Annotated in this window: 107 protein-coding genes and 3 tRNA genes; 70 read left to right on the top strand and 40 right to left on the bottom strand. The window is 66.6% G+C overall.

From position 1 onward, the window contains the following. Positions 1–79: 79 nt before the first annotated feature. Positions 80–153: transfer RNA gene (locus tag QP996_RS08780), tRNA-Arg, on the bottom strand. Between the two features lie 55 nt (positions 154–208). On the opposite strand from QP996_RS08780, the gene QP996_RS08785 reads away from it, so the two are divergent. The 5 genes from QP996_RS08785 (at position 209) to QP996_RS08805 (ending at position 5,810) form a co-directional block, all read left to right on the top strand. After that, a complete protein-coding gene (locus QP996_RS08785; protein WP_284872272.1) occupies positions 209–2,191 on the top strand; it encodes a bifunctional copper resistance protein CopD/cytochrome c oxidase assembly protein in 1,983 nt (660 codons plus the stop codon). A gap of 168 nt (positions 2,192–2,359) precedes the next feature. Further along, entirely contained in the window at positions 2,360–2,983 is a 624-nt protein-coding gene (locus QP996_RS08790; RefSeq protein ID WP_284872273.1) for a single-stranded DNA-binding protein, read from the top strand. A 115-nt stretch (positions 2,984–3,098) separates the two neighbouring features. Then, positions 3,099–4,769: an energy-dependent translational throttle protein EttA gene (gene ettA, locus QP996_RS08795; RefSeq protein WP_284872274.1), complete on the top strand. Its 1,671-nt coding sequence runs from the start codon at positions 3,099–3,101 to the stop codon at positions 4,767–4,769. A 9-nt stretch (positions 4,770–4,778) separates the two neighbouring features. After that, positions 4,779–5,183 (top strand): acyl-CoA thioesterase, encoded by a 405-nt coding sequence (locus QP996_RS08800; protein ID WP_284872275.1) that lies wholly within the window; start codon positions 4,779–4,781, stop codon positions 5,181–5,183. Then, complete coding sequence (locus QP996_RS08805) at positions 5,184–5,810, top strand: DUF8185 domain-containing protein (RefSeq protein ID WP_284872276.1); 627 nt, start codon at positions 5,184–5,186, stop codon at positions 5,808–5,810. It begins immediately after the preceding gene. Here the strand turns inward: QP996_RS08805 and QP996_RS08810 are convergent. Together QP996_RS08810 and QP996_RS08815 are read right to left on the bottom strand one after the other, a co-directional pair. Then, positions 5,807–6,220, bottom strand: coding sequence for a globin (locus QP996_RS08810; RefSeq protein ID WP_284872277.1), 414 nt, complete (start codon positions 6,218–6,220; stop codon positions 5,807–5,809). The two genes, QP996_RS08805 and QP996_RS08810, sit on opposite strands and share 4 nt — an antisense overlap. Further along, positions 6,204–7,160 (bottom strand): mechanosensitive ion channel family protein, encoded by a 957-nt coding sequence (locus QP996_RS08815; RefSeq protein ID WP_284872278.1) that lies wholly within the window; start codon positions 7,158–7,160, stop codon positions 6,204–6,206. The genes QP996_RS08810 and QP996_RS08815 overlap by 17 nt, the downstream gene beginning before the upstream one ends. A gap of 65 nt (positions 7,161–7,225) precedes the next feature. On the opposite strand from QP996_RS08815, the gene QP996_RS08820 reads away from it, so the two are divergent. Continuing rightward, complete coding sequence (locus QP996_RS08820) at positions 7,226–8,368, top strand: cystathionine gamma-synthase (protein ID WP_284872279.1); 1,143 nt, start codon at positions 7,226–7,228, stop codon at positions 8,366–8,368. Here the strand turns inward: QP996_RS08820 and pepN are convergent. Further along, positions 8,365–10,752, bottom strand: a complete 2,388-nt coding sequence (pepN, locus tag QP996_RS08825) for an aminopeptidase N (protein ID WP_284872280.1) — start codon at positions 10,750–10,752, stop codon at positions 8,365–8,367. The two genes, QP996_RS08820 and pepN, sit on opposite strands and share 4 nt — an antisense overlap. Before the next feature lie 33 nt (positions 10,753–10,785). On the opposite strand from pepN, the gene QP996_RS08830 reads away from it, so the two are divergent. Further along, on the top strand, positions 10,786–11,403 hold the full coding sequence (locus QP996_RS08830) for a DsbA family protein (RefSeq protein WP_284872281.1): 618 nt from the start codon (positions 10,786–10,788) through the stop codon (positions 11,401–11,403). A 5-nt stretch (positions 11,404–11,408) separates the two neighbouring features. Continuing rightward, entirely contained in the window at positions 11,409–11,876 is a 468-nt protein-coding gene (locus QP996_RS08835; protein WP_070475701.1) for a ribose-5-phosphate isomerase, read from the top strand. 6 nt (positions 11,877–11,882) lie between these two features. Here the strand turns inward: QP996_RS08835 and QP996_RS08840 are convergent, their stop codons facing one another. The 3 genes from QP996_RS08840 to QP996_RS08850 are packed head-to-tail and all read right to left on the bottom strand — an operon-like array spanning position 11,883 to position 14,652. After that, complete coding sequence (locus QP996_RS08840; RefSeq protein WP_284872282.1) at positions 11,883–12,989, bottom strand: glycosyltransferase family 2 protein; 1,107 nt, start codon at positions 12,987–12,989, stop codon at positions 11,883–11,885. Further along, positions 12,965–13,828 (bottom strand): glycosyltransferase family protein, encoded by an 864-nt coding sequence (locus tag QP996_RS08845; protein ID WP_284872283.1) that lies wholly within the window; start codon positions 13,826–13,828, stop codon positions 12,965–12,967. Before QP996_RS08845 ends, QP996_RS08840 begins: the two co-directional genes overlap by 25 nt. After that, entirely contained in the window at positions 13,825–14,652 is an 828-nt protein-coding gene (locus QP996_RS08850; protein WP_284872284.1) for a WcbI family polysaccharide biosynthesis putative acetyltransferase, read from the bottom strand. Before QP996_RS08850 ends, QP996_RS08845 begins: the two co-directional genes overlap by 4 nt. Positions 14,653–14,688: 36 nt before the next feature. On the opposite strand from QP996_RS08850, the gene QP996_RS08855 reads away from it, so the two are divergent. Genes QP996_RS08855 through QP996_RS08870 form a run of 4 tightly spaced genes read left to right on the top strand, consistent with a single transcriptional unit; the run spans position 14,689 to position 19,256 of the window. After that, positions 14,689–15,609 (top strand): glycosyltransferase family 4 protein, encoded by a 921-nt coding sequence (locus QP996_RS08855; protein ID WP_284872285.1) that lies wholly within the window; start codon positions 14,689–14,691, stop codon positions 15,607–15,609. Then, complete coding sequence (locus QP996_RS08860; RefSeq protein ID WP_284872286.1) at positions 15,606–16,721, top strand: glycosyltransferase; 1,116 nt, start codon at positions 15,606–15,608, stop codon at positions 16,719–16,721. The genes QP996_RS08855 and QP996_RS08860 overlap by 4 nt, the downstream gene beginning before the upstream one ends. Beyond that, positions 16,718–18,493, top strand: coding sequence for a glycosyltransferase (locus QP996_RS08865; RefSeq protein ID WP_284872287.1), 1,776 nt, complete (start codon positions 16,718–16,720; stop codon positions 18,491–18,493). Before QP996_RS08860 ends, QP996_RS08865 begins: the two co-directional genes overlap by 4 nt. Further along, positions 18,462–19,256, top strand: a complete 795-nt coding sequence (locus tag QP996_RS08870) for an N-formylglutamate amidohydrolase (RefSeq protein WP_284872288.1) — start codon at positions 18,462–18,464, stop codon at positions 19,254–19,256. The genes QP996_RS08865 and QP996_RS08870 overlap by 32 nt, the downstream gene beginning before the upstream one ends. Before the next feature lie 59 nt (positions 19,257–19,315). Here the strand turns inward: QP996_RS08870 and QP996_RS08875 are convergent, their stop codons facing one another. The 5 genes from QP996_RS08875 to QP996_RS08895 form a co-directional block, all read right to left on the bottom strand. Next, entirely contained in the window at positions 19,316–20,353 is a 1,038-nt protein-coding gene (locus QP996_RS08875) for an HNH endonuclease signature motif containing protein (RefSeq protein ID WP_284872289.1), read from the bottom strand. A 157-nt stretch (positions 20,354–20,510) separates the two neighbouring features. After that, positions 20,511–21,926 carry a cytochrome b/b6 domain-containing protein gene (locus tag QP996_RS08880; RefSeq protein ID WP_284872290.1) on the bottom strand — a complete coding sequence of 472 codons (1,416 nt, stop codon included), beginning with the start codon at positions 21,924–21,926 and terminating at the stop codon, positions 20,511–20,513. Further along, entirely contained in the window at positions 21,926–22,867 is a 942-nt protein-coding gene (locus tag QP996_RS08885) for an electron transfer flavoprotein subunit alpha/FixB family protein (RefSeq protein ID WP_284872291.1), read from the bottom strand. Before QP996_RS08885 ends, QP996_RS08880 begins: the two co-directional genes overlap by 1 nt. A 9-nt stretch (positions 22,868–22,876) precedes the next feature. Next, positions 22,877–23,650: an electron transfer flavoprotein subunit beta/FixA family protein gene (locus tag QP996_RS08890; protein ID WP_284872292.1), complete on the bottom strand. Its 774-nt coding sequence runs from the start codon at positions 23,648–23,650 to the stop codon at positions 22,877–22,879. 60 nt (positions 23,651–23,710) lie between these two features. Next, on the bottom strand, positions 23,711–24,508 hold the full coding sequence (locus tag QP996_RS08895) for a DUF1542 domain-containing protein (RefSeq protein ID WP_284872293.1): 798 nt from the start codon (positions 24,506–24,508) through the stop codon (positions 23,711–23,713). Between the two features lie 84 nt (positions 24,509–24,592). Between QP996_RS08895 and QP996_RS08900 the strand changes: the two genes are divergently transcribed. The 5 genes from QP996_RS08900 (at position 24,593) to QP996_RS08920 (ending at position 27,965) form a co-directional block, all read left to right on the top strand. Next, positions 24,593–24,667: transfer RNA gene (locus tag QP996_RS08900), tRNA-Gly, on the top strand. 138 nt (positions 24,668–24,805) lie between these two features. Beyond that, a tRNA-Pro gene (locus QP996_RS08905) sits at positions 24,806–24,879 on the top strand. An 81-nt stretch (positions 24,880–24,960) separates the two neighbouring features. Continuing rightward, entirely contained in the window at positions 24,961–26,316 is a 1,356-nt protein-coding gene (tig, locus tag QP996_RS08910; RefSeq protein WP_284872294.1) for a trigger factor, read from the top strand. Between the two features lie 401 nt (positions 26,317–26,717). Then, the gene (locus QP996_RS08915) at positions 26,718–27,314 is read left to right on the top strand and encodes an ATP-dependent Clp protease proteolytic subunit (RefSeq protein WP_070473726.1); all 597 of its coding nucleotides are present in this window, start codon (positions 26,718–26,720) and stop codon (positions 27,312–27,314) included. A gap of 30 nt (positions 27,315–27,344) precedes the next feature. Continuing rightward, positions 27,345–27,965: an ATP-dependent Clp protease proteolytic subunit gene (locus QP996_RS08920; RefSeq protein WP_181888943.1), complete on the top strand. Its 621-nt coding sequence runs from the start codon at positions 27,345–27,347 to the stop codon at positions 27,963–27,965. 63 nt (positions 27,966–28,028) lie between these two features. Here the strand turns inward: QP996_RS08920 and QP996_RS08925 are convergent, their stop codons facing one another. Together QP996_RS08925 and QP996_RS08930 are read right to left on the bottom strand one after the other, a co-directional pair. Further along, positions 28,029–28,667 carry a hypothetical protein gene (locus QP996_RS08925; protein ID WP_284872295.1) on the bottom strand — a complete coding sequence of 213 codons (639 nt, stop codon included), beginning with the start codon at positions 28,665–28,667 and terminating at the stop codon, positions 28,029–28,031. Between the two features lie 76 nt (positions 28,668–28,743). After that, complete coding sequence (locus tag QP996_RS08930) at positions 28,744–29,505, bottom strand: alpha/beta fold hydrolase (RefSeq protein WP_284872296.1); 762 nt, start codon at positions 29,503–29,505, stop codon at positions 28,744–28,746. Between the two features lie 110 nt (positions 29,506–29,615). On the opposite strand from QP996_RS08930, the gene clpX reads away from it, so the two are divergent. Continuing rightward, positions 29,616–30,896, top strand: coding sequence for an ATP-dependent Clp protease ATP-binding subunit ClpX (clpX, locus tag QP996_RS08935; RefSeq protein WP_284872297.1), 1,281 nt, complete (start codon positions 29,616–29,618; stop codon positions 30,894–30,896). 11 nt (positions 30,897–30,907) lie between these two features. Here the strand turns inward: clpX and QP996_RS08940 are convergent, their stop codons facing one another. Beyond that, positions 30,908–31,708: a TetR/AcrR family transcriptional regulator gene (locus QP996_RS08940; RefSeq protein ID WP_284872298.1), complete on the bottom strand. Its 801-nt coding sequence runs from the start codon at positions 31,706–31,708 to the stop codon at positions 30,908–30,910. 79 nt (positions 31,709–31,787) lie between these two features. On the opposite strand from QP996_RS08940, the gene QP996_RS08945 reads away from it, so the two are divergent. Genes QP996_RS08945 through QP996_RS08960 form a run of 4 tightly spaced genes read left to right on the top strand, consistent with a single transcriptional unit; the run spans position 31,788 to position 37,382 of the window. Beyond that, the gene (locus tag QP996_RS08945; protein WP_284872299.1) at positions 31,788–32,741 is read left to right on the top strand and encodes a malate dehydrogenase; all 954 of its coding nucleotides are present in this window, start codon (positions 31,788–31,790) and stop codon (positions 32,739–32,741) included. A gap of 22 nt (positions 32,742–32,763) precedes the next feature. Next, the gene (locus QP996_RS08950) at positions 32,764–35,466 is read left to right on the top strand and encodes a valine--tRNA ligase (RefSeq protein ID WP_284872300.1); all 2,703 of its coding nucleotides are present in this window, start codon (positions 32,764–32,766) and stop codon (positions 35,464–35,466) included. Next, positions 35,467–36,960, top strand: a complete 1,494-nt coding sequence (folC, locus tag QP996_RS08955) for a bifunctional tetrahydrofolate synthase/dihydrofolate synthase (protein ID WP_284872301.1) — start codon at positions 35,467–35,469, stop codon at positions 36,958–36,960. Then, on the top strand, positions 36,957–37,382 hold the full coding sequence (locus QP996_RS08960) for a DUF4233 domain-containing protein (protein ID WP_070473713.1): 426 nt from the start codon (positions 36,957–36,959) through the stop codon (positions 37,380–37,382). The genes folC and QP996_RS08960 overlap by 4 nt, the downstream gene beginning before the upstream one ends. A gap of 8 nt (positions 37,383–37,390) precedes the next feature. Here the strand turns inward: QP996_RS08960 and QP996_RS08965 are convergent, their stop codons facing one another. Further along, entirely contained in the window at positions 37,391–38,800 is a 1,410-nt protein-coding gene (locus QP996_RS08965) for an AMP-binding protein (RefSeq protein ID WP_284872302.1), read from the bottom strand. 25 nt (positions 38,801–38,825) lie between these two features. On the opposite strand from QP996_RS08965, the gene QP996_RS08970 reads away from it, so the two are divergent. From QP996_RS08970 to QP996_RS09065, 20 genes are all read left to right on the top strand, one after another. After that, entirely contained in the window at positions 38,826–39,131 is a 306-nt protein-coding gene (locus QP996_RS08970; protein WP_284872303.1) for a hypothetical protein, read from the top strand. 28 nt (positions 39,132–39,159) lie between these two features. After that, complete coding sequence (ndk, locus tag QP996_RS08975) at positions 39,160–39,570, top strand: nucleoside-diphosphate kinase (protein WP_284872304.1); 411 nt, start codon at positions 39,160–39,162, stop codon at positions 39,568–39,570. Between the two features lie 140 nt (positions 39,571–39,710). Further along, entirely contained in the window at positions 39,711–40,268 is a 558-nt protein-coding gene (locus QP996_RS08980; protein ID WP_284872305.1) for a TetR/AcrR family transcriptional regulator, read from the top strand. A 173-nt stretch (positions 40,269–40,441) separates the two neighbouring features. Further along, entirely contained in the window at positions 40,442–43,195 is a 2,754-nt protein-coding gene (locus QP996_RS08985; protein ID WP_284872306.1) for a translation initiation factor IF-2 N-terminal domain-containing protein, read from the top strand. Positions 43,196–43,379: 184 nt separating this feature from the next. Further along, a complete protein-coding gene (rplU, locus tag QP996_RS08990) occupies positions 43,380–43,685 on the top strand; it encodes a 50S ribosomal protein L21 (protein WP_181888932.1) in 306 nt (101 codons plus the stop codon). Between the two features lie 20 nt (positions 43,686–43,705). After that, a complete protein-coding gene (rpmA, locus tag QP996_RS08995) occupies positions 43,706–44,050 on the top strand; it encodes a 50S ribosomal protein L27 (protein ID WP_284872307.1) in 345 nt (114 codons plus the stop codon). Positions 44,051–44,140: 90 nt separating this feature from the next. Beyond that, complete coding sequence (obgE, locus tag QP996_RS09000; protein ID WP_284872308.1) at positions 44,141–45,646, top strand: GTPase ObgE; 1,506 nt, start codon at positions 44,141–44,143, stop codon at positions 45,644–45,646. A 21-nt stretch (positions 45,647–45,667) separates the two neighbouring features. Further along, positions 45,668–46,783 carry a glutamate 5-kinase gene (proB, locus tag QP996_RS09005; RefSeq protein WP_284872309.1) on the top strand — a complete coding sequence of 372 codons (1,116 nt, stop codon included), beginning with the start codon at positions 45,668–45,670 and terminating at the stop codon, positions 46,781–46,783. A gap of 18 nt (positions 46,784–46,801) precedes the next feature. Then, complete coding sequence (locus tag QP996_RS09010; protein WP_284872310.1) at positions 46,802–47,716, top strand: D-isomer specific 2-hydroxyacid dehydrogenase family protein; 915 nt, start codon at positions 46,802–46,804, stop codon at positions 47,714–47,716. A gap of 28 nt (positions 47,717–47,744) precedes the next feature. Further along, positions 47,745–49,031: a glutamate-5-semialdehyde dehydrogenase gene (locus QP996_RS09015; RefSeq protein WP_284872311.1), complete on the top strand. Its 1,287-nt coding sequence runs from the start codon at positions 47,745–47,747 to the stop codon at positions 49,029–49,031. A 9-nt stretch (positions 49,032–49,040) separates the two neighbouring features. Next, positions 49,041–49,979 carry a cutinase family protein gene (locus tag QP996_RS09020; protein ID WP_284872312.1) on the top strand — a complete coding sequence of 313 codons (939 nt, stop codon included), beginning with the start codon at positions 49,041–49,043 and terminating at the stop codon, positions 49,977–49,979. Next, positions 49,979–50,374: a hypothetical protein gene (locus QP996_RS09025; RefSeq protein WP_284872313.1), complete on the top strand. Its 396-nt coding sequence runs from the start codon at positions 49,979–49,981 to the stop codon at positions 50,372–50,374. Before QP996_RS09020 ends, QP996_RS09025 begins: the two co-directional genes overlap by 1 nt. 6 nt (positions 50,375–50,380) lie before the next feature. Continuing rightward, positions 50,381–51,001 (top strand): nicotinate-nucleotide adenylyltransferase, encoded by a 621-nt coding sequence (gene nadD, locus QP996_RS09030; protein WP_284872314.1) that lies wholly within the window; start codon positions 50,381–50,383, stop codon positions 50,999–51,001. 66 nt (positions 51,002–51,067) lie between these two features. Next, complete coding sequence (gene rsfS, locus QP996_RS09035) at positions 51,068–51,541, top strand: ribosome silencing factor (RefSeq protein WP_284872315.1); 474 nt, start codon at positions 51,068–51,070, stop codon at positions 51,539–51,541. A gap of 9 nt (positions 51,542–51,550) precedes the next feature. Next, on the top strand, positions 51,551–52,183 hold the full coding sequence (locus QP996_RS09040; RefSeq protein WP_284872316.1) for a histidine phosphatase family protein: 633 nt from the start codon (positions 51,551–51,553) through the stop codon (positions 52,181–52,183). Further along, the gene (locus tag QP996_RS09045) at positions 52,184–52,984 is read left to right on the top strand and encodes a DegV family protein (RefSeq protein WP_284872317.1); all 801 of its coding nucleotides are present in this window, start codon (positions 52,184–52,186) and stop codon (positions 52,982–52,984) included. Between the two features lie 102 nt (positions 52,985–53,086). Next, positions 53,087–53,734, top strand: a complete 648-nt coding sequence (locus tag QP996_RS09050) for a ComEA family DNA-binding protein (RefSeq protein WP_284872318.1) — start codon at positions 53,087–53,089, stop codon at positions 53,732–53,734. Positions 53,735–53,737: 3 nt separating this feature from the next. Further along, the gene (locus QP996_RS09055; RefSeq protein WP_284872319.1) at positions 53,738–55,309 is read left to right on the top strand and encodes a ComEC/Rec2 family competence protein; all 1,572 of its coding nucleotides are present in this window, start codon (positions 53,738–53,740) and stop codon (positions 55,307–55,309) included. Position 55,310: 1 nt separating this feature from the next. Continuing rightward, entirely contained in the window at positions 55,311–56,246 is a 936-nt protein-coding gene (gene holA / locus QP996_RS09060; protein ID WP_284872320.1) for a DNA polymerase III subunit delta, read from the top strand. Next, on the top strand, positions 56,243–56,890 hold the full coding sequence (locus tag QP996_RS09065; RefSeq protein ID WP_284872321.1) for a LysE family translocator: 648 nt from the start codon (positions 56,243–56,245) through the stop codon (positions 56,888–56,890). The genes holA and QP996_RS09065 overlap by 4 nt, the downstream gene beginning before the upstream one ends. Here the strand turns inward: QP996_RS09065 and QP996_RS09070 are convergent. The 4 genes from QP996_RS09070 to QP996_RS09085 all read right to left on the bottom strand — a co-directional run bounded on the left by QP996_RS09070 (position 56,887) and on the right by QP996_RS09085 (position 59,823). Further along, entirely contained in the window at positions 56,887–57,870 is a 984-nt protein-coding gene (locus QP996_RS09070; RefSeq protein WP_284872322.1) for a CE1 family esterase, read from the bottom strand. The two genes, QP996_RS09065 and QP996_RS09070, sit on opposite strands and share 4 nt — an antisense overlap. Before the next feature lie 90 nt (positions 57,871–57,960). Then, positions 57,961–58,224, bottom strand: coding sequence for a 30S ribosomal protein S20 (rpsT, locus tag QP996_RS09075; protein WP_034998260.1), 264 nt, complete (start codon positions 58,222–58,224; stop codon positions 57,961–57,963). Positions 58,225–58,413: 189 nt separating this feature from the next. Continuing rightward, entirely contained in the window at positions 58,414–58,920 is a 507-nt protein-coding gene (locus QP996_RS09080; RefSeq protein WP_284872323.1) for a type II toxin-antitoxin system PemK/MazF family toxin, read from the bottom strand. A gap of 33 nt (positions 58,921–58,953) precedes the next feature. Continuing rightward, positions 58,954–59,823, bottom strand: coding sequence for a CPBP family intramembrane glutamic endopeptidase (locus QP996_RS09085; protein WP_284872324.1), 870 nt, complete (start codon positions 59,821–59,823; stop codon positions 58,954–58,956). Positions 59,824–59,868: 45 nt separating this feature from the next. Between QP996_RS09085 and lepA the strand changes: the two genes are divergently transcribed. After that, on the top strand, positions 59,869–61,728 hold the full coding sequence (gene lepA / locus QP996_RS09090; RefSeq protein WP_284872325.1) for a translation elongation factor 4: 1,860 nt from the start codon (positions 59,869–59,871) through the stop codon (positions 61,726–61,728). Here lepA and QP996_RS09095 read toward each other — a convergent pair whose 3' ends face one another. Next, on the bottom strand, positions 61,729–63,720 hold the full coding sequence (locus tag QP996_RS09095; protein WP_284872326.1) for a hypothetical protein: 1,992 nt from the start codon (positions 63,718–63,720) through the stop codon (positions 61,729–61,731). Positions 63,721–63,736: 16 nt separating this feature from the next. On the opposite strand from QP996_RS09095, the gene QP996_RS09100 reads away from it, so the two are divergent. Together QP996_RS09100 and QP996_RS09105 are read left to right on the top strand one after the other, a co-directional pair. Beyond that, positions 63,737–64,954, top strand: a complete 1,218-nt coding sequence (locus QP996_RS09100) for an alpha/beta fold hydrolase (protein ID WP_284872327.1) — start codon at positions 63,737–63,739, stop codon at positions 64,952–64,954. Continuing rightward, the gene (locus tag QP996_RS09105; protein ID WP_284872328.1) at positions 64,954–66,132 is read left to right on the top strand and encodes an alpha/beta fold hydrolase; all 1,179 of its coding nucleotides are present in this window, start codon (positions 64,954–64,956) and stop codon (positions 66,130–66,132) included. The genes QP996_RS09100 and QP996_RS09105 overlap by 1 nt, the downstream gene beginning before the upstream one ends. Here the strand turns inward: QP996_RS09105 and QP996_RS09110 are convergent, their stop codons facing one another. The 10 genes from QP996_RS09110 to QP996_RS09155 form a co-directional block, all read right to left on the bottom strand. Further along, a complete protein-coding gene (locus QP996_RS09110) occupies positions 66,133–67,959 on the bottom strand; it encodes a BCCT family transporter (protein WP_284872329.1) in 1,827 nt (608 codons plus the stop codon). Positions 67,960–68,038: 79 nt separating this feature from the next. Next, positions 68,039–68,935: a ribokinase gene (locus QP996_RS09115; protein ID WP_284872330.1), complete on the bottom strand. Its 897-nt coding sequence runs from the start codon at positions 68,933–68,935 to the stop codon at positions 68,039–68,041. Positions 68,936–68,945: 10 nt separating this feature from the next. After that, positions 68,946–70,277: an ATP-binding cassette domain-containing protein gene (locus QP996_RS09120; RefSeq protein WP_284872331.1), complete on the bottom strand. Its 1,332-nt coding sequence runs from the start codon at positions 70,275–70,277 to the stop codon at positions 68,946–68,948. After that, entirely contained in the window at positions 70,264–71,043 is a 780-nt protein-coding gene (locus QP996_RS09125) for an ABC transporter permease (RefSeq protein WP_284872332.1), read from the bottom strand. Before QP996_RS09125 ends, QP996_RS09120 begins: the two co-directional genes overlap by 14 nt. Then, positions 71,040–71,963 (bottom strand): ABC transporter permease, encoded by a 924-nt coding sequence (locus QP996_RS09130; RefSeq protein ID WP_284872333.1) that lies wholly within the window; start codon positions 71,961–71,963, stop codon positions 71,040–71,042. Before QP996_RS09130 ends, QP996_RS09125 begins: the two co-directional genes overlap by 4 nt. Then, on the bottom strand, positions 71,960–73,387 hold the full coding sequence (locus QP996_RS09135; protein WP_284872334.1) for an ABC transporter substrate-binding protein: 1,428 nt from the start codon (positions 73,385–73,387) through the stop codon (positions 71,960–71,962). The genes QP996_RS09130 and QP996_RS09135 overlap by 4 nt, the downstream gene beginning before the upstream one ends. An 11-nt stretch (positions 73,388–73,398) precedes the next feature. Next, positions 73,399–74,178 carry a GntR family transcriptional regulator gene (locus QP996_RS09140; protein ID WP_284872335.1) on the bottom strand — a complete coding sequence of 260 codons (780 nt, stop codon included), beginning with the start codon at positions 74,176–74,178 and terminating at the stop codon, positions 73,399–73,401. 98 nt (positions 74,179–74,276) lie between these two features. Beyond that, the gene (locus tag QP996_RS09145) at positions 74,277–75,260 is read right to left on the bottom strand and encodes an LLM class flavin-dependent oxidoreductase (protein WP_284872336.1); all 984 of its coding nucleotides are present in this window, start codon (positions 75,258–75,260) and stop codon (positions 74,277–74,279) included. A gap of 13 nt (positions 75,261–75,273) precedes the next feature. Continuing rightward, positions 75,274–76,704 (bottom strand): branched-chain amino acid transport system II carrier protein, encoded by a 1,431-nt coding sequence (gene brnQ, locus QP996_RS09150; RefSeq protein WP_284872337.1) that lies wholly within the window; start codon positions 76,702–76,704, stop codon positions 75,274–75,276. An 88-nt stretch (positions 76,705–76,792) separates the two neighbouring features. Beyond that, positions 76,793–77,914 (bottom strand): MalY/PatB family protein, encoded by a 1,122-nt coding sequence (locus tag QP996_RS09155; RefSeq protein ID WP_284872338.1) that lies wholly within the window; start codon positions 77,912–77,914, stop codon positions 76,793–76,795. A 94-nt stretch (positions 77,915–78,008) separates the two neighbouring features. Here QP996_RS09155 and QP996_RS09160 point away from each other — a divergent pair, with 94 nt between their 5' ends. Further along, entirely contained in the window at positions 78,009–78,263 is a 255-nt protein-coding gene (locus tag QP996_RS09160) for a type II toxin-antitoxin system Phd/YefM family antitoxin (protein ID WP_284872339.1), read from the top strand. After that, positions 78,256–78,651 (top strand): type II toxin-antitoxin system VapC family toxin, encoded by a 396-nt coding sequence (locus tag QP996_RS11865; RefSeq protein WP_350309513.1) that lies wholly within the window; start codon positions 78,256–78,258, stop codon positions 78,649–78,651. Before QP996_RS09160 ends, QP996_RS11865 begins: the two co-directional genes overlap by 8 nt. A gap of 8 nt (positions 78,652–78,659) precedes the next feature. Here the strand turns inward: QP996_RS11865 and QP996_RS09165 are convergent, their stop codons facing one another. Next, a complete protein-coding gene (locus QP996_RS09165; RefSeq protein ID WP_284872340.1) occupies positions 78,660–80,540 on the bottom strand; it encodes an ABC transporter ATP-binding protein in 1,881 nt (626 codons plus the stop codon). A 72-nt stretch (positions 80,541–80,612) separates the two neighbouring features. Here QP996_RS09165 and QP996_RS09170 point away from each other — a divergent pair, with 72 nt between their 5' ends. Beyond that, positions 80,613–81,209, top strand: coding sequence for a hypothetical protein (locus QP996_RS09170; protein WP_284872341.1), 597 nt, complete (start codon positions 80,613–80,615; stop codon positions 81,207–81,209). Here QP996_RS09170 and QP996_RS09175 read toward each other — a convergent pair. After that, on the bottom strand, positions 81,206–81,979 hold the full coding sequence (locus QP996_RS09175) for a carboxylesterase family protein (RefSeq protein WP_284872342.1): 774 nt from the start codon (positions 81,977–81,979) through the stop codon (positions 81,206–81,208). The two genes, QP996_RS09170 and QP996_RS09175, sit on opposite strands and share 4 nt — an antisense overlap. A gap of 32 nt (positions 81,980–82,011) precedes the next feature. Between QP996_RS09175 and QP996_RS09180 the strand changes: the two genes are divergently transcribed. From QP996_RS09180 to QP996_RS09195, 4 genes are all read left to right on the top strand, one after another. Continuing rightward, positions 82,012–83,967 (top strand): M3 family metallopeptidase, encoded by a 1,956-nt coding sequence (locus QP996_RS09180; RefSeq protein ID WP_284872343.1) that lies wholly within the window; start codon positions 82,012–82,014, stop codon positions 83,965–83,967. A gap of 62 nt (positions 83,968–84,029) precedes the next feature. Then, on the top strand, positions 84,030–85,214 hold the full coding sequence (locus QP996_RS09185) for a chymotrypsin family serine protease (protein WP_284872344.1): 1,185 nt from the start codon (positions 84,030–84,032) through the stop codon (positions 85,212–85,214). Continuing rightward, a complete protein-coding gene (locus QP996_RS09190) occupies positions 85,214–85,378 on the top strand; it encodes a hypothetical protein (protein WP_284872345.1) in 165 nt (54 codons plus the stop codon). Before QP996_RS09185 ends, QP996_RS09190 begins: the two co-directional genes overlap by 1 nt. A gap of 24 nt (positions 85,379–85,402) precedes the next feature. Continuing rightward, a complete protein-coding gene (locus QP996_RS09195) occupies positions 85,403–85,543 on the top strand; it encodes a hypothetical protein (RefSeq protein WP_172796724.1) in 141 nt (46 codons plus the stop codon). Here the strand turns inward: QP996_RS09195 and malQ are convergent. Beyond that, positions 85,540–87,675 carry a 4-alpha-glucanotransferase gene (malQ, locus tag QP996_RS09200; protein ID WP_284872346.1) on the bottom strand — a complete coding sequence of 712 codons (2,136 nt, stop codon included), beginning with the start codon at positions 87,673–87,675 and terminating at the stop codon, positions 85,540–85,542. The two genes, QP996_RS09195 and malQ, sit on opposite strands and share 4 nt — an antisense overlap. Before the next feature lie 53 nt (positions 87,676–87,728). Between malQ and QP996_RS09205 the strand changes: the two genes are divergently transcribed. The 11 genes from QP996_RS09205 to pdxY all read left to right on the top strand — a co-directional run bounded on the left by QP996_RS09205 (position 87,729) and on the right by pdxY (position 99,208). Continuing rightward, on the top strand, positions 87,729–89,567 hold the full coding sequence (locus QP996_RS09205; RefSeq protein ID WP_284872347.1) for an AMP-dependent synthetase/ligase: 1,839 nt from the start codon (positions 87,729–87,731) through the stop codon (positions 89,565–89,567). 87 nt (positions 89,568–89,654) lie between these two features. Continuing rightward, positions 89,655–90,323: a hypothetical protein gene (locus QP996_RS09210; RefSeq protein WP_284872348.1), complete on the top strand. Its 669-nt coding sequence runs from the start codon at positions 89,655–89,657 to the stop codon at positions 90,321–90,323. Positions 90,324–90,333: 10 nt separating this feature from the next. Next, positions 90,334–91,452: a radical SAM family heme chaperone HemW gene (hemW, locus tag QP996_RS09215; RefSeq protein WP_284872349.1), complete on the top strand. Its 1,119-nt coding sequence runs from the start codon at positions 90,334–90,336 to the stop codon at positions 91,450–91,452. 9 nt (positions 91,453–91,461) lie between these two features. After that, positions 91,462–92,475 carry a heat-inducible transcriptional repressor HrcA gene (gene hrcA / locus QP996_RS09220; RefSeq protein WP_284872350.1) on the top strand — a complete coding sequence of 338 codons (1,014 nt, stop codon included), beginning with the start codon at positions 91,462–91,464 and terminating at the stop codon, positions 92,473–92,475. Positions 92,476–92,485: 10 nt separating this feature from the next. Then, positions 92,486–93,619: a molecular chaperone DnaJ gene (dnaJ, locus tag QP996_RS09225; RefSeq protein ID WP_284872351.1), complete on the top strand. Its 1,134-nt coding sequence runs from the start codon at positions 92,486–92,488 to the stop codon at positions 93,617–93,619. Beyond that, positions 93,616–94,314, top strand: coding sequence for a 16S rRNA (uracil(1498)-N(3))-methyltransferase (locus tag QP996_RS09230; RefSeq protein ID WP_284872352.1), 699 nt, complete (start codon positions 93,616–93,618; stop codon positions 94,312–94,314). The genes dnaJ and QP996_RS09230 overlap by 4 nt, the downstream gene beginning before the upstream one ends. An 11-nt stretch (positions 94,315–94,325) precedes the next feature. Then, the gene (locus QP996_RS09235) at positions 94,326–95,348 is read left to right on the top strand and encodes a PhoH family protein (RefSeq protein ID WP_284872353.1); all 1,023 of its coding nucleotides are present in this window, start codon (positions 94,326–94,328) and stop codon (positions 95,346–95,348) included. Continuing rightward, entirely contained in the window at positions 95,345–95,911 is a 567-nt protein-coding gene (gene ybeY / locus QP996_RS09240; RefSeq protein ID WP_284872354.1) for an rRNA maturation RNase YbeY, read from the top strand. The genes QP996_RS09235 and ybeY overlap by 4 nt, the downstream gene beginning before the upstream one ends. Then, positions 95,908–97,224 (top strand): hemolysin family protein, encoded by a 1,317-nt coding sequence (locus QP996_RS09245; RefSeq protein ID WP_284872355.1) that lies wholly within the window; start codon positions 95,908–95,910, stop codon positions 97,222–97,224. Before ybeY ends, QP996_RS09245 begins: the two co-directional genes overlap by 4 nt. 58 nt (positions 97,225–97,282) lie before the next feature. Continuing rightward, a complete protein-coding gene (locus tag QP996_RS09250) occupies positions 97,283–98,347 on the top strand; it encodes a 2,3-butanediol dehydrogenase (RefSeq protein ID WP_284872356.1) in 1,065 nt (354 codons plus the stop codon). Positions 98,348–98,356: 9 nt separating this feature from the next. Beyond that, entirely contained in the window at positions 98,357–99,208 is an 852-nt protein-coding gene (pdxY, locus tag QP996_RS09255) for a pyridoxal kinase PdxY (RefSeq protein ID WP_284872357.1), read from the top strand. A gap of 54 nt (positions 99,209–99,262) precedes the next feature. Here the strand turns inward: pdxY and QP996_RS09260 are convergent, their stop codons facing one another. Continuing rightward, complete coding sequence (locus tag QP996_RS09260) at positions 99,263–100,300, bottom strand: HNH endonuclease signature motif containing protein (protein WP_284872358.1); 1,038 nt, start codon at positions 100,298–100,300, stop codon at positions 99,263–99,265. Between the two features lie 116 nt (positions 100,301–100,416). Between QP996_RS09260 and era the strand changes: the two genes are divergently transcribed. From era to QP996_RS09275, 3 genes are read left to right on the top strand one after another with little or no spacing between them, the layout of a single operon-like run. Then, the gene (era, locus tag QP996_RS09265; RefSeq protein WP_284872359.1) at positions 100,417–101,400 is read left to right on the top strand and encodes a GTPase Era; all 984 of its coding nucleotides are present in this window, start codon (positions 100,417–100,419) and stop codon (positions 101,398–101,400) included. After that, positions 101,390–102,115: a DNA repair protein RecO gene (recO, locus tag QP996_RS09270; protein WP_284872360.1), complete on the top strand. Its 726-nt coding sequence runs from the start codon at positions 101,390–101,392 to the stop codon at positions 102,113–102,115. The genes era and recO overlap by 11 nt, the downstream gene beginning before the upstream one ends. Positions 102,116–102,124: 9 nt before the next feature. Then, positions 102,125–102,853: an isoprenyl transferase gene (locus QP996_RS09275; RefSeq protein WP_284872361.1), complete on the top strand. Its 729-nt coding sequence runs from the start codon at positions 102,125–102,127 to the stop codon at positions 102,851–102,853. Here the strand turns inward: QP996_RS09275 and QP996_RS09280 are convergent, their stop codons facing one another. Next, positions 102,854–103,291 (bottom strand): Fur family transcriptional regulator, encoded by a 438-nt coding sequence (locus QP996_RS09280; RefSeq protein ID WP_284872362.1) that lies wholly within the window; start codon positions 103,289–103,291, stop codon positions 102,854–102,856. It abuts the gene before it with no gap. A gap of 15 nt (positions 103,292–103,306) precedes the next feature. Next, a complete protein-coding gene (locus QP996_RS09285) occupies positions 103,307–103,789 on the bottom strand; it encodes an ArsR/SmtB family transcription factor (RefSeq protein ID WP_284872363.1) in 483 nt (160 codons plus the stop codon). Between the two features lie 168 nt (positions 103,790–103,957). Here QP996_RS09285 and QP996_RS09290 point away from each other — a divergent pair, with 168 nt between their 5' ends. From QP996_RS09290 to QP996_RS09300, 3 genes are read left to right on the top strand one after another with little or no spacing between them, the layout of a single operon-like run. Continuing rightward, positions 103,958–105,340 carry a glycine--tRNA ligase gene (locus tag QP996_RS09290; RefSeq protein ID WP_284872364.1) on the top strand — a complete coding sequence of 461 codons (1,383 nt, stop codon included), beginning with the start codon at positions 103,958–103,960 and terminating at the stop codon, positions 105,338–105,340. A gap of 10 nt (positions 105,341–105,350) precedes the next feature. Then, complete coding sequence (locus QP996_RS09295) at positions 105,351–105,857, top strand: hypothetical protein (RefSeq protein ID WP_284872365.1); 507 nt, start codon at positions 105,351–105,353, stop codon at positions 105,855–105,857. Continuing rightward, the gene (locus QP996_RS09300) at positions 105,854–106,312 is read left to right on the top strand and encodes a hypothetical protein (protein WP_284872366.1); all 459 of its coding nucleotides are present in this window, start codon (positions 105,854–105,856) and stop codon (positions 106,310–106,312) included. Before QP996_RS09295 ends, QP996_RS09300 begins: the two co-directional genes overlap by 4 nt. 173 nt (positions 106,313–106,485) lie before the next feature. On the opposite strand, the gene QP996_RS09305 is transcribed toward QP996_RS09300, so the two are convergent. After that, positions 106,486–108,495, bottom strand: coding sequence for a TPM domain-containing protein (locus QP996_RS09305; protein WP_284872367.1), 2,010 nt, complete (start codon positions 108,493–108,495; stop codon positions 106,486–106,488). Positions 108,496–108,515: 20 nt separating this feature from the next. Between QP996_RS09305 and QP996_RS09310 the strand changes: the two genes are divergently transcribed. Further along, the gene (locus QP996_RS09310) at positions 108,516–109,793 is read left to right on the top strand and encodes a deoxyguanosinetriphosphate triphosphohydrolase (protein WP_284872368.1); all 1,278 of its coding nucleotides are present in this window, start codon (positions 108,516–108,518) and stop codon (positions 109,791–109,793) included. Here QP996_RS09310 and QP996_RS09315 read toward each other — a convergent pair. Then, a complete protein-coding gene (locus QP996_RS09315) occupies positions 109,790–109,939 on the bottom strand; it encodes a hypothetical protein (protein WP_284872369.1) in 150 nt (49 codons plus the stop codon). The two genes, QP996_RS09310 and QP996_RS09315, sit on opposite strands and share 4 nt — an antisense overlap. Before the next feature lie 361 nt (positions 109,940–110,300). Further along, positions 110,301–110,912 (bottom strand): IS256 family transposase (locus tag QP996_RS09320; protein ID WP_284872370.1); only part of this gene is annotated, 612 nt, incomplete at its 5' end.

The raw sequence follows: 110,912 nt of genomic DNA on the forward strand, positions 1-110,912 counted from the left end.
GAACAAAAACAACTGGGATGCCGGTCCGTCCAACATGTCGCGACTCATGCGTCAAGCATGACGCGACTCATGACATTTGCGCCCCCAGCAGGATTCGAACCCGCGACCAGCCGGGTAGAAACCGGATGCTCTAATCCACTGAGCTATGGGGGCAACACCGGCTGATTGTAGTTATGGCTCTGCGCAGCGCGAAAGTAGGGTATGCGACATGACTGCACCCGCCCCGAAACACACCGTCGCCCCCGCTTGGCCGCTGTATTTGGCCGCATTCGCCATCGCGGCCGTTGTCGCAGGCGCGGTGGGGGAGGCGTTCTCGGGCGGCTCGCTCGCGGAGCTGGGCATCCCGGACCCGGGCGCGGCCACCACGGTGGGCCTGCCGGCGCTGCGCGGCGTCGCGTGGCTGCTCATGGCGCTGGCGACGGGCTCGTTTCTGCTCTCGGCGTTCCTCATCGCGCCGAAGCAGACCCGAGAGGACCTCAACGGCGCGCGCCTGACGGTCGACGGGCACCTCGCCTCGCGCACCGGAGCCCACGCCAGCGCGGGCATCGCGCTGATCGGGCTGGTCATGATTCCGCTGGTGCTTTCGGACGTCTCCGGCCAGCCGCTGAAAACCGTCCTCTTCGAGGCGGCCGCGTGGTCGCAGGCGCTGGACCAGGTGGCGGACGCGCGCGTGTGGCTCATCGTCGCCGCCTTCGCCGCCGTCGTGGCGGCGTTTGCCTACACCGCATCCAGCTGGTGGTCCCAGGTCTGGCTGTTTCTGGGCGCGATCGTGGTGGTCATGCCGATCGCGCTGACCGGCCACTCGGCCACCGGTGGCGCGCACGATTTCGGCACCAACTCGCTGATCTGGCACCTCGTGGCCATGCTGCTTTGGGTCGGCGGGCTGATGTCGCTTGTCGCACATGCCTTACGACGAGGCCCCGGCCTCCCCGCCGCCACCCAGCGCTACTCCCGCATCGCGCTGTTTTCCATCCTGGCCATGGCCGTCTCGGGTGTGGTCAACGCGCTGGTGCGGGTGCGCCTGGAGGACCTGACGCAGTACAGCTACGGCTGGGTGCTCATCATCAAAACCGTCGGCATCGTCGTCCTCGGCATGATCGGCTACGTGCACCGCGAGCGCACCATCCCACAGCTTGAAACCCAGCCCAGGGCGTTCACCCGCCTCGCCGCGGGCGAGGTGCTGATCATGGCGGCGATCTCCGGCCTGGCCGTCACGCTCGGCCGCACCCCGCCCCCGCCGCCGCTGGACCCGAACCTGACCCGCATGCAGATCCAGATGGGCTACAACCTCACCGAACCGCTGACCTGGACCAACTGGCTGACCACCTGGCGCCCGGAGCTGCTGTTCAGCGTCATTGCGATCCTGCTGGCGGCCTACTACCTGCACCTGGTTCGCCGGGTGGACGGCTGGCCGGTTGCGCGCACGCTGTGGTGGCTGGCCGGCTGCGCGATGGTCGTCGTCACGCTGAGTTCCGGCCTGGGCATGCACATGCCCGCCTCCTACTCCGCGCACATGACGGTGCACATGATCCTGTCCATGGGCGTGCCGGTGTTCCTGGTGCTCGGCGCGCCGCTGACGCTGGTGCGCGAGGCATACCCGGCCGGCGAATTCAACCCGCGCCTGTGGGCGGAAAGCTTCCAGCGCTCGAAGTTCCTGCGCACGGTGACGTTCTCGCCGGTGTCCACCATCCAGTTTTTGGTGGTGTTCTACGCCATGTATGTGATCCAGCCGTTCTACGAGCTCATGATCTCCGAGCACGCCGGCCACGTGATCATGAACGCCGCGTTCCTCGTCTCCGGCTACCTGTACTTCTGGGAACTCATCGGCCCCGACGAGATCGAAGGCCGCCCCACCGCGAAGGTGCGCCTGCTGTGGCTGTGGGTGTCCATGCCGTTCCACCTGTTCATGGGCGTCTACCTCATGCAGCTCGGCTCCGTGATGGGCGAGGAGTTCTACCGCTCGCTGGAGCTGCCGTGGAACCCGGACCTTTTGGCCGTGCAGAAGGACGGCGGCGGCATCGCGTGGGCGTCCGGTTCCTTCCCGCTGGTGATCGTCTTCGGCGAGCTGTTCATCCGTTGGTGGCGCGAGGATAAGGCGGAAACGGCCGAGTCCGACCGCCGCGCGGAGGAGACCGACGACGAGGAATGGCGCCGCTACAACGAGATGCTTTCTCAAATTCATGGCCGCTAGCTGCGGATTGTGAATTTCTCAGGTTAAGTTATCCACAATTTGGCCGACCCCTTTTTCCGGCTTGCGTTTCGTGCGACTCTGCTGTCGCAGGGGGCAATTGCTTATCGACGGCAAGCTCCGCCCCCGTAACCGCACACCATCCGCACGCAAGCAGAAAGGGGCCACACAATGGCCAACATTGATTACACCCTGCTGGGCAACCTGATCGCCGAGCCGTACTTCAAGACCTTCGACTCCGGTAACGCCGTGCTGCGCTTCCGCGTGGCCACCTCGGACGTGAAGAAAGAAAAGAACGACAACGGCGACGAGGTCTGGCAGGACTACAACCAGTTCTACGTCGACGTCGAGTGCTGGGGCCAGCTCGCGGTCAACGCGGGCGCGTCGCTGCGCAAAGGCTTCCCGGTGATTGTCATCGGCAAGCTGGTCCACGAGTACTGGGAGGGCAAGGACGACAAGGGCGAGGCGACCCTGCGCTCCAAGACCACGCTCAAGGCCCGCCACGTCGCGTTCGATCTCGCGCGCTACCAGGTCAACTCAGTGCGCACGTCTACCTCCGGCAACGCGATCGACGGCCACGAGATGCCCAAGCCGATGGACGCGAAGGCCCTGAACAAGAAGCTCAACGGCGAGGAGGCAGACGTCACCGAGCCCAAGAGTGGCTGGGGCAGCTTCTCGGACACGCCGGAGGTGGAGGAGCGCCGCGTCAGCGCCGAGGACGTCGACGGGGTCACCCGCACCGATGCCGATGCGGAAGGAGAGGAGCTCGCCGCAACCGGCGGCGCGCCGTTCTAGTTTTCGCCGCCTTCGCCCCGCCGCTGCCAACGCGCCTTGGAAGCGGTGGGGCGCGCGTGCGCGTCATGTACCCTAAGTGCGGTATTTACCTCCGCACTAACAAAGGGGATTCGTAGTGGCTGAGTTCATCTACACGATGAAAAACGTCCGCCGAGCCATCGGCGAGAAGGTCATCCTGGACAACGTCACCATGGCGTTTTACCCGGGCGCCAAGATCGGCGTCGTGGGCCCGAACGGCGCCGGTAAGTCGTCGCTGCTCAAAATCATGGCCGGCATCGACCAGCCGAACAACGGCGAGGCGTTCCTCCAGCCGGGCGCGTCCGTGGGCATCCTGCTGCAGGAGCCGCCGCTGAACGAGGAAAAGACCGTGCGCGGCAACGTCGAGGAAGGCCTCGGCGAACTGTTTGAGAAGAAGCAGCGCTTCGAGGAAATCGCCGAGGAGATGGCGACGAACTACTCCGACGAGCTCATGGAAGAAATGGGCAAGCTGCAGGAAGAGCTCGATGCGGCCGACGCGTGGGAGATCGACTCCAAGATCGAGCAGGCCATGGAGGCCCTTCGCTGCCCGCCTTCCGACGCACCGGTGACCAACCTGTCCGGTGGCGAGCGCCGTCGAGTAGCACTTGCGAAACTGCTGCTGAGCGAGCCGGACCTTTTGCTTCTCGACGAGCCGACCAACCACCTCGACGCCGAAAGTGTCCTGTGGCTGGAGAAGCACCTGCAGACCTACCCGGGTGCTGTGCTCGCGATTACGCACGACCGCTACTTCCTGGACAACGTCGCCGAGTGGATCTGTGAGGTCGACCGCGGCAAGCTCTACCCGTACGAGGGCAACTACTCCACCTACCTGGAGAAGAAGGCCGAGCGCCTCGAGGTTGCCGGCAAGAAGGACCAGAAGCTGCAGAAGCGCCTGAAGAAGGAGCTGGACTGGGTTCGCTCCTCGCCGAAGGCTCGCCAGGCCAAGAACAAGGCGCGTCTGGAGCGCTACGAGGAGATGGCGGCGGAGGCCGAGCAGTACCGCAAGCTCGACTTCGAGGAAATCCAGATCCCGACCCCGCCGCGCCTGGGCAACAAGGTCGTCGAGGTGGAGGACCTGAACAAGGGCTTCGACGGCCGCGTGCTGATCAAGGACCTGTCGTTCACCCTGCCGCGCAACGGCATCGTCGGCGTGATCGGCCCGAACGGTGTGGGTAAGTCCACGCTGTTCAAGACCATCGTGGGCCTGGAGGAGGCCGATTCCGGCTCTGTGGAGGTCGGCGACACCGTCAAGATCTCGTACGTGGACCAGAACCGCGAGAACATCGACCCGGAGCAGACCGTGTGGGAGGTCGTCTCCGACGGCCTGGACTACATCCACGTCGGCCAGAACGAAATGCCGTCGCGCGCCTATCTGTCCGCCTTCGGCTTCAAGGGCCCGGACCAGCAGAAGCCGTCCAAGGTGCTCTCCGGCGGCGAGCGCAACCGCCTGAACCTGGCGCTGACGCTGAAGCAGGGCGGCAACTTGATCCTGCTGGATGAGCCGACCAACGACCTGGATGTCGAAACGCTCGGCTCGCTGGAAAACGCGCTGCAGGCCTTCCCGGGCTGCGCCGTGGTGATCTCGCACGACCGCTGGTTCCTGGACCGCACCTGCACCCACATCCTCGCCTGGGAGGGCAACGTGGAGGAGGGCAAGTGGTTCTGGTTCGAGGGCAACTTCGGCGACTACGAGCAGAATAAGATCGAGCGCCTCGGCGAAGAGGCCGCGAAGCCGTCGCGCGTCACCCACCGCAAGCTCACCCGCTAGGAGCACACAATGGCTGAGATCCACGTCCACACCATCCCGGTGCGCTGGAGCGACTTCGACCGCTACGGGCACGTGACCAACTCCGCCTACATCGAGCTCGCCCAGGAGGCGCGCTTGGCGTTCGCGCAGGAGTTCTTCTACTCCCAGGGCCACGAGTTCGTGGTGTTCGTGCGCCGCCTCGAGGTGGATTACGTCCGCCCGATCCTGCCCAACACCACAGAGGTGACGGTGGAGACGCAGGTGTCCAACGTGGGCAACACGTCGTTTACCACCCGCCAGGAAATCAAGGATGCCCAGGGCAAGGTTTGCTGCGTGATCGAGTGCGTGCAGGTCACGGTGGACACCACCACGACCTCGCCGCGTGAGATCACGCAGAAGGAAATCGGCATCCTGTCAAAGACGGCCGGGGCGTAAGTGGTCGAGGTTTCCATCGAGCGCGGCACGCGCGGGCTCACCGCGCTGCTTTCGCGTGCGCTCGCGCTGGACGCCCAGGCTTCCGCGCGCATCCAGGAGGTGGGCGAGGGCCAGCTTGACGTCTTCGTCACCACGCCGTTTGATGCCATTGCTTCTCGACGCACCTCCGGCTCCACCACCCACCCCGGCGCCACCGTCAGCGCCCGCGCCATGCTCGACGCGCTGCAGTCCGACGCAGCCGAGGTCGGCCCAGCCCGCGACGCCGCCTGGCCCGGAGCCCTGCCACCGGCCAGCGGCTTCATCGCGCGCGAGGAAGTCCCCATCGGCGTCGCCCGCCGCCTCGCGGACGAGGGCCGCAACCTGGCCCGCCAATTCTCCGGCCCTGCCGGTCCGCCGCGCTCACTTCTCGACGGCACCGTGCTCACCGCCGACGCCGACAGCAACAACCCCGTGGAGATCCCCATGCGGATGATCTTCGCCTGCACCGCGCTCGGGCTGATCCCCGGTTTCGAGGCGCCCGCCGAGATCCCGCGCCACCTGCGCGTCGCCACCTCGGGCAGCTGGGTGCGCCTAGACGCGCCGTTCGGCTCCGTCTACCGCAGCACCCGCCCGAACCTGCTGTTTTAGTACGCGCGCGGGCCCTGGTTGATCATCATGTAGGCCACGCGCTGCATGTGGTTCCACATCTGCGCCCGGTAGGCGGGCGGCAGCTCGTCGTCAGTAAATTGCTCCATGGAATTGCCCATGAGCTCCAACCACCGGTCCGCCTCGGCCTCGCCGATGGCGAACGGGAGGTGGCGCTTGCGCAGCATCGGGTTGCCGCGCTTTTCCTGGAAGAGGCGCGGGCCGCCCCAGTACTGCACCAAAAACCAGCGCAGGCGGTCCTGCGCGCCGTCCCAATCCTGGTCCGGGTACATCGGGCCGATGAGGTCGTCCTGTTTGACCTGCGTGTAAAAGCCTTCGACGAGGCGGTGGAAGAAGGCGTCGCCACCGACGGCGTCGTAAAGCGTCTGCTCCTGCTTAGGACCGATTTCCATTGTTCTCCTTCATCTCTACAAGCACAGAATCCATCGCCGTGAGCACCACGTCCTGCTCGTGCAGCGCCTCCAGGATGCGGTGGTTCAAGTGGCGCGCCACGCCCCACTGCTCGCCCGGCATGGTGGTCACGCTCAAGCGGAACGACACGTACGTGGGGTTGAACTCGCTGGGGCCCAGCATCTCCGGCGTGCCCATGACAACATCGCGGATCTCCGGGTCCTGGCAGGCCGCCACAGCGGTGTCCTCGATGACGCGCGAGACCTTGTCCGGATTCGCCATGAGCGACACCGGGATCTGCAGACGCGCCGTGGAAAAGCGCGCCGAGTGGTTGCCCACCTGCTCGATATCGCCGTTGCGGATGTGCCACAGCGCACCATCGATGTCGCGCAGGGTGGTGATGCGCAACGTCATCTCCTCCACATCGCCCACCACGTCGCCAACCTGGATGGTGTCGCCCACGCCAAACTGGTTCTCAATGAGGATGAACATGCCGGAGAAGAAGTCTTTCACCAGCGACTGCGCACCAAAACCAATGGCCACGCCGACCACGCCGGCGGAGGCGATCAACGGCGCGACGTTTACCCCCAGCTGATCAAGCACGGCGAGAATCGCCCACGTCCAGATCACAATCGCGGCGACGGAGCGGCCCACGTTGCCCAGCGTTTTCATGCGCTGTTGGCGCCGCGCCTCCTGGGCGCGGGACTGGGGAGTGTCGTCCACCTCCTGCGCGATCAAGGGGGTGCGCTCGATGCCGTGGCGGGTGGCGCGGTTGATCACCTTGTGCGCCACCCAGTTCAGCACCAGCGCCACCAGGATGATCAGCAGGATTTTCACGGGGCGTTCCACTAGGAGCTCGCGGGTGGCCGGGTCGTTCCACCAATTTGAGACTCCGGTGACGGCTTCATCGACCTTTTCGGCTGTATCTGTTTGCGGTTTCATCGGGGCACGATTCTAGTGCATAAAAATGCCCGCTGACTGAACCGCTAGGTCTACTGTCTGTGAGCATGACTGGATTTGCTACCGACGCTATTCACGCCGGATACGAACCCGACAGCCTGTACGGGCCGATCAACACGCCGATCTACGCCTCCACCACGTTCGCCCAGGACGGGCTGGCGGAGCTGCGCGGCGGCTACGAGTACACCCGCGTGGGCAACCCCACCGTCACCGCCCTGGAGAAGGCGGTCGCCGCTCTGGAGGGCGCCGAGTACGCCGTCGCGTACTCCTCGGGCATGGCGGCTATCGACGTCATCCTGCGCGTCCTGCTCAAACCCGGCGACCACATCGTCGTGTCCAACGACGCCTACGGCGGCACCTACCGCCTGATCCAGCAGGTGTTCACGCAGTGGGGCGTGGAAAACACCGTGGTGGACATGACCAACCCGGAAGAAGTCGCTGCCGCCGTTAAGGACAACACCAAGGCCATCTGGGTGGAAACGCCGACGAACCCGATGCTGGACATCGTGGACATCGAAGCCATCGCCGCCGTGAAGAAGCAGGCCGCGCTGGTGGTGGACAACACGTTCGCCTCGCCGTACCTGCAAAAGCCGTTCGACCTCGGTGCCGATGTGGTGGTGCACTCCACCACGAAGTACATCGGCGGCCACTCGGATGTGGTCGGCGGCATCGTATGCGGCGACGATTCCCGCGTGCCCGGCTTCCACGAGCAGCTGCGCTTCTTCTTCGGCTGGGTCGGCGCGAACCCGTCCCCGTTCGACACGTATCTCACCGGCCGCGGCCTGAAGACGCTTTCCGTGCGCATGGAGAAGCACTGCGACAATGCGGAAGCCGTCGCAAAGTTCTTGGATGCCCAGCCCCAAGTCGAGCGCGTGTGCTACCCGGGCCTGGAAACCCACCCGGGCCACGAAACCGCGAAGAAGCAGATGACCCGCTTCGGCGGCATGGTCTCCGTACTGTTCCAGACTACCGAGCAGGCCAAGACGTTTTGCAAGTCCACCAAGCTGTTCTGCCTGGCGGAGTCCCTCGGCGGCGTGGAGAGCCTGCTCGAGCACCCCGCCACCATGACGCACGTGTCCGTCGCCGGCTCCGCGCTCGAGGTGCCGGGCGAGCTCGTGCGCATCTCGGTGGGCATCGAGGAGGAGGCCGACCTCATCGCCGACCTCGAACAAGCCCTCAAGCAGCTTTAGTTTGCTGCGGCGTCGGCCGCGCGGTTGCGCACTGCGCGTGCTGCGCGGTCTTGGCCTTCGGCGATGACGCGCTTCAAACCGTTCGGGACGTCCGCGTTAAGCAGAGCGTTTGCCTTCTCAACCGCCGCCTGTGTGACATCCCAACGCGGGTACATGCCCTCCAGGGTGCGCTGCGCCATCTCGTTGGTCAAACGATCCCACAAAGCCGGCGCGGCGCGGAAGTACTCGTCGGTCAACCCCTCAAGGTCTGCATCGGTAAAGGTGAGTCCGTCCATGAGGTAGCGGGCCTCAAGGTTGGTCAGGTCGTCGTTCATGAGCTTGTCCCAAGCCCAACGCTTATCGACGACCGCCCTCGCCCGCAGACGCGAAATCGCGCCCTCCGACGTCTCGTCCTGCTCCTCATCCGCGGCCTCCAGCGGCAGGGCGCCGGCGGCGATGAGGTTCGTGATCGCCAACCAACGAACCTCCTGATTCTCAGAAGACTTCAGCAAATCCTTGAAGTACTCAACCGTCTCCTCAGTCGGCTCCAGACGGGCAAGCGCACGGTCGAACACCGCCTTCGGCTCCTGGCCACGGAACGCCTCGTTCAACAGATCGAAACCGGTGCGGCGCCACGCCGGGTCAACGTAGCGCTTCACAGCCTCAGTAGCCTGAGCGGCGATCCGCTCCTGCATGTCCGGGCCAACCTCACGCGCCACCAACTCCACATACTTGCGAGCCGGCAGACGACCATCGCGCACAGACTCCCATAAGGAAGACCACACCAAAGTCTTCGCCAGCGAATCCTCAATCTGGCCCAGGTGCTCCACGGCGAACTGCTGCTGCTCCGCATCGAGACCCATCAGGCAGTACGTGAGGTCTTCGTCGTTCACCAGGGCGAGATCGTGTTTCACGCCTGAAAATTCAGGGATCTCAGTGCGCTCGCCGGTGATGTCGAGTTCGACTTGGTGGGTGCGCTGCACGGTGCCGTCGATAAGCGAATAAAGCCCCACGCGAACACGGTGATCGCGCAACACCGGCGACTCCTGCACCACAGTGAACGTGTCCGAAATCTCCGGGTAAAGACGCGACACACCGGTAGTACGCAGCCACTGCTCAGCCCAGTTAGACAAATCGCGGCCCGAAGCTTCCTCGAGCGCGCCGAGAAGATCGTCAAACGTAGCGTTGGAGTAGGCGTGGTTGTCGAAGTGCTTACGCACGCCCGCGAAGAACTCCTCGTAACCCACGTACGCCTGCAGCTGCTTCAGCACGGACGCGCCCTTCGCGTAGGTGATGCCGTCGAAGTTCTGCTCCGCGGTCTCAATGTCCGGCGCGTCCGCCGCGATCGGGTGCGTCGACGGCAGCTGATCCTGCGAATACGCCCACGCCTTCTCCACCGTGGCAAACGTCGTCCACGCCTCCGGATACTCACCGATACCCACCTGCGCCGTCGCTGCCGACCAGGTGGCGAAGGACTCGTTGAGCCACAAATCGTCCCACCACTGCATCGTGACCAAATCGCCGAACCACATGTGCGCCATCTCGTGCAGGATGGTGTCGTTGCGGCGCTCCAGGCGGTACGGGGTGGGCTCGGAGGTGAAGATGTACTCGTCGCGGTACGTCACACACCCGACGTGTTCCATGGCGCCCATGTTGTACTCCGGGCAAAACACCTGGTCGTACTTGTCGCCGAACGGGTACTTGCGGCCGAAGTTGGCGTGGTAGAAGTCGAAGCCCTCCTTGGTCTGGCGGAACAGGCGCTCCGAATCCATGTGGGGGATCAGGCTGGCGCGCGCGTACAGGCCGAGCTCGATCGTCCTGCCGTCGCCGGCATCGTAGGTGTCGGACACGCGCTCGAACTCGCCGGCGCAGATCGCGATGAGGTAGGTCGACAGCGGGTAGTCGATCACCGTGGTCCAGGTGGAGGTGCCGTCGCCGTTGTCCGTGCGCTCTACCGCCTCGTTGAGAATGACGGTGTAGCGCTCCGGGGCCGTCACGCTGACCTTGTAGGTGGCCTTCAGGTCCGGCTGGTCGAAGCCGGCGAACACCTTCATCGCCATCGCGGGCTCGAACTGGGTGTACAGGTAGTCCTTGCCATCCACCGGGTCGGTGAACTTGTGCAGGCCCTCGCCGGTGCGGTTGTAGGCGTCGTGGGAGGTGACGGTCAGGGTGTGGGGGCCGTCGTCAAGCGAAAGCTCCCGGCCCGTCTCCTCGCCGTCGAGGGCGGCCTCGAAACCGGCCGCGACCAGGTCGAAGTGGGTGGTGCCCGCCTTCGAATCGAAATGGACGGTGCTCACCGTGGTGAACTCGTCGGCACCGGTGATGTCAACGGAGATGTCGTAGCGGACGTTGGAAATCAGTTCGGCGCGCGCCTGCGCGTCCTTGCGAGTCAGATTGGTCTTCATCTGCCCCAACCTACACGCGCTATCGTGGGCGCCATGACGGAACAAGTGAAATTCTGGTTTGACGTATCCTGCCCGTTCGCATGGCAGACCTCCCGCTGGATCAAAGAGGTGGAGAAGGTCCGCGACATCGAAGTCGAGTGGGTGCCCATGTCGCTCGCAGTGCTTAACGACGGCCGCGACATCCCCGACGACTACGCCGCAGCCATGGAGGCCAACTGGGGCCCGGCGCGCGTGTTCGCGAAGGTCAAGGAAGAACAGCCCGAGAAGGTCGACGAGCTGTACACCACAATGGCCACGATGATCCACGCCGGCGGCGAGGGCGGCAAGAAGGGCTATGGCGCCTACGACGAGATCATCGCCAAGGCGCTGGCGGAGGTCGGTCTGACGGACCACTTCGCCGAGGTGGCCAACACGTCTGACAGCGATGACCTGCTGCGCGGTTTCCACGCCTCCGCCATGGACGCAGTCGGCGACGACGTGGGCACCCCGGTGGTCAAGCTCGGCGACAACGCGTTCTTCGGCCCCGTGATTACCCGCGTGCCGGAAGGCGAAGAGGCAGGCAAGCTGTTCGACCACGCCGTCGGCCTGGCCGAGTTCCCGTACTTCTTCGAACTCAAGCGCACCCGCACGGAGATGCCCCAGGTACGCTAAGCGCCATGCGTATTTACCTTGGAGCAGACCACGCCGGATTCGAGCGCAAGAACCAGATCAAGGCCCACCTTGAGGCCCAGGGCCACGAGGTGACCGACTGCGGCGCCCACGAGTACGACGCCGCCGACGACTACCCGGCGTTCTGCATCGCCGCGGCTGAGGCCGTGGTGGCCGACCCGGGTTCGCTGGGCATCGTGCTCGGCGGCTCCGGCAACGGCGAGCAGATCGCCGCGAACAAGGTCAAGGGTGCCCGCTGCGCCCTGGCGTGGTCGGAAGAGACCGCGAAGCTCGCCCGCGAGCACAACAACGCGCAGCTCATCGGCATCGGCGGCCGTATGCACACCGAGGAAGAAGCACTCGCAATTGTCGACGCCTTCGTGTCCCAGCCGTGGAGCGAAGAGGAACGTCACCAGCGCCGCATCGACATCCTCGCGGAGTACGAGCGCACCGGCGTCGCGCCGGAGCTGCCGTAAGCCGCGTCACCAGCCGGCGAAGTAGCGCTCCAGCTGCAGCGGGCCCGCCACTGGCGTCAGCCCGAAGTCCTCGGGGTGCGCCGTGACCGGCTCCAGCTCGAGTGCTGCGGCGCGTTTGGTGCGCACCACGGTGCCGTCGGGGGAGAGCACGTACTCCACAGCCAAAAGCGCGCTCAAGTCCTGCGGCGCCCAGCCCGCACCGACGGCGATGCTCACCCGCGCCTCAACCTCGGCGGTGCCCACGCGCGGGTCGTGCGCGAACAGCGCCGGCACCTCCGCCACGCGCACGTACGCGCCGACTTTGAGCCACTCTGCGATGACGAAGTCGCGCACCCCCTCGCCGTCGAGCTCCGGGACCTCCACCTGCAGGTCGAAGGTATCGAAGATGACCCCGTCCGGCCGCGCCAGCGGGTGGGTCACGCGCCGGGCCAGCGCCAGCGACTCGGCGTTTTTGACGGCGGTGGCGGCGGCCGGGTCGTCGTAACGCTGCCCGAAGTCCTCATCCGCGTGGTGCGCGACGGCCGCCGGCTCGTGCACGAAGCTGGCACCGGCGTTCCAGGCGCGGAAGCCGAACTCCCAGTCCTCGCCGCCGTAGCCGACAAGCGTGCCGTCGAAGCCGCCGACCGCGTCGAAGAACTCGCGCGAGCACGTCAGCACCGCCGAGATGATGTAGCGCCATGAGCTGTGGTCGGCGTTGCGGAGGTTGGCGGTGGCGGACCAGGCGTCGATAAGCCATTGCGGCTCTTTGTCCTCGGCGCCGGTGCGCCGCGCGCCGACGACCACCGCCCGCGCATCGCCCACGATGTGCGGCACCACCGCGGCGAGGTAGCCGGGCTCGGGCACGGTGTCGGCGTCGAGAAACGCGAGCACCTCGCCGCGCGCAGCGTCCGCGCCGAGGTTGCGCGCCGCGGCCGCCCGGAAGCCTTTGTCCTCCTGGCGCACCACGCGCACGCCCTCGACCGCGGGTGGTTCGGCGGAGCCGTCGTCGGCCACGATGATCTCCACCTCGCCCGCGTAGTCCTGCGCCCGCACCGCCGCGACGACCCGCTCGAGCGCTTCCGCGTCGTTGTAATGCGGGATGACCACGCTCACATCAGGCCAGCTAAACGCCATGTTTCCTCCCACAATTGCGCGACCTCGGCCCAGCCGTAGCGCGGCGGGTCCATCTGCTTGGGCACATGCTTATCGACGGCCTCCCGCCAACCGCCGTCAGCCACCAACGTCACGCGCCCGGGCAGCCACGCGTCGATCTCGCGGGCGTAGTCGGAGTCGCGCACCAGCACGGTGCGGCCCGCGCCCAGCCAGGCCATGAGCGAGCCGGAGGCGGAGAAGTGGCGGTGCGGGCACACCGGCACCGCGATGCGGCCCATTTCACGCGTGAGTTGGGCGTCGGTGAGCCAGCCCGTGATCTCGGCGTCGAGTGTGTCGGCCCAGTCCTCGTGGCCCTTTGAGACCGCACCGAGGAAGCGCAGGCGGTGGTCCGGCAGCGCCTCGATGAGGTCCTCGTGGCCCTTGCCGGGGTAGAGAAACCCCAGCACGCCGACGCTGCCCGGCTCGGGGTCGAAGGGCGAGTCGATCACCGGGATGGGCAGGCGGATCACCGTTGTCGCGGCGTCGAAAAACGAGGCCTCGTGCTCGGAGTTGACCACCGCGACGTCCGCCGCCTCCACGAGCCCGCGGTAAACGCGTGCGCGACGTGCGAAGCGCTCGGCGCCCTCCTCCGGCTGGGGGATGTCGTGCAGGCTCACGGACAACGGGCCGTCGATGCGCGCCAGCAAGCGCTCGGCGGTGTCGCCGAAAAGGTGGTCGGTGAAGGTGACGTGGACGGGGCCGGAAAGCGGGGCATCGCCGAACGTCTCCTCCCGGATGACCTCGGAACCGGTCGTGCGGGCGAGCCCGAGGGCGTACTCGGTTACCCCGTGGCCCGCGGGGCCGACGATGAGATGTTTCATTGCACCAACCCTAGATTCGCAAGACGTTCCGCGTGGCGCTGCAACCCGTGGGCCACCAGTGCCGGGCGCTGGCGGTAGAACTCCAGCTGCGCGGCGCGGATCTCGCCGGCGTCGATGACCCCGGCGCCGCGCTCGCGCCACGTATCGCGTCCCGTCACTGTAACGCCGAGTGCGTCGGCGGCCGCGGCGTCGATAGGCGAGTCCAGCCCGCCGAGCATTTCGTAGTCGGGGGCGACCGGCTCGTCGGAAAGCCCCAGCTCCTCCAGCACCCGCGACGCCATGAATGCAAGCGTCGCGTTGTCGGGGTGGTTGACGGTGTGCCACACGGGGGTGGTTTCCAGGTAGTCCGACACCACCACCGCGCCGTGGGCGCGCTCGCGCAGCCGCATCTGCTCGACGGACATCGCGGCGGCGCGCCGCAACGCGTCCGGTGACGGCGCCGCGGCCGGGGTGTGCCCCGCGGCGGCGGCCAGGGTGCGCAGGTCGTGGTACGGCACCACCGGCGGGTTCAACGACGGATCATCCGGGTCGCGGATGATGGCCTGATACGGCATGAGCCCGTCGAAACGCAGCACCGGCACAACCACACGCCGCGCCGACGTTTGCAGCTGCCGAGTGCCCACGGGCAGGCCACGGTAGTTGTCGCGGATCGGTTGCGTCACCAGCACGTCGGCGCGGGCCACCAGGTCCAGAAACCACCCCATGTCCGCCGCTTCAAGCTCGTGGACTGGGGCGATGCGCTCGCCGGTGAAGTGCCCGGTGGACATGAGCAGCTTGCGCGTGGACTCCGCCTGGCAGTTGCCAACAACGACGAGCAAAGACATGCCAACACAGTATGCGAAAACGTTTATATTAGTGGGGTGCGCGTTCTGTCTATTCCCTCCGGTCACCCGTACACGCAGGCTATCCGCCCTGCTGGCGTGGAGTTTCTGCCGGACCCGGACATCGACGGCAACTGGTGGCCGCACCCGGCGCTCGAGGCCGAGTTTTGGCGCGACCCGCCCGCGGTGGACCTCGTGCACATCCACTTCGGCTTCGAGCACCGCTCGCCCGCGCAGATTGCGGAGCTGTGCCGCGCGCTGCCGGTGCCGCTGGTGCTCACGGTCCACGACCTGGACAACCCGCATCTCGTCGACCAGACCGAGCATCACGAGCGGTTGCAATTGCTTATCGACGAAGCATCCGCCCTGATCACCCTCACCGACCAAGCCGCCGACATCCTCGCCCGCGACTTCGGCGCGCGAGACGTCCGCGTGGTGCCGCACCCGCGGATCGTGGAGGAACCGGTGGCGGTGGAACCGGGCGGGCGCGCGGCGGTGTTTTTGAAGTCGGTGCGCTCTAACGTGGTCGCGGACGAGCAGTTCTACCGCGATATCGCGGCGCGGGTGCCGTTGGATGTGTATGTGCATGGGGGAGCGGAGCTGGCGTCGATAGGCACTGTGGTGCACGAGCCCATGAGCGACGACGAGCTGCACAGAGCTGTCGGCCGCGCCGGGGTGTGTATCTTGCCGTACACGCGCGGCACGCACTCCGGGTGGCTGGAAATGTGCCGCGACCTGGGTGTGCCTGTGGCGGTGCCGGACTGCGGGTGCTACGCCGGGCAAGCGGACACCCCAGACGCGGTGGAGGTGTACCGCACCGGCGACGGGCGCGCGGCCGGTTTGGCTGCGGCGCGGCTACTCGCCCGCGGGCCGGTGCCGTACACCGGCGACAGGGCGCGGCAGCTGGACCAGGTGCGCCGGGCGCACGAGGAGATTTACAGGAAAGTGGTGATCGAGTGACCGTCGCCGCGAAACCCGCGACCCGTGCCCCGCGCACCGGAAAACTCCGCATCGCGCTGGTCGGGCCTGCGCGCTACCCGGTGCGCGAGCCGTACGCCGGCGGGCTGGAGGCGTTCTGCCACACCATGGTCGCCGCGCTGCGCGAGCTCGGCCACGACGTGGACTTCTTCGCCGCCGAAGGCTCCGACGGCAACGACCCAACCCTCGAGCTGCCCGGGGTGGACTGGGGCGCACACGCCGCCGAGGCCACCGACACCACCTACCCGGAAGGCGGGCGCGAGCGCGAAAACGCCGCCTTTGTGGAATTGCGCCGCCTGCTGGTCGCGCGCGGCTACGACGTGGTGCACAACAACAGCCTCAACCCCTACATCTTCCCCTCGGCCGCCTCGCCGGAGCCGCTGCCGATGCTGACCACGCTGCACACTCCGATGGTCGAGGAAATCCAGGCCGCCATCACCGCGGCCGGCCTGCGCGCCGGGCGGTTCGCCGCCGTCAGCCGCACCACCGCACGGGACTGGCGCCTACCGAGTGAGCCGGTGATCATCCCCAACGGCGTCAACGTGAACCTCTGGCAGCCGGGCAGCGGCGGCGGCACCGCGGTGTGGTTCGGCCGCCTCGTGCCGGAAAAGGGCGCGCATTTGGCTATCGACGCCTGCAGCAAAGCCGGCGTCCCCCTCGTGCTGGCGGGACGCAACGGCGACCACCACTACTTCCGCGACGAAATCGCGCCCAGGCTGGGCGACGGCGCCGAGTGGATCGGCGAGCTGTCCCACGCGGAACTGCGCAAACTCGTCGCCGGGTGCGGTGTTGCCGTGGTCAGCCCGCGGTGGGAGGAACCGTTCGGGCTCGTCGCGTTCGAAGCGATGGCCTGCGGCACCCCCGTTGCGGCGTTTCGCCGCGGCGGCATGGGCGAGCTGCTTCGCGACGCCCCGGCGGCCCTCGCCCCTGCCGACGACGTCGCAGCGCTTGCCGCCGCGATTGCTAAGGCGCGTGGGTTTGAGAGGGACGTGGTGCGCCGTTGGGTCGTCGAGAGGCATTCGCTTTCCCAAACCGCGAAGCACTACACCGACATCTTCCGCCAGGTAGCGGCGTTTGGAAAGGTAGGACAATGATCGGCATCTACGCCCACCACCACGGCTCCGGGCACATGCACCGCTGCCGCGCCATCCAGCGCGAACTGCGCGCCATGGGGCACGAAGCGCAGATCCTCTCCACGGCAGACGGGGACGTTTCGCTTCTCGACGACGCCAGCGACACCCCACGCCGCATGCGCAGCGGCCGCGCGATGACCGCCGGCGGCACGCTGCACTACGCGCCGTACGGGGCGCCGCAGATCGCATCAAGGTTCGCGCAGATCGCCGACTGGGTGGCAGAAAACCAGCCGGAGGCGTTCTACGTGGACGTGTCCAACGAGGTCGCCGCGTTCGTGCGGATCATGGGTGTGCCGGTGGTGGTGCACGCGATGCCGGGCTACCGCGGCGACGCCCCGCACCAGCTCGCCTACGCGCAGGCCGATGCGATCGTGGCGGCGTGGCCGGACTGGGTCGAGGTGCCGGATCATTTGCGTGCGCATGCCGACCGGTTGCACGCCGTCGGCGGGATCTCGCGGCTTACCCCGCGCGAGGGGGTGAAGCGCGACCCGAACCACGTGGTGGTGATGGCAGGTTTGGGCGGCTCGACGTGGTCGCCGGCCGATTGGGAGGCGGTGCAGCGCGCCTGCCCCGAGTACCGGTTCACGTTTTTGGGCGGCGATAACCACGTCGACGACCCGACGGAGCTGCTGCAGTCCGCGGGCATCGCCGTGACCGCCGGCGGGCAGAACTCCGTCGCGGATCTAGCGGTGACCGACACCCCGGCGGTGATCCTGCCGCAGCCGCGCCCCTTCACCGAGCAAAAAGCGGGCGCAAAAGCACTCGAAGGCCTAGCGACGGTACGAAACGCCTTCCCCGCCCCCGAAGAATGGCCCGAACTGCTGCGCCGCCGCGACACCGACTGGGGCCGCTGGCAGACTCATGGTGCGGCGCGCCGGGCCGCCGAAGTCATCGCCGGCGTGGCCGCCGACCCCGGCCAGCCCGCCACCTGCGTGATTACACTCGCCGACGCGAACCGGCGCGACCACCTGACCCACCAGGTCAACCTCATGCCGATGGGCGTCGACCACGTCACTGTCGCACTCGGCGACGCGGATGCGCTGGCCAAAGCGGTGCCGAAAAGCCACGTGGTGGAAGGACCGCGCAACCTCGCCGCCGCCCGCAACCTGGGCGCGAAGACAGCCATCGAGCGCGGCGCCGAGGTGCTCGTGTTCTTGGATGCGGACTGTTTGGCCTCCGACGCACTGGTGCCGCGCTACGTCGCAGCGTTGCGTGAGCGCCCCGACGCCGTCGCCGCCGGCCCGGTGACCTACATGGACGAAGGCCAAATCCGCGTCACCGACCCCGACCCGCACCCCGCCCGCCCCAACCCGGCCGACGGCGAGCTCGTCGACGCCGACAACTACGACCTGTTCTGGTCCCTTTCCTTCGCCCTGACCGCCGAGACGTGGGCGCGCATCGAGCGCGACTTTGGAGGCTTCGACCCCACCTTCGAAGGGTACGGCGGGGAAGACACAGACTTCGCCCGCGAGCTCGAGCGCCACCGCATCCCGCTCGTCTGGGTCGGCGGGGCGCACGCCTACCACCAGTGGCACCCCGTCTCATCACCGCCGTGGGAACACCTCGAGGACATCGTCGCCAACGCCAACCGGTTCCACGACAAATGGGGCACCTTCCCCATGGAAGGTTGGTTGGAGGCGTTTGAGGCCGAAGGTGCCGTCGATAAGCAAGATGCCCCGAAGCGCTATATCCTGCGAAACCATGAACTTCACCATCCACGAAGGAAGCACTGACTGCCCGGTGATCGTGCACGTGCCGCACGCCTCGCGCGAGATCCCGGCCGAGGTTGCCGCCGATTTCATCGCCACCGACGACCAGATTGCGCGCGAGCTCGACCGCGTCACCGACGACCACACCGACACCCTCGCCGCGTCCGCGGCCGAGCAGTCCGGGTGCGCGCCGTGGATGATCGTGAACAACCTTTCCCGCCTGGTCGCGGACCCGGGGCGGTTTTCCAACGAACGCGAATCCATGGACTCGACTGGACGCGGCGCCATCTTCCTCAAACTTGGCGACGGCAACCCGCTGCGGCCGCTGGACATGGACATCGCCGACCTGAAAGCCGAGTACTACTTCCCGTACGCCGACGCGGTGTCCAAGCTGGTCTCCGGACGCCTCCAAGACTGCGGCTGCGCCGTGATCGTGGACGTGCACTCCTACAACAACCAACCCGACGAGTACCGCATCCACCCCGGCAAACTCCTCCCGGACGTGTGCATTGGCACCCACTCCGTGCACACACCCGCCGTGCTTGCCGACGAAGCCGACCGCACCTTCACCGCCGCCGGCTTCAACGTGGAGCGCAACACCCCCTTCGCTGGGGCGTACGTGCCGGTGGACTACGACAAGAACACCTCCGTGTTGGCCGTGATGTTCGAGGTGCGCAAAGACCTGCTGGAAAACGACGAATCGCGCGTTCGCGTCGAAGCCGCCCTGGCCGAGGTGATCCGCAAGGCCGTGGAGATTTCCCGCACCGATATGGGCCGCCCGATGTAGCCGTTTTTGGGCGTGCCTATTGCCCCGCCGCGGGTGGGGCGGGGTGTCTGGGGTGCGGTTTAGTCGAAGAGCAGCTCCATCGCGCCTGGGGTGGTCATGGGGACTTTGGTGCCGTTGGGCGCGACCCAGTGGATCCGCGCGTTGGGGTTGTCGATGTAGCCGAACGGGCCGTTTTTGTTGTCGGCGTTGACCCCGTTGTGGAAGGGGCAGAGTTCGGCGAGGTTGTCCATGTTGGTCATTCCGCCGTAGCGCCAGGCGTTGATGTGGTGGGTCTGCGTGGTTTCGGCGGAGTGCTTGCAGTCCGGGAACGCGCAGGCCGGGCAGGTGAGTTTCGACATGACTTTTTGTTTTGGGTTGGCGCAGCGCTTTGCGTGGTAGAGGTTGACTGGGCCTTCTTGGGGGTGGAACGCGGCGACTTCGAGTATGTCGCCGAATTCGTGCTCCATGTATTCGGCCCCTGTCATGGTGGTGCCGTCGGTGCAGATCAGCGTGACTTCGTCTGCGTGGCCGGATTGGATGCGGGCCCAGTCGGCGATCGGCACCAGGATGATCGGCCGGAAGTTCGCCTGTGGGACTCCTTTGCCGTCGCGCAGTATGCCGATAAGCGTGTGGGCCATTTGGGCGGCCGCCGGGTCGTCGGCGTCGATGAGTTTGCGCAGCAGGTGCTCAAGGTCGGCCAGGTCGCGCTCGTTGTAGGTCAGGATCATGGTGCGCATGCCTGCCTTCGAACGGGAGAACCTGCACGAGGGTGGGGCTGGTTTGACGGGTTGTTTGATCAGCCGTTTGATGCGCTTGGTCAGTGCCCTATAGGAGCCGCGGTGGCGCACCAGGTCGAGGCGGATGCGCCAGCGTTCGGCGGCTCCTTCGACGGCGAGCAGCTTTTTCTCGATGTGCACGAGCTGGTCGACCGGTAGACCGTGAGCAGCCTCGAGTGCGTCGCGTTGTTTGCGGGTGAACTGGGTCGGACCAAAGTAGGTGTGGTGCACCCGCGCCAAATCGCGCACCCGGCCGGTGGACAGCCCGGCGGCCATGGCTACGTCGCGGTCGAAGTCGGCGAGCATGCCCACGCCTGCGGTGACAAAGTCGGTGAAGTTCATGGCCCGAAAGCTATGGCGGCGACGCAACCCCAAACAAGACCCAAATGAGAATCTGTGGATAAGCACCGCCGGTTGTTGACGCCGCAACACCGTTTATCCACAGCAACGCAAAACGCGGTGGCGCACCAGCACCACCGCGTCATACGCTGCGAAGTTTTTAACGCTTGGACACCTTGCCGGTCTTGCCCGCCACCGGCGCGACCACCGAGGCGCGCGCGAAGAACCAGCCCAACGCCGTCACACCCGCCGCGACCAGGAACATCACCACACCGATCCAGCTGGTGGCGTCCTCGCGCGCGGCGAACATCGCGTTCATGTTGCCGCGCACGCCGGTGGTGAGCACGAGGAACACGTGCACGACCACAAACGCCACGAAGTAAATCATGGTGGGGAAGTGCACCGCGCGCGCCCATGACATCGGCACGGCCTTCCACGATGCCGGCCACATGCTGCTCATGCGGAAACCGGACGCGATGGCCAGCGGGGAGGCGATGAACACGGTGATGAAGTACGACAACTCCTGCAGCGCGTTGTAGTGCAGCCAGGGGTTTTCCGTCGGCCAGTCCAGCGAGAGGTACTGCAGGCCCGCCGACACCGCGTGCGGGATGGCGTCCCAGCTGGTGGGCACGATGCGCATCCATTGGCCGGTGGTAAACAGCAGCACGAAGAAGATGGCGCCGAGGGCGACCCACGCGACGTCGAGAAGCTGGTGCAGCCAGAGCGTCACCGAGATCTTCTTGCCGCCCTTTTTCGGTTGCCAGTAGGCGGCGGGGCGTTTCTCGCGGCGCACGTCGATGCCTGTTTTGATAATCAGCGCCATCAGGAACATGTTGAAGAAGTGCGCCCAGTTCAGCCACCCCGGTAGGCCAACAGGGGCGTTGTCCGGCAGCGGCTGGATGCCGTTGTAGCGGGCGATGAAGTCGGCGCCGGCCTCGGTGCCCACGTACCAGCGCGCGCCGAATACGGCCGCGGCGAGCAGCAGGAGCGCGCCGATCGCCCATGGGAGCCATTGCTTTGCGACGCCCTCCGGTTTCCCCTCAACAGCAGACTTCGCCTGAGCCGGTTGTGGCGCCGGCTCGGGCGCCGTCTTGGCCACGGCGTCGTCGACCACTGTCGCCGCGGGCGCCGCGGTCTCTGGCTCGGTCTCGGGCTCGGTCTCAGCAACCGGCGCCGGCGCGGCGACGCGCACCGTCCCGGCCGGCGGCCACGGCTCGCCGCCCTCGACGCGGGGCAAGCCTTGGCGCAGCGGCACCTCGACCGTGTGCTCCGGCTCTGCTGGGTCGGTGGTTTCTGCGACGGCAGTGGGCACGGCGGCAGCGGCAGCAGGCGCCGCAACGCGGACCGTTCCGGCGGGCGGCCACGGCTCGCCGCCCTCGACGCGCGGCAGGCCGCGGCGCAGCGAAACCTCGGCGGTCTCGGCCGCGCCAGCAACGGGCGCCGCGGCGCTATCAGCAGCGCCAGCGTCCACCGCGGCGTCCTCAACCGGCGCGCCTTTCACGTCGACGGTGCCCGCGGGCGGCCACGGTTCGCCGCCCGGCACACGCGGCAGCCCTTGGCGGAGTTCTACCTGCATTACTTGCGCGCCTCGATCCGCGCGTTGATCTCAGAGATGATGTCCGGCACCAGGTCGAACAGGTCGCCGATGATGCCGAAGTCGGCGATGTCGAAGATCGGGGCGTCCTCGTCGGAGTTGATCGCCACGACGGTATCGGCGGTCTGCATGCCCACCAGGTGCTGCACCGCGCCGGAGATACCGACGCCGATGTAGAGCTTCGGGCTGACCATCACGCCGGTCTGGCCGATCTGCGCCTCGTACGGCACCTGGCCTTCGTCGACGGCGGAGCGGGTGGCGCCGACGGCCGCGCCCAGCGCGTCGGCAAGTCCGCCGACGAGCTCTTCGAACATGTCCTCGTCGCCCAACGACACGCCGCCCGCGACGACTTTGTCGGCGGTGAGCAGGTCGGGGCGGTCGGAGGTGCGCTCCACGGGGGTCACGGAGAGCACTTCTGCCTCTCGACGTCCCGTCGGAGCCACCTCCAACTCCCGCACCTCAGGCGCGGCCGCCTCGGCACGCGTTTCCACGGCACCCTTGCGCAGGGTGATCACCGGCGCGGAGTGCGTCGCCGCGGCAGAAGAGGTGTAGACGCCGCCGAAGTTCTGGTGCTCGGTGACAATGCCCTGGTCGTCGCGGCTCACAGACACCGCGTCGGTGAGCAGCGCCTTGCCTGTGCGTGCGGCGAACCGGCCGGCGGCTTCGCGTCCGCGCACGGTGTGGGCGAACAGGACGGCGGCTGGGAAGAGTTCGTCGAAGGCGGCGGCAGCTGCGTCGATAAGCGGGGCATCAGACACAAGCACCACGCCGGCGCCGAGCGCACCAAGCTCATCGACGTGCGCGCGGTCCGACGCCAGCACCACCGGGGTGCCGACGGCAGACGCGGCGCCGATGAGCTCGGCCGCAACGGGGCTGACTGAACCGTCGAAGGAGCGGTCCGGGACAACAAGAATCTGGGTCATGGCTGCTCCTTAAATGAGGTTCTTGGATTCGAGGAAGTCCACCAGGCGGGCTGCGGCGGTGGAGCTCGCGTCGATGATCTCGCCGCGCTCACGCTCCGGGCGGCGCTCGATGCCCACCATGATTGCGCGCGGGTGGGTGAAATCCTCCGGGTCGACGCCGAGCTCGGCGAGGGTGATGGTGCGCAGCTCCTTCTTCTTCGCGGCCATGAGCCCCTTGAAGTTGGGGTAGCGCGGGTCCGCGAACTCGTCGGCGACGGACACCACGGCCGGCAGCTGCGCTTCGAGCTGGGCGGTGGCGGCGTCGGAGGCCTGGGTGGCGCGCACGGTCTCGCCCTCGAGCGTGAGCTCGGTGAGGTTGGTCAGCACCGGCCAGTCCAACAGCTCGGCCATGAAGGGGGCGATGACGCCGGTGCCGCCGTCGGACGATTCGGCGCCCGCGATGACGAGGTCGTAGCCCTGCTTCTCGACGAGCTTCGCCAACACCTCACCAGTCAACGTCGCATCCGCGCCGGTGAGCGCGTCGTCCGAGACGATGTAGGCCTCACTCGCGCCCATGGCGATGCCGCGGCGCACCGAGTCGGCGGAGGACTCCGGGCCGACGCTTAAGATCTCGACCTCGACGTTTTCGCCCGCTTCGGCGATGCGCAGCGCGGCTTCGACGGCGCGCTCGCTGACCTCGTCGGCGACGACGTCGCCGGAGCGGTCCGTCAAACCCGTCTCCAGGTTCATTTCGCGGTCACTGTACGTGTCCGGCACTTCTTTCAGCAGCACAGCAATGCGCACGGCCACTCCTTGCTCTTGAGCTTTCTGGGGTTCGCGATCGCTGTGCAGTGTAACGCACGGCTAAAAGTCGAATCCCCCGAAGTCGAAGCCGCCGCCGTCGCCGAACCCGCCGAAGTCCCCGAAGTCGCCACCGGCATCGCCCATGTCACCCATGTCGCCCATCTCGCCGGCGCCGTCCATGCCTTCGCCGAGCCCGCCGGCCTCAAACGCCTCCGCAGACGCCGCACCGGACATCCCCGCGAACATCGCGGAATAGAACATCATGGAGCTCGCCGCCCACACGCCGGTCATCATCGCCGGGCCCCACCACGCGGTGGAGTACCAGCCGGCCGGGACCGGGCGGCCCGCAACGGCGCCGCCGGGGTAGTAATGCGGCGTCTGCGCGGTCGCGTGCGGCGACGCCATGACCTGCGTACCGTCCTCCTGGGTGACGGTGCGCTGCTCGGTCACGCGCCCTGCCTGGCGCTGGCCCTCCAGCTCCGGCAGCTGCGGGCCGGCGGGCAGCCCCATGATCTCGCGGGCCGCGTTGACGTAGTGCAGGCCCTCCAGCGCGGATTCGCGGGCCAGCATCGCCTGCTTGACGGAACGTGCGTCGCTAAGCCCTGCGGATGCCGCGTTGAAGCGCTCGGAGGCGTCCGCCATCGCCTGCTGCGACGCGGTGTCGTTGCCGGAGAGGTTCAGCACCTGCGAGCCCAAGCGGTCGGTCCAGCGCTTGGCGTCGGCGTACGCGTCGTCGAAAGACAGCTGCTGCTGCCTCGCCACCTGGCGGCGAGATTGCGGCATCTGCCGCTGCCCGCTCATGTTCGGCAACATCACCAACGCGCCAACCATCAAGAAAATGAGCAACAGGGTCAACATGGCTCCTCCTAAATATTGTTCGTGTTTGGTTCAACGCATACGCCTGCGCTAAAGTTCCGCACAGCGCAGCAGTTTTTGGCGCCTGGGAATGTCGTATAGTGGCTAATACCTCAGCCTTCCAAGCTGAAGACGCGGGTTCGATTCCCGTCATTCCCTCCACACAAGTCACCGGTTCCGGTTGCGGGGCCGGTGTTTTTGTGCCCTCAATGCGGACAGTTTTTTCGGCCCCGCTACAATGACTGTCCTGAACTACACACGTTCAACGGATGTGGTTCATACCGTGCGGTTTTGCCGCAACGGGGCGTGGCGCAGCTTGGTAGCGCACCTGCTTTGGGAGCAGGGGGTCGCAGGTTCAAATCCTGTCGCCCCGACCGAGGCGGGCCCGTGTTTCGCGGGCCCGCCACATATAAACATCTGACAAACGTTGTTTCGATCTAGTACAGGAGAAATCCGTGAAGACTTCCGTCGACAAGCTCAGCGACACCCGCGTGAAGCTCAACGTCAGCGTGCCGTTCGACGAGCTGGGCAAGGAAATCGACCAGGCCTACAAGGCCATCGCCCAGCAGGTCAACATCCCGGGCTTCCGTCGTGGCAAGGCTCCGCGCCAGCTCATCGACGCTCGCTTCGGCCGCGGCCCGATCCTGGAGCAGGTTGTCAACGACATGCTGCCGACCCGCTACGAGCAGGCCCTGGCAGAAAACGAGATCAACCCGCTGGGCCAGCCGGAGATCGAGGTCACCAAGATCGAGGACAACGACGTCGTCGAGTTCACCGCCGAGGTCGACGTCCGCCCGGAGATCGAGGTGCCGGACTTCTCCAAGATTTCAGTGAAGGTCCCGGAGCTCAAGCTTGACGACGAAGCGGTCGACGCCGAGCTGGATACCCTCCGCGAGCGCTTTGGTGAGCTCAAGGACACCAAGCGCAAGCTGAAGACCGACGATTTTGCAATCATCGACCTCGAGGCAACCGTCGACGGCGAGAAGCTCGACGAGGCTTCCGCCGAGGGCCTGACCTACCGCGTCGGCGCCGACGACCTGATGAAGGGCCTGGACACCGCCCTGCGCGGCCTGAAGACCGGCGAGGACAACGAGTTCGAGTCCGAGATCCAGTACGGCGAGCACAAGGGCGAGAAGGCGACCGTGAAGGTCACCGTGCAGCAGACCAAGGAGCGCAAGCTTCCGGAGCTTGACGACGACTTCGCTCAGATGGCGTCCGAGTTCGACACCGTCGAGGAGCTGCGTAACTCCACCCGCGAGCAGGTCGAGGAGAACGCCAAGGCCAAGCAGGCAGCGGACATCCGCGACGAGGTGCTCAAGGCTGCCCTGGCAGAGTCCACGTTCGCTCTGCCGGAGTCCGTGGTGGATGAGCAGGTGCACAACCAGCTGCACCAGCTGCTGGGCCAGATGGCGCACGACGAGAACGCGTTCGCCCAGCTGCTCGAGGCGCAGGGCACTACTCGCGAGGAGTTTGACAAGCAGTCCCGCGAGCAGGCCGAAGAGTCCGTGCGCACCCAGCTGTTCCTCGACGCCGTCGCCGACCAGGAGCAGCCGGAGGTCTCCCAGCAGGAGCTGACCGACCACATTCTGTTCACCGCGCAGTCCTACGGCATGGACCCGAACCAGTTCGTCGCCCAGCTGCAGCAGTCCGGCCAGATTGCCAACCTGTTCTCCGACGTGCGCCGCGGCAAGGCCTTGGCCATTGCCATCTCCCGCACCCAGGTCGAGGACGAGGCCGGCAACAAGGTCGACCCGAACGAGTACTTCGGCGAGATCGAAGAGGACGAGTCTGAAGAGTCCGAGGAGAACTAAAACTCCACTCAAAAGCGGCCGGGGCGTGTTAATGCCCCGGCCGCTTTTGCGTTTTCTGGGGCCCTTCGCCAGATTTGTTCACTCCCACGGACCGTGCCGGTGAACGAATTCCGTTTTAGTCGGATGGTTTGTTCACTTTCCCCAGGTGGCAAAAGCCCGGAACCCGGTTGATTCACGGCGCAGTGAACAAATCTCCCCGCGGAAACCCGGCCCCGACACTTCGCGGCGGAATCCGTCAGGATGCCCCCATCGCCCCAGGTCGCCTCAAGCGGCTGCCGCGATTTGTCAGGAACCCACCCCAAAACCAGACCCGTACGCCGGTAGCGAACAGGCTCGGAGATACAGAAACACGCGAGTAGGGTAGTGGCGTTACCGGATGAACTAGCAAAGGAGCGTCTGTTATGACTTCCCCGACCCAAGGCATGAACCTGGGAGATTCCGTTTATGAACGTCTCCTCCGGGAGCGCATTATTTTCCTGGGCCAGCAGGTGGACGATGAGATCGCCAATAAGCTGTGTGCCCAGATTCTGCTGCTGTCGGCGGAGGATCCGACGCGCGATATTAACCTCTACATCAACTCGCCGGGCGGCTCTGTCACCGCCGGTATGGCGATTTACGACACTATGAAGTACTCCCCGTGCGACATCGCCACCTACGGTATGGGCTTGGCGGCGTCGATGGGCCAGTTCCTGCTCTCGGGCGGCACGAAGGGTAAGCGTTACGCGCTGCCGCACGCGCGCATTATGATGCACCAGCCGTCGGCGGGTGTCGGCGGCACCGCGGCCGACATCGCCATCCAGGCGGAGCAGTTCGCGGAGACGAAGCGCGAGATGGCGCAGCTTATCGCGGAGCACACGGGCCAGACTTTCGAGCAGATTACGAAGGATTCGGACCGCGACCGCTGGTTCAACGCCCAGCAGGCGAAGGAGTACGGCATCGTGGACCACGTCATTGAGAACGCAGCCCAGGCCGGCGAGCACTCCATCGGCGAGAACTAAGGCACACGAGGAATTAAGGAGACACCCACTATGACTTTCCAGATGCCCAACTCCCGCTACGTGCTGCCGCAGTTCCTGGAGGAAACCAGCTTCGGCACGAAGCAGATCGACCCGTACGGCAAGCTGTTCGAGGAGCGCATCGTCTTCCTGGGCACCCAGGTGGACGACACGTCCGCGAACGACATCATGGCGCAGCTTCTGGTGCTGGAGTCCCAGGATCCGGATCGCGATATCACGATGTACATCAACTCCCCGGGCGGTTCGTTTACCGCGCTGATGGCTATCTACGACACGATGCAGTACGTCCGCCCGGATGTGCAGACGGTTTGCCTGGGCCAGGCCGCGTCGGCAGCAGCGGTGATCCTCGCCGCCGGTGCGCCGGGCAAGCGCGCGGCGCTGCCGAACTCGCGCGTGCTGATCCACCAGCCGGCGACCCAGGGCACCCAGGGCCAGGTTTCTGACCTTGAGATTCAGGCCGCGGAGATCGAGCGTATGCGCCGCCTCATGGAGGACACGCTCGCGCACCACACGGGCCGCACGTCGGAGCAGGTCCGCATCGACACCGACCGCGACAAGATCCTCACCGCCTCCGAGGCTGTGGAGTACGGGATCATCGACCAGGTCTTTGATTACCGCAAGCTCAACGGTTAAGCACACACAAGAAACGCGCCCGGTTCACTTCCGGGCGCGTTTTGCTTTGCGACGAACCTCCGGCTACTCCGCCGCCTCTTCGGACGCCGAGTCGCAGAATGCCACGGCGTTGCGGATGGCCTCCGGCGCGGTTTCGAAGTCCTCGCGCGCCCAGCAGATGTCGCCCTCGTCGGTGGTGACGGGGTCGACGGAGACCCAACCCTGGCCCTTGGCGGCCCAGTAGTAGTCCTGCCCGTCGGAGGTGACGGTGCGGGCCCATTCGCGGTCGCAGAAGGTGCTGTACTCCTGGTTGCCGGAGGAGGCGCCCTGGGTGGGCCAGGCGCAGGTGGCGCCTGGGCGGTCGTCGACGATGGTTTCGCGCACCGGCTCCGGCTCGCGCGCAGCATTGTTGGAGTTGTTGGAGCTGCGGGACCCGGAACGCCTCGAGCTGGATTTGGTGGAGGTGCGCGTGGACGTCGACGACTTGGAGGACGACGAGCTCTCCGACGACTTCGTCGTGGTGGTAGACGAGGTGGATGTCTCATCCTCGTCGTCGGCCTCGGTGGTCGTCGGCGTCGGGGTCGGGGTGGTGCTGGTTTGCGGGAAATCCAGCATGGGCTCCGCCAGGGGCTCTACGTCCGCGCCGGAGTCCGAGCAACCGGCCAGCAGCGACGCGGCGAGGGCGGCTGCGGCGAAGGCAGAAAATGTGCGGCTGCGATTCACGGATCGGTTCCTTTCGGGGTGCGCGTCTGAGGGGGCACCGGTGGGCGCGAGTATTTAACGTGTACAGGCTAGCGGATTAGTTTCCAAGGAACCGCGTTAGTGCGGTGTTGAATTCTTGCGGGTTCTCAATGGCCACTTGGTGGGCGGCCGGGTCCACCACCACGGACTGGGACGGGCCGGCGACACTTGCGGCGATCTCGGCCAGCTTCTCGGGCGGGCAGGTCGGGTCGGACGCACCCGCGATGGTGAGCACCGGGCAGGTGATCTTCCCCAGCTCGTCGGCGAAATCCCAGGTGGCAAGCGCGGTGCCGTTGTGGGCGTAGCCTTCGTCGTCGACGGAGTCGATCATGTCGGCCACGCGCTGCACCGCATCCGGGTGCTGCTCACGAAACTGCTCTGTGAACCAGTTTTCCATCAGGGTGGGGGTGAGGCCGGAGGTGCCGTCGTGAAGCGCGGTGCTGATCTTTTGCTCCCACGCCTCCTCGCCGCCGAGGTAGGTGGCGGTGGCGGCGAAGACGGCCTTGTCCACGCGGCCGCTGTGCGCGGCGAGCCACTGCGCGATCGCGCCGCCGAGGGAGACACCGACGACGCTGAAGCGCTCCACGCCGAGCTCGTCGAGTGCGGCGAGGACGTCGCGGCCGAGGGTGCCCACCTCCGCGGGGCGCTCCGCCGGCACGCTGGAGCCGCCGTGGCCGCGGTGGTCGACGGTGATCACGCGGTAGCCGGAAAGCGCGGGGATCACCTCAGACCACGCCTCGGAGGTGGTGGCGATGGAGCTGAGCAGCACCACCGCCTCGCCGTCGGGGGTGCCGAATTCTTGCGTGTGAAGAAACGTCATGGGCCCCATTTTCGCACGCGCGCGAAAGTTGTGTCGGCGCGGCAGGTACGGTTTGACGCAACGATTAGACTCGGTGGGGATTGACCGAAGACGGGAGTAGATAGGCGCATATGGCAACTACGCACGACAGCGCGAACCTGCTCAAGTGCTCTTTCTGCGGGAAGAGTCAGCAGCAGGTGCGCAAGCTCATCGCCGGCGGCGGCGTCTACATCTGCGACGAGTGTATCGAGCTGTGCAACGAGATCATCGAGGAAGAGCTCGCCGGCGCGCAGAACACGAAGGACGCCGACGACCCGGACCGCCTGCCGCGCCCGAGCGAGATCACGGCGTTTTTGGACGAGTACGTCATCGGCCAGGACACCGCAAAGAAGACACTGGCTGTGGCGGTGTACAACCACTACAAGCGCGTCAAGGCCGAAAGCTCGAACGTGTCCAGCCGCAAGCGCGACGAGGACGTGGAGATTGCCAAGTCCAACATTTTGCTGCTCGGCCCCACCGGCTCCGGCAAGACCTACCTGGCGCAGACGCTGGCGCGCATGCTGAACGTGCCGTTCGCCATCGCGGACGCCACCAGCCTCACCGAGGCCGGCTACGTCGGCGAGGACGTGGAGAACATTCTGCTGAAGCTGTTGCAGGCGGCGGATTTCGACGTCAACCGCGCCCAGCACGGCATCATCTACGTCGACGAGGTGGACAAGATCTCGCGTAAGTCCGAGAACCCGTCGATTACCCGCGACGTTTCCGGCGAGGGCGTGCAGCAGGCGCTGTTGAAGATCCTGGAGGGCACCACCGCGTCCGTGCCGCCGCAGGGCGGGCGCAAGCACCCGAACCAGGAGTTCATCCAGGTGGACACCACGAACATCCTGTTCATCGTCGCGGGCGCGTTCGCCGGGCTGGACAAGGTGGTCGCTGAGCGCGTGGGCAAGAAGGGCATCGGTTTCGGCGCGGAGATCGATTCGAAGGAGCAGCGCGACGAGGCGGATCTGCTCGCGCAGGTGCAGCCGGGCGATTTGGTCAAGTTCGGCCTGATCCCGGAGTTCATCGGCCGTCTGCCCATCCTCGCGCATGTGAACGATCTGGACCGCGATTCGATGAAGCGCGTCCTCACGGAGCCGAAGAACTCGCTGGTCAAGCAGTATCAGCGCCTGTTCGCCATGGACGGCGCGGAGCTGACTGTCACCGACGGGGCGCTCGGCGTGATCGCCGATAAGGCGGCGGAACGCAAGACCGGTGCGCGCGGCCTGCGCGCGATCATGGAAGAGCTGCTCGTGCCGATCATGTACGAGCTGCCGGACCGTGAGAACGTCGCCGAGGTTGTCGTCGACGAGGCTGTGGCACTCGGTACGGGGGAGCCGAAGTACATCGAGGCCGAAGAAAAGCAGTCTGCTTAGCGACGGGGCTGTCAGACGATGCGGCCCTGGTCGCCGTAGATGTCGAACAGCTCGTCCGGGTCCGCATCCTCGGCGGGGGCGGGGGCGGCCTCGAGGTAGGACTCGTAGCCGGAATAGGAGATGTTGGAGGTTAGAAACGCCAGCACGGCGTCGATGACCATGCGTCGCATGCCGTCGACGTTGCGGCGGCTATCCACGTCCACGCCGAGGACGTGCTTGGCGGTGGCGGCGTTGCCCACGCGGTAGAGACACAGCGACGAGATCAGGGTGAGCAGGTCCACTGCGGTGATGCCGGGGCGGAATGCGCCGGCATCCTGGCCGGCGAGCAAGAGGCGCTCGGCGTGGAGGGTCACGTCGCGCACCCCGGTGAGCGCCGAGGCGTCCTCGGCCTCAATCGCCGGGTCCAAGTTTTCGCGCAGAATCAGGCGCACGGCGTCCGGGTTGTGCAAAAATGCGTGGTAGAGCGCGTCCACGAAGCGGCGCATGCCTTCCACGGGCACGGCGTGCGAGCGGTTGAGGATGTTCTCCGGCGGGGCCAGCTGCTCCAGCGCGAGGCGCAGCGCGGCGGTGTAGAGGCCCCGCTTGTCGCCGAAGTGGTAGTGGATCATGCGCTTGGTCATGCCGGTTTTCTTGGCCAGCGTCTCCACTTTTGCGCCGGAGTAGCCCTTGCGGGCGAACGCGGTCAGGGCGACGCGGACCACGGCGTCGGGGGATGGCGCGCCGGAGGTCGCGTCGGCACCGTCGGTCACGTCCGTCCCCTTTCGCTCGAAATACCCCTCAATCGTGCACCAGATGTCCGCTCCCGGGCGCATAGCGGTGAATTTCCGCCCCGCCCGGGGGTAAGTTACTGTGAGGCAAGGCACAGACAATTCGAGCGAAGGAGCACAACACATGGCAAAGATCGTGGTCACCGGCGCTGCCGGCAACATTGCGTACTCCCTGCTGTGGCGTATCGCCGCAGGTGACGTGTTCGGCGACGAGCCGGTGGATCTGACCCTGTTAGAAATCCCGGACGCGGTGCGCGCCGCCGAGGGCACCGCGATGGAGCTTTCGGATTCCGCCCTGCCGCTGGTGAACTCCATCGTAGTCACCGACGACGCCACCAAGGCTTTCGACGGCGCCGAGGCCGCCTTCCTGGTGGGCGCGAAACCGCGCGGCAAGGGTGAGTCGCGCGCGGACATGCTCGCCGCCAACGGGAAAATCTTCATCGGCCAAGGGCAGGCCATCAACGCGGGAGCGGCGGACAACATCCGCGTGCTGGTGGTGGGCAACCCAGCCAACACCAACGCCTACATCGCCTCCAAGGCGGCGCCCGACGTGCCGAAGGACCGTTTTAACGCCCTGATGCGCCTGGACCACAACCGGGCGCAATCGATGTTGGCGGACCGGTTGTCCGTGCCGTCGAGAAGCATTGAGCGCCTCGTGGTGTGGGGCAACCACTCGGACACGCAGTTCCCGGACGTCACCTACGCCACTGCGGGCGGCAACCGGGTTGAGGTGGACCGCGAGTGGTACACCGGCGAGTTCATCCCGCGCGTGGCCAAGCGCGGCGCGGAGATCATCGACGTGCGCGGCAAGTCCTCGGCGGCGTCGGCGGCGTCGGCGTCCGTGGACCACATGCGCGATTGGGTGCATGGCACCGGTGAGCGGTGGGCGACGGTGGCGTTGCCGTCGACAGGCGAATACGGTGTGGACGAAGGCCTGGTCTTCGGCTTCCCGGCCGTAAGCGACGGCAGCTGGCGGGTCGTTGAGGGGCTCGAGCTTTCCGACGACCAAAGGACCCGCATCGACGCCAACATCGAGGCCCTGCGGGAGGAAGCCGCCATCGCCGACAAGCTGTTTTAGGGCGCTGGTTAAGATAGGGCGCGTGACTCAGAACGATCTTGCGAACCAACTGCCCAAGTCGTGGGAACCCAGCGCCCACGAACGCGACCTGTACGAAGGTTGGGTAGACGCCGGTTACTTCACGGCGGACCCGGCCTCGGACAAGCCCGCGTACTCGATCGTGCTGCCGCCGCCGAACGTGACCGGCCAGCTGCACATGGGCCACGCCCTCGACCACACGCTGATGGATTCCCTGGTGCGCCGCAAGCGCATGCAGGGCTACGAGGTGCTGTGGCTGCCGGGCATGGACCACGCCGGCATCGCCACCCAAACCAAGGTGGAAGCCAAGCTCAAGGCGGAAGAGGGCAAGGACCGCTACGACTACGGGCGCGAGGAGTTCATCGAGCGCGTCTGGGAGTGGAAGGAGCAGTACGGCGGCACCATCACCACGCAGATGCGCGCCATCGGCGACTCGGTGGACTGGTCGCGCGAGCGCTTCACGCTTGACGACGGCCTATCGCGCGCCGTGCAGACCATCTTCAAACAGCTCTACGATCGCGGCCTGGTCTACCGCGACTACCGCCTGGTCAACTGGTCGCCGGTGCTGGAAACGGCCGTCTCCGACATCGAGGTGGTGTACAAGGACATCGAGGGCGAGTTCGTCTCCATCCGCTACGGCTCGCTGAACGACGACGAGCCGCACCTGGTCGTCGCGACCACCCGTGTGGAGACAATGCTTGGCGACGTCGCTATCGCCGTCCACCCCCATGACGAGCGCTACGCGGACCTGATCGGCCAGGTCTTCCCACACCCGCTGCGCGATGACCTGCAGATTGAGGTCATCGCCGACGACTACGTTGACATGGAACTGGGCACCGGTGCCGTGAAGATCACCCCGGCGCACGACCCGAACGACTACGAGATGGGCCTGCGCCACAACCTGGACATGCCGATCATCATGGACGAGAAGGGCCGCATCGCCGATACCGGCACCCGCTTCGACGGCATGACGCGCGAGGACGCCCGCGTGGCCGTGCGCGAGGCGCTGGCGGAGCAGGGCCGCATTGTCAAGGAGGTGCGCCCGTACGTGCACTCCGTGGGCCACTCGGAGCGCTCCGGCGAGCCGATCGAGCCGCGTTTGTCCCTGCAGTGGTTTGTCAAGGTCGACGAGCTGGCAAAGATGTCCGGCGACGCGGTGCGCGAAGGCGACACGAAGATCCACCCGGAGAGCATGGAGAAGCGCTACTTCGACTGGGTGGACAACATGCACGACTGGACGATCTCGCGCCAGCTGTGGTGGGGCCACCGCATCCCGATCTGGTACGGCCCGGAGGACGAAAACGGCGAGCGCGACGTGGTCTGCGTCGGCCCGGACGAACAACCGCCGGCAGGCTACGAGCAGGACCCGGACGTGCTGGACACCTGGTTTTCGTCCGCCCTGTGGCCGTTTTCCACCATGGGCTGGCCGGAAAAGACCCCGGAGCTGGAGAAGTTCTACCCCACCACGGTGCTGGTCACGGCCTACGACATCCTGTTCTTCTGGGTGGCGCGCATGATGATGTTCGGCACCTTCGCCGGCCAGGAAACCCCGGAGGTGTTCGGCGAGGGGGTAGATGGCCGCCCGCAGATTCCGTTCCACAACCTGTACCTGCACGGCCTGGTGCGCGACGAAAAGGGCCGCAAGATGTCCAAGTCACTGGGCAACGGCATCGACCCGATGGACTGGGTGGAGCAATACGGCGCGGACGCGCTGCGCTTCGCCCTGGCCCGCGGCGCGAACCCGGGCGTGGACCTGCCGATTGGCGACGACCATGCCACCGCCGCCCGCAACTTCGCCACCAAGCTGTTCAACGCCACCAAGTTCGCCCTGATGAACGGCGCGCACGTCGGCGAGCTGCCGGCTCGCGAGGCGCTCACGGACGCGGACCGCTGGATCCTGGACCGCGCTGAGGAAGTCCGCGCCAAGGTGGACGCCTACCTGGACGACTACCAGTTTGCCAAGGCCAACGAGGCGCTCTACCACTTCGCGTGGGACGAGCTGTGCGACTGGTACCTGGAGATCGCCAAGACCCAGATCCCGCGGGACGGCGAGAGCGAGCAGGGCGAAAACACGAAGGTCGTGCTCGGCCGCGTTCTCGATGTCGTGCTGCGCCTTTTGCACCCGACCATGCCGTTTGTCACCGAGGTGCTGTGGAAGGCGCTCACCGGCGAGGCAACCGTCACCACTGCGCCGTGGCCGACCGCGGACGACACCAACGGCGGCGCCGAGACCGACACGAAGGCCCGCACCCGCGTCGAGGACGCCATCAAGCTCATCACCGAGCTGCGCCGCTTCCGCTCCGACCAGGGCGTCAAGCCTTCGCAGAAGGTGCCGGCCCGCGTGGACTTCGCGTCCGCGGACCTGGCGGAGCTCGAAGACGTGGTCCGCCAGATTGCCAGGGTGGAGGAGCCCGGGGAGGACTTTAGCGCGTCGGCAAGCATCGAAATGCGCCTGAGCCAAGCCAACCTCGACGTCGCGCTGGACACCTCCGGCACCGTCGACGTCGCCGCGGAGCGCAAGCGCCTGGAAAAGGAGCTCGCCGCGGCGCAGAAGGAGCTGGACACCACAGGCGCGAAGCTTGCCAACGAGCAGTTCCTGGCCAACGCGCCGGAGGCTGTGGTGGAAAAGATCAAGGTGCGCCAGCAGGTCGCGCAGGAAGAGTTCGAGCGCGTCACCGCACGCCTGGAACAGCTGCCGGAGGCCTAAGTGGCAGACAACGATTTCGAGCTGCCCGAACTTCCCGAGCAGTACGACATCCAGCAGACCGACACCGGCCTGACGCTCAACCTCGGCGCGCCGGGGGAGAGCAACGAGACCGAAGCGCTCGCCCCGCGCGGCGTGAGCGAGGAAGATCTGGTCGCGCTCGCGCAGGTGGAAGCCGAGCTCACCGCCCGCTGGCCGGAGACCGACATCGACCCGAGCTTAGAGCGCATCGAGCTGCTCATGGATTTCTTGGGCGAGCCGCAGAAGTCCTTCAAGGTCATCCACGTCGCCGGCACCAACGGCAAGACATCCACGGTGCGGATGGTGGAGTCGCTTTTGCGCTCGTTCGGCAACCGCGTGGGCCGCACCACCAGCCCGCACCTGCAATCCGTCACCGAGCGCATCGGCATCGACGGCGAGCCGATCCACCCAGCGGACTTCGTGCGCATCTACCGCGAGATCGAGCCGTACATCCAGATGGTGGACGAGCGCACCGGCGTGCCCATGAGCTACTTCGAGGTCATGGTGGGCCTCGCGTTCGCGGCCTTTGCGGATGCGCCTGTCGACGTCGCCGTGGTCGAAGTCGGCATGGGCGGGCGCTGGGACGCCACCAATGTCGTCGACGCGGACGTGGACGTAATCATGCCCGTCGGCCTGGACCACACCGACTACCTGGGCGACACGATCGGGGAGATCGCGGGCGAGAAAGCCGGGATTATCCGCAGCGCGGACGCCGTAGCCGTGATCGGCCAGCAGGACCCGGACGCGATGCGCGTGATCCTGGAGCGCACCGTGGAAATCGGCGCGCCCGTGGCTCGCTTCGGCCAGGAATTCGGCGTGGCCGCCTCCGAGGTGGCCGTTGGCGGGCAGACGCTCACGCTCAAGGGCCTATCCGGCGAGTACGCGGACGTGTTCATTCCGCTGTCCGGGCCGCACCAGGCCCACAACGCCTCGGTGGTGCTGGCGGCGGTGGAGGCGTTCCTCGGCGCGTCGTCGGAGCGCACGCTCGACGCGGACACCGTGCGCGAAGGTTTTGCCGCCACCACCTCACCGGGCAGGTTGGAGCGCGTGCGCGCCACCCCGACGACGTTCGTTGACGCCACGCACAACCCCCACGGCGCGCAGGCGCTCGCGGCGGCGCTGGAGCGCGACTTCGACTTCACCCGCCTGATCGGCGTGCTCGGCATTTTGGGCGACAAGGACGCCCGGGGCATCATGGAGGCGCTTGAGCCGGTGCTCACCGAGGTGGTGATCACGCAGAACACCTCGCCGCGCGCCACGGACGCCTACGAGCTGGCGGATACCGCCCGCGAGGTCTTCGGCGACGAACGCGTGCACGTCGAGGAGCACCTGCCATCCGCCTACGCACTCGCCGTCGAACTGGCGGAAGAAGCGCTCGCCGAGGTGGGCGTGCAGTCCGGCTCCGGTGTGATCATCACCGGCTCGGTGGTTACCGCCGGCGAGGCCCGCGCCATGTTTGGAAAGGACCCGCAATGACACCCAAAAACCAGCAGATGGGGCCGCTCGGCCCCGGCAAAGCGCCGGTCAAGGACCCGATGTCGGGGCTGACCGGCGTGCTTGCCGGCACGCTGATCATGGAGGCCATCACCGTCCTGCTCATCCTCACCGTCATCCTCAAAGTCGACGGCGGCGAGCACTGGACCACCTTCAACTGGGTCTACATCACCGTCATCGGCCTGGCGCATGTGGTCATGGCGTTCTTCCAGAAGAAGCCGGCCGCACTCTGGATCGACCTGGCGCTGCAGATCCCGCTGATCTTCGGCTTCTTCATCCACTGGTCGGTGACGGCCGTGGGCATCATCTTCGGCATCGTGTGGTACTTCGTCATCCGCATGCGCTCCGAGATTGTCCAGCGCATGCGCGGCGGCTACCTCACCACCCAACACTTGGGTACTTAGAGGGGCACTTAGAGGTCCTTGCGCAAAATCTTGCCGGCGGCGTTGCGGGGGATCGCGTCCACGAACGCCACGGCGCGCACCTTTTTATAGGCGGTCACGCGCGCCGCCACCCACTCCATCACCTCGGCTTCGCTCAAAAGCCCTCGCTTTACGACGAAAGCCTCCGGCACCCCGCCGCGCTCGGCCACAGCCACATCATCGATCTGCGGGTGCGTGAGCATGAGCGCCTCGAGTTCGGCGGGGGCGATCTGGAACCCGTGGTACTTGAACACGTCTTTGGCGCGGTCCACGACCGTGACTGTGGCGTCCGGGTTCACCCGCGCGATGTCGCCGGTGCGCAGCCAGCCGTCCACGATGGCGTTGCGAGTGGCCTCCGGGTTGTGAAGGTAACCGCGCATGACTTGGGGGCCGCGGACGTGCAGCTCCCCGTCCTCACCGTCGGGAAGTTCCGCGCCGGTGTCCATATCCACCACGCGGAAGTCCGTGTTGGGGATGGCGAACCCGATGGTGCCCGGGTTGGACTTGCCGGCGACGCCGACGTGGGTCACCGGCGAGGACTCGGTGGTGCCGTAGCCTTGCAGCATGACTATGCCCAGGCGGTCTTCCACGCGCCGGGCCAGCGCCTCGTCCAAGGGGGCGGCGCCGCAGACCATGTGGGCGCATGCGGCGAAATCGGCCGGGTCGATCACGGGTGAGTTCGCCAACGCCAGCGCGATCGGCGGGGCGATGAAACTCAGCTCGATGTCGTGCTCGCGGTGGGCGCGCGCGAACTCGCCGAGGTCGAAGCGCGCGGCGGTGAACACGTGCCGGCCCGCGGCCAGCGAGGACAACAGCAGCGTGTTCAGCCCGTAGATGTGGGAAAACGGCAGGAGAGCGGCCACGCGGGTGCCCTCGCCGATGCTGCTGGCGGCCAGCGCCGCGTTGAACTGCACGGCGTTGGCGGTAATCGAGCGGTGCGTCAGCTCCACCCCCTTGGGCAGGCCGGTCGTGCCGGAGGAAAACGGGATGGCCGCAACCGCATCCGGGTCGGCTGGCGCGAAGGCGTCAGCGGGGCCGGGGGCGAGCTCGTCCGGCTCGACACGGTGGGTGACACCGGCGAGGGCGGTGAGGCGGGACGCTTCGACGTCGATAAGCGAATGCCCGATCAGACACGCCGCCGCACCCGTGCGCGCGACGGCCAGCAGAGCGACCGCGAAGTCGATGGAGTTGGGCAGCCGCAGCTCAACAACGCTGCCCGGGCCCACGCCGCGGTTGCGCAGGCGGGTGGCGGCGGCGTCCGCGAGCGCGCCCAGCTCGGCGTAGGTGACGGTGCGGCCGGTGTCGTACTCGGTGATTGCGGGCATATCAGCGCGCGGGATGAGGCGGTCGAGCGGAACGTGAGGCAGCGCGACATCCGGCAGGGGAGAGCTGTGCACCATGGTGAACAAGGCTACGGTATTGCCCATGCGCATCGTGAGTTTTGCCCTGGCCGCCGTGTTCTCCATCGTCGCGGTGGTGGCCGTCTACACCACCCTGCCCGGGTGGGTTGGCACAGCGTCGATCGTCGCCGCCGGGCTGTTTTTGGTGCTCGGGTTCTACGAGCAATACACGCGCCGTGAGGTTGTCGCGCCCGAGCTTGACGACGAACAACGCGCCACCGTCCAACGCATGAAAGCTGAGGGCAACTTCCAACTGGCGGTGCAGCAGGTGCAGCTGTGGTTCCGCAACACCACACCGGAAGACGCAGCGCGCATCGTGCGCGAGGCTTAAATACGACTTTGGGGTAAGATTTTGGGCTATGACTGAACGCACTCTGATCCTGATCAAGCCCGACGGTGTCGAAAACGGCCACGTCGGCGACATCATTGCCCGCATCGAGCGCAAGGGCCTGAAGCTGGTTGAGCTGGACCTGCGCACCGCAGACCGCGAGACCGCTGAGAAGCACTACGCCGAGCACAAGGACAAGCCGTTCTTCGGCGAGCTGGTGGACTTCATCACCTCCGCGCCGCTGGTTGCCGGCATCGTCGAGGGCGAGCGCGCCATCGAGGCGTGGCGCCAGCTGGCCGGCGGGACCGACCCGGTTTCCAAGGCCACCCCGGGCACCATCCGCGGCGACTTCGCGTTGTCCGTGGCGGAGAACGTCGTGCACGGTTCCGACTCGCCGGAGTCCGCCGAGCGCGAGATCGGCATTTGGTTCCCGAACCTTTAAATGCTTTGTTTTTCCACACCGCAGCCACCCGGCTGCGGTGTTTTTTCACGCTTAGGGCGGGGGAATTTCGGACGCGCCCAGCCAACTGTTGTATAAATAGAGTCGCATGTAATTAGTCGTAGTGAGAAAGGTAGACGGCGGTGGCATCTCGCAGCGAACAGGCACGGGCGGTGGAGAAGCGCTCTGCGATCCTGGATGCGGCGATCGAACTGCTGCTCACAGAGGGGTTGAAGGGGCTGACGCACCGGCAGGTCGCGGCGGCGGCAGCGGTGCCGGTGGGGTCCATCGGCTACTACTACTCCACGCGCAACAAGCTCGTGGCCACCTGCTTCGGGAAGCTCGTGCAGGGCCGCCTCGACGCATTCAAGCGCGCGAAGGACGGAGGGGTCGAGCTTTCGGACCCGGTGCAGCTGGCCGAAGCGGTCGTCGACGTGGTGGCCTGCGGTCAGCCGGAACGCGCTAGTGCGGTGGTCACCGCGTTCGTGGAGGCCCATCGTGAATCCGATGAGGTTGGCGACTACGTCCGCCGCGCCCTGGAACAGGTGAAGGGGCTCATCGCTGAACTGCTGCAGCTCGCCGGTGTGGATTTCAACGCCTCGCGGGTGCTGCAGATCGTTGTGGGCACCGCCCTGACCGAAAGCCACGAGAACGCCCCCGTAGCCGCGGTGGCGGATCTTCTGCGACTGGCCGAGAAGTAATCACTGCCCCGCTGTGCCACAATGGGCAGCGCAGGCGCCGCGATCGCGGTGCTAGGAAACTTTCACGTGTACCGCACCGTGGGGTTCGCCGCGCGGCCGCTTCGGCACCGACTTGCCAGCGCCCGGCCCACCCCAGCGGGTTGCGGCTGAGCAAAATTGGAGAGTGACGCACATTGGCTGGTCACAAGAATATTTACGCCGAGTTCGACCGTTCTCAGCTCGCGGAGAAAACCCGCGTGTTCACCCTGGCGAAGGCCCTCGGCGTGCCGTCGAAGGAGCTCGTGGTTGCGCTATCGGAGCTTGGCGTGGTCAAGGTCGCGCAGTCCACGCTGACGCGCGCTGAGAGCGAGCAGCTTCTCGACGCCCTCGCGAACTCCGCCGAAGCCGCCGAAAGCGCAGACACCGACGAAAGCGCAGACGCCGCGGACGAGAAGATCCGCCAGCGCGTGCGCAAGGACGTGGAAAACGAAATCCACCAGATCGAGGAGAAGGTCGAGGCGGACCTGCGCGAGGGCCCGCTCACTGACGTGGAGCCGGAGGTCACCCCCGTGCCGGAGGAAACCAACAACCGCGCCCCCGTCTTCAAGGCCCCGGAGCGCAAGCGCCGCCGCGCGACCCGCCAGGCCGCCCCGAGCGAGGAGAAGGAGTCCAAGCCTATCGACGAGGCTTCGCCGGAGGACGCGGATAAGCAAGAGCCCGAAGTGATCGAAGAGCCGAAGGCGATCAAGGGTTCCTCCCGCCTGGAGGCGCAGCGCCGCCGCCGCACGGAGAAGCGCGAAGAGCAGCGCAAACGCTCCCGCATTGTCAGCCAGGCGGAGTTCTTGGCGCGCCGCGAATCCGTGGAGCGCCACATGGTGGTGCGCGAGCGCGACCGCCACGACGGCCACGGCAAGATCACCCAGGTCGGCGTGCTCGAAGACGGTCTGCTGGTGGAGCACTTCGTCACCGCCGAAAGTCAATCCTCCATGATCGGCAACATTTATCTGGGTCGCGTGCAGAACGTGCTGTCCAGCATGGAGGCCGCGTTCATCGACATCGGGCAGGGCCGCAACGGCGTGCTCTACGCCTCCGAGGTGGACTGGAAGGCCGCCGGTTTGGGCGGGCGTTCGCGCCGCATCGAGCAGGCGCTGAAATCCGGCGACCAGGTGCTGGTGCAGGTGACCAAGGACCCGGTCGGCCACAAGGGCGCGCGCCTGACCACCCAGATCTCGCTGGCCGGACGCTACCTGGTCTACGTGCCGGGCGGCCGCAGCGCAGGCATCTCCCGCAAGCTGCCTGCACCGGAGCGCAAGCGTCTGAAGGAAATCCTGAACAACGTCGTGCCCGGCAAGGGCGGGGCGATCATCCGCACCGCCGCCGAAAACGTGCCGGAAGAGGCCATCGCGGCCGACGTGAACCGCCTGCACAACCAGTGGACCGCCATCCAAAACCAGGCGGAGAAAGAAAAGGCGTCGAAGGGCGCGAAGCCGGTCACCCTCTACGAGGAGCCGAACATCCTGGTCAAGGTCGTGCGCGACCTGTTCAACGAGGACTTCACCTCGCTCATCGTGGACGGCCGCAAACCGTGGAACACCGTCCACGCCTACGTGCAGTCCGTCGCCCCGGACCTTTTGGACCGGCTGGAGAAGTTCGACCGCTCCGCACACGACGGCAAGGACGCCTTCGAGGTCCACCGCATTGATGAGCAGCTGCAGAAGGCGCTGTCGCGCACCGTGTGGCTGCCGTCCGGCGGCACCCTGGTCATCGACCGCACCGAGGCCATGACCGTCATCGACGTCAACACCGGCAAGTTCACCGGCTCTGGCGGCTCGCTGGAAGAGACGGTGACCTCCAACAACCTGGAGGCCGCCGAGGAGATCGTGCGTCAGATCCGCCTGCGCGACATCGGCGGCATGATCATCGTCGACTTCATCGACATGATCCTCCCCGAAAACCAGGAGCTCGTGCTGCGACGCCTCAACGAGGCGCTCGGCCGCGACCGCACCCGTCACCAGGTCTCCGAGGTCACCTCCCTGGGCCTGGTGCAGATGACCCGCAAGCGCCTAGGCAACGGCCTGCTGGAGACCTTCTCCACCGAGTGCGAGTGCTGCGGCGGCCGCGGCATCATCGTCACCGACGACCCCGTCGAGCACGACCCCTATTCCGAGCGCGGCCGCGACGAGCGCTCCAAGCGCCGTTCGCGTGACGACGAGCACCGCTCCTCCCGCGGCCGCAACAAACCCGCCGCGGCGGAGCACGACACCGAGCGTGATTCGGAGCGCGGCGAGCAGCCGCCCCGCGGTTCGCGCCGCTCCAAGCGCAAGCACCTCAACGAAGACGAGATGGACAACCTGCTCAACTCGATCTTCAGCGACGACAGCGATGGCGGCGACAGCGAGGACGCAGCCGGCGACGACAACAGCGACAACGACGCTTCCGAAGGGCGCCGCCGTTCCTCGCGCCGCCGGGGCCGCCGCGGAGGCAACCGCGGGCGCGGGCCTCAGACAGACGCCCAGGACAAGCAGGAGGAGCGCCCGGAAAAGGATAAGAGCCCGGAAGGCGACAAGGACGCCCCGGAGCAGAGCTTCGAGGAAGCGGTGGAGGAGTTCGACAAGTCGCCGCGCCGCAAGCGCCGCACCCGCGGCAACTCCCGCTCCGACGTCCGCCCGCGTCGCGAGGACTACCAGGACGTCGAGAAGGCTGAGCCAGCCGACAAGGCTGAGCCAGCCGAGAAGAAGAAGCCGGCAGCGAAGGCGAAGCCGGCGGCGGGTCGCCGGGGCCGCCGCCGCGCCGTGCGCAAGTCCAACGCCACGTCCGCCGCAGCAGCCAACGCCCGCGCGGCCCAGAAGGAAAGGCCGAAGAAGGAAGAGAGGCAGGCGGAGCGACGTCGAGAAGCAAAGGCTTCCCCGCGGCGCGGACGCAGGCGCGCCACCCGCCGCAGCAGCTAACGCGGTTTGGTAAAGCGCGTGGTGCCGGTGTAGTCTTGCCGAGTCGCTGTTTCGGGGCGTGCCGCCTCGTTGCCTACGCATGCGGGCACGGCAGGCCACGATAGGCCCCGAAGCGCTCAAACTGTTCCATTTCCGCCCCCGAGCATGCAGGGGGCGGGCGAGTAGAGATAAGGGGTAACCCTCTATGTACGCGATCGTCAAGACCGGCGGCAAGCAGTACAAGGTTGCCGAGGGCGACCTCGTCAAGGTCGAGAAGCTTGAGGGTGAAGCAGGCGACAAGGTCGAACTCACCCCGATCCTTCTCGTAGATGGCGCAGACGTCACCTCCGGCGCCGACGCACTGTCCAAGGTCAACGTGACCGCAGAGATCGTCGAGCACGGCAAGGGCAAGAAGGTCGACATTCTGAAGTACAAGAACAAGACCGGCTACAAGGTCCGCCAGGGCCACCGCCAGCAGCAGACCACCGTCAAGATCACCGGCATTAAGTAACCACTAGGAGAAATTGAACAATGGCAACCAAGAAGGGTGCATCCAGCTCCTCGAACGGTCGTGACTCTGAGTCCAAGCGCCTCGGTGTGAAGCGCTTCGGTGGCCAGCAGGTCAAGGCCGGCGAGATCCTCGTCCGTCAGCGCGGCACCAAGTTCCACCCGGGCGACAACGTCGGCCGCGGCGGCGACGACACGCTGTTCGCACTGACCGCAGGCTCCGTCCAGTTCGGCATCAAGCGCAAGCGCCGCATCGTCAACATCGTCCCGGCCGACGGCCAGGGCGTCGCTTCCGAGGTCCTCGAGCAGGCTGAGGCAGCAGGCGTTGTCGAGGAAGGCACCGCCGAAGAGGCAACCGCCACCGCGTAACCGCAAGGCGTAGGCGCCGCCGGTCCAGTCGGGCCGACGGCGCTTTTTGCATATCATCGTCCGTGTCCTAGAGAAAGGCGGCAAACCACCATGGCCCAATTCGTTGATCGCGCAACCCTGCACCTGCAAGCAGGCGATGGCGGCCACGGCTGCACGTCCGTCCACCGCGAAAAGTTCAAACCGCTCGGCGGGCCCGACGGCGGCAACGGCGGGCACGGCGGCGACATCATCCTCGAGGTGTCCACGCAGGTGCACACGCTGCTGGACTTCCAGTACCGCCCGCACATCAAGGCGCAGCGCGGCGCGAACGGCGCGGGCGACTGGCGCAACGGCGCCCGCGGCGAAGACCTTGTGCTGGAGGTGCCGGTGGGTACGGTGGTGCGCAGCGAGGATGGCGAGGTGCTCGCGGACTTGACCGTCCCGGGCACCCGCTTCATCGCGGCGGAGGGCGGTTTCGGCGGCCTAGGCAACGCCGCCTTGGCGACGGCGAAGCGCAAAGCCCCCGGCTTCTCGCTGAAGGGCGAGCCGGGGGAGGCGCACGACCTGATCCTGGAACTGAAATCGATGGCGGATGTGGGGCTGGTCGGGTTTCCGTCGGCAGGCAAATCCTCGCTCATCTCCGTGGTGTCCGCCGCGAAGCCGAAGATCGCGGACTACCCGTTCACCACGCTCGCGCCGAACCTGGGTGTGGTCAACGTCGGCCGCGACACGTTCACCATCGCCGACGTGCCGGGCCTGATCCCGGGCGCGAGCGAGGGCAAGGGCTTGGGCCTGGATTTCCTGCGCCACATTGAGCGCACCGCGGTGCTCGCGCACATCGTGGATGTGGCCACGATGGAGCCGGGCCGCGACCCGATCTCCGATATCGAGGCCCTCGAGCACGAGCTGGACACCTACGCCGATGCCCTGGACATGGATTCCGGCCTGGGCGACCTGCGCCAGCGCCCCCGCCTGGTGGTGCTGAACAAGATGGACATTCCGGAGGCGAAGGAGCTCGCCGAGTTCCTGCGCGCGGACATCGAGGAGAAGTTCGGCTGGCCGGTGTACATGATCTCCACTGCCACCCGCGAGGGGCTGGACGAGCTGAAGTGGGCGATGTGGGACATCGTCAAGCGCACCCGCAAAAAGCGTCGCACCATGCCTATCGACGAACCACAGGTCATCCGCCCCAAAGCCCTCAGCCGACGCGGCGAGGACGACGGTGTGGAGGTCGTGCGTGACCCCATGTACCCGGAGGGCTGGCTGGTTACCGGCGAAAAGGTGGAGCGCTGGGTGCGCCAGACGGACTTCGAAAACGACGAAGCCGTCGGCTACCTGTCGGACCGCCTGAACAAGGCGGGCGTTGAAGACATGCTTCGCAAGGCCGGCGCCCACGAGGGCGACACGGTGACCATCGGCGAGATCTCGTTCGACTGGGAGCCGACCATCGGCGGCGACCCGACGCTGGCCGGCCGCGGCCAAGACGCGCGCCTCGGCGGCACGGACCGCACGTCCGCGGCGGAGCGCAAGCGTGCGTCCCAGGCCCGCCGCGGCCTGATCGACGAGTACGACTACGGCACGGGCGAAGAGGCCGACCGCGAACGCTGGCAGGGCTAGGGCCGCGTAGACTCCAAACGCATGACTTCCCTCCGCGAAGAGATCGCCGCCGCCCGCCGCATTGTGGTCAAGCTGGGCACAAGTTCCCTGGTTAACGCCTCAGGCGAGCTGGATCCGGCGAAGATCGACCGCATCGTGGACGCTATTGAACGCCGCATCGCGCGCGGTTCCGAAGTGGTCGTGGTCTCCTCGGGCGCCATCGCCGCGGGTATGGGCCCGCTGGGGCTGAAGGCGCGCCCGCGCGATCTGGCCACCAAGCAGGCGGCCGCGTCGGTGGGGCAGATCCACCTCGCGCAGGTGTGGGGCGCCTCTTTTGCACGCTACGGCCGCACGATCGGCCAGGTGCTGCTCACGCAGAGCGACGCCGGGTCCCGCGAGCGCGCCCGCAACGCGCAGCGCACTATCGACCGGCTGCGACAGATGGGCGCGGTGCCGATTGTCAACGAGAACGACACCGTGGCCACCTCCGAGATGCGCTTCGGCGACAACGACCGCCTTTCCGCCATCGTGGCCACCCTCGTGTCGGCGGACGCGCTGGTGCTGCTGTCGGATGTGGACGGACTCTACGACAAAAACCCCGCCGATCCAGGGGCGAAGCTTCTCGACGAAGTCCGCTCCGGCAACGACCTCACCGACGTCGAAGCCGGCGACGGGGGCGTCTTCGGCACCGGCGGTATGGCGGCGAAGGTCTCGGCCGCGCGCCTGGCCACCCGCGGCGGCGTGCCGGTGCTGCTCACGTCCACAGAGAAGATCGAGGACGCGCTCGAGAACGCGCAGGTGGGCACCGTGTTCCACACCCGCCCGGAGAGCAAGCTCAACGCCTGGAAGTTCTGGGCCCTCTACGCCGCGGACGCGGAGGGCGTGCTGCGCCTGGACGAGGGCGCGGTCGAGGCGGTGACCCGCGGCGGCACCAGCCTGCTCGCGGTGGGCATTACCGGCATCGAGGGGGAGTTCCACGCCGGCGACATCGTGGAAATCCTGGGCCCGGATTCTGAAGCGGTGGGCCGCGGCGAGGTTGCTTACGATGCCGCGGAGCTTGCCGCGATGTGTGGTCGCCACTCCGACGAGCTGCCTGCGCACCAGCGCCGGGCGGTGGTGCACGCGGACTACCTGTCCAACTACGCTTCGCGTTTGTAACAGCTAGTCTGGGCGGGCATGAAGTTCACGTTTTTGCCCAAGCCTAAAGATGAGCCGATCGCCGCGTTGGAGGCGGAAGGACACCAGCATGTGCCCTTCGAGGACAACCCGGAGATGATCCTGTTCGGCGGCGGCCCGGATGATTTTCCGGACGAGCTGCCGGAGTCGGTGAAGGTTGTGCAGATTCAGTACGCGGGCGTGGAGAACCTGCAGGATGTTTTTGCCAAGCACGCGGCGAACGGCGTGCGTTTCGCTAACGCCGGCGGGCTTTACGACGACACTGTCGCCGAGTCCACCCTCGCCCTGCTGCTCGCGGTCGAGCACCGCATGAAGGCCGTTGACCCCGAGTGGAACAACACGCAGCTCTTTGAAGAGAAGGAATACCTCTTCGACAACAAGAAGCTCGCTCTCATTGGCGCTGGCGGCATCGGTAAAACCCTGATCCGCTTCCTTGAGCCGTTCGGTATGGAGATCACTGCCGTGAACCGCTCGGGCAACCCGGTGGACGGCGCGGACCGTACCGTTGCCATGAAGGACGCTGGCGAGGTCTGGGCCAGCCACGACTACTTTGTGTTGCTCACCCCGCTGACGGAGGAAACCCGCCACATGGTGAATGCGCAGCGGATTGAACAGATGAAGGACACTGCGGTCGTCGTCAATGTGGGGCGCGGGCCGCTCGTCGATACGCAGGCGCTTACGCAAGCGCTTGCCGACGGCCACCTGCGCGGCGCTGGCCTGGATGTCACCGAGCCCGAGCCGCTGCCCGCCGACCACGAGCTGTGGGGCCTGGACAACTGCGTGATCACCCCACACGTGGCCAACATCCCGCGGTTTATGGAGCGCCGCATCGGCGGCCTGGCCGCGAAGAACTGGGAGCTGTTTACCGCGGGCGAGAAGATGGCCACCGAGGTCGACGTCGAGGCTGGGTACTAGTGCTATTTACGAGCGCTAGGATTGCCGCATGAGTGCGCAGCAGACTGACCAGCAAAGACAGGCCGAGCGCGAGGAGGTGCTCGCGAAGGCGCGCCGCGCGAAAGAGGTGGCACCCGTGATCGCGGCGCTGCCCACCCCGGCAAAAGACGAGGTGCTGCTCGCGGCCGCTGCTGCGCTGACCGAGCGTGCGGGGGAGATCCTCGACGCCAACGCGCGCGACCTGGAGCAAGGCCGGCAAAACGGCCTGGCAGAGTCGGTGCTGGACCGTCTTGCGCTCGACGCAGACCGCATCGAGGGTATCGCTGGCGGCCTGCGCCAAGTGGCCAGCTTGCAAGACCCAGTGGGGGAGGTGCTCACCGGCCGCACGCTGCCCAACGGCATCCAGATGAAGAAAGTGCGCGTCCCGCTCGGCGTGATGGGCATGGTGTACGAGGCCCGCCCGAACGTCACCGTCGACGCGTTCGGCCTGGCGCTGAAATCCGGCAACGTGGCGTTGCTGCGCGGTTCGAAGACGGCGCGGTGCTCCAATGAGAAGCTCGTCGAGTTACTGCAGGACACCCTCGCCGCCCACGACCTGCCGCGCGAGGCGGTGCAGCTGCTCCCGTGCGAAACCCACGATTCAGTGCAGGACCTCATCACCGCGCGCGGGCTTGTCGACGTGGTCGTCCCCCGCGGCAGCGCCCGCCTCATCGACGCGGTGGTCACCGGCGCGACCGTGCCCACTATCGAAACGGGCACCGGTAACTGCCACTTCTACATCGACGCCTCCGCGGACCTGGACAAGGCCATCGCGATGCTGCTCAACGGCAAGACGCGCCGGGTCAGCGTGTGCAACGCCACCGAGACGGTGCTCATTGACGCAGCTCTCGCGGACGAGGACAAGCGCACGGTCATTGCTGCGTTGCAGGATGCGGGGGTTGAGGTGCACGGAGACGTCGAAAAGCATGCTGCATTCGGTGCGGACGTTGCGCCTGCAACCGAGGCCGATTTCACCGAGGAGTACCTCAGCATGGACATCGCAAGCGCGGTCGTGGACGGCGTCGAGGGGGCGATCGCCCACATCGCGCGCTACTCCAGCGGCCATACCGAAGCGATTGCGGCCCAGGACGCACATGCTTTACGACGATTCGCTGACGCCGTCGATGCCGCCGCCGTCGTACTCAACGCATCGACCGCCTTCACGGACGGAGAGCAATACGGCATGGGCGCAGAAATCGGCATCTCCACCCAGAAACTGCACGCCCGTGGGCCGATGGCGCTGCCGGAGCTGACCACCACTAAATGGATCCTGGAAGGTACGGGCCAGGTGCGCTAGTCTATCCGCGTGAAAAAATACCGGACTTCCTGGCGCGCCCGTATCGGCCTGTTCGCCACCGCTGTCGCCACTGCCGTGACAGCCACTGTTTCCCCCGTCGCGCCCGTTAAGGAAGCCGAGGCGCAAACCCGCTGCCCGGCTGTCGCAGTCATCGCCGCCCGCGGCTCGGGCCAAAACAGCCAGATCTACCCCACGCGCTACTCGGGTGGGGCGGCCTGGACCTCCAACGGCTGGGAGGCGGAGACCATCCGCGCCTTCCTACAGCACGCGGAGCGCCGCTACGCCGCCACCCACGGCGGCAACTCGCTGATGAAGGACGTCGAGGTCATCGGCCTCGAGCCGCGCTACTACCCGGCGACGTTCCCGGAGTACGACGCGCCCGAGGTCGCCGTGCCGTCGACGCTGCTGCAGGCGCTGGGGCTTGCCATCCAGTGGGCCAACCCAATGTTCATGATGGCGCGCACCGCAGCGAACCAGTTCTTGGACTCGGTGAAGGTCGGCCGAGGTGGCGTGATGCAGATGGTCAACGACTACGAGAGGGCCACCGGCTGCCGCCCGAAGTACATCCTGTCCGGCTACTCGCAGGGCGCGATGATCCTGCTGGAGCACGAGCGTGAACTGGCCCGCCGCGGCCAGCTCGCGGGCGTGGTCTACTTTGGCAACCCGAACACCGCGCCGGGCGACTGGTCCACCGTAGGTGTGGCTGGCGGCGGCGCGGGCGGCATCCTCGGCATGCTGCCGTTTAACACGAAGACCGCGGCCGCAACCCGCAACCGTGTGAACTACTGCCTGCCGCTGGACGCCGTGTGCGACCTGTCGCGGCAGACGCTCGAGGCGTCGCGCCCCACCGGCGGCAACCACGCCCGCTACTTCCGCTGGCACTCGCGCTGGGACAACCAGGTCTCCGACGCGTTTGGGCGTTTTGTGGATCAGGTACGGTACGGCTAATGAAGCAGCTCACTCGGACCACCGCCGCCGCAATCGCCTGCGCCGTCGCACTTGCCGCCGCCCCGGCGGGCGCGGAAACCATCACGCGCGACACCACGCAGCGCGTGACGGTGGAAAAGACCTGCGAGTGGGAAGTGGACGCCAAGGGCAACCCGATCCTCGATGCTGACGGCAACCCGATCCCGGTGGAGGTGAACGGCAAGCAGGTGTGCGAGGAGCGCGAGGTTTCTTCCGGTTCCTCGAGCAGCGCCAGCAAGTGGGCGGACGACACTACTGACGAGCTGCGCATCGGCGCCGTCGTCGGCGTGATCGGCGCGCTGCTCGCGCTGGTGCTCGGCGGCGGGCTGTTGTTCATCGAGTCCGTGGACATCACCATGCTGCCCCCGGCGAGGTAGGAGCACATGGCAGAGCATTTCGCCGCCTCCTTGGACGAGGCGCGGCGCATCGGGGTGATGGGCGGCACGTTCGACCCGATCCACCACGGTCACCTCGTCGCCGCCAGCGAAGCGGCGGACCGGTTCAACCTGGACGAGGTCATCTTCGTGCCCACCGGACAGCCCTGGCAGAAGGCGGGCAAGACCATCAGCCCAGCGGAGGACCGCTACCTGATGACGGTCATCGCCACCGCTTCCAACCCGCGTTTTTCCGTCTCCCGGGTCGACATCGACCGTGGTGGGCCGACGTACACCATCGACACCCTGCGGGATCTGCGCCAGCAGTTCCCAGACGAAGCGTTGTACTTCATCACCGGCGCCGACGCGCTGGCCTCCATCATGTCCTGGCACGACTGGGAGGAAATGTTCCAGCTCGCAGAGTTCGTCGGGGTGACCCGCCCCGGCTACGAGCTGCGCGAAGACATGCTGCCTGCGGACATCCAAGAGCGCGTGCACCTGGTGGAAATCCCCGCGATGGCCATCTCGTCCACGGACTGCCGCGCGCGAGCTGCCGAGGGCCGGCCCGTCTGGTACCTGGTGCCGGACGGGGTGGTGCAGTACATCACCAAAAACGCGCTCTACGCCTAAGTAGCACTCTTCGGCCGTGTCGTGGGACAATGGCGGAGTCTTACCAACTAACGAAGGGTTTCCCACTTGACCGCTCCGCAGATCTCCATCGACCGGGCCACAATCGCCGCGAAGGCGGCCGACGAGAAGCTCGGCAAGAACATCGCTGTTATCGACGTCTCTAACGTCATGGCCATCACGGACGTATTCGTGATCGTCTCCGCCGACAACGAGCGCCAGGTCGCCGCCATCGTCCAAGAGGTCGAAGACGACCTGACGGAGGAGGGCGTGGAGCCGAAGCGCCGCGAGGGCAACCGCGAAAACCGCTGGGTGCTGCTGGACTACGGCAACTTCGTCGTGCACATCCAGCGCGACGCCGAGCGCGAGTTCTACGGACTGGACCGCCTGTACGCGGACTGCCCGGCCATCGAAGTTGAAGGCCTGGAGCCGTACGAGCGCCCCGCCACCTTCGGCAACGAAGCCGAGATGCGCGAAGCCCAGAACATCGAGGACCTGCCGCTCGCGGGCGAGGGCCCGGCGGCCGCCGACGACGAGTTCTAGGCCGCGGCCATGCAACGACGTTTGATCCTGCTGCGCCACGGCGAAACGGACTACAACGCCACCTCCCGCATGCAGGGGCAGCTGGACACGACCCTGTCCGAGCGCGGTGTGAACCAGGCCCACGCCGCGGCCAAAGAGTTGCGCGACCTGGGCATTTCCAAGGTCATCTCTTCCGACCTCGTGCGGGCGAAAGACACTGCTGACGTGGTGGCGGCGGATTTGGGGTTGACTGTAGACGTCGATAAGCGGCTGCGCGAGACGCACCTGGGCGACTGGCAAGGCAAAACCCACACCGAAGTGGACACCGAGCACGAAGGCGCGCGCGTAGTGTGGCGCACGGATGCGACGTGGGCACCGCCGCGCGGCGAAAGCCGCCTCGAGGTCGCCGCACGTGCGCAAGCGGTGGTGGACGAACTGATGCGCGACTACGACGAGTGGGACAACTCCGCGGTGCTGCTGGTTTCGCACGGCGGCACCATCGCCGCGCTGACCGCCTCGCTGCTCGGCTTTGTGGTGGCGCAGTACCCCGCGATCAAGGGCCTAGGCAACGCGAATACCGCACGGCTGGTGGCAATGCCGCGGCTGGAGGACCCGACGCAGAGCCGCTGGTTCCTCGAAGCCTGGAACCGGGGGCTGAACTAAATGGCTGTGCGCGTCGTGGTGGATTCCTCGGCAGGGCTGCCGCCCGAGGTGGTCCGCGAGCTGGACATCACCGTCGCCGACATGCACGTCATGGGCAGCGGCGACGACAAGGGCACCTCCGGGCTGTCCTCGCTAGAGCTTGCGGCCTGCTACGCGCGCCAGTTGGAGCGCGGCGGCGACGACGGGGTGATCGCGCTGCACCTGTCCAAGGCGCTGTCCTCGACGTGGTCCGCGGCCGTAGCCGCATCCGCGGTGTTTCCCGGCACGGTGAAAGTGGTGGAGACGGACGCCGCCGGGATGACCATCGGCGCGGCCGCCATGGCCGCCGCAACCGTGGCCCAGGAAGGCGGGGACTTGGCCGCGTGCGAGGAGATGGCGAAATCCACACTCGCGCGCTCCGAGACGTGGGTGTACCTGCACCAGCTCGACGACCTGCGCAAGTCCGGCCGCCTGCCCACCGGCACCGCCGTGCTGTCCGCGGCGCTTCTGGCCAACAAGCCGATTTTGCGCATCCACGACGGCAAGCTGGAACTCGCCGGCAAGACACGCACGCAGTCGAAGGCGTTTGCCAAGCTCACGGAGCTCGTGGTGGAGCGTGCCGGCGGCCAGCCGGTGTTCGCGGCGATCCAGCACGCCGACGCCGAGGAGGCGGCAGACCAGCTGGCGTCATCGCTTGAGGCACAGCTGCCGGAGGGCTCGCGGGTGATGTGCGAGCCGCTTGTCGACGTCCTCGCGGTCCACACCGGACCCGGCGCCATCGGCCTGTCGGTTGTCTTTTCTTCTCGGGAATCGGCCCAGTAGGTGTGGATAACCCGCCCTAATCGGTGACGTTGCAACAACGTTATCCACAGGTTTCGGGCTGGGGGCTTCCGGTGCGTGGGACTTGTGCCTAGCGTGCCGGGCATGAACGCCATCGACCGCCTCCAGGAGCTCACCCGCCCCACCGGGGAAGAAGACCTCCTTTCCGTGCGCTATCCCGCGCCCCGTGTGTCCGTGCCGGTGAAGCCGGCCGCCGCGGCGGTGATTGCGCTGCTGGTCGTAGTGGGCGCGTGGGCGGTGCTGCGCGGCGGCGGTGGGGCGGATGAGGACGTTTCGTGGGAGCAGGTGGCCTCGCCGACCGAGGTCAGCGGGGTGGTGGTTGTGGCCGTGGTGGGGGAGGTGGCCAACCCGGGGTTAATGACGCTGAACGAGGGCTCCCGCATCGCCGACGCCCTGCAGATCGCGGAGCCGCTGCCGCACGCCGATTTGCTGGCGCACAACCAGGCGCAGCTGCTTGTGGACGGCCAGCAGATCCACGTCCAAGCCATCGGCGCCGCACCGCCGGCCGACGGCACAGCGGGAGCGGCGCCTGCAGAGTCCGGAACCGTGTCCCTGAATTCCGCGTCCGCCTCCGAACTGACCGCGCTTCCCGGGGTGGGGGAGGCGACCGCCGCGGCGATCGTGGCGCACCGGGAGGCGAACGGGCCGTTTACCACGGTGGAGCAGCTCATGGATGTGCGCGGCATCGGCCCGGCGAAGTTCGAGGCCATGCGCGACATGGTGGGGCTGTAAGCCGTGTCGGAGCTGCGCCTGGTCCCGGCGGCGTTGGCGGTGTGGGCCGCGGCAGCGTGCTGCATTTTGTTCGGGGTGTGGGCGGCGCTTGCCGCCGCCGGGGTCCTCGCCGCATTTTGTCTGGCCGTGCGCGAGTCGGGCCAGGCGGTGCTCACCGCGGGCCTCGGCGCGGCGGCCACGCTGACAGCTGCGGTGCGCACACGCGCAAACGCCCCCGCCTCCGAGATTGTGGGCACGATCAGCGGCACCCCGAAGCAGACGGACACGGGCGCCTACCTGGTGCGTGTGCGAGTGCCAGGCAAGCCGTCGACGACGCCGGTGTTCGCCGACGAGCTGCCCGACGGGGCGGTCGCCGGCGCGCAGGTGGTGGGACGCGGTGTGTCCAAGGAGTCCGGCGTGCCGGGTGTGAACCCGTTCGTGCTCAACGGCGAAGTCGAAGTCCTCGGCCCGCCGGACGGGCTGGCAGCGTTTTCGCACCACGTGCGCTCCACTTTCGTCGCGGCCGTGGAGGCGCATGTGGGTGAGGGTGCGCGGGGGCTGATTCCGGGCATGGTGCTTGGCGACGTCTCCCTGCAACCGCCAGCCGAACAACAGATGTACATCGACACAGGCCTGTCACATTTATCCGCTGTGTCCGGGGCGAACATCGCGATTGTGGCCACCTTCGCCACCGTGGCGGCGGCCGCAATCGGTGCAGGGCTGCGCGGCAGGATCGTCGCCTCGGCCGTGGCGCTGTTGGTTTACGCTGCGCTGGTGGGGCCGGAGCCGAGCGTGCTGCGCGCCTCAGTGTCCGGGCTGGTGGGGCTGGTGGCGGTGCTCGCCTCACGGCAGGCGGAGCCCATCCACGCGCTGTGCCTGTCCGTGATTGGGCTGGTGCTGGTGGATTCGGACCTTGCGGTGCACTACGGTTTCGCCCTGTCGGTGGCGGCGACGGCGGGCATCGTGGCACTCTACCCGCTGTTGTACCGCGCGCTGGCGGTGACTGGCTGGCCGGACATCCTCGTGCGCGCGCTGGCCGTGGCCGTGGCAGCGGACCTCGCCACCATGCCGATTGTGGCGCTGATGGCGGGCAGAGTCTCGCTAGTCTCGGTCGGCGCCAACGTGCTGGTGGCACCCGTGGTGGGGCCGGTGACGGTGCTCGGCCTCGTCGCCGCGGTCTGCTCACTGCTGCCTGGGGGATTGGAGGTGCCGGTGCTGTGGTGCGTGGAGCCGATGGCGTGGTGGGTGCACACGGTGGCGAAGATCGGCGCGGGGCTGCCCAGTGCGACGGTGGCGGCCACCCCGTTGACGGCGCTGGTGGTCTACGGGTGGGTGCTCGCCGGGTTTCTGGCGGGCCGGCCCCGCGCCACGATATGCGCCGCCGCCGTGTGCCTGGCGCTGTTCGTCGCGCCGGGCGAGCCTAAACCCGCCGACCCGACGGGGCTGCGCGCCCACGTCGTCGAAACCATCGAGGAGGTGGAGCCGGTGCCCGGGTGGGCGCAGCTCGTCGTTGTGCTGGAGGGCGGCCCGCCGCGCGGCCGCCCAGTGGCCACGCGTGAGGGGATCCCCGTCATCTTCCCAAACGACGGGACGTAAGATGGCGCGCATGCTTAACCCCGTGCACCTGGTGCTCGGCGAGGACGATTTCCTCGCCGAGCGCGCAACCAAAGCCATCGTCGCCCAAGCCGGCGAGGGCGTGGAGGTGACCACCCTGCGCGCCGGCGATGTCTCCGAGGGCGAGATCGCGATGGCGACCAGCCCGTCGCTGTTCGCGGAGGACCGGGTGGTGGTGGTCAAGCACGCCGATCTCGCGGGCAAGGAGCCTACCGAGATTTTGCTGCAGGCCTGCGTGAACCCGGCGCCGGGGATCACGCTGATCGTCGAACACACCGGCGGCGGGCGTCAAAAGGCGATGGTGAAGAAGTTCGCCAAGGTCGCCGAGGTGCACAAGGCTGATCCGCTGAAAGACAACGAGCGCCGCTCGTGGCTGATGGAGGAGTTCCGCAGCCACGGCGTGCGCCCCACCCCGGACGTGGCCGCCGCGGTGCTGGAATCGGTCGGCTCGGATTTGCGCGAGCTCTCCTCCGCCGTGAGCCAGCTGGTCAGCGACACCGAGGGCGAGCTCACCGTCGAGGCCGTGCGCGCCTACTACGTGGGTGTGGCGGAGGTCGCCGGCTTCGACATCGCTGACCAGGCGGTGGCGGGCCGCGCCGACCGGGCGCTCGCCTCCACGCGCCGCGCGCTGCAGCTGGGCACCAGCCCGGTGTCCATCGCGGCGGCGCTCGCGCGCAAGGTCGGCGACATCGCCAAGCTGCACGGCGTGCGCGGCAACCCGGACCAGCTGGCGCGCACCGTCGGCATGCACCCGTACGTAGCGAAAAAGACCATGCAGGTCGCGCGCCAGTGGAGCGGGGACGCGGTCTCCCACGCCGTGATCATCGTCTCCGACCTGGATGCTGAGGTGAAAGGCCAGGGCGGCGACCCGGAGTTCGCCCTTGAGAACGCGGTGCGCCGCATCGCGGAGCTGGCATGATCGCGTCGGGCGATCTCGCGGTCATCGTCGGGCTCAACCTCGTCGGCGCCGCCGCGCCGGGGCCGGACATGGTGCTGCTCATGCGTACCGCCACCCGCTCGCGCAAGCACGCCTGGGCGACCAACCTGGGCATCCACACCGGTGCTGCCCTGTGGTTCACGCTCACGGTCTTTGGTGCGGCGGCGGTGCTGCACGCTGTGCCGCAGGCTGTCGCCGCCATCCAGGTCGTCGGCGGTGCGGCGCTGATCTGGATGGGCCAGCACAACCTGCGCGGCGGGCTGCGCGACAGGCACGACCCGCCCGCGGATCTGGACGAGGCTGTCCAGCGGTTGGGGTCGGTGCGCGCTGCCTATCGACGGGGCCTAGTCACCAACCTGGCCAACCCCAAAATCGTGGTCGCCCTGACCGCCATGATCGCGCCGCTTTTGCCCGCGAACCCCTCGCTCGCCACCGCGTTGATTGTCATCGTCGCTCTCTGGCTCAGCTCGTTCGCCCTGTTCGGGGCGATCGCGCAGGTCACCTCCGCTGAGCGCATGCGCCGAAAATTCCTGCGCGCCGGGCCCTACATCGACATTGTCGCGGGCGCGTTTTTCATGGTGGTCGGCGCGGCGCTTATCGCCCGCGGGCTTGTCAGCGTGCTCTAGAGGTACTGGCGCAGGAACTGCGCCGTCTCGCGCGTCGCGTCTGGCGAGGTGAACCAGGTGTGGCCGCCGCCTTCGACGCGCTCGATGCGCACGGGCTCAGCGCAACCGACGAAGTCGAAGTTGGTGACGCTGCCGGAGCGGGATTGCGTGGTCAGCAGGAAACAGTCGTTCTTGCGGGCGAAGGTGCGCGCCACGGTGTCCACGGAACGGAAAGGTGCGCCGTGGCGGGTACCGCCGTTGTAGCCCACCACGTCGTCGTTGGTGCCGTGCATGATCAGCGTGGGCACCTCGCCGGAGGTGCAGCCGGTGACGGTGGGGGAGTAGAACGCGCCTGCCACCGACGCAACACCGCGCACCGTCTCCGGGGCGTGGCACGCCAGCGCGGCGACCATGCCGCCGCCGTTGGACAGGCCCACGGCGACGGTGCGGGAGGTGTCGGCGTGGTAGCGCGAAGCGACGTCGTCAAGCACGGCTTTCGTGTATGCGACATCCTCATCGATGCTGGTGGAGGCGTACGGCGCGCCGCCCCACGCATTGTTCACACCCTGGCCGTAGACCACGATCGCGTCCGGGAACTGGCTCTCCAGACGGGCGTAGTCGTGCATCTGGCGCGACGTGTGCTGCCACCCGCCGAAGCCCAGCACCACCGGGTAGGACTTCTCGGAGTCGAATCCGTGCGGCAGCACCACGTCGTAGGTGCGGGTGCGCCCGTCCACGTGCAGTGAGTGGGTGTGCTCGCGAGAAGGCGAGCTGACGTTGCCGTTTTTCACCATCGGAATCGCGATGGCGATGCTAGCCACCAGCGCCGCGAGCACTCCGAGAGCGCGTACCTGGTCGGAGTCCACGCCGGGGGCGTAGCGGGCCAGCAACGCCTCGAAATCGGGCGAGGAGCTCAGCTGCTGCGCCTCGGCCGGAGCCGGCAACGACAGAGACAGGGAAGTGGCAAGCGCAGCTGCGAGCGCGCGGCGGGAGTGTTTCACGGCAGTATTCTATTCTTTTCGAATGGGGTCTTGACACACGAAACGCCCCGCACACCGATTCAACGATGCACGGGGCGAAACACGATGGAATTAGTCCATCTTGTTCAGGGCGCGAGCCATATTGGACTTCTTGTTCGCCGCGGAGTTGCGGTGGAACACGCCCTTGGTCACGGCCTTGTCCAGCTTGCGGGAAGCCACGCGCAGCTGCGCCTCAGCGGCAGCCTTGTCGCCGGACTCCACAGCCTCGCGGAACTTGCGGATCTCCGTGCGGGTGGCGGAGCGGACGGACTTGTTGCGCTGACGACGCTTCTCGTTGGTGAGAACGCGCTTCTTCTGCTGCTTGATGTTAGCCATTGTGTGAAATACCTCTTGGTTTCTCAATCGAACATGGATGTCGTCGTCCCAGCCGGGGTATCACGTGCGCTGCTTTGGCTATGAACGCGAACCCAAGGTCCTGCCCGCGTAGCAACACACACCCAAAGGTGGCCGGAAACGGTCAACTTGAGCAGGATAACAGCCCGCCTGTACCAGGACAAACCGCCGTTACAGCCACTGGAAGCGCTCGCGCAGCGTTCTCGCCACCCGCTCGAAGCGGCGCTGCGGCACGGTGGTGCCGCGCCGGTGGACGTCGGCCTCCGGGACCACCAGTGTTTTGTCCAGGCGCACCCAGCAGGGTTGGCCTGAGGCGTCCCAGTCTCCGGGGCCGATTTCAAACCAGCGGTCGTCCTCCGCGTGGTCTTCTTCCGGGGAGATGAGCAATCCGAGGATGTCGCTGTGTTCGCGACCCACCACCAGCATGGAGCGCTCCTTCGGCGGCTGCGACGGCACGGTCACCCACACCACCTCGCCGGGTTCGGCGCCGCCGTCCATGTCGGGGGCGTAGTAGACGTTGCGGGGCACGGAGTCGGTGGGGCGCACGTCCACACGCGAGGCGCGCTTGCGCCGCAGCTCAATCTGGTTGGTCACCCGGTCGTGCAGCAGCGCCAGGCCCTGGTCGAGCGAAGCCGTGCGGGGTCGCGCAGTTTTACGCTTAAATCGCTCGAACGCCACGTTGGCACCTCCACATTGCAGTTATCTGCAACCTTAAGCTGTCCCGCCTGCGGGGACAAGGGGTTTCTGCCGATCGGCTGAAATCCCACGCAGCGCCCAGAGCAGCAGGAGAGTGCACGCGACAGTCATCACCGAGGCGCCGAGCATCTGCTGCCACCCGATTTCCGTCGCGTTCGGGTCCACCATGTCCAGCGCCCCGTAGCTGAAAAAGATCGTGTTGCTCACCGCATGCAGCGCAATGGACGCCTCGAGCCCGCCGGTGCGCCATGTCAGCACCGCGGTGCACACGGCGAAGATGGCGATGTCGATTAGCCCGACCCAGTTGTAGGCGTGCCCCGCCACAAAGGCGATGCCCGGCAGCAGGTAGGCCAGCCAGGCCGGCGCCCGCCACTGGCCCAGGATCTGCGGCAGTGCGCCGCGGAAGAGGAATTCTTCGGCGGCGGATTGCAGCGGCACGGCGATGAGCAGCGCCGCGATGAGGGTGAGCCGGAACGGGTTGACGGTGGCTTCGGCGGGGGCGCCCCGGAGGACGTCGATAAGCACTTGCGCCCCGTAGACCGCGCCCACGACTAAAAGCGCTCGCCCGAGCACACCCCACCGCATGCGAAGCGCGATGCTGAACAGCGCCGACGGGCGGCGCCCGGCGATGCGCGCGGCGAGAAACGGCGCCGGCAGGATCGCGGCGATGATCAACACCTGGATCAGCGGGCTGAGTGGATCCGCCGAGCCCTCCAAGAGCATGTCAGCGTCGCGGCCGGAGAGCCCCGCGGCCAACCCGAAGGCAATCACCGAGACAATCGCAAACAGTGCGACGAATGCGACGACCACCACGAGCTCTATCAGCGCCCTCCACCACGTGGCGGGACGGTGGCGGGCAACGAGTCCTAAACGGTGGTAAGGCATGGTGCATACCGTAGCGCGGGGTGCGCAAAGTAGGATGTGGCAACTATGGCCGCCAAATCGAAAAATTTTGCAGAGGAAACGTTCACGGATCCCGCCCGGATCCGCAACTTCTGCATCATCGCGCACATCGACCATGGCAAGTCCACGTTGGCAGACCGCATTTTGCAGCTGTCCAACGTTGTCGACGAGCGCGAGATGCGCGACCAGTACCTCGACAACATGGACATCGAGCGCGAACGCGGCATCACCATCAAGGCGCAAAACGTGCGCCTGCCGTGGGTGCCTTCGACCGGCGATCACGCGGGCGAGCAGATGGTGCTGCAGATGATTGACACCCCGGGCCACGTCGACTTCTCCTACGAGGTGGCCCGCAGCTTGGACGCCTGCGAGGGAGCAATTTTGCTTGTCGACGCAGCCCAGGGCATCGAGGCGCAAACCCTGGCCAACCTCTACATGGCCATCGACAACGACCTCGAGATCATCCCGGTGCTGAACAAGATCGACCTGCCAGCGGCGGACCCGGAGAAGTACGCACTGGAGATCGCCAACATCATCGGCTGCGAGCCGGAGGACGTGCTGCGTGTCTCCGGCAAGACGGGCGAGGGCGTGCCGGAGCTGCTGGACCGCGTCGTGGACCTCATCCCCGCTCCGGAGTCCGAGCACGGTGCGGACGCACCGGCGCGTGCGCTCATCTTCGACTCGGTCTACGACACCTACCGTGGCGTGGTCACCTACATCCGCATGATGGACGGCAAGCTCGAGCCGAACCAGAAGGTGCTGATGATGAACACGGGCAAGACGCTCGAGATCCTCGAAATCGGCGTCGTCTCGCCCACGATGAAGAAAACGAAGGGCTTAGGCCCCGGCGAGGTGGGCTACCTCATCACCGGCGTGAAAGACGTGCGCGACACCCGCGTCGGCGACACCGTCACCTGGGCTTCCAAGGGCGCTGAAGAGCCACTGGAGGGCTTCGAAGACGTCAAGCCGATGGTCTATTCGGGCCTGTTCCCGGTGAGCCAGGAAGACTTCCCCACGCTGCGCGAGAGCTTGGAGAAGCTGCAGCTTAACGACGCTTCCTTGACCTGGGAGCCGGAAACCTCCGTCGCGCTGGGCTTCGGCTTCCGTTGCGGATTCTTGGGCCTGTTGCACATGGAGATCACCCGCACCCGCCTGGAGCGCGAGTTCGACCTGGACCTGATCTCCACCGCGCCGTCCGTGACCTACCGCGTGGTCTCCGAGGACGGCACCGAGCAGCTCGTGCACAACCCCTCGGACTGGCCCAGCGGCAAGATCCCCGAGGTCCACGAGCCGATCGTGAACATGACCATCATCGTGCCCCAGGAGTTCGTGGGTTCGACGATGGAGCTGTGCCAGTCCAAGCGCGGCCAGATGAAGAACATGGAGTACCTGTCTGAGGACCGCGTGGAGCTGCGCTACATCATGCCGCTCGGCGAGATCATCTTCGACTTCTTCGACATGCTGAAGTCCCGCACCAAGGGCTACGCCTCGCTCAACTACGAGGAGGCAGGCGAGCAGCTCGCGGACCTGGTCAAGGTGGACATCCTGCTCCAGGGCGAACCAGTGGACGCCTTCTCCGCCATCGTGCACAAGGATTCCGCGCAGTGGTACGGCAACAAGATGACCAAAAAGCTCAAGGAGCTCATCCCGCGCCAGCAGTTCGAGGTGCCGGTCCAGGCCGCCATCGGCTCGAAGATCATCGCCCGCGAAAACATTCGTGCCCTGCGCAAGGACGTGCTGTCCAAGTGCTACGGCGGCGACATCTCCCGTAAGCGCAAGCTGCTGGAGAAGCAGAAAGCCGGTAAGAAGCGCATGAAAAACATCGGCTCCGTCACCGTGCCGCAGGAAGCGTTCGTGGCGGCGCTGTCCACCGACGGCGAGGAGTAGCTAGTCCTCCACGAGGCGGAGGTGACGTCCCTTTTTCGTCGCTTTCCTGAACATCGCCTGCAGGGCCCACACCAGGGCGAACATCAGCACGAAGATGATCAGCCCCATGGCGAGGTTGCCCCACAGGCCCTCCCAGCCGGCGGCCTGGGCCCAGTCCGGGGCACCGATGGCCGCGGCGACGAAACCTAAGATCAGGTTCATCGCTTCGGAGCGCTTCGCCTCCGCCTCGGCAATTTCGCCGGTGACCTGCTCGAACTGGGTGCGGATCACGCCTTGGCGGGACTTGACCTTGGTGTCGAAGTCGTCGCGTAGCTGGTCGAAGCCGGTGGCGCGCTGCAGCCCTTTGAGCACGCGGGTGTCGATGTCGCGGCCCGGCACGCGCCTAAACCACAGCTTGTCGCGGATCTCAATGTGGTCCAGCTGCAGCTTCTCCAGGCGCTCCAGGTCCGTCTGCAATGCTTGGCGCTGCACCTGCTCCGTGCCGGCGGCGCCATCTGCGCGGCTGGTGTGCGCCGCGGAGTCGCCGATGATCTTCAGCGACTTGCGCAGGTGCGTCTCGCCTGCCTGGGCGCGCATCTGCAGCATCACCAGGTCCACGAACCGGGTGTTGGCCAAGGACCAGTAGCGCATCCCTTCGCGGCTGGCGGATTTGCTGCGCACCATGCCCACGCCGGCCTCAGAGGTCATCACGGTCCAGGACGACAGCTTCGCCGCCACGAATCCGCCTAGTGCCTCGGGCGTTTGCAGCGGCACCTGCTCGGGGTAGGAATCCGCCCCGGTGAGGATCTGCCAGGCCCACTGCTCGTGCCATTTCCAGGTGCTTTCCGGGTCGTCGAGCACGAACGGAGCGTCGATATGCGAAGGCACCGAGCCGTTGTTGCCCTCGCTCAAGGTGTCCAGCACCGACTTTGGCTTCGCGGGGTTGGGAATGGCCATCGCCACGCGCTGCGGGGCGGGCAACGTGAATGTGTTCGAGCATTCGCCTTCACAGGTGGCCACGAGCCCGCCGCTGGTAGACAACTTCATTGAGGTCTCGCGCTCGAGCGCGGAATCGATCTTTCGCACGGCGATGTTGACGAACTTGGTTAGGGCATACAGCTGCGGCGGGCTGTAGTCGTAGTCGCCGGCACGGTCGTAGAACTGCACCGAGTTGCGCGGCTTGGTCAACGCGGCGCTTAAGAATCCCAGCGTGGCCGAAGAGAGGTTCTCCGCCACAACGTTGAGCACCAAAAAGTCGCTGACCACGTGCGCCGGCTCCGGCACTTTGGCGGCCAGGTTGGTCAGGTGCAGGTCGTGGAACTGCAGCACCTCCGCCGACATGAAACGCAGCGTCGCGGTGCCGTGGCTTCCGCGCGTGCCGCGCACCTGGTCCTCCCACGCCACCTGGTGGTCGTAGTTGACCAGCTCGAAGACGGTTTCGTTGGGGATTTCGTCGAAGACGAAGTGGTGCGCGGCGATCGCGGGGTCCCAGCCCGTATCAGCCAGGTCCGTCTCTTCAGTAACGGTGCTGTTTGCTTGGCGACGCCTCCGGTTTTTCTCCACCACCTCTCCCAGCTCCGAGTGATTGAACACCTCCCGCTTCGCGTGCGGGCGGGCATCCGCGGTGCGCTTCACGTCGGCGTCGACAGAACCCGCGCCCACGGCGTCGTGCACGGGCTCCAGAAACCGGTTGCGTGCGTCGTTGTAGTAGGGCCTGCCGCCTTCGACGATGACGTCGCCGTAGTAGCCCTCGCGCTCGTCGGGTTTGCGGAAAACACCGCGCGAATGATCCCACATGGGGTTTTCGATGGTGCGCAGACCTTTGTCGCGGCCGTAGGCCCAGCCGTGAGCGCCGAGGTCAAACGGTTTCCCGTTCGCGGTCAGGCTTGCGGCTTCCGGGATGGGAAGCACCAGAGAAAAGGACGCCAACCGCCACTCCGGTAACATCGTTGCACTGAACGATTCCGGGACGAGGAAATCGTGTCCGATGTCCTGGTAAGAACGCACTTTCATAGTTGGAGGGTATCCCATGGACTCCACCGTATTCTTGCCGGATGTCACTGTGCGGGAGCATGAGATTGAGGTGCCGGTGAGCCGTGAGGATGCGTCCTTAGGCAATATCAGCGTCTTTTGCCGCGAGCTTTCTACCGACGACTCCCTGCCGGCCATCGCGTATTTCCAAGGTGGCCCCGGCAAGCCCGGCCCCCGGATGCTGATGGACTGGATTCCGGAGGCGTTGAAGCGCTACCGCGTGTTTTTGATGGACGAGCGTGGCACGGGGCGCTCCCACAAGATCGACCGCACCACGCCAGAGCGCATTACCGCGGACATGCTCGCGCACCTGCGCCCGCCGGATGTGGCTGCGGACGCCGAGGCGATGCGCCAACATTTGGGCCTTGACCAGTGGGACCTGCTGGGCAACTCTTTCGGTGCGGCATGCGCGAGCTCGTACCTGTCCTACTTTCCCTCAGGTCTGCGCCGCGTGCACCTGGCGGGCGCGGTGCCGGAGCCGGAGATGGACGTCGACGCGTTCAACCGCCTGACGTTCCAGTTGCTCGCACAGAGGCAGCGGGAGCTTTTCCGCGCGATTCCGTGGATAAAGGACAGAGTCGAAGAGGTTGCGGACCACCTGGACAACCACGATGAACGCATGCCCACCGGGGAGCGTTTGTCCGCGACGCGGATGAAGATGGCTGGCGTGCTGCTGGGCGAGGAGGACGATTTCGCCCTGCTGGCCAACCTGTTCGAGGCGCCGTTTACCACCCGCAACGGGGAGAAGCGCTTGCGTGGAGACTTCCTGGCGCAGCTCGGCAGCATCATTTCGCTGGAGACCATGCCATTGTGGGCCGTGATCCACGAGACCGTGATGGCGCGGCCGGGCCACGCGGTGAACTGGTCCGCGGACCGCATCTGGCGCGAGGAGTTTTATGATCTGCCCCTGCTTGGCAACCACTTCTTCCGCACCCACTTCGAGGAAGACCCTGCGCTAATGCCGTTCTACGAGGCGGTGGACCAGGTGCATCACCGCACGGACTTAAAGGCGCAGGCTGCAGACATGTCCGCGAACACCGTTCCAGCCGTGGCGATCCTGTACGAAAAGGACGTGTTCATCCCGTACGAGCTGACCATCCAGTCTGCCCGCAAGACCCCGAACTTGCAGGTGTGGACGAATTCCGAGTGGTTCCACGACGGTATCTGGGCGCACGGCGCCGAAGTCGCCCGCGGCCTGTTTGAACGGCTCGACTGATGCGCGAGATCGAAATCACCCGCGGCGGGTTCACCGTCTTCGTCCGCGTGCTGGGCGACCCCCAGTCCCCGGCGCTGTTGTACCTGCAGGGCGGGCCCGGCTTTCCGGCACCGCGTCAGCGCTTCGAGTGGGTCAGTCACGCGCTTGAACGCGGCTACCAGGTGGTGCTGCTGGACCAGCGCGGCACCGGCCGGTCCACCCGTATCGACGCCGCTACACCTTCGCTTATCGACGCTAAAGTGCTCACGCAACTGCGCGCCGACGAGATCGTCGCCGACGCCGAAGCGCTGCGGGAAGAGATGGGCCTGAAACAGTGGGACGTGCTGGGCCAGTCCTTCGGCGGGTTCTGCCTCATGCACTACCTGGCCGCGCACCCGGAGGGTGTGGGTAGGGCGTTGTTTACCGGAGGTGTGCCGTCGGTAAGCAAGGGCGCAGACGAGGTGTACCGCGCGACCTTTACGAAGCTGAAGCACCGCCACCTGCAGTTCAACGAGCAATACCCGGCCGCCGAGCGGATGGTGCGCGAGGTGTGCCGCCACCTCGAGGCGCAAGAGGAGCTGCTGCCGACAGGAGAGCGGCTGAGTGCACGCCGGCTGCGCACCGTAGGCATTGAGCTGGGGCGCGAGGGCGGCTTCGAGTCGCTGGCGCGGCTGTTTGAGGCGCCGTTTCACCCAAACGGGCGGCTGCGCACCGATTTTCTGGCGGAGGTGGGCGAGCGCGTCAGCTTTGCCAAAGGCCCGCTGTACGCCGCGGTGCACGAAAGCATCTACGGCGGGACGGTGTCGGGTGCGACCAATTGGGCGGCCGAGCGGGTCTCCGCCGAGCTCGAGGGCTTTGCACCCGACGCGCACCCGGACGATGAGGAGTTCTACCTCACCGGCGAGCACATCTTCCCGTTCCAATTCGACGAAGACCCGGCGCTGCGCCCGTTCACACAGGTCGCCCACGAGCTCGCGGAAAAGGACGACTGGTCCAACCTGTACGCGGGATTGGGCAGCGGCTACGACGCGTACGCGGCGGTGTACACCGACGACATCTTCGTCCCGCGCGAGCTGTCGCTTCAGACCGCCTCAGCGATCGGGGCGCAGGTGTTTGCAACGGACCAGTTCCAGCACGACGGGCTGCGCCGCCACGGCGAGGCGGTGCTGGGCCGCCTTTTGGACATGGCGGGGGTCTAGTTAGCGGTCGTCCTCAGTGGCGTAGCCGTCGGACCACTCGCCCGTTTCGTAGTCGTAGCCCACGGGCGCACCCTGCTCGTCGGTGCGGCGGTACCAGTCGGTGTACTCGTCGGACGTGGAGTCGAACTCGGCGCCGGCGCCCTTGCCCTCGGCGGAGGCTCCAACAGTGATCTCGAAGTCGTCGCCGTACTCCTCGATGCCGCGCATGACCGCGGACTTCACGGCGTTCCTGGCGTAGGACGTGCGGATGGCCATCGGGTCCGTGGACAGGTCTTTGATAAACGAGTACATCAAAAGCAGGATCACCACGGAAAACGGCATCGCGGCCACAATGGTCAGCGATTGCAGCCCGGACAGTGCGTCTTCGCCGCCGGTGAGCAGCATGACCACGGCGATGCCCATCATGGCCAAGCCCCAGAACACCGCCACGAGCTTGTTGGGCGCGGGGTCGCCTTTGGAGGACATGGAGCCCATGATCACGGATGCGGAGTCGGCTGAGGTGATGAAGAACACCGACAGGATGGCGATGAGGATGTACGGGGTGATATCGGCCAGCGGCATCTCGCCGAACATGTTGAACAGCACCTGCTGCGGGGTGGCGCTGCCGTCGAAGCCTTCTCTGCCTTCGCGGGAAAACGTGATCGCGGTGCCGCCGAAGATCGTGAAGGCGCAGATCAGCACCGCGGTGGGGACGAGGGTGGTCACCACAGCGAACTGCCGCAGCGTGCGGCCGCGGGAGATGCGCGCGATGAACATGCCCACGAACGGCGCCCAGGCGATCCACCACGCCCAGTAAAAGGCCGTCCAGACCGACTGGAACTCGAGGGTCTCCTCGCCCCAGGACAGCGAGCGCGACGCCATGTCGAAGAAGCGGTCGGCGTAGGTGAGCGTCCCGGACGGCAGCAGGTTGATAAGGAACAGCGTCGGCCCGGTGACGAAGATGAACAGGATCGCCAGGGATGTCAGCGAGATGTTGATGTTGGACAGGATGCGGATGCCTTTGCCCACGCCGGAGACGGCGGAGATGACAAAGCCTGCGGTGAGCACGCCCATCACGGTCAGCAACACGCCCATCGGCGCCGCCTCGCCGCTGCGCATGATGGCGATGCCGTCGCCGATTTGGAGGGTGGAGATACCCAGGGTGGCGGCGGTGCCGAACAGGGTGGCAACGATTGCGAGGATGTCGATGACTTTGCCGAACGGGCCGGAGCGCTTGAACACCGGCGTGAACAGCGACGACATGAGGGTGGGGCGGCCGCGCCGGTAGCAGGAGTACGCCATGGCGCCACCGACGAGGGCGTAGAGCGCCCACGGGGAGATCCCCCAGTGGAAGTTGGCTTGGGCGATCGCTTGGTGCAGCGCTTCCTCGGTGCCGCCTTCGACTGTCAGCGGCGGCGGGTCGAGGTACATGGTCAGTGGCTCGGAGGGGCCGAAGAAAAAGATTCCCACGCCGATGCCGGCGGCGAACATCATGGCCACCCACGAGAAGAAAGAGTATTCGGGTTCTTCGTCGTCTTTGCCCAATTTGATGTTGCCGAAGCGGGAGAACGCCAGCACAGCCATGATGACAACGCACGCGACGAGGACGATGTTGAACAGCCAGCCGAAGTTGCGAAGCCCCCAGGAAAGCGCGTCGGAGGAGACGGCGGCGACTTGGTCGGGGGCCGTCACACCCCAGGCAACGAACGCCACGATCGCTGCGGCGGTGACGCCGAAGACGGCCTTGTCTACTCCGAAGCTGTGGCGCGATTCTTCGACGCTGATGCCGGGCACGAGTCCGGGGTGCATGTTGTCCGGGTAGAGGCCGGAGGCGCGTTGCACACGCATGGGGAGCCTTGAGCTTGTCGACGACCTCCGGTCGCCACTTGTTCCGGGGATCATCTGCAAATCTCCAATGATCTAGGGGTTAAAATTCTGGCAGTTCGTCGCCCACGGACGGGTAGGACGGCTGCGCGCCGGGCCGGGTGACCGAGAACGCGCCGACGCGGCAAGCGAACGCCGCGGCCTCGACCATGCTGTCGCCGTCGAGGATGCGGTGGCAGAACGCGCCCGCGAACGAGTCGCCGGCGCCGACGGTGTCCACCGCCTCCACCTTGGGCGAGTCGATGTGGGTGAGCTCTCCTGCGGTGGCCACGAGCGCGCCCGCGGAGCCGAGTGTGAGCACCACGGAGGCGAACCCGGCGTCGAGCAGGCGGCGGGCGAGCTCCTCCGGGGTGCCTGCGCCGTCGAGTCCGAGCTGCTGAAGGATCAGGCCGGCTTCGTGCTCGTTGGCCATGAGCGGATCGGCGGCAAGCAGCGCCTTACGCGGCACGTCGACGACGGGGGCGAGGTTGACCACCACGCGCCCGCGCGCCAGCTCCACGGCGCGGGCGAACCCGTCGGCGGGGATCTCGCCCTGCAGCAGCACCAGCTCGGCGCTCTCCACGGCCTCCGCGTGCTTGTCCACGAACTCCGAGCCCACCAGCGCATTCGCCCCCGGCACCACCAGCACGGTGTTCTCGCCGTTGGCGGCGACGGTGATCACGGCCAGGCCGGTGACCTCTTCGACCTCTTCGACGTGGCGCATGTCCACCCCGGCCTCCCGCAGGATCGCGGTGGCGGGGGCCGCGTTGGCGTCGGTGCCGGTCGCTCCAACGAGCACAACCGGCGTGCCCAGCTTCGCCGCGGCGACGGCCTGGTTCGCGCCCTTACCGCCTGCGGTGATCCCGCCGCCGGAGCCCAGGAGGGTCTCGCCCGGGGTGGGGTGGCGCTCCACGTTAACGGTCAGGTCGGCGTTGATGGATCCGACGACGCACATACTCATGGGCGCCAACTTACAGCACAGCGCCCAGCAACTCGCGCGTGTACGGGTGCTCAGGCGCCGCCCAGATCTTTTCTGTCGCGCCGTGCTCCACGATGCGCCCGTGCCGCATCACCGCCACGGTTGGGCACAGCTCGCGGGCGACCTTCAGGTCGTGGGTGACAAAGATGAGCGTGTGCATGCCGACGGTATCGCGCAGCAGGTCCAGCACCTGGTCTTGGATGGTGGCGTCGAGGGCGGAGACGGGTTCGTCGGCAAGCAAAATGCTCGGGCGCGGGGCGGCGGCGCGCGCGATGGAGATGCGCTGGCGCTGCCCGCCAGAAAACTGCCTAGGTGTGCGGTCGCCGGTGCCCTCGAGCCCCACGCGCGCGAGCACTTCGTCGGCGCGGGCGGCATCGACGCCTGCCTCGCGTATCGACGCCCTGACGGTCATCCGCGGATCCAGCGACGAGTACGGGTCCTGGAAAACCATCTGCACATCGCCCGCCACGCGCACGGTGCCGGCGGTCGGTTCGCGCAGGCCAGCGATGAGGTGCAAAAGCGACGTCTTGCCGGAGCCGGACCCGCCGACGATGGCGAGGCGCTCGCCGGCGCGCACGGTGAGGGTGACGTCGTCGACGGCCAGGGTCTGCCCGCGCTGCAGCGAGACCCCGTCGAGTGTGACCACCGGATCACCGAGCACGGTGGGCTCGGCGGGCGGGCCGGGCACCGCCGCTGCGGCGAGGGCCTTGGCGTAGTCCGAGTCCGGCGCCATCATGCGCCCGCCCTTGAACACGAGTACCCGGTCGGTCATGCGGCGCACCACCGCGAGGTCGTGGGAGATGAACAACAGCGCCATGCCGCGCTCGCGCACGAGGCGGTCGAGCAGCGTCAGGATCTCCGCCTGCACGATGGCGTCTAAGGCGGTGGTGGGCTCGTCGCAAATCAGCACGTCCGGGTTGTTGCTCAGCGCCAAAGCGATGAGCACGCGCTGGCGCTGCCCGCCGGACAGCTCGTGTGGGTAGGCGCCGGGGCGGTCCACGCCCACCTCGCGCAACAGTTCGCGCGAGCAGAGTTTGCCGATCTTTTTCAGCGGGTCCAGCGCCGTCATCGGCTCCTGGAACACCATCGCGACTTTCCTGCCGCGCACGCGCCGGCGCACGCGGTCCGCGGTGCCCACCATCTCGGTGCCGTCGACAGTGACGGAGCCCTCTGCCGGCAGGTCGCTTAGCCCCATGATGGACAGTGCGGTGACGGACTTGCCGGAGCCGGACTCGCCGATGATGCCCACGCGCTCGCCGGGTGCGACGGAAAAGGTGATGTCGTCGAGGATGCCGGGGATGGAAAGGTGGTTAACGTCGATCATCAGCGTGCCCCAGAAGGTTAAAGCCCAGCACGGTCAAAGCGATTGCGGCGCCGGGCCACAGCGCCAGGTGCGGGGAGGTGGCCAGATACGGCTGGGAGGCTTGCAGCATGCGCCCCCAGGAGGCGTAGGGCGCCGGCGCGCCGAGCCCCAGAAACGACAGTCCCGCCTCCGCCAAGATGGCCAGAGCGACCGCGACGGAGACCTGGGTGAGCACGAGCGGCCAGATGTTCGGTAGCACGTGCCGCCACGCGATCGCAGGGCCGGAAACCTTGGCGATGCGCGCCGCCAGGATGTAGTCGTGCTGCATCACCTGCATGGTGCCTGCGCGCGCCACGCGCACGAAGGCGGGGATGCCGGCGATGCCGATGGCCAGCACCACAATCCAGATGGAGGCACCGAACACGGCGGTGAACACGATGGCCAAAAGCAGCGCGGGGAAGGCGAGCAGGAGGTCGACGCCGGCCATGACAAACCGTGACGCGCCGCGCCGCATGCCGGCCCAGATTCCCAGCGGCACGCCGACAAGCCCGGACAGTCCGACGGCGCCCACGGCCACGGTCAGCGTCAGCCGCGCGCCGTCCATCACGCGCGAGCAGATGTCGCGGCCGAACTGGTCGGTGCCCATCCAGTGCGCTGGGGACGATCCCTGCAGCCGGGCAGCAACGTTGGTCTGCAGCGGGTCGTAGGGCGTCCACGCAAGCGACAGCAGCGCCGCGACGGCCACAAGCGCGACGATCGCCGCGCCAACTTTGCGCTGCCAGCTCATGCCTGCCTCCGAATCCGCGGGTCCACCACCGCGTACGTCAGGTCCACGATCAGGTTCACCACCAGGGTGAACGCCACGATGACCATCATCACCGTTTGCACGGTGGCTAGGTCGCGGTTGCCTACGGCGTCGAGAAGCATGGTGCCCAAACCGGGGATGGTAAACACCCGCTCGATCACCACAGCGCCCACCACCAGCGACGCCAGCTGCACGCCGACGACCGTGATCACCGGCAGTGCGGCGTTTCGAAGCGCCGAGCTGAAAAGCACATTGCCTATCGACGCACCAAGGGCCCTGCCCGTCCTCACATAATCTTTGCCCATCTCCTCGCGCACCGCGGCGGCGACGTAGCGCGTGAGAATCGAGGCCTGCACGAGCGCGAGCGAGGCCACCGGCAGCACCGCATGCGCAGGCGTTCCCCAGCCGTTGGCAGGTAGCCAGCCCAGGCGCACCGAAAACAGCGCGACCAGGGCGATGCCCACCAGAAACGACGGCACGATGATGCCCACCTGCGACAGCGCCCCGACGACCGCGCCGCCGGGTGCGTGGGTGCGCCGCGCCAGGTAGACACCCACCGGCACTGCCACGGCCAGCGAGACCGCCATGGCCGTAAGCGTCAGCGTGAGCGAGACCCCGGCGCGCTCAATCACCGTGTCGGTGATGTCTTTGCCCGAGGACATGGAGATGCCGAAGTCGCCGGTGAGCAGCCCCGAAACCCAGTCGAAGTACTGCACCGGCAGCGGCTGATCCAGCCCGAGGTGCTCCGACAGCTCCGCGACGGCCTCCTCGGTGGCCGAGACCCCCAGCGCCACACGCGCCGGGTCGCCGGGCACGGCGCGCAGCAGGGTGAAGATGACCACGCTCGCCGCCGCGAGCAAAAGCACGAAGCGCAGGATGTGTTTGCCTATTGTGCGGATCATTTCTCCACCTCGTTCAAAGGCAGCGAGTCGGTGACCACGTTCGGGTCCAGGCCGGAGACACCGGGGGCGTAGAGCACGATGTTCGGGGCGTTGGCCAGGGTCAGGGCGGCGGCGTCGTTCATGATCTGGTCTACCGCGCCGGCCATGTCGCCGGCGGCGATGCGCTCGCGCACCACCGCGTTGTCGTAGCCCAGGTAGTAGTCCGGGTTGCCAAAGAGCATGGGCACGTCGCGCGGCTCCACGTGGGCTACGAGCGAGGCCTGGTAGTCGTGGCCTTTGAGCACCTGGTTCAGCCAGACCGCGGGGAATTCGACGGTTTCGAGGCGCACGCGGAAGCCGACGTCGCGAAGCTGTGAGTAGATCAGCTCGCTCGCCTCCTGCGCGTAGGGGCGGTTGGGCACGGTGATGGTGATTTCCGGGGTGCGCCCGGCAAGCAGCTCGCGGGCCTTGTCCGGGTCGAAGGGGTAGAAGTCGCGGCCCGGGTACCAGGGGTCCGTCGGCGGCACGGGCGCGCCGCCGGTGTCTGTGGCCAGGCCGTTGTAGACCACCTCGTTGACCGCCGCCCGGTCCACCGCGTAGGCCACAGCGCGGCGCACGTCCGGGTCGTCGAAAGGCGCGCGGGTGTTGTTCATGGAAAGCAGCACCTCGCCGTTGGTGGTGCCCACCTCGACGCGGATGTCCTCCGGCAGGGTGTCGATGAGCTGCGGGGCCTGCATGCCCCACACCACATCCGCGTCGCCCACGCGCAAGGCGTTGACGGCGGAGACCGGGTCGTCGAAGTAGCGGATCAGACCGTCGCGCGCGACGTCGCCGCCCCAGTAGTCCTCGCGCGCGTCGAACTCGATGGCCTCGCCCACGTCGAAGCGGGCCACGGTGTACGGCCCAGTGCCCAGGGGAGCAGTTGCAAGCCTATCGACGCCTGCCGGCGTCATCATCGCCCCCGTCAGGGTGCCCATGGACCACAGCCACGCGTCCTCGGCAGCGGTGCCGCCCTCGACGGTGACGCGCAGCGTGCGCTCGTCCACCACCTCGACGTGCGTGACCGGGTCCATCTGGGCTTTCAGCCCGTTGGTCCACTCGTTCTGCACGTAGTGGATGGAAAACGCGGCGTCGTCGGCGGTAAACGGTGTGCCGTCGGCAAACGTCACACCGTCGCGAAGGTGGAAGGTGAAGGTGCCGCTACCTCGCTCGACGCGCTCGGCGAGGTGGGGCACGGGGGTGCCGGAGGCGTCGATACGCACCAGGGTTTCGTAGACGTTGCCCATCAACGCCTGGGGCGCGGCCGCGCCGCCGGTGGTGGTGAAGTCCAACCCCGCAGGGGCCGCCGACGCCGCCACCACCACGTTGTCGCGCGGTGCGGAATCACCGCACGCAGCCAGTGGGAGGGCCAAGGCGGCCGCGGCCGCCAGAGTCCTTGCATGCATGTGAATTGAGGTTAGCGGATCTCGGATTCCGCCTGGAACCACAGCGGAGAAGAGTGCCCGCGCACGTTGTTCAGGCCGAAGGAGAGCTTGTCCACCCGGAAGATGTGCTCGGCTACCTCGAGCACCTCGCCGTTGTGGGTCAGCGCCTTGATCTTCACGCGCAGCACCGGCGCATTTTCGGCGATGCCGAGCTTGGAGGCGATGTCGGCGTCCGCCTGCTCGATGGTGAAGGCGCGGGAGATGTTGTTGAAGTCCGCGCCCGCGCGGATGAGCTCGCGGTGGATCGACTGCTCGGAGGTGTCCACCGACTCGATGACCTCTGCCAGCGACGGCCGAAACGCCATCCGCTCCATCACTACCGGCTCGCCGTCGGCGCTGCGCACGCGGCGGACAACAAAGACCTCGTCGCCCGGGTTGATGCGCATGTACTCCGCGAGCTCCTCGCTGGCGGTGTCCATGCCGAACTGCTCCACGTCCTCACTGGGGTCTTTGCCCATGCGGAACATCCAGGAGGTGTTGGACAAAATCTCCTCGAACGTCTCGGTGCGCGTATTCGACAGCACCAGCGAGCGGCGGCCGCGGCCGGAGGACAACAACCCCTCGGCGCGCAGGGTGGCCACGGCTTGGCGCACCGGCCCGCGGGAGGTGTTGAACTGCTCGCACAGCTCCACCTCGCTGGGCAGGGATTCACCGGCAGGAATGTGGCCCGCGAAGATCTCATCGCGCAGGTAGTCCGCGATCTCTTCATGCTGCTGCGGGCGGCGGAGTGGGCCGGTGGGCAGTTGCGCCATGTGCGGGATCACGTCCTTTGTAGACAACCGGGTATGTAACGACACCCGATACTAAACCAGCCGACGAATAACTCCTATTAGTTGGAGGCCTGTCCCGATTAGCCCCAGGCTTCGGCGAGGATTTCCATGGACCGGCTCACCTCGTCGTGGCTACCGGCCTGCAGTGAGATCATCAGCTCGTCCGCCTGAGCAGTTTCTCGGAATGTCTCCAGGTACTCGACGACCTGCTCGCCGGTGCCCTCGGCGGTGTAGCGCAGCATGTCGATGATCTGGCGGCCCTGGTAGGAATTGACCACGGTGTCCAGCTGGTCGTCGGAAAGCTGCTTGCCCTGGCGGCCCATAAACGCGCGCACGCGGTTGCGGTGCACCACCTTCGTCTGGCGCTTCGCGTCCTCCTCGCTGTCGGCGGCGGTGACGTTAACCGCAGCGATGCAGTACGGCTCCGGGTGGGCTTCAGACGGCTGGTAGTTGTCACGGTAGTAGGCGGTGGCCTGCTCCAAATGCTGCGGGGCGAAGTGGGAGGCGAACGCGTACGGCAGACCCAGCTGCGCGGCCAAAGAGGCGCCGAACATGGATGAGCCCAGGATGATCAGCGGCACGTTGGTGTTAAAGCCCGGCATGGCGGTCACGCCCGGCAGCGGCGACTGATTGGACAGCCACGCCTGCAGCTCCTGGACGTCCTGCGGGAAGTTCTCGGCGGCGCGCGGGTCGCGGCGCAGCGCCCGGCCCAGGGTCTGCTGGTCGGTGCCAGGCGCCCGGCCCAAGCCCAGGTCGATGCGGCCGGGGTAGAGCTCCTCCAGCATGCCGAACTGCTCGGCGATGACATACGGGGAGTGGTTCGGCAGCATCACGCCGCCGGCGCCCAACCGGATACGGCTGGTCTTCGCGCCGATGTGGCTGATCAGCACCGCCGGCGACGAGGAGACGATGCTGGACATGTTGTGGTGCTCGGCATACCAGATGCGCGAATAACCCAAGGCCTCCGCCTGCTGGGCGAAGGCCACAGATCGCTGCGTCGCCTCGCCGACGGATTCGCCGGGGTAGCGGGTGCAGAAATCGATAAGAGAAAGTGGGGCGTTCATGTGCCCCACCGTACTAGTCCTTTGCTTGCAGCACGGGGACAGCGTCGCCTTCCGCGGACAGGTCCTCGCCCTCGACAGATTCCATCGTGCCCGGGATCATGGCGGGCTTGGGGCGGACAAAGTCTACGACCAGGCCGATGGCAAACGCGATGACCACCGGCACGACCCAGCCGAGACCGGCGTCGAACATCGGCGCCCACTGGACGATCGGGGTCAGGGCGTCCGCGCCCCACTCCAGGGAGATGAACGTCTCGATGGCGGACCACACCACCGCCGTCCACAGCGGCACGAAGAACGCCCAGCTGAAACGGGTGCGGGCGCGAAACGCCGGCTCGATAAGCGTCAGCGCGATCAGGGTGATCGCCGGCGGGTAGAGGAAGCCGATCACCGGGGCGGCAATCGCCATGACGAACTCCAGGCCCTGGGTGGCGATCACCATGGAGGTGACCGCGAAGATCACGGCCCACACACGGTAGGAGCCGGGGAACTGCTCGGAGAAGTACTCGCCGGTCGCGGTGATCAGGCCCACCGCGGTGGTCAGGCAGGCCAGCAGCACGATCGCGGAGAACACGGCCTGGCCCGCGCCGCCCATGGTCAGGTTGGCGGCCTCAGCCAACAGCCCGGCGCCGTTGTCGAACTCGCCGGCGCTCGGCATCACGCGGCCGATCAGCCCCAAGCCGATGTAGACCAGGCCCAGCATGATGCCGGCGCCCACGCCGGCGGTGATGGTGCCGCCGACGAGCTCCTTGCCCTCGTTGAAGCCGCGGTGGCGCAGGGTGGAGATGACCACGATGGAAAACGCGAGTGCCGCAATCGAGTCCATGGTGAGGTAGCCCTCGAGCAGGCCGGCGGTGAACGGGCCGTCGTCGTAGGGCTCGTTCGGCGCGGCCGGTTCAGCGGTCCAGCGGAACGCGGACACCGAGATCATCACGATCAGCAGCACCAGAAGCGCCGGGGTGAGAAACTTGCCCAGCTTCTCCATGATGGTGGTGGGGTTCCAGGACAGCGCGAGCGCGATGCCGAAGAACAGCACGTTGAAGATGCCGGAGGCGGCAAAGGACTCGAAGCCGAACAGCGGGGTGATCGCCGTTTCGAAGGAGACGGCGCCGGTGCGCGGCAGCGCGTAGAACGCGCCGATGGACAGGTACGCCAGCACCGGGAAAACCACACCGAAGATGGAGCCGGCGCGCTGCGCCAGGTCGCGGAGGTTCGAGCCGGACAGCGCAATGGCGATCACGGCCAAAACCGGCAAAAGCGATGCGGTGGCGAGGAAGCCGAGCAGCGCCGGCCAGAAGCTGTCGCCGGCTTCCACGGCCAGCATCGGCGGGAAAATGAGGTTGCCCGCGCCGAAGAACATCGAAAACAGCGCGAGGCCGGTGACGACGACAGCGCTGGTGGAGCGCTTCGAGCCGCCTTCAGGCTGTGACACCACTGTGGAACCCATGGTCGTTCCTCTCTAGTTGGGTTGGAGTTCTCTAGAGTCTAAACCACCCGACCGTCAGATGGGAACGGGGTTCCATTAAGTGAAACGCCTACAGCTTTGCGACGGCTCCGCCAATCCGCCGCATCGCTTCTTCCAGAATCTCCGGTGACGTGGCAAAGTTCAGCCTTGCGCGGTGCTCGCCGCCCGGGCCGAAGTCCATCCCCTCGTTCATGGCCACCTTGGCGTGGCGGCGCAGCCACGCGGCGGGTTTTTCGTCGACAAGCTTGGTGTTCTTGAAGTTCAAAAACATCAGGTAGGTCGCCGCCGGCACCTCAATCTCGATGCCCGGCACCGCCTTTGGCAGGTTTTCTACGAGCCAGTCGCGGTTGGCCTTGAGCTGGGCGATCTCCTCATCCAAAAATTCGCGGCCGTGGTCGTAGCAAGCCTCCGCCGCGACGATGCCCAGCGTGCCCACGCCGTCCTTGGCCACCCCCGACATCGCGTTCCAGGTTCGCACATCCTCGTCGTTGGAAAAGATCATCTGCGCGCACTTCAGCCCCGCGACGTTCCACGCCTTGGACGTCGCCGTGACCGTGATGCACACATCCGGGTTGTTCGCCGCCGCGCAGACGTGGGTGCCGTCGTAGACCAGCGGGGCGTGGATCTCGTCCACGATCACCCGGGCGTTGTACTTGCGCGCCAGCGCGCAGACCTCGTCGAGCTGCGCTTCAGTGAAGACGTAGCCGCCCGGGTTGAACGGGTTGGTCACGATGATGCTGCCCGCGCCGTTTTGGAACGCGGTTTCCACTTCCGCCAGGTTGAGGCCCCTGGCGGAGCTGACGTCGATACGCTTGCGGCCCGCGACCTCCGCCACATCCAAGAACGGGAAATAGGCGGGGACCGGGACCACCACATCGCCCTCGGTGAAGTACTGGATAGCCAGCATCACGCCGCGCACCACGTCCGCGACCGGGAAGACTTTCTCCGCGTCAGGGCGCCAGCCGTAGCGGTCCGCGTAGAAGTCGGCGACCGCCTCGCCCAGGCGGTGCGCGTGCGGGGCGGGGGTGTAGCCGAACATCTCGCGCTCGGCAGCGTCCACGATCGCCTGCTTCACAGCGGGCGCGGTGGGGAAATCGCTCTCCGCGATAAACAGCGGCAACACGTCAGGGTTGAACTGCGTCCACTTCCTCGTGCCGCGGGCTTGCAGGGTTTCTAGGTCGGGGAATTGCATGGGGCCTACGGTAGCGCCGGGGTGGGAAGGACTCGACAGTTTGATTCGGGGTTACCCCCTTCCTCATCGTGGCACACGGTGCTACGGTCGGATCATGACAGAGATGATCAGCCAGCGAGAGTTGAGAAACGACAGTGGGCGGATCATGCGTGCGTTAGTTCAGGGGGAGACATTCGTGATTACTAGTAATTCGCATCCTGTGGGGGAGCTGCGGCCACTGAAGAAGCCGAGATTCGCGAGGAAAGACGACCTGATTGCTGCCCTCGAAGGGGCTCAGAAGGTGGACTTCAAACAGTTCCGAGAGGACATAGACGCGTACGTAGACCAAGGAATTGAGCCTCGTGGGTAGTAAGGGCTTACTTGATACGTCTGTGCTGTTTTCCCTCGACGAGATAGATCCGGAGGAGCTCCCAGACTCGTGGTCCATCTCAGCTATCACGTTGGCGGAAATTCAAGCTGGGCCGGCAGCAGCGAAGGATCCCGTTGAAGTAGCGAGGCGGGCGAATCAAGCGCATGTAATTAGCGAACTCGTCGACTGCATTCCTTTTGATGCACGCGCTGCTCACGCATATGCAGTCATTTACGCTGCGGTGATCCAGTCGGGTAGGAAACCGGCACGCCGAGCATTCGATCTGTTGATCGCGAGTTGCGCGATGGCGGAGGGCCTCGACCTTTACACTCGCAACCCAGCTGATTTTCGGGGTCTCGAAGAGCTGATCCGGATAGTCGCAATCTAGTCAGCGCGCTACGCCTCGTCGCCATCTGCCTCGTCCTCGCCGTCCCCGCCGTCGACGTGGAACCCGAACGCCTTGAGGCGCTTCCGGTCCGCGGCGGAGGACGACGCTGTCAGGCGCAACAGCTCGGAGTAGATGCCGCCGGAGACAGCCAGCTCTTCCGGGGAGCCGATCTCGTCGACGTGGCCGTCGCGAAGTGTGATGATCGTGTCCACCCCCGCGATGGTGGACAAACGGTGCGCGATCATGATGGTGGTGCGGCCCTCCATCAGCTGGTCCAGCCCGGCCTGCACCGCGCGCTCGGCCTTGGTGTCCAGGGCGGAGGTGGCCTCGTCCAGGATCAGAATCGGCGCGTCCTTGAGCATCGCGCGCGCCACGGCGACGCGCTGGCGCTGCCCGCCGGACAGGCGCAGGCCGCGCTCGCCGATGACGGTGTCGTATCCGTCGGTGAACTTCATGATGAACTCGTGCGCGTTCGCCCGCTTCGCCACCTCCACGACTTCCTCCAGCGTCGCGTCGGGCTTGCCGTAGGCGATGTTCTCAAACACGGACCCCGAAAACAGTGCGGCCTCCTGGAACACCACGCCGGTGGTGGCGCGCAGCTTCTCCACGTCCAGCTCGGACAGCTCCTCGCCGCACACGCGCAGCCGGCCGCGGGTGATGGGGTACAGCCCCAGCAGCAGGTTCACAATGGAGGATTTGCCGCCGCCGGATTCGCCGACAAGCGCGATGGTTTCGCCTTCGTGGGCGGCGAAGTTGACGCTGTGAAGCACAGGCTCGCCGTCCAAATACTCGAAGGTGACGTCCTCGAACGCGATCACCGGCTCGCGCACCTGCAAAGGAGCCTGCTGCTTTGCGACGACCTCCGGCATGCCCGACGCCTTCGTCGCCGCGACGAGCTGTCGGTTCGCCGTCGGCTCGACCGGCTCGTCCATCACCTTGAAGTAGTCGCGCGAGCCGGCGATGGCGCGCTGCGCGGAATCTACGATCCAGCTCATCATCGTCACCGGCTGGCGCGCCATGGTGACCATCTGGATGAGCATGACCATCTCGCCGACGGTGAAGTGCCCGTGCAGGGTGCGCGTGAACAGGATCAGGTAGATGCCCAGGAAAATCAGGTTCATGGCCACGCCGCGCAGCGTGTCCATGGAGTGCCACCAGCGCGACTGGGGGCGGGTGATGTCCACGGTGTTGGTGTAGTGGCGGCCGAACTTCTCCAGCTCGCGCACCTCCGCACCGTAGGATTTGGTCACCTTCACCTGCCCCACCACCTCGGCGAAGCGGCCGTTGCCCTCGTCGATGTTGGCGTTTTTCTCCTGCTCAAAGACCTGCCAGCGCTTCGACGTCAGCGCGGTGAGCCAGGTGTACAGCGGGAACAGCAGCGCCAACAGCACCGTCAGCGGCCAGTAGTAGTAGGCGGTGATGACCAAAATCGCCGCCACCTGCATCAGCATGGGCAGAAAGTTGTTAGTGAACGACTGGATGAACTGCGTGACGTTGGCGATCGAGCGGTCCAGCCGGGCGATGATCGTGCCGGTGACCTGGTTGTCGTAGTAGCGCTGCGGCAGCGCCAGCAGCTTGGCAAAGTAGCGCGTGGACAGGATCTGGCGGATCCGGGCGACCATCACGTCGCCCAAATACCCGGAGACGTTGCGCAGCACCGAGGCCAACGCCTCGGCGACGAAGAGTGCCACGGCGAGCCAGATGACGGTGCGGGTGGGGTCGGGTAGGGAGGCGTCGCCAAGCTTGGCCACGATCGTGTCCGTCGCCTCCCGAATCAGAAACGGCGAGACCAACCCCAAACCCGCCACCAGCGTCGACACCACCACAACGGCGACATAAAACGGCCAAAGGGCAGAAGCACTGCGGATGACGCGCATCAAAGACTGCATAATTTCGACACCCTACTAGGGCTGTAAAGTGGGGCAGAACTGTCAAAACCACCCCGAGAAGAAGAGGCGCACATGTCCCACCTCACCCGCCGCCCCAAGGCCGCACTGACCGCCGCAGCCCTGGCAGCCGCCTTGGCGCTTTCCGCCTGCGCGGACGCCGAGATGGGGGAGGACACCATCAGCTCCACCCAGGTCACCGCCGCCGAGGACGCCCCGCAGGGCCAGGCCGACGACCGCATCGGTGTGCAGCGCAAGTCCTTCGAGGTCAACGAGGCGGATCCGCTGGTCAGCGACGAAATCAACGGCGAGCGGGTGGAGGACCCGGCGATGGAGCTGTCGTACAAGTGGCAGGGCTCCTCGTACGCGCCGAACGGCGGCTCGGTCGTGGTGGTGGCGATCACCAACGAGTCGGACGCGCCGCTGCCGGAGGACGCGCTCGAGCCGAAGCTGCGCTACAACGTCAACTCCACCTCGAACCCGGACATGAAGGACGCGAAATTCGTCCCCATCGCGGAGGAGGCCGGCGTGGACATCGTGGGTCTGGACCGCCCGCTGGGCCCGGGTGCGACCGTGAACGCGAAGTACCCCTTCGACGTGTCCACCGGCAACCTGTGGGACGCGGAGTTCACCATCGGCAACGTCACCTTCAAGGGCAACCTGAACAACTAGCGGGCAAATTCCGCGATCGCGCCGGGGTCCAGCGTGTCCTCGACGCGCACTACCGCGAGCTCGGCAAGTTCGGAGGCATCGTGGGGGTGCGGCCCCATTGGTCCGAAGAACTTTGCGTATCGACGGTAGCTCCGCCCCACCCTGCCAGGCCGATTTTCCGCCAACTCGTTGAGCTTTGCACGCGTCAGCGGCGCGGACAGCAGGTAGCGCACGATCCACTTGCGCTTCTCATACGGCGCGCGCGGGAAGACCGGATCCGCGGCCCACACGCGGCGGAACTCGCCGGCGTAGTGGTCGCGCCGGCATAGCCACAGCGCCACCGCCGCCTCTTCGCCGGCGCCGACGACGGTGACGTTGGTGGGATCACCGCCGAAGGCTTCGATGTTGCGCTGGATCCAGCGCAGTGCGAGCTGAACGTCGGCGACACCGCGGAAGTGCCCGATGGCGTCGGCGGCGAAGGGCAGAAACCCTTCGAAGCCGTCGCGGTGGGGCACGTGCACGTGGACGAAGCCGTCGCCCAAATCGGCCGGGGCTGACAGCCAAACAATCACCGGGAAGTCCGTCCCCGCCCGCGCGCCGAGCGGGGCACTGATGGAGAGTGCGTTGGGGTGCGGCGCGGTGGCGTCGATAAGCAATCCCTGCTTCAAGGGCACCGGGGCGTCGAAGGGGCGCGCCTTTTCCAGGAACGGGATGGCGTCGAAAAGCTTCGCATTATCGCGCACCTCGCCCACAATGGTGCCGGCCGCGCATGTGATCTCCGTTTCGCCCATGCGGCAGATCGTATCCGCATACACTGACCGCCATGACAAACCCGCTTCTAACCCCCTCGACCCTGCCGTACAACCTGCCGGACTTCGCCGCGATCCGCCTGGAGCACGTGGAACCCGCGTTCGAAGAGGCGCTGAAGCGCCACGCCGCGGAAATCGCCGAGATCACCACCGCAGACGCGCCGACGTGGGCCAACACCGTCGAAGCCTTCGAGCTGGCCGGCCAAGACTTGGACCGGGTGATGTCCTGGTTCTTCAACCTGCAGGGCACCGACGCCACCGACGAGTTCGACGCGGTGGCCGACCGCATCGTGCCGAAGCTGTCGGCGCACGTGGACTCGATCTACCAGAACGATGCGCTCTACCAGCGCATCAAGGGCGTCGACGTGCCGGAGGACGCCGAGTCGCAGCGGCTCCACGACGAGCTGCTGCGCCGCTTCACCCGCCGCGGCGCCGACCTTGACGCCGCCGGGAAGTCGCGCCTGCAGGAGATCAACCAGCGTTTGAGCGAGCTGTCCGAGCGCTTCGGCCGCAACCTGCTGGCGGACACGAAAAAGCTCGCGGTGGAGTTCACCCGCGATGAGCTCGCCGGTTTGTCCGAGGGCCAGCTCGCCGCCTACGAGGACGACGGCCGCTATGTGGTGCCGATTGAGCTGCCCACCACCCAGGCGCTGCAGTCGGAGCTGGAGGAGTCTTCCGCGCGCCACAAGCTTTTCGACGCCTCCCGTGCCCGCGGCCGCGACACCAACCCGGAGATCGTGCTGGAGTCGGTGGCGCTGCGGCAGGAACGCGCGAAGCTGCTCGGCTTTGACACCCACGCCGACTACGTCATCGCGGAGGAAACCGCCGGCACCGCCGCGGCAGCGCGCCAGCTCATCGCGGACCTGGCGCCGGCGGCCGCCGCGAACGCTGAGGCGGAACGCAAGCTCGCCGGCGAACTGGCCGGCGAGGAGCTCGGCGGGGCGGACTGGCCGTACTGGCAGGCCAAGCGCCGCGAAGAGGAACTCGGCATCGACGAGGCGGAGCTGCGCAAGTACTTCCCGCTCGAGCAGGTGCTCACCGACGGCGTCTTCTACGCCGCGAACCTGCTCTACGGCATCACGGTGGAAAAGCGCGAGGATTTGGCCGGCTACCGCGAGGACGTGGACGTCTGGGAGGTCAAGGAGGAAGACGGCACCGGCATCGGGCTGCTTTTGACCGACTACAACGCCCGCTCGTCCAAGCGCGGCGGCGCCTGGATGAGCTCGTTTGTGGACCAGTCCCACCTGGCCGGCACGAAGCCGGTGGTGGTCAACGTCATGTCGATCAGCTCCAACCTGCTCACCATCGACGAGGTGACCACCCTGTTCCACGAGTTCGGCCACGCCTTGCACGGCCTGCTCTCGGATGTGCGCTACCCCTCGCACTCCGGCACCAACGTCCCGCGCGACTGGGTGGAGTTTCCCTCCCAGATCAACGAGAACTACGCCTTTGCCCCGGAGATCGCCCGCAACTACGCCCGCCACGTGGACACCGGCGAGGTCATCCCCGCGCCGCTTCTGCAGGCGATGGAGGCCTCGCGCCAGTTCGGCCAGGGCTTCACCACCGCCGAGTACCTCGCGGCGAGCGCGATCGACCTTGCGTGGCACTCGCTTGCCGGCGACATACCGTCGGACATCAACGCCTTCGAGGACAACGTCCTGCGCGAGTACGGCCTGGACGTCGAGGGGCTGGAGCCGCGCTACCGCTCCACCTGGTTCAACCACATCTTCGCCGGCGGCTACTCCGCGGGCTACTACTCCTACCTGTGGGCCGAAGCACTGGACGCGGACGGCTACCAGCTCGTCGCCGAGGAGGGCATCAACCGGCAAACCGGCGCGAAGTTCCGCGAGACGATCCTGTCCAAGGGCTCCTCGCGCGACTACGCAGAGGCCTACCGAGAATTCCGCGGCCGCGACAAGGACACCCGCCCGCTGCTTCAGCGCCGCGGGCTCGCAGGTTCCGACGTGTAATTGCGCGGGTCCGTGCTGTACAGTTCGGGGAAACCTTTAAAAGACAAGACAAGGAAAGCTGTATGGCGAACGGAACAGTGCGACGCCCCCGCGTGGGCGCACGCGTCGCCGCGCTCGTCGCAGCGTCCGCGCTGGCAGCTTCCGGTCTCGGGGCGGGGGATGAGGCGCCGGCGGCGGAACGTCTCGTCGTGAAGCAAGGTGCCCGCATGTTCGTGGACAACCTGCGCAACGACACCCTCACCGCCTGCACCATCGGCTACAACGACCCCGCGCAGCGCCGCAGCTACACCGCCGGACACTGCGCCGACAACGGGGCGATGGTCTACCTCACCGACGACAACGGCCGCGAAATGTCCACCCCAGCCGGCGTGATCTACCCGGCCGCCGCCTACTACGGCGCCTCCAACGCCAACGACTGGGCAGTGATCTACTGGTTCAACAGCGTCGAAATAGGCGCCAACACCTTCGGCGGCAAGTACGTGCCCATCGAGACCCTCGAGCCCGGCGAAACGCTGTGCTACCACGGCTACGCCTCCCACGGCGGCACCACCGAGGCTGCGTGCGGGCCGTACGTGGGCATGCTCGAGAAAACCATCTACTTCGACGCCCCCGGCATGCCCGACTACGGCGACTCCGGCGGGCCCGTCTACGCGCCGGGCCGCGGCCTCGTCGGCGTCATGTCCGGGGCGAACGCACTCGTGGACGAGCGCGGCGAGGAGGTCGTGGGCTTCGAGCGCGCCAGCTCGCTTCGAAGCGGCGCGCCTTACGACGACTCCGCCATCGACACCTTCCTGCGCTCCCACTACGCACAGCGCTACGCACCCCCGGCGAAGACAACGTCGCCCACGCCGGCAGTGCCGTCTCCGGTGCGCAGCACCGTGGTGAACCCCGTCGCGGAGGTCACGCGCGAGCAAACGCCCGCCGCCGACGCGCCGGGGGCGTCGCCGGCCGCGGCGGGGGAGACCTCCGTGTCGGGTAACTCGATCCGCATCTCGGGGCCCACGAAGAAGACCGTGGTTATCCCGGCGGCCACGTTGCAGCCGCCTGTTCCAACCGGCGCGGCCACCCCGTCGAGCGTGCCCAGCGAAGCCCCCGTCACCCCCGAGGCGCAAAAGAAGCAGCGCGAAAGCACCGAGGACAACGACCGCGACCGCCAGGTCGCCAACGCGTTGCTGATCACCCTCGGCGTCGTAGCCACCGTGGCGGTGCTCGTGCCAGCGGTCGGCTACATGATGGGGCTGATCTGATGAGCAGCGCGCTGCTCGGCTGGATGATGGGCTTAAGCCCCTGGCTGCAGGTACCCGGGATCCTCGCCGTGGCCGCGCCGGTGTGCGCCGCGGTAGGTTACGCGCTGCTGCGCCTCGTCGACGGCGTCGCGCATGCCGCCGCGCGCCTGTTTTCCCGCCGCTAGCCCGCGGCGCTAGGCTTACACACCATGGCCAACCCCGAAGAGCTGCGCAAGCAGGACCAGAAGCTGCCCAAGCCGCAGCGCAAGTACCCGCAGTCGCGGGTGACCCAGGTGATGTGGGTGCTCATCGCGCTCGTCGTCGTCGCGGCACTGGCCGGGGCGCTCTAGCGCGCGCTCGCTTTGGCGATGCGCGTGAACAGCGCGATGTCGGGGAGGTCTTCGATGAGGACGGGGGTACCGGAGGCGTCGCAAAGCGGAATGCACCAGTTGGAATACATCTCGCGGTTGGTGCCCGGCTGGTTTTGAATGCGGGTGTCGCCCACCATGTCCACCAGGTTCGTGCACGTCATCGCGGACGGGGTGGAGGCGATAAACCGCGTCAGCCCCTCGACGAGGGCGTCCACGTCGTCGTACTCCCCGAGGTCCCGGTCGAGGAAGTCCACGTCAGCGAGCGGGGAGTTGTCGAACGCCCCCTCCGCCTGGGCTGCGGCGAGCACCTGCGAGATCCACACGGCGTCGGTGGCGTTGAGTTCCTCCAGCGACTCTTTGACCAGACCCAGCTCGTGGCGCAGCGCGTTGTGCGCGCCCTCCAAGTAGCCGGCGGTGGGCGGCAGGTCGTGGGTGCCCACGGCCGTCAGCGCGAGGTTGCGGTACTGCTGCGACGGGCGCGGCGCCTCCGGCGGCACGGACTCGAACCACAGCACGGAGGTGCCGAGGATGCCCTTGTCGCGCAGCACGTCCTGCACCCACGGCTCGAACGTGCCCAGGTCTTCGCCCACCACCACGGCACCGGCGCGCTGCGCTTCCAGCACTAGCACGCCGACCATGGCCTCGAAGTCGTAGTTCATGTACGCGCCGTGCATGGGTGTGTCCATGCGCGGCAGCCAGAACAGGCGGAACAGCCCCAACACGTGGTCCACTCTGATCCCACCCGAGTGGCGCAGCACCGTGCGCAGCAAATCGCGCCACGGCCCGTAGCCGGCTAAAGCCAGCTGCTGGGGGTTCCACGGCGGCTGCGACCAGTCCTGGCCCTGCTGCGAGTACTGGTCCGGCGGCGCGCCCACAGAAGCGTCGGGCACCAGCACCTCGTGCAGCGTCGCCGCGTCCGCGCCGCCGGGGTGGATCCCCACCGCCAGGTCCGTCATGATGCCCAGCCGCATCCCGGCCGCCACCGCGCGCTGTTGCGCCACGCGGCGCTGCTCGTCGGCGATGAACTGCAGCCACATGTAGAACTGCACCAGCTCCTGCGGGTCCTCGCCGGCGTGCTTCGGCGCGCCGTGGTGCTCAGACTCGCTCGCTTGCGCCGCGCACCACTCGGCGAACTGGCGCAGCCCTTCGCCCTCGTCCAGGCAGAACAGCTCGAAGTCGTGCGTGCGCGCCTCGTCCGCCGCCGAAAGATGGAACAGCGTGCGCAGCGCCGCCAGCTTCGCGGCGAAAATCCGGTCGCGCTCTAAGGGGGCTGCGGTGTGGTTCATCGCCTTCAAAGGGGCAGCAAGCTTTGCGACGTCCTCCCGGTCCCCCTCGTCCAACAGCCCATATTCCGGCACCTGCTCTACCGCGATGTAGATCGGGTTGACAAACCGGCGGGAGGTGGGCAGGTACGGCGAGTCCTCGATCGGCGGGACGGGCTCGGCGGCGTGCACCGGGTTGATCAGCAGGTAGTCCGCGCCCTCGGCCGCGACCGCCTCGGCGATCGCGCCGAGGTCGTTGAAGTCGCCGATGCCCCAGGAGTTAAGCGAGCGCACCGAGTACAGCTGCGCCATCACGCCCCACACCGGCTCGCGCACAACCTCGGCGTTGGTGGACAAGGACGCCGGCACCACGATCAGCGGGCAGACCTCGTCCAAGTTGTCGGACTCTAGGTGCAGCTCGTGGTAGCCCGCCGGCAGATCGCCCGGCACGTGGAAGGTGGCCTCGCCCCACACCACGCCGTCGGCGGCGGTGAACGGCGGGGCCCAGTTCTCGTCCTGGTACGCGTCGCGCGACGAGCCGTCCTCCAGCCGGATCCAGCAGTGCGCCCAGTGCCCGTCGTGCACGTGGACGTTGAAGTGCTTCTCCGCGCCCTCGGTGGCCACCACGCACGGCGGCATGGGTCTGGTCGCCCAAAATTCTCTGCGGGCATCGAGGTGGAATTGGAGTTCTTCGTCCGACGGGTCGTCGTTAAGCGAAAGCCCCAAGGCCCGCAGCAGCTTGATAAACGACTCGGCGGGCGGCTCGGTGACCAGCCCGTTCGAGGCGCGGTAGGACGTGCCGAAGCCATAGGACTCGGCGAGGGCGTGAAGCAGGGCAACGTTGGTCACGCCACGCATTGTGCCAAAGCTCGGGCCCGCACGCTGGGGTAGTGTTGGGCACCATGCCTTCAAACGCGCACACCACGGAACTTGGATTCACGCTCACAGACACGGACACGTGCCTCAGCCGGCTGATTCGCACCTGCGAGCAGAGCCCTCACCTGGTGCTGTACTACCGGCCGCGCAACTACGAGTGGGTCTCGGTCACGGCGGCGGAATTCTTGGAGGAGGTCTACGAGGTCGCGAAAGGCCTGATCGCCGCGGGCGTTGAGCCGGGGGACCGCGTGGCCATTTTGTCGTCGACGCGCTACGAGTGGTCGCTGGTGGACTTCGCCATCTGGGCCGCCGGCGCCGCCTCGGTGCCGATTTACCCGTCGAGTTCGATGCACCAGATCCAGTGGATCCTGGAGGATTCCGGCGCGAAGATCGCTTTTACTGAAACGCGCGACCACACCCAGCTGATGAGCCCGTTTCTGCTGGACGAGACGGGCAAGCCGAAGTTCACGGACTCCCCATCAAAGCTCGAGCGCATCTACGAGTTCAACGCCGCGGGTGTGGAGACGCTGAAGTTTGAGGGGCGCGACGTCGAGCAATCGCTTATCGACGAACGCGTGGCCGCCACCCGCCACCACACCCTGGGCTCCATCGTCTACACCTCCGGCACCACCGGCCGGCCCAAGGGTGTGGAGATTTCCCACGGCAACTGGGCGTACCAGTGCTGGGCGCTTTTGGAAAACGAGATCGGCTCGGTGTCCTTTCCCGGCCAGCGCATGGTGACGTTTTTGCCGCTGGCGCACGTGTTGGCGCGCGCGGTGTCGCTGGCGTGGACGATCTCGGGCGCGACGCAGTCGCACTGGTCCGACACGTCGACGCTGACAGTGGAGCTGCAGCGCGTGCGCCCGAACCTGGTCGTGGGCGTGCCGCGCGTGTTTGAGAAGGTGCGCGAGGGCGCCTACAACAAGGCCGCGGACGGCTCCGCGATTGGCAAGCGCATGTTCTTGGAGGCCGAGAAGGCCGCCATCGAGTACTCGAAGGCGCTGGACACCGATGAAGGCCCGTCGCGGGTGCAGAAGGCGAAGCGGGCGGTGTACGACAAGATCGTCTACGGCAAGGTCAAGGAAGCCATGGGCGGGTCCATCTGGTACGGCATCACCGGCGGGTCGGCGATGAGCGCGGACCTGTCGCACTTCTTCCGCGGCATGGGCGTGCCGGTCTACGAGGGCTACGGCCTGACCGAAACGTGTGCCGCGGCGTGTGTGAACAACGCCCACGGCAACAAAATCGGCACGGTGGGCCGGCCGGTCAACGGCTACTCGGTGCGCATCAACGACGACGGCGAGATCGAGTTCAAGGGCCCCGGCGTGTTTGACAAGTACTGGCGCAACCCGGAAGCCACCGAGGAGGCGCTCACGGACGGCTGGTTCAACACCGGTGACCTCGGCGAGGTGGACGAAGACGGCTACGTCTCCATCACCGGCCGCAAGAAGGACCTGATCGTCACCGCCGGAGGCAAGAACATCTCCCCGGGCCCGATGGAGGAGATCATCCGCCAGGACCCGCTGATCTCGAACGCGCTGGTGGTCGGCGACGGCAAGCCGTTCGTCGGCGTGCTGGTCACCCTCGACGAGGAGGAGCTCAAGCGCTGGAAGGCCAACCGCAACATCCCGGCGAACAAGAAGGTTGCCGAGCTCGCCCAGGACCCGGCGCTGCGCGCGGAGGTGCAGGACGCGGTGAACTTGGCAAACGCCACCGTGTCGCGCACCGAGGCGATTAAGAAGTTCCGCATCCTGGACCGCGACCTGTCTGAGCAGCACGACGAGATGACCCCGACGATGAAGGTCAAGCGCAACGTGGTGTTCCAGCGTTTCCAGGAGGACATCGACAAGCTGTACCAGCGTTAGTTCGGCGCGCCTTCCTTCCACGCGCGTGGCTGTGGCATAGCATGCCAATTTGTCACTTCCCACAGGCGTTTCCAAGGAGGGCTCGCGATGCACAAGACTGCCGCCGTGCTGCGTCACCGCGAGCTCACGCAGGAGATTTACAACATCGGCGACGAGGTGGCTGAGTACGCCGAGCACCTCGCCGAGGCGATTGCGGATTACGACGGCGAGCTCACCGAGGACTGCCTCGCCGAGTTCGTGGAGATCGTCGACGACGCCCGCCAGGACGCCCGCCGCGTCGTCGCGGAGCTGATCGGTTTGCGCCAGGCGCTGACCTCCGGCCGCGCCGCCGGCCACCTGTCCGCGGGCGCGAAGCCGGAGGAGCGCATTCCGGAGCCCGAGCTTCTCGACGCCTCCGGCTTGCAAGACCTCTTCCCCTTACAAGCCCCGTTTTCGGTGCAGACCATGCAGGACGCGCTCACCGGACGCACCGACTTGGTGGTGCAACACTTAGGCGAGATTGTGTCGTACTGCCTGGAGCAGACCGATATGGTCGCCCGCGAACTCGGCGTGGTGTCGCTGCCGCAGATGTACGCCCGCGTCGGCGAGATCGTCGAAGAGGCCGTGGTGGGCTGGGTGGAGACCGTCTGCGTGGACCACCCGGCGTTCGTGCGCACCATGCGCGGGTCCAACCCGCCGGAGTTTTTGGAGGAGCGCGCCCGCATCGACCGGATCGTGGCCAAGGTCGCCGCGAAGCGTTCCCGCCGCGGCGCCTAGCCTTAAGGCCATGGATTCTTTCGGCGTTTACGTCCACGTCCCGTTTTGCGCCACGCGCTGCGGGTACTGCGACTTCAACACCTACACACCCACCGAGGTGGATTCCTCCCACGCCCAGTACTTGGACGCGCTCGAGAAAGAACTCGAGCTCGCCGCCGCGCGCGGCCTGCCGCAAGCCGACACGGTGTTTATCGGCGGCGGCACCCCGAGCCTGCTTGCCGCCGACGGGCTCGGGCGCATCCTCGACGCCGTCCGCAACACCTTCGGCCTGAACCCCGGCGCGGAGGTCACCACCGAGTCCAACCCGGAATCCACCAGCCCCGACTACTTCGCCGGGCTCCTGGACGCCGGCTTCACCCGCGTCTCCCTGGGCATGCAGTCAGCCTCCACGCCGGTGCTCAAGGTGCTGGACCGCCAGCACACCCCGGGCCGCGCCGTCGCCGCCGCCCGCGAGGCCCGCGACGCCGGTTTCCAGCATGTGAACCTGGACATGATCTACGGCACGCCCACCGAAACCGACGACGACGTCCGCCGCACCCTCGATGCGATCCTGGACACGGACGTCGACCACGTCAGCGCGTATTCGCTCATCGTCGAAGACGGCACGGCCATGGCCCGTAAGATCCGCCGCGGCGAGCTGCCCGCACCGCAGGAGGACGTCTACGCGGACCGCTACGAAATCATCGCCGATACCCTCGCCGCCCACGGCTACCACTGGTACGAGGTCTCCAACTGGGCCAAACCCGGAGGCGAGTGCCGCCACAACCTCATCTACTGGCGCAACCGTAAGTGGTGGGGCGCGGGCCCCGGCGCGCACAGCTTCATCGCCTCCGAGCGTTTCTTCAACGTCAAGCGCCCCGAAACGTACGCACAATTGCTTGCCGACGGCGCGCTGCCCATCCAGGACACCGAACCCATCACGGAGGAAGAGGCCCACACCGAGGCGGTCATGCTCGGTTTACGGCTGAAAGAAGGGATCCCGTCGGGGTGGATCGGGGCGGGGGCACAGGATGTCGTCGATAGGCATGTGCGCGCGGGGCTGCTTGAGCAAAGCGACAGGCTGCGGTTGACCGACAAAGGGCGGCTGCTTGCAGACGGCATCATCACCGATATCCTGGCAGCCGAGTAAGGAGGCGTAATGGGTACTGCGGACCAGCGGCGCCAAGCGGTGCTGCGCGCGATCGTGGCGGACTACATTGCCAGCCAGGAGCCGGTGGGGTCGAAATCGCTGGTGGAGCGGCACAAGATGGGGGTGTCCTCGGCGACGATCCGCAACGACATGGCGGTGTTGGAGCAGCAGGGCTACATCTCGCAGACCCACGCCTCGTCCGGCCGCATCCCCACCGAGGCCGGCTACCGCGCGTTCGTGGACGCGCTGCACGACGTCAAGCCGTTGAGCGCCGCTGAGCGCCGCGCCATTTTGGATTTCTTGGAAAACGGCGTGGACTTGGAGGACGTGCTGCGCCGCTCCGTGCAGCTGCTCGCCCAGCTGACCAACCAGGCGGCGGTGGTGCAGCTGCCTACGCTGTCGGTCTCGCGTGTGAAGCACTGCGAGGTGGTGGAGCTGACCCCGACGCGGCTGCTGCTGGTGCTGATCACGGACGCGGGGCGCGTGGACCAGCGCAACGTGGAGCTTTCGGCGCCGATCGGGCCGGACGGGGTGCGGCTTTTGCGCGACCTTTTGAACGAGGCCCTGGTGGGCCAAACCATGCGCGACGCCTCCGAGGCGCTTTCTCGCCTATCGACGAAAGCTCCGCCCCACCTCGCCGACCCCACCTCACGCGCGGCAGAAGTGCTGATCACCACGCTTGTGGACGCCGCACCGGACCGGCTGATCATTGCGGGGTCGTCGAACTTGGTCGTGCCGTCGGGAGGCTTGCAGGGCGTCATCGACGCGCTTGAGCAGCAGGTGGTGGTGCTGAAACTGCTGGCCGGCGCGCAGGAACTCGAGCGGGTCAGCGTGAGCATCGGGCGCGAAAACGAGGACGAGGAATTTTCGCACGCCTCGATTGTTACAACAGCGTACGGTTCGGGCGACGAAGCACTCGGCGGCCTCGGGGTAGTGGGTCCGACCCACATGGACTACCCCGGTACCATGCAGAAGGTTGCCACCGTGGCCCGCTACATCAGCCGCATCCTGCGGGGCGAATAGAAGGGAAGTTATGGCTCGCGATTACTACGGCATCCTCGGCGTGGACCAGGAAGCCACCGAGCAGGAGATTAAGAAGGCGTACCGCAAGCTGGCGCGCAAGTACCACCCGGACGTGAACCCGTCCGAGGAGGCGGCCGAGAAGTTCGCGGAGATCGCGGCGGCGCAGGAGGTGCTGCTGGATCCGCAGAAGCGCGCGATCGTCGACCGTGGCGGCGACCCGATGGAGGCCGGCGGCGGCATGGGTGGCGCGGGCGGCTTCGGCGGCGGGGGACTCGGCGACATCTTCGAGGCGTTCTTCGGCGGCGGCGGTGCCCGCCAGCCGCGCTCGCGCGTCCAGCCCGGCAACGACGCGCTGCTGCGCACCGCCATCACCCTCGAAGAGGCGTTCGCGGGCACGAAGAAGGACGTCACCGTGGACACCGCCGTGCTGTGCGACAAGTGCCACGGCACCGGGTCGAAGACCGAGGCGAAGCCGGTGCCCTGCGGTACCTGTGGCGGCGCGGGCCAGGTCCAGGAGATGCAGCAGTCGTTCTTGGGCAACGTCATGACCACCCGCGAGTGCCCCACCTGCCACGGCTACGGCGAAGTGATCAAGGATCCGTGCACCCAGTGCGCCGGCGACGGCCGCGTGCGCGCCACCCGCGATCTGACCGTGAACATCCCCGCCGGCATCAACTCCGGCATGCGCATCCGCATGGCGGACCAGGGCGAGGTCGGCCACGGCGGCGGTCCCGCCGGCGACCTCTACGTGGAGGTGCAGGTCAAACCGCACCCGGTGTTCGTGCGCGAGAACAACGACCTGCACGTGCGCCTGACCGTGCCGATGTACGACGCAGCCCTCGGCACCGAGCTGGCTGTGGACAACCTCGCCGGTGAGCGCACCACCATCGAGGTGCCCGGCGGCACCCAGCCCGGCGACACGATCCACCTGCCCGGCGAGGGCATGCCGCGGCTGCGCGCCGAGGGCGCCGGCGACATGATCGCCCACGTCCAGGTCACCGTGCCCACCGCCCTGACCAACGACGAGCGTGCCGCCCTGCAGGACCTGCGCGACGGCCACCCGGACAACCCGGAAATCCACGTCGAGTCCGACGAGCACGGCGAGGGCTTCTTCTCCCGCATGCGCGACCGCTTCCGCCGATGAGCCTGCCGTACTTCCTCACCGACGACCCCGCCGCCGGGGTGCTCACCGGCGCGGAGGCCAAGCACGCCCACGTCAAGCGCATTCAGCCCGGCGAGCGCATCATGCTTATCGACGGCCAAGGGACCACCGCCGTCACCCGCGTCACGTCGGTGGGGTCTGGTCGGGTTGACGGAGTCGTCGAGAAGCAACAGTTTGCGCCACAACCCACGCCGCGGGTGACGGTGGTGCAGGCGGTGCCCAAGGGCGAGCGCGCGGAGCTCGCCGTGGACCTGGCGGTGCAGGGCGGCGCCGACGCGATTGTGCCGTGGATTTCGCACCGCACCATCGCGCGGTGGCCGGCGAACAAGCAGGCCAAGCAGGTGGAGAAGTGGCGCGCGCAAGCGTTGGCCAGCGCGAAGCAGGCGCGCCGGGCGTGGGTGCCGGAGGTGCGCGAGCCGGTGACGACGAACCAGCTGTCCGAGCTGCTGCACGAGCCTCACGCTCTGGTGCTGCACGAGGACGCCACCGACTCCATCCGCGACGTCGAATTCGGCGAGGACGTGTGGCTGATCGTCGGGCCGGAAGGCGGCATTGGCGAGGACGAACTGGAGGTCCTCGGCGCGCACCCGGTGAAGCTCGGGCCCGAGGTGCTGCGCACCGCCTCGGCGGCGTTTGCGGGGCTTTGCGCCATCGGGGCGTTGACCTCCCGCTGGTAGGGTTGGCCCCCATGGAAGAAATGGTGACGCGCAAGGTCGAACTCGACTCGGCGTACGCACAGTCCGTCCTAGGGATCAACGACGACAACCTGCGGGTCTTGGAGGACCAGCTTGGGGTGGGCTTCCACGCCCGCGGCACCGAGCTGACCGTCAAGGGGCACGCGGGGCAGGCGGCGCACGCGCTGCGCGTCGTCAAGGAGCTGGAGTCCATGGCGCGCCGCGGCGTCCCGCTGGGGGTGGACACGGTGGTCCAGGCGGTGCGCATCATGGAGGCGGAGGCGCCCGGTGCCGTCGCGGACATTTTGGGCGAGGAGATCATCTCGCGCCGCGGCAAGGTCATCCGCCCGAAGACGGCCGGCCAGCGCGCCTACGTTGACGCGATCGACGACAACACCATCACCTTCGGCATCGGCCCCGCCGGCTCCGGCAAGACGTACCTCGCGGTGGCGAAGGCGGTGCAAGCGCTGCAGAACAAAGAGGTCAAGCGCATCATTTTGACCCGCCCGGCAGTGGAGGCTGGCGAGAAGCTCGGTTTCCTGCCCGGCACGCTCTCCGACAAGATCGACCCGTACCTGCGCCCGTTGTACGACTCGCTGCGCGACATGATGGACCCGGAGGCGATCCCGAAGCTCATCGAGGCCGGCATCATCGAGGTCGCGCCCCTGGCCTACATGCGCGGGCGCACCCTGTCGGACGCGTTTGTCATCCTTGACGAGGCGCAAAACACCACCGGCGCACAGATGAAGATGTTCCTGACTCGCCTCGGTTTCGGCTCGAAGATGGTGGTCACGGGCGACACCTCCCAGGTGGACTTGCCGCGCGGCACCGTCTCGGGCTTGCGCGTGGCGCGGCGCATCCTCGCGGACATCGACGACATTTCGTTCCAGGAGCTCGGCGCCGGCGACGTGGTGCGCCACCACCTGATTTCGCGCATCGTCGCGGCGTACGACCGCCACGACGCGCAGAACGCCCTGCGCTACGAGAAGCGTCAGCAGGCGATCGAGGCCGAGCGGGAAGCGGAGGCGAACCAGTGAGCATTGAAGTCTTAAACGAGTCCGGCGAGGCGGAGGTCAGTGAGCAAATGCTTATCGACGTCGCGTCGTTCGCCATGCGCTCCATGGACGTCCACCCCGACGCCGAGGCCACCATCACGCTCGTGGACGAAGCCACGATGGCGGATCTGCACGTGCGCTGGATGGACCTGGAAGGCCCCACGGACGTGATGAGCTTTCCCATGGACGAGCTGACCCCCGGCGGCGGCCGCCCCGACGCGGACATGCCGGGGCCGGCGATGCTCGGCGACATCATCCTGTGCCCGGCCTACGACCGCAAACAGGCCGAAATGGCCGGCCACGACCTCGCGCACGAGATGGCGCTGCTCACCGTCCACGGCGTGCTGCACCTGCTCGGCTACGACCACATCGAGCCGAAAGACGAGCGCGAAATGTTCGCCCTGCAAAACGAGATCCTGGCGGACTGGTACGACGACCTCGTCCGCCGCGGCGTGGAATACCAGCCGAAGCCGACCGGCGCGCACGCCTTCCCGTCGGCCGCGGACCGCGACGAGCTGGACAAGCTGATGAAGGGCGCCGAGTGACGCTGACCTTCGTCTACGCGGCCATCACCGTCGCCGCGCTGCTTTTGTCCGGCCTGCTCGGCTCCATCGAGTCCGCGCTCGCCCCGATCTCGCGCGCCCGCGTCGAGGGCATGGTCAAAGACGACACCCCGGGCGCGGAGGCGCTGTTGCGGGTGGTGGACCACCGCGCGAACCACGTCAACACGCTCGTGCTGGTCAAAACGGTGCTGGATGTCGTCGCGTCCGTCACCGCCGCGATGCTCGCCATGGATGTGCTGGACTCGGACGGGTGGGCGATTGCGGTGGCGGTGATCGTCGTGACGCTGTTGCAATTTTCTATCGTCGGGGTGTTCGCGCGCACCGCGGGCAAGCGCAACCCCTACACCATCTCGCTCAAGGCGGCCCAGGGGCTGGGGGCGTTCCAGGCGGTGCTCGGGCCCGTCGCAAAGCTGTTGATTTGGGTGGGCAACCTGTTCCACCCCGGCGAGGACTTCCGCGACGGGCCGTATGCCACCGAGGTCGAGCTGCGCGAGATGGTCGAGGTCGCGCAGGAAAAGGGTGTGGTGGAAACCACCGAGGGCCGCATGATCCAAAACATCTTCGACCTGGCGTCGAACTACGCGCGCCAGGTGATGGTGCCGCGGCCCGAGATGGTGTGGATCGAGGGCGAGAAAACCGCGCGCCAAGCCACCGCGCTGATGGTGCGCTCGGGGCATTCGCGCGTGCCGGTGATCGGGGAGAGCGTCGACGAAATCGTCGGCGTGGCGTACCTGAAGGACATGTTCGACGACCGCGGCACCCCGCTCGACCCCACCACGCCGATCACCGAGTTCATGCGCGAGCCGCTGTTCATCCCGGACTCAAAGCCGCTGGACGTGCTGCTCAAAGAGATGCAGCAGTCGAACACGCACATCGCCATGCTTATCGACGAATACGGCACCGTCGCCGGCCTTCTCACCATGGAGGACCTGCTGGAAGAAATCGTCGGCGAAATCACCGACGAATACGACGAGGACGAGGAAGCCCCGGTGACCGAGGTGGAGCCGCGCGTGTTCCGCGTCCAGGCGCGCCTGCCGCTGGATGACTTGGTGGACTACCTCGCCGACAACTTGGACTACGAGCTGGAGTACGCCGAGGACGTTATCGACAACGTCGACACGGTGGCGGGGCTGTTGTCCTACGAGCTGGGGCGCGTGCCGCTGCCCGGCGCATCAATTCTTCGCGACGGGGTGCGCTACACCGCCGAAGGCGGGCGCGACCGCCGCGGCCGTATCAAGACCCGCACCGTGCTGGTGTCCGTCGCTGAGCAGGTGGAGCCGCTGCCCGGCGATTAGTCCTACTTTTCGGTAGAATAGTGCGCGTAAGCAGGTTTTTCATCGAGAGGAGCTTCACATGCGCGCTGTACGTTACTACGGCCAGAAGGACATCCGCGTCGAGGAGATCGACGCCCCGGAAGCAGGCAAAGGCGAGGTGCTCATCGACATCGCCTGGTGCGGCATCTGCGGCACCGACCTCCACGAGTACCTCGAAGGCCCGATCTTCTGCCCGAAGCCGGGCCACCCGCACCCGATCACCGGCGAGGAGCCGCCGGTCACGCTCGGCCACGAGTTCTCCGGTGTCGTCGCCGCGCTGGGCGAGGGCGTGGACGATCTTGAGGTCGGCCAGCATGTCGTCGTCGAGCCGTACGTGCTTCCCGACGATGTCGACCCGAAGGAGCCGGGCCCGTACAACCTCCACCCGGACGTGAACTTCATCGGTCTTGCCGGCGGTGGCGGCGGCCTGTCCGAGAAGATCGCGGTGCAGCGCCGCTGGGTCCACCCGATCAGCAACGACGTGCCGCTTGACGAGGCCGCGCTCATCGAGCCGCTGTCCGTCGCCCACCACGCATTCGTCGCCTCCGAGGCCGGCGAGGGCGACGTGGTCCTGGTCGGCGGTGCTGGGCCGATCGGCGTGCTCACGGCAGCCGTCGCAAAGGCTTATGGCTGCACTGTGATCGTCTCCGAGCTGTCCGAACTGCGCCGCCAGAAGGCGCTCGACGCCGGTGTCGCCGACCACGCCATCGACCCGTCCAAGCAGGACCTCAAGGAAGAGGTGCAGAAGATCACCGACGGCAAGGGTGTCGACGCTGCCTTCGAGTGCACCTCCGTCAACGTCGTGCTTGACCAGCTCGTCGATTGCCTGAAGCTCAAGGGCACCCTGGTCGTCGAGTCCATCTGGTCCAAGAAGGCCGAGCTGGACATCCACGCCGTGGTGATGAAGGAGCTGACCATCCGAGGCATCATCGGCTACGCCCACGACCACGAGCAGACCATCAAGCTCGTCGAGGAGGGCAAGGTCGACCTCAAGCCGTTCATCACCGGCAAGATCGGCTTCGACGGTGTCGTCGACGAGGGCTTCGACACCCTGATCAACCGTAACGAGACCGCCGTGAAGATCCTGGTGTCCCCGGAGCTCTAAAATGCTCGTATGAGCAACATTCTCTCCATACAGTCCGCTGTCGCGTATGGCCATGTCGGCAACTCGGCAGCGGTCTTTCCTTTGCAGCGCATCGGCCACGAAGTCTGGCCGGTGTACACCGTGAACTACTCCAACCACACCGGTTACGGCGCGTGGGGCGGGCCGATCATCCCGGCCGACGACGTCGCCGCGGTGCTTAACGGCATCCGGGACCGCGAAGCATTTTCGCTTATCGACGGCATCCTCACCGGCTACCAGGCATCCCCCGAAATCGCCGACGTGATCGTCGGCACCGTGCGCGACATCAAGACCGAGAACCCGGACGCGATCTACACCTGCGACCCGGTGATGGGTTCGGCGACATCCGGCTGCTTCGTCGCCGACACTATCCCGCCGCTGTTCCGCTCGACGATCGTGCCGGCCGCCGACATCATCACCCCGAACCAGTTCGAGCTGGGGTACCTCACCGAGCGTGACGTCACCGACCTCGATTCCACCCTGGCCGCCGTGGATGCTGCCCGCGAGATGGGCCCGTCCACCGTGCTGGTCACGTCGGTTAAGCGCCCGGAGACGCCCGAGGACGCGGTGGAGATGATCGCCGTCGACGACCACGGCAAGTGGATCGTGCGCACCCCGCGCCTGCCGTTCAAGCGCAACGGCTCCGGCGACGTGACCGCCGCGCTGTTTACCGGCCACTACCTCCGCGGCCGCGACGCCAAGGACGCCCTGGCCAAGACGGCGTCTTCGGTCTACGACTTGCTGCGCGTCACCCTCGAGGCCGAATCGCAGGAACTCAAGCTCGTCGAGGCGCAGGACTATTACGCAAACCCGCAGCTTCAGTTCGAGGTCGAGGCCCTCTAGCCGTTTTTGGGCATGCCGATGTGCCCGCCCGGTGGGCGGGTTGTCGGTGTGTGGTTAGTCGAAGAGCAGCTCCATTGCGCCTGGGGTGGTCATGGGGACGCGTGTGCCGTTGGGGGCGACCCAGTGGATGCGGGCGTTGGGGTTGTCGATGTAGCCGAACGGGCCGTTGCGGTTATCCGCGTTGACCCCGTTGTGGAAGGGGCAGAGTTCGGCGAGGTTGTCCATGTTGGTCATCCCGCCGTAGCGCCAGGCGTTGATGTGGTGGGTTTGGGTGGTTTCGGCGGAGTGTTTGCAGTCGGGAAACGCACAGGCCGGGCAGAGCAGTTTCGACATGGTCTTTTGCTTGGGGTTGGCGCAGCGTTCGGCGTAGTAGAGGTTGACGGGTCCTTCTTGTGGGTGGAACGCGGCGACTTCGAGGATGTCGCCGAATTCGTGCTGCATGTATTCGGCACCGGTCATGGTGGTGCCGTCGGTGCAGATCAGGGTGACTTCGTCTGCGTGGCCGGATTGGATGCGGGCCCAGTCGGCGATGGGCACCAGGATGATCGGCCGGAAGTTCGCCTTCGGTATGCCTTTGCCGTCGCGCAGGATCCCGATAAGGGTGTGGGCCATTTGGGCGGCGGCGGGGTCGTCTGTGTCGATGAGTTGTCGCAGCACGTGTTCTAGGTCGGCGAGGTCGCGCTCGTTGTAGGTGAGGATCATGGTGCGCATGCCCGCCTTCGAGCGGCTGAACCTGCACGAGGGTGGGGCGGGTTTGACGGGTTGTTTGATCAGGCGTTTGATGCGTTTGGTCAACGCCCTGTAGGAGCCGCGGTGGCGCACCAGGTCCAACCTAATGCGCCAGCGTTCGGCGGCGCCTTCGACGGCGAGCAACTTTTTCTCGATGTGGATGAGCTGGTCGACAGGCAGACCGTGAGCGGCTTCGAGTGCGTCGCGTTGTTTGCGGGTGAATTGGGTCGGGCCGTAATACGCGTGGTGCACCCGCGCTAGGTCGCGCACCCGGCTGGTGGACAGGCCGGCGGCCATGGCCACGTCGCGGTCGAAGCCGGCGAGCACGGCTACGCCTGCGGAAACAAAGTCGGTGAAGTTCATGGGCTGAAAGCTAGGGCAACGGATGGGCGTCGAAAAGCATCCGCGAAAAATCTGTGGATAACCGCGTTGAAGCGTCAACAAACAACGCCGTTTATCCACAGGTAGAATCCCAGGCCATGAACGACTTCCCCGATTTCCCGGACGATCTGCCCGCAGACGCCAGCGCGAACGATTTCGAGCGCGCCGACGCCGGCGGCTTCACTGACACCCCGGAGGGCTTCAGGTCGGGGTTTGTCAGCTTTGTGGGCCGCCCAAACACCGGCAAGTCAACGCTGACGAACGCGCTGGTGGGGGAGAAGATCGCGATCATGGCGGATCAGCCAGAGACGACTCGCCACCCGATCCGCGGCGTGATCAACCGCCCCGACGCGCAGGTCATCGTCGTGGACACCCCGGGTATTCACCGCCCGCGCACGCTGCTGGGCGAGCGTCTCAACGACGTGGTCAAAGACACCTTCGCCGACGTGGACGTCATCGGTTTCACGGTGCCTGCGGACGAGAAGATCGGCCCCGGCGACCGCTACATCTTGGAGCAGATCCGCGAAACTAAGCCGAATACGCCGATCGTGGGCATCGTGACCAAGCTGGACAAAACCAGCAAGGACACTGTCGGCGAGCGCCTGCTGGAGCTGCACGAGCTGCTCGGCCCAGACGCGGAGCTGGTGCCGGTGTCGGCAACGCAGCAGGTTCAGGTGGATACGCTGCTTGACGTGCTCGTCGATAAGCTCCCGCAAGGCCCGCGTTTCTACCCGGAGGGCCACACCACGGACGAGGACATGGAGACGCGCATCGCGGAGCTTATCCGCGAGGAGGCGCTGCAGGGGCTTCGCGACGAGCTGCCGCACTCCGTCGCCGTCCAAATCGACGAGATGATCCAGGAGGACCGCCGCGTCAAAATCTACGCCGTGCTCTACCTGGAGCGCCCGGGCCAAAAACGCATCATCGAGGGTCCGGACGGGCGGCGCTTGAGTCGCATCGTGCACCGGGCCCGCAAGCAGATCATTGAGCTGACGGGACAAAACGTCTACCTGGACGTGCGCGTCAAGGTGCTGAAGAACTGGCAGCAGGACCCGAAGGCGCTGGGCCGGCTTGGCTTCTAAGGCCCCGCGCCCGAACTGGCGCGACCGCGCGTTCGTGGTGCGCACTTACGACTTCGGCGAGGCGGACCGGGTGGTGGTCCTGCTCACCCAGAACCACGGGCTGGTGCGCGGGGTGGCCAAGGGCGTGCGCAAGGCGAAGAGTCGCTTCGGGTCGCGGTTGCAGCCGTTCGTGGAGGTCGACGCGCTGATCTACCCGGGCCGAGGCCTATCGACGATCGCATCCGCCGACACCGTGACCTACTTCGGCGCCCGCATCATCGACGACTTCGACCGCTACGCCGCTGCGTGTGCGGTGATGGAAACGGCGGAAAAGCTCAGCTTCGAAGAAGCGGACCCCACCCTGTTCGCCCTGGTCCAAGACGCGCTGCGCAACCTGCAGACGGACCAGCACCCCACGATGGTCCTCGACGCGTTCATCTTGAAGGCCACCGAGCACGCCGGCTGGGGGTTGAGCCTGTTCAATTGCGCGAACTGCGGCGCGCCCGGCCCGCACAAGGCGTTCAACGCCACCGTTGGCGGGGCGGTGTGCAACAACTGCCGCCCGCCGGGGTCCATGGACGTCCACCCCGAAACGCTGCACGAGATGTGGCTGATGGAGAGGGGCAGCGAAGTGCCGTCGATACGCGCGGCGCAAATTCACCGCGCAACCGTCGCGCACCTGCAATTCAACCTGGAAACCGGGCTGAAAAGCTTCAAGATTATGGAGCAGGCATAATTGACGCCCATGGGCGCACCGAGAATTGACACGAAGTTCATCCCGAAGCACATCGCGCTGGTGATGGACGGCAACGGCCGTTGGGCGCAGCAGCGCGGCCTGAAGCGCACCGAGGGGCACAAGGTGGGCGAGGAAAAGCTCATGGACGCCGTCGACGCGTGCATCGAGCTCGGCGGTGTCGAATGGCTCTCCGCGTACGCGTTTTCCACCGAAAATTGGAAGCGCAGCCCTTCCGAGGTGCACTTTCTCATGAACTTCACGCGCGAGGTGCTGCGCCGCCAGCGCGACGAGCTGCATGAGAAGAACGTGCGCGTGGTGTGGTGCGGGCGCCGCCCGAAGCTGTGGGGCAGCGTCATCGAGGAACTCGAGGTCGCCGAGGAGCTGACCAAAAACAACACCGGCCTGACCTTGGCGATGTGCGTCAATTACGGCGGGCGCGCGGAGATCACAGATGCGGTGCAAAAGCTTATCGACGATGGCGTGTCCACCGTCGACGAAAAAACCATCGCCCGCTACCTGTACCGCGCGGACATGCCGGACGTGGACCTGTTTCTGCGCCCGTCGGGCGAGCAGCGCACGTCGAACTTCCTGCTCTGGCACTCCGCGTACGCGGAGATGGTGTACCAGGACGTGCTGTTCCCGGACTTCACCAAACAAGACCTGTGGGACGCGGTGCTCGAGTACGCGAAGCGCGACCGTCGCTTCGGCGGCGCGGTGGACAAGTTCGCGGATAAGTAGTTAGCGTTTGGCCTGGCAGGCGCGGCACACGCCGTAGATTTCGGCGTCGTGGCCGACCAGCTCGTAGCCGTAGTGCGAGGCGACGACCTCGGCCCACTTCTCCACGGGCCCGCCTTCGATTTCCTCGCTGCGGCCGCACTCAGCGCACACCAGGTGGTGATGGTGGTGGCCGGACAGGCAGTCGCGGTAGAGGGTTTCGCCGTCGGGGGACTGCAGCACGTCCACGGCCTTGACATCGGCGAGCGATTGTAGGGTGCGGTAGACGGTGGTGAGGCCGACGGACGCGCCGTCGGCAAGCAATTGCTCATGGATGGTTTTCGCGGACGCGAACTTGTCCAGCCCCCGCAACGTCTCCACGACGGCGGCGCGCTGGCGCGTCATGCGCGGGCCCAGCTTGGGCACGGGGCGGGGATGCGCCCGGCGGTTCGGTTGCGTCATACCATTGCAGTCTACCTAGTCGCGCACGGGCTTTGGCGTCTGCGGGGCCAGGCCAGGATCCGTTTCGGGGCGCACCGCGGCAGGCGGGTCGACGATCGCCGCGCCGCTGGAGCCGCTGGCGTGACCGATGTCGCGGTTGCGCTTGCGTTTGCGCAGCTCGGCCAGCTCGTCCTGGGCCTCGGTGAGCTTCTCCAGTGACGCCAGCTCGTGGATGATGCCGATGATGTCCGGCTGGTCCAGCGCATAGAGCACCTCGCGGCCCTTGCGCGACGCGGAGACCAACCCCGCCGAACGCAGCACCCGCAGATGCTGAGAAATCAGCGGCTGCGACTTCTCCAACTCGGCGACCAGCTGGTGCACCACCATCTCTTCCTCGGCGAGCAGCAGGAGAATCTCCAGCCGAGTCTTCGAGTCCAACACTTTCACAAGCGCAGCGGTGCGGTCTATGTCCTCGTCCGCCAGCTTTGGAAGGTCCGCCAACGGGAAGCGTTCGCTCACGGCGTCCCCTTTCCTCAGCACCAATGGGAAACAATTATTTTTTCAGAATACAAGAACGCCCCGACAGAGTGGGACTTATGTCCAAACTGGGCGGGTAACCGGAGGCGTCGTAAGGCGGGCTATGCTGTTGTCCGTAATTTGCACGCACTTTCCCACCAGGAGATGTTGATGCCCGCATCAAAGATTGAGACCGTCGTTAACCTGTGCAAGCGCCGCGGACTGGTGTACCCGGCCGGCGAGATCTACGGCGGTACCCGCTCCGCGTGGGACTACGGCCCGCTCGGCGTGGAACTGAAGGAAAACCTCAAGCGCCAGTGGTGGAAGCACATGGTGCAATCCCGCCGCGACACCGTCGGCGTGGACACCTCCGTCATCCTGCCCACGCGCGTGTGGGAAGCCTCCGGCCACGTCGAGGTGTTCACCGACCCGCTCGTGGAGTCGCTGTACACCCACAAGCGCTACCGCGCCGACCACCTGCTTGAAGCCTACGAGGAAAAGCACGGCCACCCGCCGGCAAACGGCCTGGCGGACATCAACGACCCGGAAACCGGCCAGCCCGGCAACTGGACCGAGCCGAAGGCGTTCTCCGGTTTGATGAAGACCTACCTGGGTCCGGTGGACGACAAGGAAGGCCTGCACTACCTGCGTCCGGAGACCGCGCAGGGCATCTTCGTGAACTTCAAGAACGTGATGACGTCGTCACGCATGAAGCCCCCGTTCGGCATCGCCAACACCGGCAAGAGCTTCCGCAACGAGATCACCCCGGGCAACTTCATCTTCCGCACCCGTGAGTTCGAGCAGATGGAGATGGAGTTCTTTGTCAAACCCGGCGAGGACGAAAAATGGCACGAGTATTGGATTGACAACCGCTACAACTGGTACGTCGACCTGGGCATCAACCCCGACAACCTGCGCCTCTACGAGCACCCGGAGGAGAAGCTTTCCCACTACTCCAAGCGCACCGTCGACATCGAGTACGCCTTCGGCTTCACCGGCTCCAAGTGGGGCGAGCTCGAGGGCGTGGCCAACCGCACCGACTACGACCTGCGCACCCACGCCGAGGCCTCCGGCGAGGACCTGAGCTACTTCGACCAGGAGTCGGGCGAGCGCTGGATTCCGTACTGCATCGAGCCCGCCGCGGGCCTGGGTCGTGCGATGATGGCGTTCCTCATCGACGCCTACGACGAGGAAGAGGCCCCCAACGCCAAGGGCGGCACCGACACCCGCGTGGTGCTGCGCCTGGACCGCCGCCTCGCCCCGGTGAAGGTGGCGGTGCTGCCGCTGTCGAAGAAGCCGGAGCTGTCCGGCCCGGCCGAGGAGCTCGCGGCGAAGCTGCGCCAGCACTGGAACGTCGACTTTGACACCTCCGGCGCGATCGGCCGCCGCTACCGCCGCCAGGACGAAACGGGCACCCCGTTCTGCGTCACCTACGACTTTGACACCCTGGAGGACCAGGCAGTCACCGTGCGCGAGCGCGACACGATGGAACAGGAGCGCGTGCCGCTGGCGGAGCTGGAGTCCTACCTGGCCGCCCGCCTAATCGGCTGCTAGATTTTCGCTCATGCATTACGTGAGCTGGGACCGCACGAACCGGGACGCGCCGAAGCTGCTGGCCGAGGACGGCCCGGACGTCCTCGGCGTGTTCGAGCACGACCGCGCGATCGTGTGCGGCCAGAGCTGGGATCTGACCGCGCACGCCGAATCGGGCGCTGTGGCCACGTGCGCCGGCGAGGAGATCGTGCGCACCTCCGACAGCCTGAAGCGCGCGAAGCGCATCGACGCGGTCGTGGACGGCACCCCGTATGCGCTGATCCCGGAGACGTCCAAGAACTGGGTGGTCGAGGGCCCAGACGGGGAGAAGGTCGCGCAGTTCACCCAGGACCACAACGGGGTGCGCAAGGCCATCCTCGAGTTCGAGGGCGAAACCGACCTGCCGCCCGTGCACGTCGCGGGCCTGGCGTGGCTTTCGCGCTGCGTGCTGGAGGCCCGCAAGATGGTCAATTCCACCGCGTTGATTGCCACGCTGGTGTTCCTGTCGCTGTTTGTCGTGGTGGTGGCTGTGCTGTGATTTGGCAGGAAGCTTCGCTTATCGACGACCAAAGGTCCATCGCCGAATCCACCCCCGACACGATCACGGTGGGCGAGACCGTGCTTCGCATCACGTCCGATAATCCGGCGAAGTTCCGCGCCTTCGACGTTGCGACGAACGAGGAGTACGTCCTGCGCAAAGCCGGGTTCACGGTGTCGCGCTACGCCGCGGACTGCGCCGGCCGCCGCTACAGCTTGAACCGCTCGGGCTTCGACTTTCTGGCCGGCGCGGTGACCCCGAAGCGCGAGATCCGCGACGGCGCCGGCGAGCTCATCGCCGTGACCCGGGGCTTCCCGTCCGGCGAGCTGGGCGTCGACGTGGCGGAGCCGACGCTTCGCGCCGGCGGGTTCGACGAGATCCAGCTCGTCGACCTCGCGTTCATGTCCTGGGCGCTGACCTTCGTCGACGCGCCCGCCCGCCGCACGCGCTACTGAGCACTCGCACGGCGCCGCAGCGCACTCCTGCGGCGCGGCCCGCCCCTCCACCGCGCAAACCCCTATTAAGCGACCCAGAGTATGGCCGTTTTTGGGCCATACTCTGGGTTTGTTGCTCTGGGTTTGTCGGGTGGGGCGGGGGAGCGGTTTTGGAGCGGGCGGCCCCGAGATGCCTAGAAGGTGCCGCCGCGGTTGGAGGGGCGCCCGCCGGAGAACCCGCCGCCGCCTCCGAAACCACCGCCGCCAAAGCCGCCGCCTCCGCCGAAGCCGCCGGAGAGCATCGAGCCCCACAGCACCGCGCTGGCCAGCGAGTCGGCGGTCTGACGGTTGCGCTGGGCCTGGTAGCGGCGCAGGTCGTCGTTCGCGGCGGCCTCGGCGCGGCGTGCGGTGTCGGTGGCGGCGCGTGCGGCGTCGATGCCCGTGCGGGTGTCGCGCACGCGCAGCTGGTGGGCCTGCGCGTACTGGCGCTTCGCCTCCGCGAGCAGGGTGCGCGCGTGCGAGCCGATGATGCGCCCGCGCGAGAGGATCAGGTCTTCGGCGCGCTGGATTTGGGCGCCGGCGACTTGCATTTGCTGGTCGAAAAGCTGCAGCGCGCGGGACTGGTCGCCGGCGATGCCCTTGGCGCGATCCAGCGCGGCGTCGATGTCGGCGTCCATGCTGGTCAGCTCCTGATACAGGGCCAGCGGGTCGGACTCGTCGCGGTCGCCGATCTCGCTCAGCATGCGTTGGGCCTTGGAGGAGACGGTGTCGAGCGAAGCGACGTCGATAGGCGCGCCTTGCGCACGAGCACCCTTGACTCGCTCGATTTCGCGCAGCTCGTCGCGGATCTCGGAGATCAGGGCGGGCAGGTTGGCCTTCGCGGCGCGGATGTTGTCCTCGGCGTGCTCGATGGCGGCGAGGTTGGTGTCGGAGACGTTGACGGCGCGGGTGGCGGCGGCCAGCGTGTCCAAAAGCGCGCCCTGGCGCCCGGCAGGCTTATCCGCCAGCGTGCGCGCCTCGCCGAGGGCCTTTTCCGCCTCGTCCAGCGACGCTTCGGCCAGGTCCACGTTGTCCACGATGGATTCCAGGATCTGCGCCGGGTACTCGCCCTGCAGCTGCGCCAGCGTCGCTCGCGCGGGCTCCAGGCGCGCCCGGATGTCCACGGTGCGCGCGAGGACCTTCTCCACCTCCTCGGGCGCGCGCATGAGCACGCCGCGCATCTCGTTGAACTCGGTGGTCTTGTCGCGCAGCGCCTGCTCCGCGCGGCCGGACGAGGAGATGATGTCCACCAGCATCGCGCGCTTTTCGGGTTCGGTTTCCGGGATGGCGTCGTAAAGCTTCTGGTGCGTTGCAAACGCGCGCTGCAGGGTGGTGGTGGCCTCGTTCATCGCGGAGGTGAACGGGCGCACGCGGTCCGCGCCGAACTCGGCGGTGGCAAGCTCGAGCTCCTGCTTGCCCTGGGTAATCGAGTCGTCGGCGGAGACCAGCGCGTCGCGCGCGACCTCCTCCAGCGTCGGCGTAGGCAGGCGCCCCAGCGAGTCGGTGTCCGCCGGGTCGAGCGCCTTGGCAGACTCGATCTGCTTGGCCTGCTGCTTCTTCGAGCCCTTGCGGGTGGCCGCGTACACGCCGCCGCCCGCCAGCGCCGCCACGCCGAGGCCGCCTGCGAGCCAGCCGACGCCATCGCCTGCGCCATCGCCTGACGACGAGCCCCCGCCCGCCACCGCATTCACCGCATTCAACGCCGCGGACGACCAGTTCATCTGCGACAGCTGCGCGTGCGCGGCGGAGTTCATGCGGTCGATCTCGGACTGGGTCCACTCCTCGCCGCCGCCGACGTTGTACAAGCGCTCGTCCGGCGAGATCGCCAGCACGGCGGTATTCGAGCCGTTCGCTGTCACGGCCTTGTCCACCCACTCCGGCGGGGTGTACTGCCCGAACGAGCGTAAGAACACCACGCGCACGGACTTGCCCTGGGTCTTGCTGACGTTTTGGATCGCGTCTTCTATCTCGGCCAGCTCGGCAGGCGAGAGCACTGCGGCGTCGTCGGTCACCGGCTGCGTCAGCCGACCGGGTTCGAGGGATGCCTTGGTGGCGGTGGCTTGGGCCTGGATGTGGGCGGGCGGAGCTTCCGTCGCAAAGCTGGGTGCAGCGGCGACAAAAAGGCCGCCGGACACGGCGAGGATGCGCAAGTAACGGCTAGTCATGCCGACTAGGGTAGCGCGACGTGTACGTTTACAACGCCGCCGATACCCTGCGCCGCGCCGACGAGGCGCCGAAGGGCGCGCAACTCGCCCCGGATTCGCGCGGGGATTTCGCCCGCGACCGCGCCCGCGTGCTGCACTCCGCGGCGCTGCGCAGGCTCGCGGACAAAACGCAGGTGGTGGGCCCGCGCGACGGCGACACCCCGCGCACGCGCCTGACGCACTCCCTGGAGGTCGCGCAGATCTCGCGCGGCATCGGCGAGGGCCTGGGCCTCAACCCCGACCTGTGCGAGATGGCCGGGCTCACCCACGACATCGGGCACCCGCCGTACGGCCACAACGGCGAGGTCGCGCTCAACGAGGTCGCGCCCTGCGGCTTCGAGGGCAACGCGCAAACGTTGCGGATCCTTGCGCGCCTGGAGCCCAAAGTGCTTATCGACGGCACGTCCTTCGGCCTCAACCTCACCCGCGCATCGTTAGACGCGGCCGTGAAGTACCCGCTGACGCGCACGAACGCGGACGGTTCTGTGAACCGGAAGTACTCGGCCTACGACGAGGACGCCGCGGTGCTGGAGTGGGTGCGTGAGGGGCACGTCGATGGGGCGCCGCCGATGGAGGCGCAGGTGATGGACTTCTCCGACGACATCGCCTACTCCGTCCACGACGTCGAGGACGGCATCGTCTCCGGGCGCGTATCGCTGCGCGTGCTGTGGGACTTCGTCGAGCTGGCCGCGCTGGCGGAGAAGGGCGCGGCCGCGTTCGGCGGCGACGCGGACTCGCTTGTCGACGCCGCCGACCGCCTGCGCTCCCTACCCGCCATCGCCGCCGCGAGCGAGTTCGACTACTCCCTCGGTGCGTGGACGGGGCTGAAAGCGTTGACGTCGCAGCTGGTGGGCCGCTACGTCGGCGCCGTCACGCGTGCCACCCGCGAGGACGACGGCAACCGTGCCCTCGCGGACGCTTCGAACCTCGGCCTCGGCCGGCAGCACGGGCGCCTGGTGGTCCCGCCGGACGTGGAGGCCGAGGTCCGCCTGCTCAAGACCGTCGCCGTGCTCTATGTCATGGACCAGCCCGCCCACCAGGCGCGCCAGGACCGGCAGCGCGACCGCATCTACCGCGTCCACGAGTACCTGCGCGCCGGCGCGCCGGGCACCCTGGACACGATGTTCCAGGCGTGGTTCAACGCCGCCGAGACGGACCTGGAGTGCGAGCGGGTGATCGTGGACCAGATCGCGTCCATGACCGAGTCGCGCCTGGAGCGCACCGCGAAGAAGGCCGCCGCCTTCGAGGGGTACTTCTAGGGCCGTTCATCCATGGATTCTTTGAAGGCGTCCAGCTCGTCGAGGATCTCGGCGACTGGGATGTTGGAGCGTAGGAACGCAGCAAGGTCGCGGTCGATGATCTCTGCGACTTCGAGGCACAGCTCGTGGCACTCTCGTGGCGTCAATCGTCGGTTTGTGCCAGTTACCGGAACCCCATTAGGGGCGATGGATTCGTGATGCGCAATTCTGTTGCGGATGTAACGAATCGGCGAGATTTTCCTGAAAATCCATTCCCTCGTAATCCCGTATGTACGAAATTCTGGATCCTGTAGGCGCTTTCCCAATGGCTTCGCACCTCTGAAGGTGACTTCCAGCGCTTTTGGGGTCCAGATCTTGTCATGGTCCGCAGTCTCAAACGGTGGTTTCAGTCCTGTTTCACCCCCTTTGTCCAACATGTTGGTCCAGGTGCGGAACATTGAGGCGGTCAAGTCCCGTGTAGTGGTGTAGCCGTTTGTACTTTCGGCTCGGTATGAAGTTGGGGGTTTGTTAGGCGGTTAGCTGGTGGTGGTCGCCATGATCGTCTCCTGGGTGGTGCATGAGGTGTTTGGTCTGTTCGAGTGCGGATAGTGACATGTAGCGTTTTTGTTGGATCCAATCGTCGTGTTGCTCGGCAAGGACCGCGCCGACAAGCCGGATGATCGATTCGCGGTTCGGGAAGATACCCACGACGTCGGTGCGCCGGCGGATTTCCCGGTTTAACCGCTCGGTGGGGTTGTTTGACCACACCTTCGTCCAGACTGGTTTCGGGGCTGCGGTAAACGCCAGCACCTCATCGAGTGATTCCTCCAAGTACGCCGCTACCTGGGGGAATTTCGGTTCCAGCAAGTCGACGACTTCGCGGGCTTGGGCCCAGGTGGATTGGGCATCAGGTTGTTGGAAGATGGTCTGGAACATCGCTGAGACCATCGGCCATTGTGTCTTCGGGACTTTCTCGTAGAGGTTTTTCGCGAAGTGGGTGCGGCAGCGCTGCCACGACGCGTCAGGCAGCACTTCGGAAATCGCGTGCTGGATGCCCTCGTGAGCGTCACTGGTGATCAGGAAGACACCGCGAAGCCCGCGCGCTTTGAGGTCTTGGAAGAAGCCTTTCCACGATGCGTT

The organism is Corynebacterium sp. MSK008, from assembly GCF_030232585.1.
Classification (GTDB): Bacteria; Actinomycetota; Actinomycetes; order Mycobacteriales; family Mycobacteriaceae; genus Corynebacterium.

Excerpts from the sequence above, each read along its gene's own strand:
- hrcA (WP_284872350.1), top strand. The coding sequence starts at position 91,462 with ATGGGTACTGCGGACCAGCGGCGCCAAGCGGTGCTGCGCGCGATCGTG.
- QP996_RS09015 (WP_284872311.1), top strand. The coding sequence starts at position 47,745 with ATGAGTGCGCAGCAGACTGACCAGCAAAGACAGGCCGAGCGCGAGGAG.
- QP996_RS08790 (WP_284872273.1), top strand. The coding sequence starts at position 2,360 with ATGGCCAACATTGATTACACCCTGCTGGGCAACCTGATCGCCGAGCCG.
- hemW (WP_284872349.1), top strand. The coding sequence starts at position 90,334 with ATGGATTCTTTCGGCGTTTACGTCCACGTCCCGTTTTGCGCCACGCGC.
- QP996_RS09130 (WP_284872333.1), bottom strand. The coding sequence starts at position 71,963 with ATGATCCGCACAATAGGCAAACACATCCTGCGCTTCGTGCTTTTGCTC.
- QP996_RS09025 (WP_284872313.1), top strand. The coding sequence starts at position 49,979 with ATGAAGCAGCTCACTCGGACCACCGCCGCCGCAATCGCCTGCGCCGTC.
- dnaJ (WP_284872351.1), top strand. The coding sequence starts at position 92,486 with ATGGCTCGCGATTACTACGGCATCCTCGGCGTGGACCAGGAAGCCACC.
- QP996_RS08845 (WP_284872283.1), bottom strand. The coding sequence starts at position 13,828 with ATGAAACATCTCATCGTCGGCCCCGCGGGCCACGGGGTAACCGAGTAC.
- QP996_RS08835 (WP_070475701.1), top strand. The coding sequence starts at position 11,409 with ATGCGTATTTACCTTGGAGCAGACCACGCCGGATTCGAGCGCAAGAAC.
- QP996_RS09295 (WP_284872365.1), top strand. The coding sequence starts at position 105,351 with ATGCATTACGTGAGCTGGGACCGCACGAACCGGGACGCGCCGAAGCTG.
- QP996_RS08820 (WP_284872279.1), top strand. The coding sequence starts at position 7,226 with ATGACTGGATTTGCTACCGACGCTATTCACGCCGGATACGAACCCGAC.
- QP996_RS08960 (WP_070473713.1), top strand. The coding sequence starts at position 36,957 with ATGACACCCAAAAACCAGCAGATGGGGCCGCTCGGCCCCGGCAAAGCG.
- lepA (WP_284872325.1), top strand. The coding sequence starts at position 59,869 with ATGGCCGCCAAATCGAAAAATTTTGCAGAGGAAACGTTCACGGATCCC.
- QP996_RS09095 (WP_284872326.1), bottom strand. The coding sequence starts at position 63,720 with ATGAAAGTGCGTTCTTACCAGGACATCGGACACGATTTCCTCGTCCCG.
- QP996_RS09125 (WP_284872332.1), bottom strand. The coding sequence starts at position 71,043 with ATGAGCTGGCAGCGCAAAGTTGGCGCGGCGATCGTCGCGCTTGTGGCC.
- QP996_RS08800 (WP_284872275.1), top strand. The coding sequence starts at position 4,779 with ATGGCTGAGATCCACGTCCACACCATCCCGGTGCGCTGGAGCGACTTC.
- QP996_RS09175 (WP_284872342.1), bottom strand. The coding sequence starts at position 81,979 with ATGGGCGAAACGGAGATCACATGCGCGGCCGGCACCATTGTGGGCGAG.
- proB (WP_284872309.1), top strand. The coding sequence starts at position 45,668 with ATGACTTCCCTCCGCGAAGAGATCGCCGCCGCCCGCCGCATTGTGGTC.
- QP996_RS09040 (WP_284872316.1), top strand. The coding sequence starts at position 51,551 with ATGCAACGACGTTTGATCCTGCTGCGCCACGGCGAAACGGACTACAAC.
- QP996_RS08880 (WP_284872290.1), bottom strand. The coding sequence starts at position 21,926 with ATGCAGGTAGAACTCCGCCAAGGGCTGCCGCGTGTGCCGGGCGGCGAA.
- QP996_RS08850 (WP_284872284.1), bottom strand. The coding sequence starts at position 14,652 with ATGTCTTTGCTCGTCGTTGTTGGCAACTGCCAGGCGGAGTCCACGCGC.
- QP996_RS09195 (WP_172796724.1), top strand. The coding sequence starts at position 85,403 with ATGGCCAACCCCGAAGAGCTGCGCAAGCAGGACCAGAAGCTGCCCAAG.
- QP996_RS09275 (WP_284872361.1), top strand. The coding sequence starts at position 102,125 with ATGGGCGCACCGAGAATTGACACGAAGTTCATCCCGAAGCACATCGCG.
- ndk (WP_284872304.1), top strand. The coding sequence starts at position 39,160 with ATGACTGAACGCACTCTGATCCTGATCAAGCCCGACGGTGTCGAAAAC.
- QP996_RS08920 (WP_181888943.1), top strand. The coding sequence starts at position 27,345 with ATGACTTTCCAGATGCCCAACTCCCGCTACGTGCTGCCGCAGTTCCTG.
- QP996_RS09140 (WP_284872335.1), bottom strand. The coding sequence starts at position 74,178 with ATGGCGCAACTGCCCACCGGCCCACTCCGCCGCCCGCAGCAGCATGAA.
- QP996_RS09045 (WP_284872317.1), top strand. The coding sequence starts at position 52,184 with ATGGCTGTGCGCGTCGTGGTGGATTCCTCGGCAGGGCTGCCGCCCGAG.
- pdxY (WP_284872357.1), top strand. The coding sequence starts at position 98,357 with ATGAGCAACATTCTCTCCATACAGTCCGCTGTCGCGTATGGCCATGTC.
- QP996_RS09115 (WP_284872330.1), bottom strand. The coding sequence starts at position 68,935 with ATGAGTATGTGCGTCGTCGGATCCATCAACGCCGACCTGACCGTTAAC.
- QP996_RS09165 (WP_284872340.1), bottom strand. The coding sequence starts at position 80,540 with ATGCAGTCTTTGATGCGCGTCATCCGCAGTGCTTCTGCCCTTTGGCCG.
- QP996_RS09050 (WP_284872318.1), top strand. The coding sequence starts at position 53,087 with ATGAACGCCATCGACCGCCTCCAGGAGCTCACCCGCCCCACCGGGGAA.
- QP996_RS09185 (WP_284872344.1), top strand. The coding sequence starts at position 84,030 with ATGGCGAACGGAACAGTGCGACGCCCCCGCGTGGGCGCACGCGTCGCC.
- QP996_RS09105 (WP_284872328.1), top strand. The coding sequence starts at position 64,954 with ATGCGCGAGATCGAAATCACCCGCGGCGGGTTCACCGTCTTCGTCCGC.
- QP996_RS09145 (WP_284872336.1), bottom strand. The coding sequence starts at position 75,260 with ATGAACGCCCCACTTTCTCTTATCGATTTCTGCACCCGCTACCCCGGC.
- obgE (WP_284872308.1), top strand. The coding sequence starts at position 44,141 with ATGGCCCAATTCGTTGATCGCGCAACCCTGCACCTGCAAGCAGGCGAT.
- QP996_RS09235 (WP_284872353.1), top strand. The coding sequence starts at position 94,326 with ATGGAAGAAATGGTGACGCGCAAGGTCGAACTCGACTCGGCGTACGCA.
- QP996_RS08865 (WP_284872287.1), top strand. The coding sequence starts at position 16,718 with ATGATCGGCATCTACGCCCACCACCACGGCTCCGGGCACATGCACCGC.
- QP996_RS09250 (WP_284872356.1), top strand. The coding sequence starts at position 97,283 with ATGCGCGCTGTACGTTACTACGGCCAGAAGGACATCCGCGTCGAGGAG.
- QP996_RS09100 (WP_284872327.1), top strand. The coding sequence starts at position 63,737 with ATGGACTCCACCGTATTCTTGCCGGATGTCACTGTGCGGGAGCATGAG.
- QP996_RS09205 (WP_284872347.1), top strand. The coding sequence starts at position 87,729 with ATGCCTTCAAACGCGCACACCACGGAACTTGGATTCACGCTCACAGAC.
- nadD (WP_284872314.1), top strand. The coding sequence starts at position 50,381 with ATGGCAGAGCATTTCGCCGCCTCCTTGGACGAGGCGCGGCGCATCGGG.
- pepN (WP_284872280.1), bottom strand. The coding sequence starts at position 10,752 with ATGAAGACCAATCTGACTCGCAAGGACGCGCAGGCGCGCGCCGAACTG.
- QP996_RS08940 (WP_284872298.1), bottom strand. The coding sequence starts at position 31,708 with ATGCGCCCGGGAGCGGACATCTGGTGCACGATTGAGGGGTATTTCGAG.
- QP996_RS09190 (WP_284872345.1), top strand. The coding sequence starts at position 85,214 with ATGAGCAGCGCGCTGCTCGGCTGGATGATGGGCTTAAGCCCCTGGCTG.
- QP996_RS09010 (WP_284872310.1), top strand. The coding sequence starts at position 46,802 with ATGAAGTTCACGTTTTTGCCCAAGCCTAAAGATGAGCCGATCGCCGCG.
- QP996_RS09170 (WP_284872341.1), top strand. The coding sequence starts at position 80,613 with ATGTCCCACCTCACCCGCCGCCCCAAGGCCGCACTGACCGCCGCAGCC.
- QP996_RS09280 (WP_284872362.1), bottom strand. The coding sequence starts at position 103,291 with ATGACGCAACCGAACCGCCGGGCGCATCCCCGCCCCGTGCCCAAGCTG.
- rpmA (WP_284872307.1), top strand. The coding sequence starts at position 43,706 with ATGGCAACCAAGAAGGGTGCATCCAGCTCCTCGAACGGTCGTGACTCT.
- QP996_RS08945 (WP_284872299.1), top strand. The coding sequence starts at position 31,788 with ATGGCAAAGATCGTGGTCACCGGCGCTGCCGGCAACATTGCGTACTCC.
- holA (WP_284872320.1), top strand. The coding sequence starts at position 55,311 with ATGGCGCGCATGCTTAACCCCGTGCACCTGGTGCTCGGCGAGGACGAT.
- QP996_RS09260 (WP_284872358.1), bottom strand. The coding sequence starts at position 100,300 with ATGAACTTCACCGACTTTGTTTCCGCAGGCGTAGCCGTGCTCGCCGGC.
- QP996_RS09155 (WP_284872338.1), bottom strand. The coding sequence starts at position 77,914 with ATGCAATTCCCCGACCTAGAAACCCTGCAAGCCCGCGGCACGAGGAAG.
- QP996_RS09230 (WP_284872352.1), top strand. The coding sequence starts at position 93,616 with ATGAGCCTGCCGTACTTCCTCACCGACGACCCCGCCGCCGGGGTGCTC.
- QP996_RS08965 (WP_284872302.1), bottom strand. The coding sequence starts at position 38,800 with ATGGTGCACAGCTCTCCCCTGCCGGATGTCGCGCTGCCTCACGTTCCG.
- QP996_RS08875 (WP_284872289.1), bottom strand. The coding sequence starts at position 20,353 with ATGAACTTCACCGACTTTGTCACCGCAGGCGTGGGCATGCTCGCCGAC.
- QP996_RS08785 (WP_284872272.1), top strand. The coding sequence starts at position 209 with ATGACTGCACCCGCCCCGAAACACACCGTCGCCCCCGCTTGGCCGCTG.
- QP996_RS09305 (WP_284872367.1), bottom strand. The coding sequence starts at position 108,495 with ATGACTAGCCGTTACTTGCGCATCCTCGCCGTGTCCGGCGGCCTTTTT.
- QP996_RS08870 (WP_284872288.1), top strand. The coding sequence starts at position 18,462 with ATGAACTTCACCATCCACGAAGGAAGCACTGACTGCCCGGTGATCGTG.
- QP996_RS08815 (WP_284872278.1), bottom strand. The coding sequence starts at position 7,160 with ATGAAACCGCAAACAGATACAGCCGAAAAGGTCGATGAAGCCGTCACC.
- rplU (WP_181888932.1), top strand. The coding sequence starts at position 43,380 with ATGTACGCGATCGTCAAGACCGGCGGCAAGCAGTACAAGGTTGCCGAG.
- QP996_RS08830 (WP_284872281.1), top strand. The coding sequence starts at position 10,786 with ATGACGGAACAAGTGAAATTCTGGTTTGACGTATCCTGCCCGTTCGCA.
- QP996_RS08915 (WP_070473726.1), top strand. The coding sequence starts at position 26,718 with ATGACTTCCCCGACCCAAGGCATGAACCTGGGAGATTCCGTTTATGAA.
- brnQ (WP_284872337.1), bottom strand. The coding sequence starts at position 76,704 with ATGGGTTCCACAGTGGTGTCACAGCCTGAAGGCGGCTCGAAGCGCTCC.
- QP996_RS09135 (WP_284872334.1), bottom strand. The coding sequence starts at position 73,387 with ATGCATGCAAGGACTCTGGCGGCCGCGGCCGCCTTGGCCCTCCCACTG.
- QP996_RS09180 (WP_284872343.1), top strand. The coding sequence starts at position 82,012 with ATGACAAACCCGCTTCTAACCCCCTCGACCCTGCCGTACAACCTGCCG.
- QP996_RS09290 (WP_284872364.1), top strand. The coding sequence starts at position 103,958 with ATGCCCGCATCAAAGATTGAGACCGTCGTTAACCTGTGCAAGCGCCGC.
- clpX (WP_284872297.1), top strand. The coding sequence starts at position 29,616 with ATGGCAACTACGCACGACAGCGCGAACCTGCTCAAGTGCTCTTTCTGC.
- QP996_RS08810 (WP_284872277.1), bottom strand. The coding sequence starts at position 6,220 with ATGGAAATCGGTCCTAAGCAGGAGCAGACGCTTTACGACGCCGTCGGT.
- QP996_RS09210 (WP_284872348.1), top strand. The coding sequence starts at position 89,655 with ATGCACAAGACTGCCGCCGTGCTGCGTCACCGCGAGCTCACGCAGGAG.
- rpsT (WP_034998260.1), bottom strand. The coding sequence starts at position 58,224 with ATGGCTAACATCAAGCAGCAGAAGAAGCGCGTTCTCACCAACGAGAAG.
- QP996_RS08970 (WP_284872303.1), top strand. The coding sequence starts at position 38,826 with ATGCGCATCGTGAGTTTTGCCCTGGCCGCCGTGTTCTCCATCGTCGCG.
- QP996_RS08930 (WP_284872296.1), bottom strand. The coding sequence starts at position 29,505 with ATGACGTTTCTTCACACGCAAGAATTCGGCACCCCCGACGGCGAGGCG.
- era (WP_284872359.1), top strand. The coding sequence starts at position 100,417 with ATGAACGACTTCCCCGATTTCCCGGACGATCTGCCCGCAGACGCCAGC.
- QP996_RS09065 (WP_284872321.1), top strand. The coding sequence starts at position 56,243 with ATGATCGCGTCGGGCGATCTCGCGGTCATCGTCGGGCTCAACCTCGTC.
- QP996_RS09110 (WP_284872329.1), bottom strand. The coding sequence starts at position 67,959 with ATGCGTGTGCAACGCGCCTCCGGCCTCTACCCGGACAACATGCACCCC.
- QP996_RS09160 (WP_284872339.1), top strand. The coding sequence starts at position 78,009 with ATGACAGAGATGATCAGCCAGCGAGAGTTGAGAAACGACAGTGGGCGG.
- QP996_RS09085 (WP_284872324.1), bottom strand. The coding sequence starts at position 59,823 with ATGCCTTACCACCGTTTAGGACTCGTTGCCCGCCACCGTCCCGCCACG.
- QP996_RS08885 (WP_284872291.1), bottom strand. The coding sequence starts at position 22,867 with ATGACCCAGATTCTTGTTGTCCCGGACCGCTCCTTCGACGGTTCAGTC.
- QP996_RS08840 (WP_284872282.1), bottom strand. The coding sequence starts at position 12,989 with ATGGCGTTTAGCTGGCCTGATGTGAGCGTGGTCATCCCGCATTACAAC.
- QP996_RS08895 (WP_284872293.1), bottom strand. The coding sequence starts at position 24,508 with ATGTTGACCCTGTTGCTCATTTTCTTGATGGTTGGCGCGTTGGTGATG.
- QP996_RS09120 (WP_284872331.1), bottom strand. The coding sequence starts at position 70,277 with ATGATCGACGTTAACCACCTTTCCATCCCCGGCATCCTCGACGACATC.